The following is a 115,343-nucleotide window of genomic DNA, read 5'->3' as shown; positions in this document are numbered from 1 at the left end:
CGGATTCAATAACAGCCGTTGTATTAAGTGCTGCGGCTGCTTCTGTGAGCTCCTGAATGAGTAATGGGTAAATATCCTGCTGCTGGTCATATTTTGGAAACAGGGCACCTTTCACTAAGCCTGCACCGCCTTCCGAATAAGGGATGTCTCCATATTCATCTGTCAGGATCATAAATATGTAAGCCTGGTAAATGCGTGCCATGTTATACATATTGCTCCTGTTGGGCAGATCTTTAGACCGGGTAATGGCATCATAGGTATTTTTGATCACGCTTTGATAGTAAGCTGTCCACAGTGGTTGTGTGGTGATGTCACGACTGTCCTGGTTAAAATTAGCACCTGCCACCACACCACCATTAGGTGATATCATTTGCTGTACAATTCCAATATCGAAGACCAGGGATTTCACCGGGAAAGAGGTATTGATAATGGCCTGGTTCAATAATAGGGCAGGGTCGAGTGAGGTGGGATTTGTTCCATTGATATTCAGATCACTTAATCCCTTTTCACAGGAAGCGAAGAGTAATATTGCAAAGATGAGTTTTTTCATAACTAGAGTTTAATATTCAGGTTCAATCCAAAGCTACGGGTGGTCGGTAATCCGGGAGATTCAAGTCCTATCTGGTTGTCAGAGCCAAAGCCAAATGTTTCCGGATCAATATTATCCACCCACTTCTTTAATAGCAATACATTGTTGGCTACAAGGTCAAGCTTTACCCCTTTAACAGGCCATCTGGCCGGAATATGTTTGGTAAGATCATAACCCAGGGATACCTGCCGCAATTTCCAGTAACCACCGTTGTATACTACAGGAGCGATGATCTGTTGTGAACGGAGGTGTTCCCAATAGGTTTGCACAGGTGCCACTGCATTATTGGGGTTACCACTTGCATCGACACCTACACCTTTTACACCGCCCTCACGTCCTTCCAGCGTCATTTTGTGCAGTCCATGCCGCACTGCATTGAAGTTGGTGCCCGACAGCATTTTATTACCAAGTTTGTAGTCGATGAAAACGCTTAGTCTAAATCCTTTGTAATTGACAGTATTGAGGAAGCCACCTACCCATTTTGGTAGCGCGCTACCAAATAACATAAAGTCGGAGCTCCGCTGTGGCAAACCATTTGATTGAAAAATTTGCTGGCCTTTTTCATTATACGCATATCCATAGCCGGCAATCTGCCCGATTTCCTGGCCTACCACATGCCTGGTTTCCCCGTTAAATACATGTGTACCGGTGGTGATGCGTTCGCCTGGTTTATTGGTAATAATGCTGAGAACTTTTGTGATATTGTAAGAGGTATTGGCGGTAAATTCCCAGCTCCAGTCAGGGCTTTTAACCGGCACCAGGTTCAGCATAGCTTCAAACCCATGGTTACGGCTTTTACCACTGTTGATGGGTCTGTTCAGATAACCGGATGCATCGGAGATTTGCACCAGTACAATCTGATCGCTGGTAATCTTTCGGTATACTGCCAGATCAATATTTACGCGGTTGTTGAAGAGCCGCATTTCCAACCCGGCTTCCAGTTCGGCTATACGGCTAGGTTTCAGGTTAACATTAGGCAAGGTTGTGCCGGTCACATTATTACTGATAGCACTGGTGCCAACCGGTACAGGTTGTCCATTAGGGTTGTTAATGAAATTAGCATTAGGAATATAAAACAATTGGTTGGAATACGGGGCTACATCTCCATCGCTGCCTACTTCAGCATAACCTAAGCGGAGTTTACCAAAATTCAACCATTTAACATGGGTCAGGTGTTCAGAAAAAATATAACTACCGGAAACAGATGGATACATAATACTTCTGTTCTCCGGTGAAAGCGTAGAAAACCAGTCGTTGCGCAGGGTACCGGTCAGGTAGTAAGTCTGATTAAAGTTCAATTCAGCAGAACTATACAGGGAGTTCACACCCTGTTCTATCAATGTGTACACGGGGTCTTTGGATCGTCCGTTTTGAACGGTATATATTCCCCTGGTAATAAAATCGGTTACCACTACATTGTTCACATCAGTGCGTTTGCGCATGCGGTTACCACCGGCATTCAGGTTCACTTCTACGTTACCGAATTTTTTATTTGCATTTACCAGGTAGTCAAGGTTGGTTTCCCGGAAGCGGCGGGACTCCTGTGTATATAAGCCATTTACAAAACCCGGTGGTGCGGCCGCCCTGGAAGCCTGACCGGTAGGGAAGTTGTTTACGTCTTCATCCCTGGACCAGTAGTCCTGTCCAAACCGGCCCTGCACACTCAGCCAGGGGAGTAAGAAGTATTTCAGGGTGACATTCCCGAAAATACGATCCCGTTTTATATTATGGAATTGTTCTGCCAGTACCCAATATGGATTGGTGCGGTTCGTGAACCTTGACCAATTGTATTCATCACCTGCTGCATTGTATTTGTTTTCATCCAGCAGATGTAATGGCATGGAGGTTGACATCGCCATCAGCGTAGTGGGAATAGAATTATCCTGGTTGGCAATATTGGGAGGGTTTTTATTGATTTCCCGTGAATAATTTACGTTGCCTGATATTAGAAATTGTTCAGACAGATTGTAACTAAAGCCAAGGTTCATGGATTTGCGGTTAAAGGTATTGTTGGGCATTATTCCCTGGTTGCTGGTATTGTTTAATGACATCCGGAAACCACCTTTATCACTGCTGCTTTCAAAGGCAATCGTATTGGCAATATTTTGTCCATGGCGATAAAATTCTTTTATCCGGCTGCCCTGTGGTGTATAGGGAACGGTTAAATTATTGAACAGGATTTGCGTCATACCTGGCTCAAATTTTTCACCAAAGGACCATTGGCCTGAAGTAGGGTTGGGCGCTGCAGGACGAACACCGTTTTCTCCCTGACCGTATTCCTGCTGGTAATCGGTGTAGTCAAGTGGTGTATCGTTGGTATAATTCAGGTTATAAGTAACACCGATCCCTTTGGTTTTCCCTTTCGTTTTTGTCGTGATCATGATCACCCCGTCTTTGGCACGTGACCCATAGAGGGCAGAGGCCGGGGCCCCTTTTAAGATGGTCATGTTTTCAATGTCGTCAGGATTAATGCTTGACAACCCATCTCCACCATCAGCAAACACACCACCACCTTTTACACTAATGGTATTGTCGTTAAAATTAGTGTTGTCAACCGGAACACCGTTTATAACGATCAGTGGATTATTCTGTCCTGAAATTGAAGATTGGCCGCGGATGCGGATCTTTGAAGTACCGCCAGGGCCTGTGCCCAGTGAGGAGATATTTACGCCGGCCACTTTACCCTGCAATGCATTCATGACGTTGCTGCTGCGGTTTACACTTATTTCTTCGGGTTTAACGCTGGTGGCGGCATATCCGAGACTACGGGACTGTTTTTTAATACCGAGGGCGGTTACGATCACCTCACCCAGGTTCTGGTTATCCATAACCATGGATACATCTATCACTGTGCGGGCTGCAATTTTTACCTCTGTTGTTTTAAATCCAAGGAAACTGAACACGAGCGTAGCATTCGAGGGAGCATGGATGTTGTATCGGCCGGTGTTATCAGTAGTGGTTCCATGGGGGCTGCCTTTTACTATCACTGAAACCCCCGGCAATTTTGTTCCCTTATCATCCGATACAATGCCTGTAATATTTTGTGCATACGTAACAGCGTAGATTAAATTGAAAATGATAAATAGCGAGCATCTCGCAAAGCGGGATGCACTACAGTAGAAATATTTTTTCATAACGCAACTTGGAGTGGTGAGGAATTCTTAGGGCTACAAATTATCTGGTATTACATTTAAAAACTTCCAAAATAAAACGGAGGTGAATTTTGTACGTGTAATTAGAACAAATTTCTTTTCTTTATAGAAGCCTATGCAGCGAATTAAAATTCCATGACTATTTGTATATACCCGTTATGAATCAATTTGTGCTACAACATGGTAAATCGGCAGAAATGCACCTTTTTCCGCATATCCTGGAGTTGGGCATGAAGAAAAATGGCTCCATCCAGCTAAATATGTTTCCTACCACTATTATGGAAGGATTACGGATATATCATATCATAGAAGGGCGGTTTGAGTGGCACATCAATCATCAACCATATGTTTTTTATCCCGGTGATGTAGCACTGATCATGCCTGATATCCCATTTGGTTGTGACAATGACGTGCTGAAGATCGGTTCTTTCACGTGGATCCACCTGGCCTTACCTAAGAAGGATGGACATATACAGCCGGGTAAATGGAGTGGGCTGTCTGATACCGAGGCGGCGGCCATCGGGAAGATCTTATCATTAAACAATTTGCCTGCCTTGAGTCGCTTCAACGAAGTGGGTAGGATTATTAAATGTATATATACGGAATTATCAGAGAAGGAAGTGGCATTTCAGGCTCGTGTCAATCACCAGATAGATGAATTGCTGATACAGATTACCCGTAAAATGACGCAACAAACGCATTCTACCCGTGATTTTCCTAAAACTTTTACGGAGCTGGAAGTATTGTTACGTCGGGATCTGGCGCATCAGTGGACGGTAGAAGAAATGGCGGGTCTGGTCGGTATGGGCACAACCTTGTTCACGGAAAAAGTAAAAAGTTATTCTGGTTTTTCGCCTATTAATTACCTGATTAATATCCGTATTTCGGAGGCTATAAAATTATTAAAGCGTGCCGATATTACTGTAACTAATATCGCGCTGGATACGGGGTTTTATTCATCCCAACACTTTTCAACTACTTTTAAAAAACTAACGGGTTACCGTCCCAGCGAATTCAGAAAAAATCATTTGCGTAATATATAATATCCGGTAATATGGAATGCATCATAACAATTGAGTTAGGAACAAATGGGGTACGGGTATTTGCCTATGATCTCCATGGCTGCATCATTGGCTCTATGAAGGGGCACTATCCTACATTTCATACCGAGCCTGATCACAGTGAGCAGGATCCTGAGCAGATCTTTATTACAACTTTATATGTACTAAAGAATATTCTGAACGAATATATACATCCAAAAAAATACAAAGTGGCCAGTATATGTTTCTGTGCATCCATGCACAGTGTACTGGCTGTCGATAAAAATGGGAATCCAATCGGCAATGCTATTACCTGGGCCGATAACCGGGCTAAAAGGGAAGCGCAGGAACTACGTGATTCGCAGCTGGGTAAAAAGCTCTATGAGTTAACAGGTACGCCTATACATCCCATGTCGCCGTTGGTGAAAATAGCATGGATCAGGAATCGTGATGCAGATCGGTTCAGGCTCACCAGCAAGTTCCTGTCCATCAAAAGTTACGTTATTCAACAGCTTACCGGAGAGTATATGATAGATTACAGCATCGCTTCTGCCACAGGTTTATTGAATATTCATACCGTACACTGGGAAGATGATGCATTACAATACGCAGGTATTACTGCAAATCAATTAGCTGAGTTGGTGCCTGTGTTTACAAAAGCAGGTAAATTGAAAAATGCGTATCAGCAATCATTACGTTTGTCAGCAGACACGAAGATCCTGATTGGTTCCAGTGATGGTTGCATGGCTACTTTAGGTGACGGCATCAAAAAAGGAGAGGAGAAAGCCAGCATAACAATTGAAGACAGTGGGGCTGTAAGGGTAATGGGACCAAATATATTGAAAGATGAACAAATGCGGTTCTTCAATTACCTCCTTACGGATAATTGTTATGTATCAGGAGGACCTACGAATAATGGCGGAAATATTTTTGAATGGTTCACCCGGCAATTCGGAGAATTTACTAATCCGTTTGATATGGAGAGCAGTATAGAGCAACTGATGGACGAAGCGGCCAATGTGCCAAGGGGATCAGATGGATTGTTGTTCCTGCCTTATCTTCTGGGAGAACGTGCACCGATCTGGAACGCGAATGCCCGTGGGGCTTATTTCGGGCTTAACATTAAACATGAACGCAGGCATTTTATAAGGGCTACGATAGAAGGTATTTTGTATGAAATCTACAGCATCGGTAAAATGCTGAGCGAGCGACAAACCATCAACAGTCTTGCGGTAAATGGTAGTTTTGGTACAATCCCGTTTTGCAGTCAGCTGATTGCTGATATATTCAGTAAGCCGGTGCAGGTAAGGCAACCATTTCACAGTGTGAGCTTTGGTGCCTATTTGTTAAGTGCTACGGAAATGGGAATTTATACATCACTGGATAATGTAGCGGCAGTAGCTGAGATGCCCAATGTTTTCAAACCGAATGAACAGCATCATACTATCTATGCTGATTACTTCTGCATATTTGAAAGGTTGAGTGCCAAATTGTTTGATGAATTTGAAGCCATCGGCAACCTGCAGCAAAAATATGCTCATCCAATAAAACCCCTGTAAATGAAAACCCATCACTCAAGAAGGTCGTTTTTGACCCAGACCGCTGTTACCGCTGCGCTGGCACCTCTGTCTGTTTTCGGCCAGGTTTATGAAACCAAAATTGACCGCACACCTAAAGCGTCTTCACCTTCTGATCTGAAGATCACAAAAGTAAAATGCGGTTATATTAAAGGTAGTTTGTTTGTAAAGATTTACACTAACCAGGATATCTGGGGTTGTGGAGAAGGAGTGGATGCAATAGCCGGTACTTATTACCTGGTAAAGAATTTTGGTGAACGCATAGTAGGGAAAAGTCCGCTGAATGTGCATCGCTTGTTTGAGGACATCCGTAAATCAGGCTTTTTTCAGGGTGCTCAATCAGGGATGTATGTTGCAGTATTGTCGGCCATAGAAACAGCTTTGTGGGACCTTGCAGGCAAAGCCCTGCACCTTCCTGTTTATCAGTTGCTGGGTGGTAAGTTTCGTGATAAGGTACGCGTATATTGTGATACTGCGCTGTATCAACGTAATTTGCCTACACCTGATGATTTTGCAGAAGCAGCACGTAAGGCCAGGAAAATGGGGTTCAATGCGATCAAGTTTGATCTTGACCAGGTAAATGATCCCAATAAGTATGATCTGTATAACTGGACAGCCAGCCCGGCTGAGCTGCAACGTATGTATGATCAACTGGCAGCTGCCCGTGAGGCAGTAGGCCCGGACATTGATATCTGTGCTGATATGCATGGTCGTTATGATGCGGTTACGGCCCGTAACATTGCCAAACGACTGGAACCCCTGAACCTGATGTGGCTGGAAGAACCAGTACCGGCTGAAAATGTAGAAGCTTATAAATTAATAGCTGATTCCACCAGTACGCCTATTTGCGTTGGGGAAAACCAATACCTGGCTTACGGGTTCAGGAGAATGCTTGAGACAGGAGCGGTAGATATCGTAATGCCTGACCTGCAAAAATGTGGTGGGCTAGGGGAGGGCCAGCGGATAGCTAACCTGGCTAATCTTTATTATGTGCCGTTTGCACCGCATATGGTAGCTTCTTTTTTGGGAGCGATGGCTTCAGCACATGTGTGTGCGGCTGTACCTAATTTTATGATATTGGAATGGCAGAGTTATTTTCATACACAGCCGATGTTTAAGGAGATTGTGTCTTATGATGGCGAATGGGTGGATAATGGGTTTATCAGGGTTTCAGAAAAGGATGGTATAGGGGTAGAGATAAATGAGGAGGGGATGAGGAAGTATGCGATGGCGGGAATGCCTTTTTTTGAATAGGGATTGGTTGGAGTTCTCGTCCGGAAACAAGTATGCCAAAGAAACAATATGTTGTATTGTCAACGTATACTTCCTGCTAATGCCTTAATTTTATATAATTAAGATTAGCTAGTACTTTATGTTTGAGATTTTTGAAAAATATATCCGGCAAACGAATGTCATACCTGTAGCAGACCTTGCAATAGTAAGGGAAAGTTGTACGGAGAAAAAGGTACGAAAAGGGCAATCCTTATTACATGAAGGGGAGATTTGGGCACTCAATTGTTTTATAACATCGGGCTGTTTCCGACTTTATAGAACAGATAAAGCAGGCATTGAGCACACGGCAAGATTCGCAATAGAAAATTGGTGGATCACTGATATGGAAAGCTATATATTCCAAAAGCCTTCAGAGTATAATATAGAGGCCCTGTCTTCAGGTACAATTATTGTCTGGCCCAAAAATGCCTGGGATGAAATCCTGAAGCTCAGTCCTGCTATGAAACTTTTTAATGATCAATTGCTGGAACGGGCCTATATAGCTAGCCAAAGAAGAATTTTTTCCCTGATCAGTAACAGTGCTGCGGAGCGGTATTTTGAGTTTCAGAAGACTTATCCGAATGTATTCAACAAAGTTCCCTTACATATGGTCGCATCTTACCTGGGAATATCCAGAGAGACTTTAAGTCGTATCAGAAGAGAGTATGCAAATATTTGACCAGTATATAGGAAAAATTAAAAGCAGATCTGTTCTGCTTTTAATTTTAATTTTATGATTTTCTGGTTAAAGTATTAAAGGTTGGGGTGTAAACCGACTACCGGACTAACGCTTTCCAACAACGATGCCACGTGAAGAATAGTCAATTCATCATGCCAGCTACCCACAATTTGCACAGCTATCGGAAGCCCTTCACTACTTGTACCAAAGCGCATGGCAATTCCCGGTAAGCCTGTAATATTGAGAGGAACGGTCGCTCCCTGCAAATAAGTTGCATCTACTTTCTGGCCATTTATCAGGAATTCTTCAATGCCATGCTTTTGGGCGGGCAGTGGCAGTACATGGGTAAGCAATACATCGTACTTTTGAAAATACCCGGCGAAGCCATCTCTTAATCTTTCGGCAGCTTGCTCTGCATCAATAAAATCCTTCATCGATGTATCTGGTATTGAAAGCATTGTTTTCGCCATCTTATAGATTTCTTCCTGACTTCGACCTGTAGTCGCTTCCCGAAATGCTTCCTTCATCTCCATGACATGTAAACGATTGAATACATCCAAAGCAAAATCAAGTTCCAGTGCAGGAATACTCACAGCCTCTACAACCATCCCTAAACTTTTAAGTGCATCAGCAGCTGCTTCAACTATGGCAGCAACTTCAGGATCTACCGGACCGAATCCTGGTCCGACCATCCATCCTACACGTAATTTACGATTGGATTTATTGCTTGCTTCAGGTATCATTGCAGAACTGATGGAGGAAAATGCATCAAGGCCATCCGCACCAGACAGCACATTGAAAGCCAAGCTAAGGTCACGAATACTGCGAGCCATTGGACCCACATGCCAAAACCGGCGAGGAACGCGAGGCCAAATGCCGGTCATTGGTACACGGCCATGTGTAGCTTTAAGCGATACAATGCCTGTTTGTGCAGCAGGGCCACGAACAGAGATAGCAAGGTCGGTTCCAAGTCCAATGGGTGACATGCCCGCTGCAATTGCGGCCGATTCCCCGCCACTGGAACCACCCGGTGTGCGTGACAGATCCCAGGGATTGTTTGATCTTCCACTCAGCAGGTTATCACTTTCTATCCAATATGAAAATTCAGGGAGGTTAGTCTTTGCGAGCAAAATAGCACCCGCCTGCTTCATACGGGCAACACTCGTTGCATCAATACTGGGAATACGTCCTCTGAAAATTGGCGAACCACGCTGTGTTAAAATATTGGCAGTATCAATTGAATCTTTAACAGTAAAAGGTACCCCATGGAAAGGTCCTAAGTCTCCGCCTCTTAATACTGCAGCTTCTGCTTTTTTTGCCTCTTCCAAAGCAGTATCGGCAACCGTAACAATTGCATTAATTGCCGGATTTAGCTCTTCGATGCGATCCTGGTGGGCTTTTACAACTTCAACAGGTGATATGTCTTTACGACGGATCATTGCTGCCAAACTACTCGCATCCTGGTAAAAAATAGGATCAATTTCGCTGTTTCGCAAGTTCATAAAATCAATTTAAAAGTTTTGGCAAAGGAGGATTTTCTCATTTCCAGAACAAAAGTACAGTGAGACGAGCCATGGAGACGATGTCAAATAACACTTTCTGGATGTGACATTTGTCACATAAGCTAAGCGGTCATTCTGGTGGATGATCCGGAACAGGGTATTAAGAATGTGGCCAATTTAAATGCTCCGGCAGTTATTACAAACACCCATTTATGGTATGAGTTCCAGTTTGTATTTTGTGGTAAGGGATATCAATTTCTATAGAGAATCATCATATTTTATGTTATAATTAACCTTTGATGTCCTCCTATATTTGAGTCCAGAGAAGACTGGAATTTCGGGAGAGCGGGACAATTGTAATAAATGCTGTTTCATTACAAACTATTCTTAATGAATTGCTTATGAGAAAAAGAACAATAGTTTTAATAGGATTCATAATATTTAAATTCTTCTTACAATATATTCTGATAAGCCCTGAATACGATTTACAACGGGATGAATATTTACATCTTGATCAGGCACATCACCTGGCATGGGGCTATTTATCAGTACCTCCTGTGACTTCCTGGATTTCTTTTCTGATCATGCTACTGGGTAATTCAATCTTCTGGATTAAGTTCTTTCCCGCGTTATTCGGAGCCTTGACTATTGTAATAGTATGGAAAGCCATTGAAGAATTAAACGGAGACCTGTTCGCCTTAATTACAGGAGCGACCTGTGTATTGTTTTCAGCTATATTGGTTTTAAATACCCTATATCAGCCTAATTCACTAGACGTGCTGAGCTGGACGGCCTTTTACTACTGCATCCTAAAGTATATAAATTCAGAAGAGGAGAAATGGCTGTTGCTTGCCGCCATTATTTTCGCCATAGGATTCCTGAATAAATACAACATTATATTCCTGCTCCTGGGGCTTCTTCCGGCACTTATATTATCACCTCAACGAAAGGTATTTACCAGTAAAGGATTTTATCTGGCCGCTTTACTTGCATTGGTACTGATTCTTCCGAATCTGCTTTGGCAATACAACAATGGTTTTCCGGTTGTTCGCCACATGAAAGAATTATCGCGTTACCAATTGGTGAATGTAAGCAGGGTGGGATTTTTAAAATCGCAGTTGCTATTCTTTTTTGGTGCAGCTCTTGTCGTTTTATCCGGATTAGGAGCTTTGGTATTATACAAGCCATTTCAAAAATACAGGCTCTTTTTCTGGACATTCATCTTCACCTTATCTATTTTTATCTACTTTAAGGCAAAAGATTATTATGCTATGGGGGTATATCCGGTTTATATGGCTTTTGGTGCTGTATTTCTTTCAAGAGCATTGTCAGGGGACTGGAAAAGGTATTTACGTCCTTTGGTAATTATAATTCCCTTGCTTGTCTTCTTCCCAATGTACAAGGTTGCTTTTCCCAATAATGGTCCTGAATACATCCTGAAGCACCAACAGCAATATAAAAGATTAGGACGTCTTCGCTGGGAAGATGGTAAAGACCATGCTTTGCCGCAGGACTTTGCAGATATGCTTGGATGGAAGGAATTGGCTCACAAAGTGGATAGTATCTATGGGCAGCTTCCCACCCGGAGTAAGACCCTGGTGCTTTGTGATAATTATGGACAGGCAGGTGCCATCAATTACTATTCTGAAAAAGGTATACAGGCTGTTTCATTTAATGCTGATTATATCAATTGGTTTGTACTGAATGAGCGGTATGAAAACCTGATCAGGGTGAAAGAATATTATGACAGGGATGATGGATTGCAACAGACAGGTGCCTATTTTCGTACCGGGGTGGTAGCTGATTCTATCTCTAATCCGAATTCAAGAGAATATGGAACGACAATTTTCCTTTTTACGGGTGCTAAAATTGATATAAGGCAGCGAATAAAAGAGGAAATTGAAGAAGAGAGAAAATATTAGGAGATTGTTGGTCCTGTCTTTTGAGTACACCGGTGCTACATAATGGCTGTTGATAAAATCGAATCATTCACAGCGGAAGAAATTCAAATGGCAGGAGGGCTTATGCCGATTGGAAAGCTCTTTAAGCAACAGGCATTTAAAGTATTGGATATGGGGAGCTGAGAAACCTGTTTTTTTCGATGACTAAACAGTTGGATCGATGAAAAAGAGTTTTTACATATAATCTTTTTATCTTGCAGCCCATTAAATATTAATCACGTGAAAATCACTCTTTACCTGGCCATTACCCTGGCAGTATTTGGAATTTCCTGCAAGAAGCAATATTATCAATACAATAAAAGTCTGATCGACATACAGTCGGTAAAAGCAAATGAGAGTTGCCCAAATGGAGGATATGTTATCTTAAATGGAAATGATATCAATTTTAACGGCACGCTGGATTCCAATGAAGTGCAGAACCGGGAGTACATCTGTAATGGCTCGGACGCAAACAGTGATAAAAAAACGATTTTATCTTTTGGGATTTCTGGTGGAACTGTTTCGAATAGTGCAAGTGGAACCATCTTTGGGGCTATCCCCCAATTTAATAAGCTTGATTATAGCAATGTAGATTCTATCACTGTTTATGCTTCATTGAATAAAGGTTACTCTTCAGACCCGGTTGCTATAAATGCGACTATTGAAGTTTATAATGTTACGGATAATACCATTATTTCTGGCAGTGCTGTTGGAAGTCTGTTAACGGCCACTCCGGCTTTAGTGGAATCAGGGAATTTTTACAGTTCACTACCTGAGAAGAATGTTAACCTGGCTATTAGATATAAATCACCTGTAGATGGGTATAGTGCTGTAATCAATTATGCCTACCTGATTGTTTATAAGCATTAATTTTATCAAAATAGACCTGATTCTTTTTAGGTATCAGGTCTATTTTAATAAAAATATATGTTGCTATGTCTTATCGTCTCCATCGTTCAAGGCATTGTAACGCTCATTACTGATCATTAATATTATCCAGTCCTATTACTTGTTTTCTCTGTGAAAAAACTTCGGTGCTTTCGATAGCTTTTCTGCAAGTATAGGGGTAGGCATTGGCTTTATTTTTTTTAAATATTCCCAACCAATTTATTAGCGATTCCAAAGCGGCGCTTATTCGTTCTCCTGCTCTATCTGTATCTTTTTGTAACAATAATCCTGGTCTGAAGATGATGTAATTGTAAAAGCCTAATTCTGAAATGTCGCTTTTACATAGTCCTCTCTACCAGGTAAGTTCATCAGATCTATTTTGTTAAACCCTTATATCCTGTTTCATCAGGGCTGTCTTCCCTGAACCGTATTTTTCCTGATCCTACTCAGCGATTTGGGAGCGATACCCAGATAGTTGGCAATATGGTACAAGGGGACTCTTTGCAAAATTTCCGGCGATTCTTCCACCAATTTCAGGTAACGTTCTTTGGCATCGACTATCTGAAAGTGCAGGCTTTGCCGGACGATCTTCAAAAAAGCTCTTTCAACCAGGATCCTGAGCAGCTTTTCCAATGCTGGGATAGCAATAAGTAATTCATCCAGGTCCTTTTGATATAAAATATGAATCGCCGAATCTTCCAAAGCCTTAATGTTGAGAAAGGAAGGGATGCCATTTAGCCGGCTATACATATCTCCAATCCATTCACCGTTGAAACCGAAATCGGTGGTATACTCCGTGCCATTTTCCAAAGAGCGGAAATAAACAAAAGCTCCCGATTGGACAAATGCCACGAAATCACAAACCTGGTCCTGGTATAAAACGTAATCTCCTTTTTTGATTTCCCTGTAGTTTAGCCGTGCGGCAAATGTCTGCCACTCTTTATCGCTCAAGGGTAAAAGGCTTTCAACCTGTTGTTTTAGATCTTGTTTATCTGTCATTCCACAAATACATATGAATTGTGGGGCAAATTTACAAAAACAAATACTTAAATATTGTACACTATCCATTGGTCTGGCCGGGAGTTATGTGAGCTACCTGCTAATGAGGCATAATAAAATAGCTGTTTCATTGCCGGAGCAGATTGACCTATAGTTCTCATGTCCTTTCGTGCCACAAGCTAATAAAATATAACCCATAACATCATTCATCTTATTGTTTTTCCCATAACCTGAAGCCTATACGGATGACCGGCGCAACATCTGCATTAGGTATTGTGTATTGTACGCCATTGAAATCGCGGGTTTTATCGCCCCGCAAATAAAGGTGCAGACCAGGTTGCAGGTATATGTATTTACCAAAGAAAAACTGGTAGCTGATACCTCCGCCAAAGTCATTGCTCCGTATATCCTGGCGAATGCCGGTAGACTTTTGTTCAATGGCAAAAGTGTGCATTTCCAGAAATGTATAGAGTTCCAGGTTCTTCCAGATATTATATCCCAGGAAGATACCTGGAGATGTTTTGTAGAATCGTTTGAAATCATCCTTTTGGTTTTTCAGTCCGGCAGGTTCTGCATTATAGTGGCCACCATTGATAACGCTTACTCTTACGCGGAATTTATCGTAGCGGAATCCTACGGCGGCGTGGTATCCACCTGTAAAAAACATCGGGAAGAGCGATTCTGCATCAATGGCTTGTTTAGCCTTGTAATGCGGTGGATCAGGATGCCAGAAACTGCATTTCAGACTATCCTGTGCATGTAGTGCTATTCCGTAAAAGATGGCAATGGTCAATAATAGGTAACTTTTCATCTTTGAAGTGTTTTATCGATACTGCAAAGGTGGAAAGTTTGCGTCATGCCATTGCTCCACATTTGTTACCAAATGAACCGGAACCAAGCTTTTTCATTTCCATAAGTATTCCATTCAGGGTAAAATATGCATTTAATCCTTATTCATTAAAACCTCAAACATCTTCTGAAGCAGAAAGAATTTTGTTCGGGATTTGGGTAGGAATGTATGGTTTGGCTGTCCTGTATGCGGACGCTAGGGCTGGTATAGGTCTAAAAAGAGCTTTTTCCCAACACTTTCCTCCAGACAATTATGGGATAAACAGGAAAAAAGTGCTTTATCTAAATTGTGATGGGCCGGATATCAGACCAATGCTGGCAAATGCTGGTTCAACATATTGAGAGCATTGAAAAAGTGCTGATAGGGGATGCCCAATGGGTTAATAATATGAGCCTCACCTTAAAGGTTCTTGTAGATTACTTGTAAGATATACAGGTTATTGCAACAGGGTCTTCAGCGTTGAAACCTGCAAATGAAATCAACGAACCACTGACAGGTCCCGAGCGGGAATATCATTTGTATTCATTCTTAAGTACAGAAATGGTAACCAATAGTTCCCTTCTACAGGAAAATAGACTAGCTATTTTATTATTTACCAGTACATTGAAACCTGTACCAATCATGACCGGAAAGGTGATCAATAAAATAGTACACTAATAGAAGAGATACAGACTGAAATAGACAAGTATTACCAAAGAATACGAAATGCTCTATGAAATTGGACGATGAATTTACTGCTGAAGAATTTAAACAGGCGTATGTCATATTTTACTATATTTGTTAGGTAAACTAATTAGTTAGACTAATAAATAAGAAGGAAATCATGGACAGATCAGCACAAAACAAGCCGGCAAAACAGCAAACACCCGGTGGACTTTACCCCTTGGCCGGAATGCCGGTAGCCCGTATAGGTTACGGTGCCATGCAATTGAGGAGCTGGGTGGATGCGCCGGAAAAGGCCAGGGCGGTGCTGGAACGCGCCATAGAATTGGGCGTGAACCATATCGATACGGCAGAATTTTATGGTAACCGTTTTGCCAATCGGGTGATTGCCCAGGTAATTAAACATGTTGATGGAATAGTGGTGGCGACCAAAGTAGGTGCCAATCCCAATCCGCAAGGCCCACACCCTCTCACATTGGCACAGCGCCCCGAGCAGATACGTGCCACAGTGGAAGCAAATCTCGAAAGCCTGGCGGTGGCACATCTGCCGCTTGTAAACCTCCGCCGGTTAGACGCAGGGCCCGGGGTGATCCCGGAAGCAGATCAACTGGTAAATATCGACGACCAGCTAGCAGAACTGATTGCCTTACGTACTGCTGGTAAGATCGGCGCAATCGGCCTGAGTGGTGTAAATCTCGATGTTTTGAAGCATGCGCTGCCTGCTGGTATTGCCTGCGTACAAAATGCCTACAGCCTGGTAAGCCGCGAGTTTGAAGATATGCTCACTTTTTGCCTCGCCCATAATATTGCCTGGGTGCCATTTTTCCCCCTGGGTGGTGCAGCGCTGAACTGGCCCAAAGTAACGACGGAGCAGGCCGTGATTGATATTGCGAAGCGACTGCAGATAACGCCGTCACAGGTAGGACTGGCCTGGTTACTCCAACATTCCCCTAACACCTTACTCATACCCGGTACCGCCAGTATCGAACACCTGGAAGAAAATATGGCGACTACGACCGTCGTACTGGATGACGCGGCCGTACAGGTGCTCGATGACATTTATCGTCCCGCATAAATTGGGGCGGCCGGCAAAAATCTTATCTTCGCGATCGGATAGTGAAGACTGAAATAACGTGCTGTAAGATAAATTTTAAGTTGGTACCCATGCATCTGGACGAATTAAGCGTACAATTAAGATTGTTCAACTCTGCTTTTCATAAAGCTTTGCGAAAGGAAATGGCGGAAGCCAGTTCTTATTCCATGACGGAGATGGAGACACTTTTTCATATTTACAAAACCGGGAAAACACTCCCAACAGACCTGGCCACTATCACGCGGATTAGCACCCCCTCCATGTCGCAGATCCTCAAAAAAATGGAAGCTGACGGGATAATCAAAAGGATACCGGCCGAAGATGATAAACGAAAAGTACATGTTTCTTTGACGAATAGTGGCAAAGAGCTGGTGGAGAATTTAAGAGATAGTAAAGACGAATATCTTAAAAAGCTGATCCCGGAGAAATTGTCTGCAAAAGAAATCGCCCTGCTAAAAAGTGCCATCCCGGTGTTGAATAAGCTGATTTCTTAAAATTTTATTTACGCCAACAGCGGTGCAAGTTATAATATTCATTCCGGGCTAGTCGATAAGCGCTGCTATTGAGTGAATAGCAAGTGCCCATAATCTTATAAAGGCTTGTAAGTTAGACTTACAGGCCTTTTTTCATTGCAGGGCTGTTGGTATAATAATGCTGAATTTACTGCTATCCAGGGAGGAGCCAGAAAAATACACACTTGCTGACCCTGTCCCGCAAGTGTGTATGTCGGTGGTATGAACTTGTCACTGTCAGAAACAATGGCTATACATTTTCTGTGTTAATCCTGCGGAGGATATAAGCCTTGAGTCGCAATAATGAAGTTCACGACGAGGTAAGGCATCATGTTCTGGTGTGCCTGGCTACCACCGGTATTGCTGATAGCACTAACTCCCAGTGTGGCATTCGGTGTTGTTGTGCCTCCTGCCGGCAAAGGCAAAGTTGTATAAAGGTTTACGTCCGGGTAAGGTGGAGTTACTGTGCTGTTATTGCCGTTTGAAGCTGCCAGCATATTATTGACAGGCGAGCTGGTGATAGCGGGAGTGTTAATTCCTGTTAAAGTGTGTGTATGTGGTGGCAGGTTAGCTTCAGTAAGTGTTACCGTGGTAGCACCTCCGCCGGCCGCCAGCACATAGTTACCCGTGCCTCCCTGCGTGCTGATGGTGCCCGCACCAACAGGTAATTTCACACGGAGGTCGGGAAGATTGAAGTTGGTAACACCATTTCCGCCATATGTTACCCCCAACAGGGAGTACAATGCTTCATTACCATTAATGGGCAGGGTAGCTCCATTACATAACGCCCAGTTCTCAGGCGCATAATTGCCCGCAAAAGCGCGGATCTCTCCTATATAACAATCCATTTGATCAGTTTTTTAACATTAAATAAAGGCTGTTAATCGTGCGAAGGCCAAATCCCTACAGATGCGATACAATAATTCGTTACCAGGTAAGGCATCCTGTTCTCATGTGGGGCTGCGGTTCCTGCACTGGTGATCACATCCGGGAAATCTACGGTAGAGGAGGCTGGAGGCGCATAGAGGTTGACCTGTGCTGTGTTTTTTGAAGTTTGAGTACTGCTTGCAGGTACATTTGGATTTCCCAGGTAATTGTTGTTAGGCCCTCCAATGTTATATACATTGCTGCCATACAATGTATGCGTGTGTGGCGGTATTGTAGTGGGATCAGTAAGGGCTACTTTTTCTGTACCGCCGAATTGTCCCAATTGAAAATTCACACCTCTTGCACTGGCTCCATAACCAACAATCGTGCGACCATTGAGGTTTGGTAATTTGAAAGTAGTAGAGCCATTTCCTCCATATGTTTGTCCCAGTAATGCGGCCAATGCCTGATTACCGCTTACTTGTAATTCCTGCCCGTTACAAGGCAGCCATCCCGAAGGAATTCTGGAGTAGGGGAAGATGCGGATTTCGCCAAGGTAATTGTCCATAATAATGATTTTGAGGTGAGTTTAAACAATGATTTTTAATTGACTTTGACCGGGAAATAACCTTCCACACAAATGCAATAGTTGAGTGCAAGATAGGGAGACACATTTGAGTGAGGCGTAACGGCTGTGGTAAGCCGGTTATAGCTAATTGTTTGTGGCGCAAATGGCACATTCAGGTCAACAGTGTTTGAATAGGCTATAACACCTTTACTGGTACCAAGCGCATAAGCATTGGTTAAATAAACGGTAGGGCCGGGTTGTGACTGTGCTCCCGACGTTTGTCCGTTACCGGTACGTGTTACACCCTTCAGCTGGTGATTGTGTGCAGCCATAGTATTTCCAGTAAGGGTGACCGTGTCAACACCTCCTGTGGCACCTACCACATTATACCCGCTTACTGCCGGATCCTTTCCCAGCAGTGTTATTCCCCGCAGGTCCGGTACCTTAAAGTTTTGACCCGGCGTACCGCCATAATAGGTGCCTATCACTGCATATAAGACCTGTTGAGACTGAATAGTGTAAGTAGTGCCATCACAAGGCACCCAGCCATAAGGCGTGTAGTTGAGGGCGAAAGCTCTGATTTCGCCGATAAAACCATCCATGATTTTTAATTTTTGTGAATAATAGAATGTGTATATGGAGTTATAATTCAACCACCATTCTTGTTATCTGTTATAAGGAAGGGGTTAAATGCAATTAATGCTATAGATTTAAACGTTTACAAAACAATTTTTATAATTCATTAACATGGAACTACCTGCCAGACTAAGCTGGATATTGCTTACGCCTGCATAATCTGACAATTAGGATAAGGTGGAATGAATGCTCATGGAACTAAGGTTTAATCTGACATTGTTATTATAGATAAGGTACCCTGGGGTAGAAAATATTACTTCTTCACTAACAACTGCTGGGGCCAATCTTCGGCTACCTTGTTATAGCCGGTAAAGTCAATTCAAAGGTTCAATTAAAATTATTTATTGTTATAATCCGTTCTTTTTTTTCGTTTATATAGTTGTGTCTTTGATATTTCTAAATTAAGGAAAAATTAAATCAAAATCACTTTTCTCTTTAAATGATTAAAATTATGTCCTTGAAAATAGAACAATTATGGGTTCGTTTTATCGACTGCCAGTGTTTTGGGAGCCACGCATTTATCTTTAATGTATCAGTTCCTTATTTTTATCCCTTGCGGATAATATTCGAATTGAAGTAATGATGTCATTTGTAGCAGTTCCAACCTCAGTTTATTATTTGATGCATTCTATTTGTTAATCTTCGTAACGGTAACAGATAAAAAATACAAACTAGTTGGTATTGTCTATACTTGCTTTTATTCATACTTTAGGAATAACAAAGATGCCAGGCATTGGCCTGGGGTGATTATCAATATTGTTTTTTTAGGCTAAGAGTGTTTAACGGCATATTTAAGCAATGCCTACCATTTTCAATAAACCTAACAATTCAACACATGGACAACGATAACACTGTTGAACCAAATACCGAACAAAGTAAGAGTGAAACTGCCGGCAAGACAAGGGCTGTTGAAGATCTGGGTTCAAAAACAGAGGCGTTGTCTAATTCGCATACTCAACCCGAAGAAACCGACAGAAACAAAACTATTTTTAAGCAACAACGCCAACTGAAAATTATTGAACAACTACCGAAGTTATCCTGGCAAGTACTAATTGTAGTTATAACAATTCTATTCCTTCCAAATCTTAAAGAAGTTCTGGGTAAGGTCAACAAGTTTAAGGGATATGGCGTTGAAATTGAATTAAAGTCTACGTTGTCCAAACACTCTCCGGACATTGTAAAGATATTTTGCTGTTATGATACAGATGCATTTGAATTGGTCCCTAAACCACCAACTAATTGGACAATCGTTAGAAAGGCAGTTGCTGAACTTGGAATTGATACCTTTCATGAAATAAAAGCGAAACGCATGATCGAAGATTGGTTTTTAGTTGACTTGGCGGGGCTTTGTAAATATCTACGCATCTCCCTTGCTAAGAAGCTTGCCAGAAAGGGAGGGCTGGAGAAAATCAAAACTCTTTTCAAAAAAGGGACGAAACCCAAAATTTATCAAATAGGCTTGTATGTTCACAAGTTCCTTCCTAATTTGAATCTATCTAAGCTTACGGTTGCATTAAATAAAGAATTAGCTCCTATCGAACTAGCACTAGGAATAAAAAAAACAGAAATGATTTCAGCATTGCCGTACGAGCACAACTAATCTCCATACTACTATGGTAAAATTGGAAACACGCTCGAATGAGCAGGTTTCACTTCTTTAGTGCCCACTGCCGGTAGGTTTTCGAACCAGCTCGAGTCGATTATCATCAAACTTATGCTAAAATAATTGTGTCTTCGCGGGAAACCTAATGCTACTCTTATGCTCCACTTAAAAAAGGTAATAAATGGAACGTTCTCTTATTAAATTTTATTTATTACCAATTATCTTCCTGATTTTTTTTCTTTAAGTATGCATCAATGCTATTAATTGAATTACTTATCTTTTCGTTTGTTACAGCCAATAATTTATTCTTACTCATCAATTTGTTTTCGAATGGCATGTCACCCGTTCCCGATGAATAATAGACAAAATTGCTAAAAATATATCTATATCGTCCATCCTTAAATTCAAGGGTTAATGTATGCCGTATCCAGCCATCCTTTAAAAACATAAATATTGGGAAATTCCCTTTAATAATAATTTTCCTTACTTCCGCATCCTTGTATTGAATAACATCATTTGCTGACTTATAATTTAGAGCCACCCACTGAAGAGCTCTTGAATATAATAGATCTCCTTTAATGGAATCTGCCGCTAAAACCTGGGAGGATTCATACAGACCGGTATTAACATTAATTGTCAGTGGTGCCTGAGCCAAACTAATTGTTGGAATAAAAGCTAATAATAAGCAAAGAATAATTTTCGAAGTCATATATTTGGGAGGTTTATACTTGTAATGTAAGAACAAGGAATTATTAGGAATTGTTCTATAAAAAATAGCGACCTGAAATAGTCTTTACATTGCTATTATAAACCACTTCTTTTCCCAAATACTGGATTGAAATTATCCCACATTCCTTGTTCTATTTCTCAAGTTCCTTCATTCGTTTCAACTCATTAGCTTCCATACCAACATACTTCGCTTTCCAATTGTACACGGTGGCTTAGCTGACACAAAAACCGCTATTAGAGCAGGTTTTGTATTATATATGCCCGGTAGCGGAGCGCCTTCGAACCAAATGGTGTTGATTATTAGTAAATTAATAGAATCTATGTATTAATTAGTTGCTCCTAAGAACTCAATGCCTAGTATTTTTCGTTTATCCTCAGGAGTACCCAAATTTATGCCCCATCTGGTTTCCATAAATTTTAATAGTTTAAGTCCTCTGTCTAAAATTTGAACCGCAGTCCAATCTGCTAGCTTAGATACTTCTATTTCACTGTAGCTCCCGAATCTATATCCGACGATTTCCTTGTTACTTTCAACCTTGATTGGAAAGCTGTAGTTTTGTAAGCTGGAATTTTTTGCTTTTGACAAGGGAAGTAAGTTGCCTAAAGAGTCACAGAGCTGCCTTTTCTCTCTGATGCCAAATTGAGAGTAATACTGCTTCCAATAAGAATCAGTTGCCTTTTGGGGGAATATGTGTTCAACCGTATTATAGTCCTCTAGTTCAATTTGAAATTGGTCCCATGAGATTTTTCTGGTTTTATTTTTTGATTTAAATTTTAATGCTTCTTCATATTCGAAAAGAAAATATTTCAAATTCTCCCAATTGTAAAATCCTCTATTATTAAAATATTTCGTTGTTTTGCTTAATAGTAGATCACCCTTGTTGATGTTAGTTATGCCCATCTTCAGCTGACTTAACAGGTCCTCTGGACCAATTTCGTTGCTAAACAACTCAGCTGCAAGCAATTCAAAATCAGGCAGTATGTCGGAATCATAACTGTAAAACAGAGATTTAATAAAACTTACTCTTTCAATAGTTTCCAACAGTTCCAATTTTAGGGACTTTCTGAGTTTTTTCTTTGAATAAATAAATACTAAAATCGGAGCAATGTCATGAAAATCTTCTAAGCGATTCATCTTTTCAAGTAAAACTTGTTCTTCTATTGAAAAGTAGGTATTTAAGATTGGGTTATGAACTTTGAACCAGATTCCGCATATTGAAGCTAAGCTACAAACGTATTTATTAATTTCTTCTTTAGATATTGGAATCGTAGCATCTGAAAAAGTTCTTTTTACTGTAAAGAGTTCGTTAAATATCTTATGAGCATAGTTTCCGGAAAGATTGTATATTTCAAGATGTAAAGACCTTTTATTCGAAGTTCCCTTAGCCTTTTTGTATACCTCCTTTACATTATAAAAGAAGTAATGAAATCTTAAAAAATGATCATCATCTAGGGGACTATTTTTGTTTTTTCCTAAAAAATGATACACTGCTTTCCAGCTATCGTTGATCTTTCGACGCAAGAAAGATCGATCATCCTCATCACAATTTAATTTGGTGCTCAAATAAATCAATCTATTTTTTAAAAGCTCCAGATTGGATAGAGGTTTGCCTCTATTATTCATCGTTTCGAAAGTAATAAATACATCTAGGTCACTACTAATACTGTAAGTATTAAATAACAGATTTTGAGTTATCTTTTTGTAAAGGTTCTCTAACTCCGAATGAGCATAACTTTTTATTTGTTCTAGAAAGTAATTTTTTGCTTGAAGTAAATTCGTTGTATAAATTGTTTCTTCTCCTAAATATGCGGATTCGGAATTTTCTAAGAAGATTTGTGTTTTCAAATATTCGTAACTTGGGTTGTCTTTTTCATATCCAAAAATAAATGATTTTGAAAGGCCTTTGTCCTTCGTGTCAAAAATATACTTTTTCTTTATCTCATTAATTGTGTCATAATTCAAGGTTTTTTCATGATCCGCAGTTTCTATTATTGCCTGAAGTAAAATAATGGTAGTGGTTAATCTCTGTTGTCCATCTACAATAAAATATGGCTCAAAGCTTTTGGAGTCAACGATCCAATAATCATCCACCCATTTATTATAAATATTGAAACTTACAGCTTCGAGCGTTAGGACACCGAAGTAATGATTATTGTTTACCTCAAGTTGAACTAAGTCTGTCCAAAACTCTTTTAGTTGCTTGATACCCCAAGCATATCCTCGCTGATAGTCAGGAATTCTGTAAATTTTTTCTGTAAATATTTTTGATATTGAATAAAGCTGACTTTCCATTTTATTAAAAATAATACTGAGAACATTTTGTATAACGGATGTTTAGTTGCAGTCATTAGGACTTAATGCTTGTAGATTGGAATTTTGGGACCATATCGATTTAACTTGAGACTAATCATAACTGCCGTTATCATCAGTCTCAAGTTAAATGTTGGTCTACAGAATGGAGAATGTGGTAATCTCGATCTACTATTTGTGCACTTTCAAATGCAATAAAAATAATGTGTTGCAGATTTATAGTTCCGCTATTTCTTTAGACTCAATAGCGATGTAATTGGATGGGTGATAGTTGCCAAAATTGGAAGAGCCTAAGTTCGACAACACAATGTCTAGTATCATTATCGAATGGTTATTTTTGAAAAGACGGAATTTCCTCTTTCACTTTTTCAAAAATTTCATTTATCAGATCATTTGAAAGTCCATCATTTGAGTATTCAACGGTCTCTTTAATGAGTCCATCTGCACCCAATTTTTTATATGCATCCTTGAATCTCCACTTGCTCTCATGGTAAACTAGTTCTGGATTTTTAGGCAATGGAGTGTCAGGTTTATAACTACTATGAATTGCTATATTGGTAATAATTGGATTTTTCCCATCATAGTCAAGATCAAACTGAATTTCAATTCCTCCTTTTAATGTATTGTGCTGTATTCTGATGTGCTTCATTTTTTAAGGTTGTAATATGATTTAATATTAGCTATTGGTTTATAATTTAATAATAGCTATTGGTGTATAATTATGCCAAAACTGACCCTAAGTAATAGTTTTAATTATTGCAAATGTCAAAACGCGAATTAATAACTATATATTAAACTCACCTTATTTATCTTAATAAGATATTGTTGCATTTCTCCAGACTTTGTAACATATTAATAAGAAAGGTCTAATTGAAACAGATGTTATAATACGGGGTAGCTTTGTCGAAAATCACCAGCAGAAAAATGAGTATTTTAAGCATTTGCTTGAGCTGGAGGCGAGTATGTCTATGGATGTTCTGTCTTTTGCTGGACTTGATTGGCTGTATGTTGAAGTAGATTTCGAATGACTTGTTATAATACAAAGCCCCGAAATTCTATTCTTACATGCTACAAATGAAGGAACACCTTGGTTAATCGAACCAAGTTCGAATTGAATATGAGGTACTTATGGAATGATGGGTAATGGCAATAAATGCAAAAGCCGCTCTTAGAGCGGCTTTTGTATTTATTGTGCCCAGAACAGGAATCGAACCTGCACTCCGTTGCCGAAACAAGATTTTGAGTCTAGCGCGTCTACCAGTTCCGCCATCTGGGCAATCACAACCGTCCTTCAGTTGCGGGTTGCAAATGTATGCAATAATTTTTAATTGCAAAATAATTTTATTTTTTCTCCCTCTTATTTGAATATCGGAAATTACCGATATCTTTGTGATCACAAATGATCCAAAAGATGAGCACAAATAATCTCTTTCAGCCATTCCAACTTAAATCGCTGAATATTAAGAATAGAATTGTAATGGCTCCCATGACCAGAGCCTTTTCCCCTAACGGTATTCCCGGCGCGAACGTAGCCGAATATTATAAACGCAGAGCTGAAGGCCAGGTAGGCCTCATCCTCTCTGAAGGCACCGTCATCGATCGCCCATCTTCAAACGCACATCCCGGTGTACCACATTTCTACGGTACCGAAGCCCTCAATGGATGGAAACATGTCATCGATGCAGTACATGCCGCTGGTGGCGCTATGGCACCCCAAATCTGGCACCAGGGTATCCAGCCGAATCATCCTTCCGGTTGGCTGCCTTCAGCGCCTTTTGAAGGGCCCTCTGGCATTTTAGCACCAGAAGGTACCAATGGTAAGGCACTTACTGAAGAAGACATCGCCGATATTGTCCGCGCTTTCGCCCAGGCAGCAGCCGATGCAAAACGTCTTGGTTTTGAAACCGTCGAACTCCATGGTGCCCATGGCTACCTGATTGACCAGTTCTTTTACGCTCTTACTAATAAGCGTACAGACAAATACGGTGGTAATACCATCGGCGAGCGTACACGCTTTGCCGCTGAGGTAATCAAAGAAGTGAGAAAAGCAGTAGGAGAGGATTATCCAATCATCATCCGCCTTTCACAGTTCAAACCAACTGAATACAATCATAAATTAGCGGCTACTCCTGCCGAAATGGAAGCATGGCTCACGCCAATGGTTGATGCGGGTGTCGATATTTTCCATTGCTCTCAGCGCCGTTTCTGGGAACCTGAATTCGAAGGCGATGACCTGAACTTCGCAGGTTGGGCTAAAAAACTGACAGGAAAAGCTACCATCACCGTTGGCTCTATTGGCCTCTCCGGTGATTTTATGGGGGCTTTCCAGGGTGAAAGCTCTTCTCCAAGTTCCCTGGATGAATTACTGCGTCGTTTCGATCGCGGAGATTTCGACCTGGTAGCTGTTGGTCGTCCATTACTGGCAGATCCTGCCTGGGTAGTGAAGATTAAGGAAGAACGTAATGGCGAACTGAAAGGCTTTAGTAAAGAAGCACTGGCAACATTGATTTAATAAAAAGTAAACCTAACTATAAAAAAGTCCTCCGGTTTAAACGGAGGACTTTTTTTCTGAGAATAGTTTTCATCCCCGTTGGTGAATTCCGCCTGTCATGAATGTTTTAAGCCAGGTTTTATACCTTTAATTGTTACTTACACCAAATCAAAAATACCGGAAAAATCCCCTCCCAATCCCTTCCCCAAATCATCTACTTTTGATTCAATCAATTTCACGTAGTTAATCTTATTCTCTAAAAATTACCAATTATGGAATTTCAAAGATCCCAAATGCTCTACGACAACGGTTATTACAAATGGCATGCACATGATGATCGTGATAACCCTTATTACCGCGGTGGCACCGATGCGCGCCAATTAAACAGGACAGAAGGCTATGAAGTCCTGTATTTCATTAATCACTTCGTCCCTAAACACAGGTTTCGTCAAGACCTCCCTACCTACAGGAAAGTAGAACAGATAATCCGATACCACGTACCCTCAAACATCCATAAACGGGAACTTATTGCGAAATGGATCCTTGATAATTTTTCCAGACTCTAATCAACAAAACCCACATACAATGCAATTTAAAGTAGTCCCCTTTACCGCCCATATGGAGAGAAATGATACTTCTGCAAAAGTAGCCAGCCAAATGCAAACTATTATTGACGATCATGTGTTACAAGGCTGGGAATATATACGCATGGATTCCGTACAAACCTTCATCGCTGCCGATGAAGGCTGCTTCGGTATCGGCGCAAAACCAGGTTTCTATACCACCTATAATGTACTGGTATTTAAAAATAACATATGAAATGGCTGCTGATGGCGCTGATTCATCTCTATTGGACAATACCCAAAAAACATAGAAGACGTTGTATTTTTAAACATACCTGTTCTAAGTATGTTTATCAAACCACAAAAGAGAAGGGATTTCTCCATGGAATGCATGCGCTGAAACAACGTGTGAGACAATGTAGGCCTGGTTATGCTTTATATACCGGGGATGATAGTGAAGAATGGGTGATCCTGCCGGATAAAGAAATAATAGCAAGAAGATGTACGAATGTTTAACAGCGGGAATTCACCAACAGGAATAAAAAATAAAAAAGCCCGCAAACATAACATTTGCGGGCTAAATATTTAAACATACATTAAGACCTATCCAGCGTCTCATTCATCTTCTCCACCTTCTCATTATTCTCCTTCTTCATTTCCGCCAGCTTGTTCCTCAACTCTGCATTACTCGTCGCCAATATCTGCACCGCCAGCAATCCCGCATTCCGCGCACCATTCACACTCACTGTAGCCACCGGAATATCCCCTGGCATCTGCACAATAGACAACAAAGAATCCCAGCCATCCAAAGAATTTGATGACTTAATCGGAACCCCGATTACAGGCAAAGTAGTGATCGCAGCAACCATACCAGGAAGATGCGCTGCACCACCCGCACCAGCTATAATGATCTTCAGTCCGCGCTCTTCTGCACTGGCTGCATAATCAAACATCCTTTGCGGACTGCGGTGCGCAGACACTACATTAAACTCATAGCCTATGTCGAACTTCTTTAACACCTCTATTGCCTGTCGCATAATAGGTGAATCAGAACTACTGCCCATAATAATGCCTACTTCTACCTGTTTCATATGTATTAATTTAAAATTTTCCGAATAGTTTCTGCCTTCTTAAGAATATCTTCCATGGTACTGCCGGTAACAGTTACATGACCTACCTTTCTGCCTATCCTGCTACCTTTCTTACCATACCAGTGAAGATGTGCACCTGGTACCGCCAACAGGGAATTGAATTTCTCCTGCCTGTCAGACCTCAACGCCTCGTTCTCCAGGATATTCAACATCAGTGAAGGCAGGTGCAGCGCCGTTTCACCCAAAGGCAATCCTAATATAGCACGCAGCAATTGCTCATATTGTGAAGTGGTACTGGCTTCTATCGTATGGTGACCGCTATTGTGTGGTCTTGGAGCCAGCTCATTCACCAGGATTTTATTGTCTTTTGTCACAAACATTTCTACTGCCAGGATACCTACCAATTTCAACGCATCCGCAATCTTCTCAGCAATTGCAAATGCTTCCTCAGCCATCCCGTCCGCCAGTTGCGCCGGCGCTACCTGGGATTCAAGCACAAACTTCTCCTCCGAAAAGACCATCATCACCGGATCATAACATTTCACTTCGCCCTGTTCGTTTCTTCCTACTATCACAGCAATTTCATGCTTAATATCCACCAGCTCTTCCAGCACTGAAGGCGCATTAAAAGCCTTCTCAATATCTGCTACTGTCTTTAACACCATTACGCCATAGCCATCGTAACCATCACGACGTTTTTTAAGACAGCCCGGAATTTTATCTTCATGCTTAACCAGGTCATTTTTATCTTCAATAGCAATGCCTGGCACCACCGGTATATTGTGAGAAAGCAAAAACTGCTTTTGTGTGTACTTATCCTGGATCACTTGAATAGTAGCAGGAGAGGGGAAAACCTTTTTACCTTGTTTTTCCAGTTCACGTAATGCATCAATGTTCACCGCTTCCATCTCAATAGTGATCACATCCAGTTCCTTGCCGAATGCCAATACATCGTCGAAAGATTTAGGATCACCACAGAAAAAAGAAGAAGTATAACGGGCACAAGGTGCATTTGCATCCTTATCCAATACTGAAACGCTGAGTCCGAGATCAATAGCATGCCTTAAAAGCATACCTCCCAGCTGGCCGCCTCCTAATATTCCTATTTTCAAATTTTCAAGCATAGAATTCAATTGGGATGCAAAGGTAAAAAACTATTGCAAATGATCGTAATACAATTCTATTACGGGTTTTCCGGGTTAGAGAGGCAATTAATCCCCCTAAAATATTGGGTAAACACCCCTTGCCAGCGCCTGTTTTGCTTATAAAACACGGCAACTGGCTAAAAGTTGATCTGGCTGATATCGTATAATATTATTATGCGTTAATCCCCCGAAAAGGTTACTCATTAAAAAGAGGTTGTATCAAAAGTAACCTGAAGGCATTGAGAATTACATAAACAAAAATTCTCTCCGCCAGGTACCCGGATTAAATTCCGGGAATTTTACTTTTGATACAAACTCTTTTATTTAAAACTGTATGCCTGATATCACCTTTGCCAAAAGCTCTGCAATTATAGCTCCTCCTTTGTCCGAGGGATGTATCCCATCATAAGTAATATCCATTGCTTCCTTCGGATACGGATAGCGGTCTCCTACTGTAAAGGGTATTTTGGTATAATCAGGATAAGCATATTCTTTGTACTCACGCGTTACAGGATCTCGGAGTAATTTAAATTTCACTGCATGGCTGATCTCCAACCTGGGTTCACTATAGAGGTCCAATACCTCGAAGTTTTCTGCCTTGCCAATTGCTTTAACAGCATTAACAAATGTCTCCAGACTTTGCCCTTCCTGTTCTTTATAAGATCCCCAGCTATTGAAATTGTGATTAAGAAGGTACACAAAATCGCCACGCTGCATAGGGGTGATGAGTATAATATGTGCTTTCGGGTTAAGGCTGCGCAATTTGTCAATGATCACCCTGAAAGCACCATTTAAAGTTGCAATGCCAGTATTGTTAGTATAATCGTCTAATGTACCCGGTTTTACACCCAGCCACCAGTCGTTCGTGCCCAGGAATATGGTATAAACATCTGAAGGTTTTATACCCAGGTCATCTATTTTGTAGGCTATTTCAACACTTGTAAGGTAATTCTGGCCCTGGTTGGTATAGGTCAATCCAGGCACCAGTTCTGTAGTTCTTGTTATCCAACCTTTTTCAACACGATTCTCACTCTCTTCCAGGTGGTCATTTAAATAAGTAAAGGAATCTCCGATGGCTGTCCAGGTAATGCTTTTCCGGGACTCGTTTTGTGGTATAAAAGAGCTCATCGACACTGTTATGATTAATAACAGTGAAAATAGTTTACGAATTGGCATACTAAGCTTTATATATCACATACGTATTATATTATGTTATGGTTGTATGTTTTGTGTTAATTATTCATATTTATGATATTTTTTTATCCCTTATAGTGATTTCATGAAATAAAGTCTTGCCCATAGAGGGCTTGAAGCAGGGAAGATTTTTTTCGTTAGATAGGACTGTTAATTTGTTTGTTAAGGGACTTGATTCAAGGTCAAGAAACTAAATTGAAATACAGTATCTTATAAAATATTACCAAATTATCTTTTAAATCTCCGTAATTCATATTATTTTTGTTTTATATGTTATAGTCAACCCTATTACTGTTTTAAGAGGACAATATTATACCCAGACCTATATTACTATGAATAATACCCTATCCCAGGACCAAAAGGATGAAATAAGACGTTCCATCCTGCAATCAACTTTTATCATGGACATAACTGTCAGACGATTAGTGGAGCAAGGCTTTAACGAAGCTACCGCACACTACTTAGTCAGCAATGAAGTCAAAGCATTTAAACAGGAAATTGTTGAGAGAGCCCTGCGGAACAAGAAAGAGGAAGAGGCGAGAGGAATCGCCTTTATTGTTGTAGTGCTGGTATCCCTCGCCGGTACCATCTTTAACGTGCATTCGCTTACATGGACGGTTGCTGCAATGTTGATCGCAGGCGGTGCCGGTTATTTTGCTTTTAGAAATAAACCAGTTGCAGGTGTGCTCTCGTTCATCACATTTGCCGTTATTCTCCCATATACCTATACCTACTACCTTAAAGGGAGAACAAGGTTTATCAACATCGAACTGCTGATTCCTATGTTTTTAGCAATTATACCTGCAGCTGTCGTGTATTTCGTTGTAGCCTTTACTGTACATGCTGATAAAAAAGATAATTAAACCACAACTATACCTATGTACGTTTTTAACCAGGCAAGAAAGCGACTGGAGCCCACCGATACTAAATGTCAGTATTGCGAATCAGGGCATTCCTCGCATATGGAAGACAATTACTTTTTATCATTGTATAAAGAGCAGGACAGAACGAATATAATTGTCTACCGATCCGTAAAATACCAGAAGATTCCTGTAGGAATATCCAGGTGCAAAAGCTGCCGCAATATCCATGAAGCAGCAGCTACCAAAGCAGGATGGATTTCCGTAGGGATTGCAATAGGATTGGAATTAATTCTTTTTAAGATCGACCTGTTATGGGGCTTCATCGGTATCTTCCCGGCCCTGTTGATCATTTTTGGAGGTACTGATTACCTGCAAAAGAAATTTGTGGAAGATCAGGGGATTTCTCCGAAAGTAGATGGTGCTAAACAAAATGAAGCAGTGCAACATTTAGTAATGAGTGGCTGGTCATTTACAATGCCGACGGCATAAATTGAAAGCGGTTGTATCAAAAGTAATTTCATGGCAATTAGCATCAATAATAGAATTCTCTTAGCCAGGAATCCGGATTAAACCCCAGTAATTTTACTTTTGATACAACTTCTTTTAATTAGTAAATTTCACGTTGTTAAATGAATTACATGTTATGACCGTTCGTATCCTCCTGTTCTGTACCCTGGCTTTTTTTAACGATAACCCTTCTGAAGTCCGGGATGCCTGTTGCGGCAAATGCGTAGGGGCAGCAAATTGTACTGCCTGTACTTCATGCAACTATTGTAAATACTGTAATAGTGGAGGTAGTTGTGGGGTTTGTGGTGGAGGTCGTTATTCAGCGCCTATTCCATACTATCCAGGCAATACATCTCCCCGTGTATCCGGTCCGAAAAAATATAACAGGTCATCTGTACCAAGTACGCAATATTTTGTTGGTGTAAATTTCCTGAATGTTCGCTCAGGACCTAATGCAACTTACCCCATCATTGATAGGATTGACTATCTTACTCCCGTTAAAATTGGGGCAAGTAATAATGGATGGTGTCATATTTATTATTATAAGGATTATTTACGGGATGGATATGTATTAGAGAGGTACCTTGCCGCCAGATAATACGTTAATGATACACTTGCATTCAACCCCAGGAACTAAATCAGGGCCACACTGTTTTTGACTGTCCCCATTAAAATCTCCCACATTATTCCTTTACCTTTACACCATGTTCGACATTCTAAACAAATACACCTCCCAGGGCAACTTCTTCCTCACACCCGAGAAAGACCTCCCATCAGTCTGCAACGCACCCGCTGATACACACGGAATCTTCATCATCTACGCCCTTAAAAAAGGCCGCGTTGAACTCATCTACATCGGTCATTCCGGCAAGGTTGAAAAAGACGGCTCTTTCTCAAACAAATCAAACCTCAAAGACGAAATCATCAATGCCAACCAGTTTGGCAAAACTCCCGCCCACATCGCCTGGAAGAAACAAATGACCAGGGAAAACATCGAAGCACTCAACATCTACTGGTACGCCACTTACAATGCCAACAACAAAGACTGTCCCGAAACCCTGAAGAAAAAACTCCTTCGTCAACACCAGGATATCTTCGGCTCCTTTCCAAAATGGAATAAATCCGTTTAAAAATAATTTGCCCCCAAAAGGCAACAAACCTTTCCGGGGGCATACTAATTATTTATTTAAACTACTCCTTCACCTCTTTCTCTTTAAACACATTTCGCCCATTCTCCACCAGTACAAAATGCCCTCCCGGTATAAACCCACTCACATCTACAGACAGCACTCCATCCGCTATATTCCCAACCTTCACCACTTTCACCAACACTCCCTGTGTATTGATTACCCTTATGTAAGTGGAAAGCTTCGCGTCTAATCCCTGCAACTGCACCGATAAATAATTGACTACCGGATTTGGAAACGCCTTCACCGAAACCGAAACCGAAACCGAAACGGCCGCTTCCGCCCTAAAACCGGAAGATAACGAAGACAATGAAGTGTCCGCCACCTTTTCCTGCAAATATGCTCCTACAAGTATATCACTATACCCATCATTAGCACTAAGTGTCTGCACTTTCACACCCCGATCCTGGACTATAAAATTCTACCGGATACGCTGCTCATTATTTACATATTCTACTGTAAACTGATTTGCATGATTAAACTGTATTATAGTATCATCAATGCTCACCAAAGGTTATGCTGCCGGCTTGTAAAGGGGATGATCATCCACTGAGATGCCCCTTAGTATCAGACTAAATGACCAGTTCCCCGTATATTGATGACTATTACTCATGGCCTGACCTGTATACACCGCACACAGCTGCTGCTTTTCGTTGGAACTCCGTCTCCACCACTTAACCACGCTGAAACTTCAGGATTTTATGGTACCACATCTTATCCTTTCTGTAAAATTGCTTACCAATTTTCAAGGCTGATGCTCCTTTTCTTCCACCTGGTAAGCATAATCCAACTCCTCGTCAATCCTTAATGCCCCCCGAGGCATTTTTCAGAAAACCACAGGTTGATCTAAAAGGTATGGCTTGTATTATTTTTAAACTGATAATCCCGGTAGTTATAAAACACCGTCGCACCACTCCCGAAAGGTAAGACAGTACCGGGCACCCCATCGATTTAATATAAAAACCCTGAAAATTTTAACAAAACTCTGTGATAATAAATAAATTAGGTAGAGAGATATATTAGCCATACCTTTATAAGGATGATAGTTTGAGTTTAAGGCACTAATAACCTGGTTTTCTTTTACAGCCTTCTTTTTTACCACCTTTATTACCTCATTCGAATTTTTTCACAATAAAAACATTATACAATGGATATCTATGTGTCCAATCTGAGTCCTTTTGTTGTTAAAGAGGATTTAAATAATCATTTTTCCAAATACGGAACCGTGACTTCAGCAAATATTATAATTGACAAGTTTACCAGCCGTAGCAAGGGTTTTGGCTTTGTTACCATGCCCGATGATGCGGAAGCTGAGAAAGCTATTAAAGAATTGAACGGGTCTATAATTGACGGCAAAACAATTACCGCCAATCAAGCCAAACCCAGGGAGGAAGGACCAGCGAGATCTGGGTATAATAACCGCTGGTAACCGTGCAATGATATTGATGGAAAAGGGAATTAATCCCTTTTCCTATAATAAAAAAATTCAAATATGACCATAAGCGACATTTACAACAAACTACATAGCAGAGCCTATTACGAAAAGACTGAACACAATAAGTTCAGATTTTTGAACAATTCCCTTTGTATAGATCGCCGCGCTACTATACCAATCGTAATTCATATGCTGGATGGCATCTTCTATATGCAATCATTAAAGAAAATTGCCAATGAAAGTTTGTTTCGGCTGGAGATGAATGATGAAGAAATCAAGGTAATCAGCACAATAAATGACAGCCCGATCTTTACATTAGAGTAGATCTTCCTGCACTTTGTTTATTTAAATTTTAAAACCAAGTCTATGAATAATAACGCTGATATGCTTCTCAATAATTTTGATGTAGCTGCATGTGATTCGGTTAACCTGATGTACACTGAATTTCTTTTTTCCATTCAGCATGTTGATAGAATGAAACATGAGAACACCGTTCACCTGTGGAGTAATAAATATATGGACAGGTTAAAGCAAAGACTTGAAGGTACCGCACAGGAGTATATATCAGGTAACAGGGATATCCGGACAATCGACTGGTTTCAAAAAAAGTTGATGTATATGATCAGGCTGCATCTACAGGAGTTTTCCCAAATGATAAGATATGTGTAGTTTAAATGCTGATGAAAAGAGCCCGCCCGCTTCGGCATTTTCATAATTATTCCAACTGTTCACCCCGTACATTGTTCGCTGTAATCACCCCTACCGTATTCACCGGCAAATGCTGTGGAATCTGCACTTTGTCATGTAATCTTACTACGGTAATGACTGCTAATCCCAGTTCTTTAATGCTGTTTTCATTAGTTCGGGATCAATTCAAGTAAATTCTGGTCAATTTTGAAGTTGATTCAACTGCATGCCTATAATTGGAGATCAAAATAAAAGTAAATTTAAAAGCGTTGTTAATATGAATGCATTGATCCCTATATTTCACTTACAACCCATACTACCTTGATAATATCCATAATATTTACGTTTTCCGATTTCAATAATAGGAATCCCTGGGTACATAGCCGCGACCTTTTGAGATACAAAATAAAATAATCCCTTAAAGGGCTTAATTTTGATACAAATCAGCAAAAGAGTATATGGGAAGCAGGGCCAACTACATTATCAAAAGCAAGGGCTTATTGACTATCTATTACAACAAATGGGGTGCCTGCCAAATTACCCAGGACCTCTATTCAGGAGAAGATAATTTTTTCGAAAGTCTGAAGAAACACCAACGTTCTGATTCCCTGATAGAATACGGATGGATGGAGGGATTGGTTATTGCTGACATGGAAGCAAAACACCTGGCATTCTGGTCGTTTGATATGGAAAATGAAACATCCGTATTACGGTATTTCATGGCCAACTTGCAGGAAAGATGGCCTGACTGGCAATTAATCTACCTGCCAAATTACATCTATGATGCGGCACCCTTTATGGGAATAGACTATATCTCAGGAACTACAATTTATCAATTCAAAACCCCGACAGAAGAAGAGATCATCAATGACGGGGAAGCTGATGAATATCCTTTCGCCCTGGTCCTTATCAGGGATAACATCGGGCTTTTTGTGACAGAAACAAACTATATAACCCTTGAAAATATAATTTCTTATGGGAAGGAAGCAATTCCTTTATTAAAAAGAAGAAAATCTATTCCTCTGCCCCACGAAGGTGATGCCCGCGCCAAAAATCAATTATTCATAGATGTCGAAAATAAGCACCTGGTTATAAATGACAGCATTTTTGGTCTATGGGAAACAATGTCCTGCAAATGGCCGGAATATACCCTTAAAATGGGTTGCATGGGCTACCTGGCCATGCTGGCAGAAGCAAATATTAACATTGTCGGCATGGAAATGTCACAGGAAAAAGTTCTGGCAGCATTTGAGAAATTGATTAAGAATAATCCTGCCTGATCTAAAATAATCCATCATGTAGCCAGATCTCCTTTAATTGAAGATCGTTGTTATTAATAATCTCATATCACAGCTCACATACCCTTTTGGGAACTTTACCCTCCTTATGCACATTAACTCCCACCACAATAACATAATCTCCCGAACCACCCATTTTATATGCACCCTGGCAGGCTGGAGCTCTGATTCAGGTGTGATGATCGCCTCATAATATTTACGTCGCTGATGCACATTGGCCTTTTTCTAATACAACCGGGGAGAATATTCAGGGTCATTAAAATCAAGGTCATAAGCAAGCTCTTTTATAGAACTCGCTGAATAGCATAAACGCCGTTTAGCTTCCAGTATTAACCGGTGGTGGATGTACTCTTTTGGAGAACACCCCGCGTAATACTTTACGATATTGTAAAGCACAGTAGTGCTAATGACAAGACTTTCTGCGATACGGGCACTGTCAGCTGTCTCATAAGTCTTTCCTCTACCAGCCGTTTGAAACGAATATGGGCAGCCAGCTTATTGTCAGCCGGATTTTTATCACCGGCGAAATAGCCAATGTTAATTTCCGTCAGCAATGTATTCAGATAGGAGAGGAGCAGTTCAGGCTCCGCTTCAGGTGCCCCCGGTAAGTCCTGTAATCTCTCAAAGTTCGCTCTTAGCCTGCCGGCCGCTTTGGCCGTGAATGTAATTTTCTGATTATTATAAGGATCAATCAAAAATGAATACAGCCTGGGCAAATGCGATAAACAATATTCATCAAAATTCAATTTGAAATAGTCAGTCCCTTCTTTAGATGCCGGCAATGCATGCATTTGACAAGGCAATATGAAATGCCGTTGATTGTCTACTTTTTAAGATCTACCCCATGACTGCTATTCCCCTCCAGCATGAACACCAGGAAATAATGAGGTTTCCGGAGTGTAAGACCATATAGCGCAAGTTGCCCCGCGGGGATTTTGCCGAAAGTGGGTGTAATTAACCGCATTGACAACCGCTTATGTTGTGATTATAGATCCAGGAATGATGGGCTGTCAGACCTATTGATAAAGGTATAATATTAGATTGGCATCTATTTTGGCTTTTTTATGTAATTTACTGCCCTCTGATTTGTTTAGTTAAATTTAAACCCACAAACTTCAACAGGAACCATGAGTAACGAAAAGATATTCTATGTCAAAGGGGATAGTCCAGCCATGATGGCGGCATACAAAAAGGCTCAAAATACCTTTAAATATTTCTGGCGCGAACTCTCCTGGGAATACCGCAGAATAGTCCCAGCCCTGAATGTAGCCTGCGTCAAAGCCGTATTTATGCAGGAAACCGGACCCGATACAGAACCGATTACAGAAAACATGTGGATCAACAACGTAGGCTTCGATGGCGAATATATCTATGGCGTGCTTGTGAATACTCCTAACGAGCTGACTAATATCCAGAACGGTGCAGAAGTAAAACTATCTCTCGATCAGATCAGTGATTGGCTATTTGTGAACCAGGATCTTACCTACGGCGGTTTTACCATTCATGCTATTCGTTCACAAATGAGTGAAGAGGAGAGAAATGATCATGATGCTGCTTGGGGACTTGATTTCGGTGATTACAATGATATCCTGATCGTATACCAGGAAAAAGAACATCCTGAGAACCTGATCGAACATCCCATGAGTAAAAACATGCGGCAAAAAGTAGCTGAACACCTGCAACAGGATCCCGCTATAATAAATGCAGTAGATGAAAACGGCTATACGCTCCTTCACAAAGAAGCCATCGCCGGCAACAGGACCCTAATCGAAGAACTCCTGGCTGCCGGTGCTGATACATCTCTCAAAACCAACAATGGCAAAACCGCCCTTGATTTTGCCAAAGCATTGAACTGGGAGCATATCATTCCTTTACTAGAAAAATAATCATGAAGTCTGTTTTTACCACGCTTACGCTGACAGCCTGCTTCTTTTGTCAATTCGCTTTTTCACAAACTTCTTTTAAAGTGATCCCACTGGGGGTGAAGGGCGGTACGGACGAAAGCAACCTGTCTGCTTATATGATTGCCCCGCAGGGGAGTGAAGACTATGTTTGCCTGGATGCCGGTACGGTACATTATGGTATCGAAAAGGCTATACACGCGAAGCTATTACACGGCGATGCCGAGGAGGTATTGAAAAGGAACGTAAAAGGGTTCCTGATCTCTCATGGTCATCTGGATCACTTAGCAGGGATGGTCATCAATTCACCCGATGACAGTACCAAGAATATTTATGGACTGGACTACGTACTTGATATTCTTAAAGATAAATATTTTAGCTGGAAAAGCTGGGCAAATTTTGCAGATGAAGGGGAGAAGCCTGTGCTGAATAAGTATCACTATACTGTGCTTAAACCCGCAACTGAAACTGTCCTGCAAAACACCGATATGCAGGTGACGGCATTTCCACTTGCTCATTCCAGCCCTTATCAAAGTACCGCTTTCCTGGTAAGGCATAAGGATGCCTACCTGCTTTACCTGGGTGATACAGGGGCAGATTCTGTAGAGCATTCTAACAAGCTACACCAGCTTTGGGAACAGGCTGCACCCTTATTAAAATCCAAAAAATTAAAAGCGCTGTTTATAGAAGTGTCTTTTGCCAATGAGCAGGCAGATAAATTGTTGTTCGGACACCTCACGCCACATTGGTTGATGTCGGAATTACAGGATTTAGCCTCACTGGCAGGGGTGGAGTCTTTGAAAGATTTCCCGGTAGTAATTACGCATATAAAACCAGGGGGCAACAGGGAGCAAATGATCCGGGAGCAGTTGAAGGCGTATAATCCTTTGCATGTGAAGTTGATTATACCGGAGCAGGCGAAGTTGCTGACTTTTTAATTGATTGCATCTCTGACTTAAAATTAATGAAAGAAGGCTGTCCCATTACAGAACAGCCTTCTCCTAAAAAATCATCTTTCCTGAAAACATCTCTCCAGAAAACATCTCTCTAGAAAACATCTTCCCAGAAAACATCTTCCCAAAAAAACATCTTCCCCAGAAAACATCTTCCCCAAAAAACATCCCAACTAATACTTAAACCCAGCCTTCAATCCTCCCACACTCATCGTAAAATCCCCCGCTTCCGTCACCCGCTGCAACTGCCCATTAATAAATGAAAGCCTGTCCTTATCAATCTTAAATGTCACCGTCTTCATCTGTCCCGGCTGCAACTCAATCTTCTCAAACCCACGCAATCTTTTTACCTCAGGCGTAATGCTCGCCACCTCATCACTCACATACATCAGCACTGTCTCTTTCCCCGCAACCTTCCCCGTATTCGTCACATCCACCGTCACCGTAATAGGCGCTCCATCCTTCAGCGTCGCACTACTCAGCTTCAAATTCGTATAACCAAACTGGGTATAACTCAGCCCAAACCCAAACTCCCACTGGGGATTATATCCCGCCGTCTCGTCAAACTGCAAGGTCTCCGTATACTTGTGATAATAATTCACCAGACTATTCGTAGACCTCGGATACGTATACGGCAACTTACCGGAAGGATTCACCTTCCCCGCCAGCACATCCGCAATCACATTGCCTCCTTCATTCCCTGCCAGGTACGCATGAATCACCGCCGCACTCAAAGGCTCTATCGCTGAAATAATCCTTGGACGACCTTCTGTCAACACATACACAATAGGTTTCCCTGTACCTGCCAACGCCTTTGCCAGCTCTATCTGTGCATCTGAAATCCTGAGATCCCCGATATTCCCTGGTGTCTCCGTATAACTTGTCTCCCCGATACACAGCACGATCACATCCACATTTGCGGCCTTCGCCACCGCATCCCTTACATCCAGCACCTTGTCAAAGTCTGCTCCTGCACTATATTCCACATTCCCTGCACCAAACACATGCTGCACCGCTTCCAGGATCGTATTCTTCTCTTTCTCCGTCTCATCACTTGTCGTACCCTGCCAGATCCTGGACCATCCTCCATTTAAAGACCGCATTGAATTGGCTGATGGACCTGTTACCAGGATCTTCTTACCCTGCGCCAATGGAAGAATATTATTCGTATTTTTCAGCAATGTGATGCATTCCGCTGTCAGGTCATAGTTCAGCTGATTATGTGCCGCACTGTTAAACAAAGGATAGTCTTTGGCAGCGCCCACCGGATTTTCAAAAAGTCCTGTTTCATACTTCACTCTTAAGATCCTCCTCACCGCATCATCAATCCTCGTCATCGGTATTTTCCCTTCCTTTGCCAGCGCTATCAGTGCCTCAGTAAATGTAAAATCGGTAGGCACCATACTCATATCAATACCCGCATTGATTGCAATCATCACCGCCTCCTTGTTATCCTTCGCTACCCGGTGACGCTGATACAGGTATTGAATATCCTGCCAGTCGCTTACCACCAGGCCCTTAAATCCTAATTCTCCTTTCAGTATATCTGTCAGAATGTGTTTATTCGCATGCACAGGCACACCATTGATTTCCGCACTGTTCACCATCACACTTTTTGCACCTGCTTTCACTGCTGCGGCAAACTGTGGCAGGAAGTACTCCCGCAACTCCCTCTCCGGTATCCATGCAGGTGTACGATCATGCCCGCTCAATGGCATACTGTAACCCATATAATGTTTCAAACAGGCTGCTACATGGTATTTATCAGTCACCACATCATCCCCCTGGTATCCCTGCACTACAGCCTTGCCCATTTCCGCCACCAGGTAAGGATCCTCACCATAGGTCTCCCAGATACGTGGCCATACGGGTTGTCTGCCGAGGTCTAATACCGGGCTAAAATTCCATGGAATAAAAGAAGCCCTTGTTTCATAAGCCGTCACCGCCGCGGCCTTTTTGGCCATAGCCGGATTAAAAGAGGCCGCCTGCGCAATCTGTTGCGGGAACATCACTGAATTCAGGGTATAGTTATTCCCCCTGATGGCATCTACACCATAGAGCACCGGGATTTTCAGCCTTTCCTGGAGTGCCAGTTGCTGGATTGTCTCAATCCGTTTCCGCCAGACCTCCACCGTTTGTGCGTTCCCGCCGACATTGAGAATAGAGCCTACTTTATATTTTTTGATGGCGAGCTCCAGTTTCGCCATATCAAATTCATGTGGCTCATTCAGGACACCATTGGTAGTTTTCAAAAATGCTTCTACGCTGATCTGCGTCATCTGACCTGCCTTTTCCTCCAGGGTCATTTTTGCCAACAGGGCCTCTACTTTCTGATCGATGGTTTGGGAATAAGCATGGAATGATGTTGCGACTATTGCAACGAGTAGGAGAAATTTTTTCATAAGTGTTATTGGATTTAGAATTGTGGTCTTTTAAAAACAGGTTCGCAGGTTTCTCTATACCCGTCCTTTGGCAGGGGAAAATTGAAAAACGTGGCATTCCTTGTATTAATAGTTAACTGCTCAAATGTATGCTAACTTATGACATGGGGGTAGTACTTTTTTATCTATTTCATTGCATTTAATTCAATATAAACCTGATAATTGTGGTTTTTACAATTGTAATTGTATAATATGTTGATTTATAGTTGCCTGCGCTGCTTTTTTAAAACGGCGTGCAGCCATGCGGCTTTACTGAAAAGAAGAGGTACTATCAAAGTAATAGCTTCCGGCATTCATCCGGGTACCTGGTGGAGGGAATTATTCTCAATCATCCCTTGAAGCATTATTCCTTAACTTTGCAAGCAGTTAATCATATAATAGTAAAACCGCATGAGAAAAGATCATTTATTAGTTTCATTATTCCTCAGCACGATCTTATGCTCAGCAGAGCAGGCCAATGCGCAGTCGAAAAGTACAGCCATAGCCGCCATCCGGCAGGAAGAAATAAAGAAGGACCTGTTTACCCTTGCTGATGATCATTTCAGAGGCAGAGAAGCAGGCACCCCCGATGAGTTGAAAGCAGCTATGTGGTTGGCAGAGCAGGCGCGTAAAGCCGGCCTGGAGCCAGCCGGAGATGATGGTACTTATTTTCAGTTTTACCCCTTAATACGTGAACGCGTAGGCGATCGCAGCACTGTAAAAATTGGCAACCGTACATTCGACCTCTGGAAGGATGTGATCATTTGGGAGCCTTGCTTCGCAACTGTAGATGCACCTATTGTGTTTGTAACGAATCCTGATCATGTAGATGCTGAGACAATCAAAGGCAAAGTCGTGGCATTGCAATTTACAGAACAGGGCCAGAGCGATCCCCGCAAGGTGATTCCATGGAGATATGTTTCGTTCGTAGTGCGTGACTGGGCACTGAAACTGGCAAACAAAGGAGCGAAGGCCATTCTCTTTGTATCCGATGACAGGGCAGAACAGGCCTGGAACAGGGCGATTCCTGACCGTATCCGTGGTACCTATCGTATAGAAGGCAGACCTTCCAGGCAGTACCTGAATGGCATTCCTATCGTCTGGGTGAAGAAGGAAGCACTGGACCTCGTGCGTCAACCTAATCAAACCTTCCAGGCAAATGTATATGGCGAGGCATTTACTTATCCTTCTGTGAATGTAGTTGCAAAAGTAAAAGGCACTGATGCTAAACTGGCGAATGAATACGTATTGTTTAGCGCACATACAGATCATGATGGCGTTCGTGAAGTGGAACCCGGTAAGGATTCTATTCTCAATGGAGCAGATGATAATGCAACAGCCTGTGCAGCGCTGCTGGCAATAGGTCGTGCGTTTCATAAACAGCCTGCAAAACGTAGCGCATTGTTTATATGGCATGGGGCGGAAGAACGTGGATTGCTGGGTAGCTATTATTTTGCAGAACATCCTACTGTGCCAGCACAATCGCTGGTAGCAGTATTAAATGCAGATATGATCGGAATGAATGCACCTGATAGCGCAGGTTTACTGGGTATTACCCCACCTCACCTCAATTCAGCTGACCTGGCAAATATTGCGCTGGCAGAAAATGCAAAAGGACCAAAATTTAAGTTGGATACTGCCTGGGATAAAGCCACTCATTTTGAAGGGTTTTATTTCCGTAGCGATCACCTGCCTTATGTAAGGAAAAATATACCCGCCATATTCTTCACAACTCTGACGCATCCGCTGTATCATACACCTGCAGATGAAGCTGCGACAATCAATATAGAGAAGCTGACGAAGATGACGAAGTGGATGTATGCAACGGGTTTCAGCGTAGCGAATGCGCCTGAGAGACCTAAGATAGTAGAAGGATTTAAACTGGAGAAATAGCTTTTTTATCCATAAAAGAAAAAGGTGTCTCAATTACCTGAGACACCTTTTTCTTTTATGGCCAGGAAATTTGCTATTCAAAATCTAATCCCTATATTTGATTCCGTGTACGTACACGTAAGCCTGAATGATCTGTTTCCACCAGAAATAGAGCAGTACTCCATGCACGGGATCCTTCACCTGGTCCTCGTTAGAATAACCATCAAATCAAATTGAAAATGAAAACCTTACACAAACTTTTAGCCCATTTTACAGCCCTCTCTATGCTCGTTTGTTCCTGTGGCAAGCAATCAGAGAAATTATCTGCGAATGATATTGCCAGCACTGCCACCACGCTGGCTACCAACCCTGACAAGGTCGTGATCGGCTACGTACCCGGTTGGGCTGATGTAAACGCTGTCACAGATGCTATCGACTTTAACATCGTCACTCATATCAACCTGGCTTTTTTTGCAGCCAGTTCCTCTGGTGCTGTTATGTCTAACGGGCAACCACTCTATAGCGATTTCGGTGCCAGCCAGATCAACTACGTGGTAAGCAAAGCGCACGCCAAAGGCCGTAAAGTACTCGCTTCACTGGGCGGTGGTAATCCTGACCCCAATGCCGGAAATATGGCAGTGTTATTCAGGGCTGCAAACCGTAGCACCTTCATCAATAACCTTGCAGCATTCGTTACTTATTTCAACCTGGATGGTATCGATGTGGATGTAGAAGGCGATGTCCTGTCCACCATCAAGAGCGAACAGAATTATGCACCATTCATAGCTGCATTAAGGAACAAGATCAACCCGATGGGCAAACTGGTCACCTGTGCTACCGCTGCTTATGATGATGGTATGATACCATCTTCTGCATATGCTTACCTGGATTTCATCAACATCATGTCTTACGACAATGGCTGGGGTGGCACCGGCAATCACTCCACTTATGATGCCGCTGTTACGCATATCCAGAAATTTATTAATTCAGGTGCACCTGCTTCAAAACTTGTACTGGGTGTTCCCTTCTATGGATATAAACCTACAGTAGGTACAGGTGAGATCTCCTTTAGTGAACTGTTGGCAAAATACGGAACTGCAGCGGCCTATGTAGATGAATATGATGGCTACAAATATAACGGCATTACAACGATTGAATCCAAAACTACCTATGCCGCGCAGCATATCAAAGGCGTAATGATCTGGGAATTATCCCAGGATGTGCAGGGCACCTATAGTCTCCTGCAGGCAGTAGGCCGTAAGATCAATACTCCAGCAAACTGATTTGAATAATCAATCATTGAAGAGGTTGTAGCAAAGGTAAATTTCCGGAACTTAACCCGGAATCCTGATGGAGAGCGTTGCTTTTATTGCATGCTCAATACCATCAGCTTACTTTTGATACAACCTCTTTTTGTTATGACATATATCATTTAACGATATACTAACATTTATTCACCTATCTTTTGCCCTCAAACAAGCGTAAAAATGAAAAGAACCATTTACTTGCTAACCTGTATTTTTGTTCCCGCTTTGGTATTTGGACAAAAGAAGTTTGAGGTCACCTTTATTCTGCCTGATAGTACTATTGCAAAGGAAATCGGGTTTTCTCACTGGGATTGTAACAAAAAGGGCTGGTCGCGGGACACGGCTACCATCAAAGGAAACAAAGCCATCATCTCCCATACTTACAATACTGTGAATGCTGATATTATAGCATGGCGTAATGTAGGAGATGACAGTTACAGTATAGAAATTTATACTACTGGGCAAGCAGCCACTGTGACCTGTACGGCATCCGCCGATAGCGGGAACCCCTTTAGCAACATGCAGCTTGTAAACGCAAAGGATTATAAGAAAGAAGAGGCAGTTGCTGAAGCATACATTAAAGATGCTTTTGACACTTATAAGCAAAGGTTTGAAACAGTAGGATCTGATCCGAAGTTATATAACAACCCGGATGAAATCGAAAAACTGAGAGCGCTAAGAACAGTCTTTCAAAAGAAACGATTGCAATATATCCGCGATCATTCAGATTCCTTTTTTGCTTTTTCCTGGTTTACAAAAGAAGCGATGTATGAACTCAGTCCTGATTACCTGTTAGGGGAATTTAAGACCTTATTCCCGGCTAATTTAAGGGATAGCGAGCAAGGTAGATCCATTAAAAGTTACCTCCTGGAGAGAGAGGGCCTGGAATTAAAGAAAAAAGCACCTGCTTTTACTGTGGATGACCTGGATCATAAGCGGGTGTCATTAGCGGAAGTTTACAATAAAAAGACGGTATTGCTTGTCTTCTGGGGTACCTGGTGTGGCCCTTGTGTAGCGGAAATACCCATGTTGAAAGAATGGAGAGACAAGTATCCGAAAGATAAGTTTGAGATTATTTCAGTGGCTACAACTTCGCCGGAAGAGAAAGTGCGGGAGATGGTAAAGGAGAAGGAGATGAATTGGATCCATATCCTGAATGAGGATAAGATTAATCAGCAATATCATGTAAAATGGTATCCGACGATGTTCGTGATTAATCCCAAAGGTGATTTTGCTTTTAGCTCACCGACTATGCTGGATATAAGTATAGAGAAAATAAAAAAAGCTATAGATGATAGTATCGCTGCGATGAATTAAGATCTTTTTTCCCTCCGGGTTTGAATTTTTACAATTTCCTGTCAATGAAAAAATTAATTTAGCGCATCAATCATAAAACAGCAATAGTTATGAGTAGTTCAAATGCGCCTGATATAGTTTCACACAATGTATATTTTGACGGGAAAGTGCAAAGTCTTGGCATCGCTACAGAGAAGGGAAGAGCAACAGTGGGAGTGATGAAGAAAGGAACTTATGTATTCAATACCAGCTCACCGGAGGTGATGGAAGTAATTACCGGAACTATGAGTACAAAGCTAAGTGGCGGGGAATGGCTGCACCATAAAAAAGGAGATTCTTTTGAAGTAGCTGGCAATTCTTCATTTGAGGTGGTGTGTGAGACAGAGGTAGCTTATATCTGTTATTATCATTAAAACAGACAGGGTGTCCCGGATCATAAATAACCAGGACACCCTTTATACATTGTTTATCGCAAGCGACATCTACACTTCCCGGGTCACCCTAAACCCAATCGTAGATGCCAGTTCAACAATAGAATCATAAGAAATCCTTAAGGTCTCCTTTACCTGGTTGAACCACAAATCTATTACCATCCATTTATCATTCACCATCAGGTTCCTGAACTGATGCTGCAACACAATTGTCATTTTATCCGGGTACTGGGTGATCAAATGCTCTGGAATTGATGTCTCATGCGTAGTCGTCTCATAAGTGATATACAATGCATGCTTCTTGTCAATAAAATGCCCCGCATCCGGATACCTGCTCAGGATCTCCCGCACAAACTCCGCATAGTTGACAAATGGCTCATAGTCAATCGGTGCCCTGAACCCAACCGGTACAACCGGATCTAAAAACTGCAACTGCTCTTTTTGTAGATTGGCTAACACCGATAAGATCCTGCCAATCCCTTTGTTATAAGACTGGTACAAATCAACCCAGTTCAGGTGTAACAATTCATCATCAATGGGTGTCACATTTTCCAACCGCACCGGGATAATAAAAATCTGCCCCGAAGGAATTTCTGTGGCCACATTTAAGGCTTCCTTCATTTCACTCTGCACATAGCCTCTTTTATTAATTGATTTACTTGAAATAAGGGCAATAAAATAAGCGGATTCCTTGATGGATTTTTTTACTTCCCTCTTCCAGTCCTGTCCGGGTAACAGGCATTTTGTATCCATCCATACATTGATCTCTGCACGTCTTAAATCCAGGTAGATCCGTTCTGCAATTCTGTGATCTTCGCGGGCATAGCTGAGAAATACTTTATTAGAATTTGCCATTTAGGGGTCAGTTATTGTTATGATCTGGTGAAGCCCTAAATTATCAAATTCAGTTCTATAATAGGTTAATCCGATGTTAACGTTGGGAGCAGGGGCGCTACGGCCCCGTTTTATCTCTTATCTCCAACCGCATCCAGTAAGTCCGCAGCTATATTCGTCGTATTATAGGTAATAACAAGCTGCTCATCTTTCTCCCCCTCATTACCCTCCTCCGAAAACTCATAATTCGCTGAAACATAGGATGCCAAAAATAACAGCATAGCCGCTATTGGCTCATACTTTAAATATGAAATGTACATGGTCTGATCCTTAATAAAATGATAGAATAATAGTGCTAATAAAAGCTGGCACAAAATGGATTAACACGAAAAATTTACATCAAATACATGGCGGACCACGAAACTGGATACCTGCTAAGGATCTTGTGGAGATAGTATAGCTTTCCTCCGGGTACTCCTGTTTTACAGGGGGAACTGTTTTAACGGAGATGACCGGTGGCAATATAAGCAGGTCCCAGTGAAAATCAGCTTGCAACCCCGTCTTGCCAATAGCCACCAACTGTATAGTAGCAGGCGTGCGGTAATGCTGAAGTACAGATGGCTGAAACAGGTTGTGATAAAGATAATCCCTGCCCGGGTTTGTATAAATCTCATCCAGGAGACTAGTGAAATTAGACTGACACAGGAATGCCTTACTTATTGCAATCACCAATATCGATAATACCACTATTATTTTCCTGGTCAATCTCATTCTCTTATTGTGTATTCAGGCAGTGAACGAAACTAAAGTTAACAATTCCAAAGGTAGCCATTTCGGCAGGATTATTAAAGTTTCTTTTAACAGTGGTAGATCATTTTAAATGCCGCCCGAACCCGGGCGGCATCCATTACTTCTCTGCCGTATACAATGCATGGCCCAGCAACTGCTCAAACCCCTTCATCTTCAGATTCCTGCCAATAAACACAATCTTACTTCTCCTGACCTCATCCTCCGCCCATTCCTTTCCCGGTGTCATCGCCAGGTATTCCGCCACAGACTGCAACACAAACTTCTCCTTCTCGCCAAACCCATACACAATTCCTTTCACCCTGTAAATATCTGCCGACTGCACCGCCATAAACACCATCATGGTATGCTTTAACTTAGGAATATCAAATGGCCTATCAAAAGTCAGCGTCAATGACGACAAACTGTGGTGATGCTTCTCCTTCTTCTGCTCCCCGCCACTAAAATGTTCTGACTGGTTCCTGATATACCCCATAATCGACTGGTGCGGGAAATGCTCCTTCGTACCCGACAAAATCACGGCAAAGGGATTGATCTCCTTCAGCAGATTATGGACTCCTGCCAGCTCCTCATCACTCACCAGGTCCGTTTTTGAAATCAACAACACATCACTGAAACTAATCTGCTTCCGCGCCTCCTCTGTGGTCTCCAGTTCATACGCAATATTCCTCGCGTCTACCAGGCAAACCACCCGCTGCAATTGATAATACCGCGTCACCAGCGGGTCTATTAGAAATGGCAACGCCACCGTCGAAGGATCTGCAATACCGGTCGTCTCAATAATCAGCTCTTCAAAATTCCCTGACTTTTTTGAAAGGTCAATGAGCAGATCTACCAGGTCTTCATTGAGGTTACAGCACAGACAGCCGCTACTCATCTCAAAGATATTGTCCGATATCTCCATCACCAGCTCTCCGTCTATGGACTCTTTGCCGAACTCATTCTCAATTATCGCATATTTCCCTTTCTCTCCGGCCATCAGCAACTCATTCAGAAAGGTAGTTTTTCCTGCACCTAAAAAACCGGTTAAAATGGTGACCGGTTTGGGTTGTATTTGGGTCGTCATCTTATTTTACCTCCTCGGATAATTCTAAAACGTAATAAAATTCATTGATGTCAGTAGCATTCAGTCTCAGTTTGCCCCTGAATTTCCTATAATCATCTATATCGTAACCGGTATTCTTTTTCTTTAGTTTTACGGTTATGACCGATGCCGGACTACCACCTCCACAAAAGTAACAACTGGCATACGGGTTTGCGGACAATGCCAGGGTCGCCCCTGTCTTATCTACCGGGATCACAAAACCTTTGATCTCCACCAGCTTGCCATCCAGGTTTTTTACATTTTGTGTAAATTTCGGGAAAAGCATATAGCCTTTGATGTCATTCAGGTACTTCTCTTCATACTTAATATTCAATAAGGTGCCCCAGCTTGCCTTTACAGGCTTTTCCTGCTGTGCTGCCGGATTGATTGTGAGCAGTAATGTAAGCAGGAATTTATTCATGGGCAAGCGTTTTTGAAATGTTTAATCGGAATGCCTGGATAGCAGGCAACGCAGCTGCCAGTATTCCCAGCAGGAGCGTGACTAATAGCAGGTGCCATTCCTCTGGCAGAAGAGATATTCTAAATACGCTCATACGGGAATATTTACTCAAATACAGTAAGCCGACACGACTCAGCATAATTCCCAAAATAAACCCGCTGATCACCATTATCAAACCTTCGCACAGCAACAAGCAGCTGATCAACATGCGGCTACTACCCATAGCCCTGGCCAGTGCCAGCTCATATTTCCGCTCTTTCAGCCTGGTATAAAGGGCAATGAACACACTCAGCCCAGATAGCAATACAATCGCAAATGCAATGGCCTGCAATGTCTTTATGCCTACCCCCATCAGACTGAATAATCGCTTTATTTCCAGTTGAGGAATCGCCGCCTGCATAGGTGTCGTTTCATTAATCATCCGGGGCAGGGAGATCATTGCCTGCGGACTCCTGTATTTGATCAGCAGGGCCGTGATCTCTTTTTCTTCATCCCCATCATCATGAATTTTCCATACGGATGCTACATTCGTCAGCACCAGCTTATCTACTACGGTATTATTTTCCATCAGTATGCCAGTCACCCTGTATTTAAATGCCGTGTGAGCATGCCCGTTATCACTCAGGCCATGCATCCCTGCAAAAGTATCTCCGATCTTTAAGCCCGTATGTGCAGCCACTTCACTGCCAATCACCGCCTCCATATCCGTATTGAAAATGCGCCCCCCGCTGAATACACAGTTGTATTTCCCCAGGTAATTACTATCTGTACCCACAATCCTGTATGATCGATAAGAATCGCCATAGGCGAGGGGAATAGCCTCTTTTACCAGGGGTAAGGCAGCAATCCGGTCCGCATCTTTCAGCAAAATATTTCCCGTGGGAGCATCCAGCTGGTAAACGGCAGAAAGTACCAGTTGCAGCGGACTCCCCTTGGCACCTACTACCAGGTCTATATCCTGCAGTTCACGGTCCATTTTGGTAGCTAACTGGTGCCGGGTCACCAGCAACATCGAAATAATCCCGGTACCACAGGTCAACAATAATAAACTAAGCAGGGTAGATAAGGGATGCTGAAACAAGTTCCTGAATATGATTTTTGTTGTCATCTCTCCAGGTATATAAGGTTTGAGAAATGTTGTTTTAGCCTGGCATCATGAGTGACGACAATGAGCATGGCATGACTCATCGCGGCCTGTTCCAGCAAAAGCTGAATCACCCTGTAGGCATTATCATCGTCCAGGCTGCTGGTCGGTTCATCTGCCAGCAGCAGTTGCGAGTTATTGATCAATGCCCTGGCGATAGACACCCGTTGTTGCTCTCCCTTACTTAATTCCGCTGGCCGCTTGTGGAGCAGGTGATCAATCTGCAATCGCGCAGCAAGCTGTAGCGCCTTGCCGGTATCCGGCGTGTAACGGCTAAAGAACCTGGGCAGCAGGATATTGTCAAGTATACTAAGTGCACTCATAAAATGAGATGACTGGTAAACAATACCTATATGCCGCCCCCTGAACTGATCCAGTTTACTATTGCTTAATAAACCCGTATCAGTGCCATCAATGAGGAGCTGGCCACCCGCTGGTTTCAGTAGGCAGGCCAGTAAATGAAGAAGGGTCGTCTTGCCCGTACCCGATCTGCCCGTAATCAGGAGGGGAGTGTCCCTATTACACGCAAGATCAGGATACTGAAAAATTGTGTGCGCATTATATGCGAATTGCAGTTGAATCGCCTGGAGCATTTTTATAAATGATTTTGAATTTCACGGATCCTGGTGTAAACAACATTTTCCTGACTTCAGCGGGTGGCCTGCACCCACAGGCTGTACGCAGGTACAGGATGGTGTAGAGGGCCATGACGATCAAAAGCCCTCTCTTTATTGGTGCCTGCATTGTCTCACATTCTTCAGGTGGGCAATGATGATCAGCAGGCTGCCTGCGAGCTTGCATATTATTTCAGCAGATTGCGCAGGCAACAGGTTGCCGGTGATCATGCATACAAGACCCGTTACAAAGAGGAGGATCAATGTCTTGTTAGAATGTTTCCTGTATCCTTTGAAGAGGGCCCATGATCCGGCAGTCATACTCACCAGGATGGTGAGGATTTCGAGGTATACATTCTCAAGAAATTCAATGCCAAACAATGTGAGCGTCGTAAAGATGAGCGGGAGTAAAACACAATGTATGGCACAGGCAAAAGAAGCCGCGATGCCAATGGCATCCCACCTGCTTCGGTAATCAGTATTCATAAGCATTTTCCGTTTTTTAAGCGTGCATCACAGTATTTTTGACAAAATGTTTCAAGTATTTCCTTCTCATGACGATATTAATTACCGTGCAACAATGTTGCAAAAATAGTGTATTTGCAACTAAGCTGCAAATGGAATTCATCATTTAAACGTCCAGTACCGGACATCCCATTTACCTAAAATCGAACATATAATAAATTGTCATACTTTTAATTTGATGAATGCCAGGTTCTAAATAGGTTGGCACCTTCTTTTCTATTCATCATCCAGGAATCCAAAAATCACCCATATGCTCAGCAGCTACCTCAGGATCGCCTTCCGCAATCTCAGAAAAAACGCCCTCTTCTCTGTCATCAACATCCTGGGACTGGCAGTAGGCCTGATGTGTGCCCTCCTCATCATCTTCCATGTAAAGGAAGAACTCCGTTATGATAAAGGCTACACGAAAGCAAACCGGGTGTTCCGGCTTAGCATGCAAGGTCTTGGAGAAGATACCCGCCAGTGGGCAGCTACCGCACCTTCTATAGGTTTGGAAATGGCGCAGGACCTCCCTGAAATAGCCGCGGTCACCCGCTTTTACCGTCCTTCTCCCAAGCAGATCCTGAGCTATGGCAACAAACGATTTGAAGAAAAGAAAGGCTTCTTCGCCGATGCCAGCGTTACCAACACTTTCGACCTTCACTTTGTAAAAGGTGACCCCGACACCGCACTGACTGCCACAGATGCCATCGTCATCACTGAAGACATGGCGCAAAGATATTTTGGCCAGGAAGATCCTATCGGCAAAGTGATCATGGATGATGTAGGACAATTACCACTCAGGGTAACAGGCGTAATTAGTCCGGCAGCATTCCCCACCCATTTACGATTCGACTACCTGCTGTCTATGAACACCCTGCACCATTATGTAGACCCGCAATCACTGGAAAGACGTACCTGGAATTCCTTCTACACTTACATATTGCTGAAGACCCCCGAATCACTGGGCAGTATAAACGCCAAACTAACCCGGTTCATGGTAAAGTATTATACCGCCGGCGGCGAAACAGAACAGGAGGTGCTGGCAGGACGTAAACTGGCACTCACTCCCATTACTGACATACATCTCTATTCCAATATGGAGAAAGAACTTAGTCCCAATAGCAGTATTACCTATGTCTACATCTTTTCTATAGCTGCCTTATTCATTTTACTGATCGCAGCTGTGAACTTCATTAATATCTCTACTGCACAGGCATTCAACCGTATGAAGGAGATTGGATTACGGAAAGTGATAGGCGCTTCACGATCACAGTTGCTGCGCCAGTTCCTCGGCGAATCATTTATTATTACCCTGATCGCTGCTATGCTTGCCCTGCTTTTATTTGTGCTTGTGCTGCCTTTTTACAATGACCTGAGTGGCAAACAACTGCGATTTGAACAAATGCTTTCCTTCTCTAATCTCGGTATCTTAATACTGCTGGTGCTGGTGATTGGATTACTGGCAAGTGCATATCCAGCCTGGTTCGTAAGCAGTTTTAAACCGATACCTGCTTTAAAAGGAAAACGCGATGTCGCCTCACCTGTATATACAATCAGAAAAGGTTTGATCATCTTCCAGTTTGCCATCTCCGTATTCATGATCTTCAGTGCAATGGTGATGTACCGGCAGCTGCAGCTCTTCCATCATAAGCACCTGGGTTTTGATAAGGAACAGCAGATAGCAGTGTCCATTTATGGCAACATGTGGGAACATTTCGGATCCTTGCTGCAGGACCTGGATCAAAACACAGGTATCGCCAATTATGCTACTGTCTCTACATTGCCAGGGGAAAGGTTTAACATTCAAACCTTTTATTCGCTGAGCGCAGCGCCGGATGCCGAACAACCCTCTATCAGGGCGATGTGGGCGGATGAAAGGTTATTGTCTACACTAAATATTCCTTTATCAGCAGGCAGGAATTTCAGGACCCAGTTTCCTGAGATCAGGCACCATGAGTTTATCCTGAACGAGGCGGCGGTAAAGCTCCTGGGATTAAAAGATCCTCTTGGTAAAACATATGTACTGGACAGGGATACCGGCACCGTGGTAGGAATTATCAAAGACTTCAACTTCGCCTCGCTACACGCTGCAATAGAGCCTTTAGTGATTCAATACAAACCTTTTAATACCAATTATCTCATTGTAAAAGCCCGGCCGGGACAGACACAACAAACTTTGCAGTTCCTGGAATCAAAGATCAGGAAGCTGACACCCGCAGCAGTATTTACGTATACATTCCTGGATGAAAAAATGAACCAGTTGTATTTTTCGGAAGACAGGATGATGCAGATCTTTAAAATCTTTTCATGTCTTGCCATCTTTGTATCCTGCCTGGGATTATTTGGGATCTCCGCATATGCTTCCCAGTTGCGCATTAAAGAAGTAGGGATCCGCAAGGTACTGGGTGCATCTGCTTACAATGTCACCCTGCTGCTCTCCGGCAATTTTATGCAACTGGTATGCCTTGCTACATTACTTTCCTGGCCATTGGCCTGGTATACGATGCAGCGTTGGCTGAATGGATTTGCTTACCGGGTAGACATTGACGTATCTATCTTTATTTTGTCAGGGATCCTGGCGATTTTGGTAGCTATGCTCACTGTAGGTGTACAGGCCATGAAAGCGGCGTTCATGAACCCGGTGAGGAGTCTGAAGATGGAATAAAGTTCCCCCGGCAAAATTCCAGGGGAACATCGTTATTTATTTACCTGTGATAGGTCCGAAGTACAATGTACAATACGCCGGATTATCTCCGACAATCGTCGAAGACTGGTTGGCCGCATCGTCATAAGAGAATGCATATTGCAGGTTATTATAAGACACCCCCTGGGAGTGCCAGAACGCCGCATAATAATTGTAAGGCGCATGCTTGTAAAAGTTAGACACATCCTCCGGATACTGGATCTGCCCTTCTGCTGCATTACTGATAATGCTATGCCTGTTCAACGCTGCTACAAAGGTCACCCGCAGTGAATTGTCCAGTTCATGTCCTGCCTGCCCGTCCAGCGCAGAATTGTTAAACGCCCCGGTACTGGCGGTTCCCCCCAATACATCTGAGGTGGTAGGCTTAATTGGCAATGTACCTGCCTTCACGACCTTCGTTCCGTTGACAGTAGTAGTTTGTGTAAAATTGAAAACATTCCTGTCATCCACTCTTCCCCTGATCACCAGGCCTTCATCCGTCTTCCCTACATTGCCGGTGCCTAACACCAGCAGGAGGTCCCTGGTTTTGTATTGCTGCCAGATGCTGTCAATGTAGGTTTGAAATTGTGCATAAGCAGTGGTCTGCGTAAAGATCTTATTGCCTGTAGCATCCGTCATACCACCCGGGTTAATAATATCCTGGAAGAAAGTCCGGTAGCACTGGTTATATTCCTCCGGCTTAGGGAAATTCAAAAAAGCCTGTATCGTCTTCTCCTTCGTCATCAGTTCGCCGGCTCTCTGAATTGTACCGCTGGTTCCCTGCAGGGCATTCAGTTCAAAGCCCATGGAAATCGCATATTCATCTACACGGGAAGTATTGGCAAAGACCCGCGCAGCACTGCCGGTAGAATAGTAGGTGAATTCCATAAAATCGAACACGGTGCCATAGTTCGCATCTTTGGAATTGGTGCTTTTAATTGGCGCTGCCAGGCTTGTACCACCCGGGTTGATGTAGTAGTAGATTGGCTTGCCGATGGACATCAGGATCCTTCCGCTCTGGATAAAGGGCAGTGGAATGGAATGATGACCCGTGGCCGGATTAATCGGCATATCGGACATCCTGGTACCGATCACAATAAACTTTCCGCCGTCAGTAGGATTGTTTGGGTTGACTACCTGTGGCAGTGCACTGAGATTGTTCAGCAAAACGGTCTTTCCGGTTTTCAGATCAATATAGGCACTTTGAGAATTGCTCCCGGTAGTGGCACCCATTACGCCTACATACAACTCGTCATCATTGTAATTAGCCGGGTCGGAATTGACGATTTCCAGGTGAACGCCTCCGTTTGCGTAGGAATTGTAGTCGATAGGTCCGGAGGGAAGAATGGTTGTGTGGTCCTTTTTACAAGCCGCAAAGACAAACAGGAGCGGCAGTGCAGCCAGAATGGTAATGGTTTTCATAAATATAGGATAGGTTATGTAGTTATGTCGGCGGCAAAGATAATACAATGGAAGTATTAATAAAGTGTGGCAACATTTGAAGTGTTGGGCTTAGCTATTTAAAATAATATATAAGCCCTTGGAAGTGATGCTATAGAGAAATACAGAATTGACAGTGTCGTCTCTATAGCGCGTCTATAGTGCTTCTTCGGAGATATTCCGCAGATAACCCGCAGATAACCCGCCTATAAGCCGCCTATAACCCGCATTCTAAAAGAGGCGGGATATCGGCGGGATATGTACGTGTTACTTACGGGATAGCCGTAAGAGCCCGTTGATTACAAAGGGTAGGCCGTCTCACTCTTCGTCTCAGACAACACAAAAAAGCTCTGTACCGTACTTATATTCGGCAAAGCGGCCAGTTTCCTGTAAAAAGTATGGTAAGCATCCATATCACTCGTCGCCACCCGCAGGATGAAGTCAAAAGTCCCCGTCATCTGGAAGCATTCCATCACCTCCGGGAACTTCGCCACCTCCCGTTCAAAAGTGCTCAATGTAGCCGCCGCATGGTCATGCAGCAACACATGACTAAAAGCAATCAGTTTCCTGTTAATCTTCTTCCTGTCCAGCAAAGCGACAATCTTCGTAATATACCCGCTCTCTTTCAGCTGCCGGATGCGCTCATGAATGGTGGCTACGGATTTGTGCAGGCGCAAGGCAATTTCCTTGTTCGTCAGCTCCGCATTCTGCTGCAGTAACTTCAGTATCTGAACATCGATTTCGTCTAACTGGTTTTTTTCCATAATTAAAGGGGGAAGAAATAAGAATGTCCGGAAAATAATACAATAATATCGATTTATACCAGAAAAATTCTGGAAAAATGGGCTACCGATTGACTGAACGGCCCATATTTCAGAGATTCGCTAAAAATTATTCACCATGATGTTGTCGGAAGTATCAATGGTTGATCAGCGATTTGGAGAGTTGTGGAACCTGGTCGGTAACACCCCTATGCTGAAACTGGAATATCAATTTAAAGGCCGTCCCGGCTATATATTCGTAAAGTGTGAGCATTATAACCTGACAGGGAGTGTTAAGGACCGTATGGCCCTTTATATTATGAAACAGGCCTATCTGCAGGGGTTGATCAAGCCTGATGATATCATCGTGGAGGCGACAAGCGGCAATACCGGCATCGCATTTTCCGCTATCGGCCGTGCCCTGGGGCACAAGGTGATCATCATGATGCCTAACTGGCTGAGTAAAGAAAGACAGGACATCATCAAAAGTTTCGGGGCTACCGTACGCCTGGTGAGCAAAGAGGAGGGTGGTTTCCTGGGAAGTATCCGCCTGGCTGAAGACTTACAACAGAGCAGTGACCAATATTTCCTGCCCCGCCAATTTGAAAACGAATACAATACCGAGGCACATGCATCTACTACCGGACCGGAAATCTGGGAACAATTGATACACGCCGGATTGAAACCAGATGCATTTGTAGCGGGTGTAGGCACCGGCGGTACTGTAATGGGAGTGGGCAGGTACCTGAAAAGCATGCATGCTGCTGTAAAAATTCATCCCCTGGAACCGGCAGAATCGCCCACTTTAAGCACAGGACATAAAGTAGGCAGTCATCGTATCCAGGGCATCTCCGACGAATTCATTCCCGCTATCGTACGCCTGGATCAGTTAGACGAGGTGGTACAGGCCAATGACGGTGATGCTATCATCGTAGCACAAAAACTGGCCGCAGAACTGGGTCTTGCAGTAGGGATCTCTTCCGGTGCAAATGTGATCGGGGCAATAAAGCTGAAAGAACAAATGGGTGAAGATGCCGTCGTGGTGACACTCTTATGTGATAGTAATAAAAAGTACCTGAGTACAGACCTGGTCAAACCGCAGCCTTCAAAACCAGGCTACATCTCAACGGATCTGAGCTTTACCGGGTTTAGAACAATTCCAAGACTGAGTGAACCAATCATCCATTAAACATATACCGAACCAATCATTAAAAAAGGACAACGGCTTGCACTTTTCTAAGTAGCAAGCCGTTTGAATTTTAGTCCCGTCCCCAATTGCTGATTCGGTGTATTTTTAATTTTATCATTGCCCTCCTTAACCAGGCCTAGGTCCCGGAGAATTACTCCACCTCATTGATTCCTTTACATAGAAGGTGGGTTATTCAAATAATCCTCCCCATGTTCCTTCTCCTTCTTAAACTGTAGCTTTCCGAACTTATAAGTCATACTCATCCCAAACGATCGATAAGGTACCATGCGCAAATATGTACCTGTATAATTCGATGTATTGAGTGTAGTCAGCTGACGAATATATTGATTGAATGGATTAGTGGCCGTCAGACCTATACTGGCATTCTTATGCCAGAAAAGTTTCCTGAATGCCAGGGTATAATTGATCACCTGGGGCACACGGCCCTGGATACTGTTCCAGGCGGAGCGGTATTCTCCAAAAGCCTCCGCTACGAGATCATTCGGAAAAGAATAAGCCGCGTTCAGGTTCAATCGCCAGTTGATGCCATCTGTTTTATTCCCGTTGTCAAGGTGGTTCACTACATGCTTGTTGATCACCACCAGGTTTTCCCGGATATTCAGGTGCTTTGTAAGGGGGAGGGAACTGGTTAAGATCAGCCCCGTATTATACTCTTCACCTATGTTCCTGCGGGTGGTGACAGTGACATCTTTATAGAGAGAATCTCCCTCCTGGTAAGTCGGATAGTAGGCCGTATAAGTCTTCAGGTCATTCGTGTTGATCCGCTCGGACACAGCGACATATACATTGCCACCTGACTTAAAATTACGGCTGTAACCAAGTTCAGTGTTATTACCTATTTCCGGTTTCAGGTAGGGATTACCCATTGTAATATTATAAGGATCGCTGAGGTTCACAAATGGATTCAGTTCCTTGTCAGGGCGTTCTATACGGCGGGTAAAGGCGAGTTTGATACGCTGATCTTCACCGATTTTGCGCGAGATATTTACAGTAGGCAGAAATTCCCCATAAGAAGGGATCTTGCCCATGGCAATAGTTGTGTATTCATACCTGCTACCAGCCACCACATCGTAGTTGTGAAAGAGGGAGAACCTGGCCGAAATATAGGCAGCATAGATATTCATCCTGTAATCGAATACATAGGATTGTGTCGTGTCAGGCAGGGAGACAGCCGTATTATTAAAATGATGCAGGATCACCTTTGCACCGCTTTCCAGCGTAAGCTGCTGACTGACCTTATGAGAATAATCTACCGAGAAGTTATGTTGCAGGTCAGTGCCCGGTGTCCAGCTCCGGGTGTCTCCCTGTACGAAACTGGTATATGGGTTCCCGTTACTACCACTATACAGCAGGGTCAGCTCATCTGCTTTCTCCCTGAACTGTGTATGATAGCCGATGTTCCAGTCTACCGCAGCGGTATGATTGCGGTTATCTGAGCTAAAATAGAGATCGCCCGGCTGCTGGTAGGTACTGGCGATAGCGCGATTACCAAAATAACTATAGGAGAGGCCCGCGCTCAGGTTGCCATAGTCGAAGCCAAGACCTGTCTGGTATGCCTTACGGCTAAAATCAGTATTGGTGGCCTGTGTCAGCTTTGTTTCGGTATCGAAGGTGTAGCGGGTGCGGTAAGAGGGGGTATGAGAACTGAGTTGTTCATTGCCGCTGAAGAACACATTCATCCCGAATTTTTGCTTACGGAAATTCAAATTTGCAGCGCCGTTTTCCAGTCGGGTACCGGCGCTGAGTGCTACGCTGCCATTCATACCCTGCATGGGATTGTCTTTCAGGATGATGTTGATGATGCCACCTGTACCCTGTGCGTCGTACTTTGCACCGGGACTGGTGATGGCCTCTATGCTTTTTATCTGGCTGGCAGGGATAGCAGCCAGGGCATCGGCCAGACTATTACCAAACATAGAGGAAGGCTTTCCATTGATGAGGAAGCGGATGTTCGAATTGCCCTGCAGTTCTACATTACCATCAATATCTACGGTTACCTGTGGTACCTTTTTCAATACGTCTGTCGCCACTCCTCCCTGCGAAGTAATGTCTGAAGCTACATTGTATACCACGCGGTCCGTTTTATTTTCGGTAGTGGGAGCACGGGAGGTAACCACGACCTCATTGAGTGCTTTGCCGGCAGCGACCATATAAATCGTACCCAGGTCCTGTGGGGCGTTGATTCCCTTCAGTTCCTGCCGGGTATAGCCGATAAAATCTATGGTGATATTGTAGGTACCTTTTTTCAGGTTGCTGACTTCGAAAGCTCCCTGTTCATTGGCGACGGTTCCATTCACGGTTTTACCGGTTGCCGGGTCATTTACAATGATGGTGGCATAGGCTACCGGCTGGTGATTGTCTTTGTTTTGTATTGTTCCCTTTATTTTATTCTGGCCAAACGAATATATCCATCCTGTTAGTAAGATTGTTAAGACCGGCAATAGCTTCATATACACGAGTTATGTTTACAGGTGCAAAAATGAAAGGCTATTCTGGAGAAATACTGGAATAATTTAGGGTTATCCAGTCAAATTTAAGGTGCTTTATTACATAACATAGCGGAAATTTTGCTGGAAGGGGATCATGAGGCGAGTTATCATTTAATTTAAATTAATTATTGTTTTACGATAATTAATTGTATTTTGGTAGGGTAAAATGACTGTATATGAAAACTGTTCGTATTGTTTCCAGGTTGTTATTTATTATAACAAGGATTACTTCATTAGGGTATCTTTTTGCATTCGCCCTTTCCTCAATAGCGCTTGGTACAGGATGGTCGTTAAACCTAAATGAGCAGGAGACACGTTTCGAAGTCTGCTATCCATTCACGCATTATCCTTTCCTGCTTGGAGAATATAATGCTGGCTATATCATAGGATTTCTCTGCCTGTTAGGTTTATACGCGTTGTTTTTTTTCCTGGTGAGTAATATATTTTATGTATTTCTGCAACCTAAACTTTTTACTACCTATGGCATCCGGCAGCTGAAAAGGTTTTATCAGTCAAACATGTTATTGCCATTGACAGCATCACTGGTGATCTCTCCATTTTATAGTATTGACAAGGTTGTAGGAATATTGGTGATTTTACATGCTATATTGGGTGTATTTGCTTATTTCATTGCTGCCATTTTTGAGCAGGGAATCAAATTACAAAACGATCAGGACTTAATTATATAAAATGCCTATTATTATCAATGTTGATGTTATGCTGGCTAAGCGCAAAATGCAAAGCAAAGAACTGGCTGAAATAGTGGGTATTACTACAGCTAATCTATCTATCCTAAAAACAGGTAAGGCCAGGGGTATTCGCTTTGATACGCTTGAAGCAATATGCAAGGCGCTTGATTGTCAACCTGGCGATATCCTTGAATATGTAGCCGAACAATAAACCATTTACAGGATCAAAGCCTAATTACATCCTCTCCATGAGCAGGACAGGATATCGCTTTTCTAAAACTTCTTCAATTTATGAATGCCTTATCGATTAAAAATTTAAGCAAAGTATATAGCAGCGGGGTAATAGCCTATGAAAATATATCCCTGGATCTCAACGATGGTATGTTTGGCCTGCTGGGTCCAAATGGTGCCGGCAAATCATCATTTATGAAAACAATTGCCGGGTTACTAAAACCGGATCAGGGACAAATTCTTTTTAACGGACAGGACGTGATTAAACATCCTGAAAATATAAAAAAGCAGCTGGGTTTTTTACCGCAGGATTTTGGTGTTTATCCCAAAGTGTCTGCCTATGAACTTTTAACGCACATTGCTATACTAAAGGGACTTATCCACGCTGGCACACGTAAGGAACAGGTATTGGCATTGCTGGACAAAACCAATCTTTATGCAGAACGCAACAAGGAAGTACATACCTTTTCTGGCGGTATGCGGCAACGGTTTGGTGTGGCACAGGCATTGCTTGGCGATCCAAAAATTCTTATAGTCGATGAACCAGCCGCGGGCCTGGATCCTGAAGAACGTCACCGCTTAAATAACTTGCTTAGTGAAATTGGTGAGAACAAAGTCGTCATACTGGCAACTCATCTGGTTGAAGATATAAAAGACCTTTGCACAGCAATGGCAGTCCTGTTCAAGGGGCGGATAATAGCCCAGGGAAACCCAGCTGATTTTATACGGATCCTTCAAGGTAAAATCTGGCAGCTAACTATAAATAAACAAGATCTCCCTTACTACCAGGAACATTACAAAATTCTGTCTGCGCGCCTGGCAAGTGGCAAACTATCTCTCCATATATACGCAACAACTAACCCGGGAAGTGGTTTTCACCAAATAGAACCATCGTTAGAGGATGTGTACTTCAACCTGTCTTTGTCATGAAGCATTTATTAAAGTTTGAATTGCGCGCTTGTTTCAGGCGACCAGAAACTTATATAATGTTAATAATATTGTCAGTATCTGGTTTTCTTATCGGCTATAAACAACTTACTTTTAATACAACTGCCGATATACTGGTAAATTCACCTTATGCTATCAGTAGTATGGTCGGTCTTTTAAGTTTAACAGGCATTTTTACTACTACCATCGTAGCCGCATTTACATTATTTCAGGAAGCTGACGCATATTTTAGTCAAATTCTTTATACCACTCCTTTGACTAAGTCACAATACCTAATCACTCGCTTCTCGCCTGTGTTTGGCATTGGAACACTGTTGCTTATAGTAACAATTGCCGGATATATGGCAGGGCAAATTGCCTGTCCGGATAAAGTTGCTTATGGTGTCTTTCAGCTAAAAGCGTATTTGCAACCACTCATCCTCATCGCACTACCGAATCTTTTTCTTTGCACCTCTTTTGTATGCGGTATGGGCTGGCTCACAAAAAATAAGTTGATGGTATACTGTGCAGGGCTCTTTCTATATATCACCTATATGGTCCTGCTGATGTATTCCGGTTCTCCCTTACTGGCTGGAGCTTTGCCACAATCGGCAGGTGCAATGTCAATTGCAGCAATATTAGATCCATTTGGTTTGTCTGCCTTTTATGAGCAAACCAATCCGTGGGTGCTTGAGCAAAAAAACAGGCAATATATTACACTCACCGGCAATCTTTTACTTAACAGGATTATTTATTTAGCTATAGGCATTGTGTTACTGATGATTGTATGGAAGTTTTTGAGTTTGTCACTAAGTATTAAACAAGGGAAGCGGAGACCAATAGAACTATTACATAACGATACATTCAGATTTCAACCTGTTTTAACTGTCACCAATAGAAATTATTATCGCCTGCTTACCTTGAAAAGCAGGGTCTGGATGGACCTTAAATGGATACTTAAAAGTATGCCGTTTACATTGATTGTTGTGGCACTTGTTTTCTTCATGTCTATGGAGTTTTATGATGGAATAGACCGGGGGATCCGTTTGCCGGAACAATATGTAACAACGGGCCTGTTAGCTAACCGGATATTATATGACCTGCCTGGAATACTGCTATTGGTGTCTTTATTTTATACAGGTGAATTATACTGGCGAAGTACTGAGAGCAGGTTCAATCTGATAGAAGATAGTACACCTGCAGGCAGGAGACTCGGCTTTGCGGCTGCCTGGATGTCGCTATCCCTGGTGATTTTTATATTTACCTTACTCATCATCATAAACGGTATTATCTTTCAGATTGTGTATCAGTACTTATATATTGATTGGGAGGTATATGCAACTTTATTGGGACTGATTGTTACTCCACTGATCTTGTGTGTTGGAATTACATTATGGGTACATAAAGTGATTCCATTCAAATGGATCGCATTTTCTGTCAGTGTTTTATTAATTTATTTGCTGACGGGTAAATTGGGTAAGTCGATAGGAATCACTCATCCCTTACTTCGTTTTGCCGAAGCTTATGTAGGAAAATATAGTGAGATGAATGGTTGGGACAACTACATTGCAGCATTCTTATGGAAAATGATTTTTGGTTTCAGTATTATCCTGGTTTTTCATCTCCGGAGCCGGACGTTTAGGATTATTGCAGTCCTGGTCTGTTTGGCTTCAGGTATCTTTATCTACCTCCATTATCCATCGCTTCCCGGGAAGAATAAGCTGGACTGGCAGCAGTCTTATGAGCAAAATTATCGCAGATATAATCAGCTGGTACAACCAGCCATAACGCATGTTTCAGCTAATGTAGAACTTTATCCGGGGGATAACAGGTACAGTGTAAATGCGGTATACTTTATACAAAATACAAGCAATAAATCTATAGATAGTATTCTTGTCAATTTTGAAGAGGAGGTATCCGTGGATCAGGCATATCTTATTGCAAACAGAGAAAAGGTGTTCTTCCGGGGGAAAAAGGGGTTCCTGCTACTTCGAAATGCTTTACAACCAGGAGATACCGCATCCTTCCATTTTTCTTTCAATTACCACTGGAACCCATTTGTAGGTCATAAAGCATTTAATGCCATTGTACAAAATGGAAGTTTCATCCGGCTAAGTAATTACTTCCCTGTTTTTGGCTACAGATCAGACCTGGAGATATATAGCCCTGTTGAAAGAAGAAAAAGGAGATTAGGGATGCCTACTCCATTGGAGCAACTGGGGCAAAGCGGACTGGATACCCGGGACTTCATTACGCTTGATCTGAAAATTGGAACAGCGGCCGGACAGACAGCCATTGGAATAGGAGAGCTGAGGGGTACCTGGTCTTCCGGGCATCGTAATTATTTTAGTTACTATGCCACATCCCCGGTACCTTTCCGTTTTGGGATATCCTCTGCCGCCTATAAAGTGCAAAGGCTTCATTACAAAGGGGTAAATGTAGAAGTGTACTATTACCCCCGTCATTACGAAAACGTCCAACGTCTTTTAACTGACGCTGCCGGTACATTGGATTATTGCAGGAAGAATTTCGGAACTTATCCTTTTAACACTATACGTTTTGCCGAAGTATCGCAATTTACAACTGGTTTTGCAGGCAGCTCTTACCCGGGTACAATATTCATGACTGAAAATATGATTTTTCATACAAATCTTGCAGGCGACAGAAAGCAGGATGTTATTAATGAACTGGCCGGGCATGAACTGTCGCATCAATGGTGGGGTGCAAATCAGTTGGTCCCAGATGATAGGGAAGGCGCAAAAATGCTGACCGAAACGCTTGCGATGTATACGGAACTAATGATGGCAAAACATACGACCGGGATGCAAAGTGTTATAGATAAAGTAGCCATGCACAGGCAGATCTACTATAGTGAAAGAGGATTTTCGCAGGAAGAACCATTATATAAAGTCAATCCTGACAATACACATCTCTATTACTCAAAAGGACTTGTGGTAATGTATAATTTAAGCGAACTGATAGGTGAAGAGAGGGTCAATACAGCATTGAATCATTTTTTAAAGAAACATATTTATCCCAATCCTGTTCCCGTGACAACGAGTTTACTCGAAGAACTCTATAAAGTAAGCAATCCATTAGAAAAACAGAAAATTGACAGCCTGTTTAAGATGGTTACTAAAATTTAAATATAGTCTTAATTAAAAAGCAAAAACCGCAATAAAGGGGTTTTTGCTTTTTAGCAGACTACGATGGATAGGTTTCTATTGCGCTTTGCAATATATTCCGATTGGTCCCGGGTAGCATTTTTACGAATTAAACCGCTCAAAACGCACAATAAAAGTCGTCCCTTTCCCTTCCACACTCTCAAACGTGATACTCCCCTTCAGCAACTTCACATAACTCGCTATAATACTCAATCCCAATCCCGTACCCTGGATATTCATAGAATTTGCGGCCCTGTAAAACCTGTCAAAAATATTCGCCTGTGCCTCTGCAGGAATCCCTATGCCTTCATCCACGACCCTGATTTCCAGTTCCGTATCCGTACATACACTGAACAGGTGAACATTCTTATTCTTAGGCGAAAACTTCACTGCGTTTGACAGGAGGTTGGTAATAATATGTCTCAGCAGCACAACATCTGTATATAGGTTGGTCTCTCCGGTATGCTGGTAAACTACCGTTTGCCCAGGGCTCGTAAGAGGACTGATTTCTTCAGTGATATTAGTAAGGTAATCTGCAATGCTGACTTCAGCATAAGAAGGTTCAATCTTGCCTTCTTCAATTTTTTCAATAGAAAGGAAATTGTTGAGGATGCCGGTTAACACACTGACGGAACTTTTTATTTTATTGACATGTTTTTCCTGTTGTTCAAAGTTCCCTATTTGCCCGTATTGCGATATCAGGTAAGAGGAAGAAAGAATGGCGCTCAATGGAATTCTGAACTCATGCGAGGCCATCGAGACGAATTTCGTCTTCAGCTCGTTCAACTGCATTTCCCGCAGTAGATTGACTTCCATGATCAGGTCTTTGGCCTTTGCTTCCAGGAGTTCGGATTCTGCTTTTTTGCGCAGGGTGATGTCATTTACAAAGGCCGTGATATATTTGTGCCCGTTTTGATAATGTGGACTCAGGCTCACCTCCACAAAGAAGATTTCGCCATTTTTCTTAATAGCTTCAAATTCTTTGCCATGGCCCATCATTCTTTTTTCTGGTTTGGATGTGTAATGAGCCCTTTGGGCGGCATGGTCCGCATGATACCTGCTTGGAACCAGTACCTCAATCTTTCGGCCTTCCAATTCGCTCTGTTCATAAGCAAACATTTTTAGCAAAAATGGATTTGCCTTTACGATATAACCTTCTTCATCCGTTACCATGATTCCAACGGAAGCATGATTGAACAATGCATTTAAATCTAATTCCGGAGTAGAACTAAAAACATTCATAACAAGTTGCGTTTAAATATAAAGGCTGGTTTTGAAGGAAAATGAAAGATAGAATTATTAGTTTAGCTATAATTTGAATATATGGTTCGTTTCAAAAGCAAAAAATCAGCACCAAATTAGAAAATTTTATTTCATTTTGATAATTCATAGGGGAAAATATCATTTTTCCTTATGATCAATGTTAATGTTATTCGGCCCGAATCAGACTAACTTATGACTCTAAACATAGGGTTATGATAGGGAAATTATCTGACCGGCAAATGCAAAGTATCCTGCAGCAGAATATGATGGGGAGAATAGGCTGCAGTAGCAATTCCAGGGTCCTGGTAGTGCCCGTATGTTATGCCTACAACGGGAAGGCCATCATCGCTCATTCTGCGGAAGGGATGAAAATTAATATGATGCGAAACCATCCCCAGGTTTGTTTTGAAGTAGATGTTATTACAAGTTTGACCCACTGGGAAAGCGTCATCATCTGGGGACAATACCAGGAGATCCTGGACGAAAAAGAACGGTTTTACTCAATGAAATACCTCATGAGCAGGTTGCTGCAGTACACTGAAACAGAAAAAGTACATCATCTTCAACCCGTGCAGGAGGGAGCCGATTATGGGCATTTTAACTCAAATATCCGGCCTGTGATTTACCGGATTACCATTGAGGAAATGACTGGGAGATATGAGCATGGAGATCTATAATCAACGATTTTTATGAGAGGGAATTTGTTTTCAACGGCATACCTGGTTTCTAATGCGGGAGCATTATTAATTTTACTAATTAGCATCTGGTTTAAAAGAACGGGCCGGGTTATTATTGGATGCATATTTTTAACCGCGGCACTGGTCAATGCCTGGCAGGCTGTTTACAGACCGGAAGCATATAATATCTATGAATGGCTGGCCGCGCTTCCTGTTTATGAATACCTGATTGGACAGGTGTTCCTGGTACATATTACCCTGTATATTCTTATTTTGATGGTCTTACAGCTTTTTATAGGATTGGGCATCCTTTACAAAAACAGGGTAGCATGGCTGCTGGCAATTATTTACCTCCTGGCACTTGCGCCTCTTGGAGCCGGATCTTCCTTCCCCTGCACCCTTATCCTGGCAATAGCGTGTTTTATACACTTAAAAAAAGAAAAAATACCCTTGTAGTTTGAATCATTTTTCAACTATTAAAAAAAAACACCTGTTCAAATAGAATAGTATTTCTACATATCCCTGATTTTTAGTAAATTAAACTATCATTTCGCACCTACAATCTATACACCACATTATTTACCCTGCGCAATTCCAAACCGCTATGGCTACAATACTCGTTATTGAAGATAACCAGGCAATCAGAGAGAATATAGTTGAAATACTGGAAATGGCAGACTACCATGTACTAGAGGCTGCCGATGGAAAACAAGGTTTACTGTTAGCTGAATCACAACATCCGGACCTGATCGTATGTGACTTGTCATTGCCTATTCTTGACGGGTTCGTTGTGCTCCAAATGCTCAACAGAGATGACAAACCCTGCAAAGTTCCCTTTATTTTACTCACCGCCCGGGCGGAAAGAGCCGAAATCCGCAAGGGAATGGATATGGGAGCTGATGACTATATTACCAAGCCCTTTAATCCCTCGGAGTTGCTAAGTTCTATAGAATGCCAGCTCAGGAAATCGTCTCATGCCAAAATAAGCAGTGTCAAGGTGCAGCCCCCTGGCCCCATCCAGGATCCTGCCCAGGAAGCGGAGCCATTTAAAAACCTCATTAAGGACCGGAATATAAAAACCATTAAGAGTAAACAAATTATTTACCAGGAAGGCAATCATCCTTCCTACCTTTATTTTATCCTGAAAGGGATGGTGAAAACCTATAAAATTGATGAAGACGGGAAAGAGTTCATCTCGGGATTGTTTAATGAAGGAGATTTTCTGGGATATATACCGGTACTGGAAAAGACCCGCTACAGCGACACTGCGGAAGCCATCGGTCAGGTGGTACTGGCGATTATTCCTATAGAAGATTTTGAAGAATTGACAGTTGCCAATAAGCATGCGAGAGAACAGATTATCCGGATGCTGACACATTCTATCGAAGAAAAGGAGGTACAGTTATTAAGAGTGGCCTACGATTCACTGAGGAAAAGGGCCGCAGATACTTTACTCACGGTTTTTAATAAATATAATATAGGCGGCGATAGTAATGTCGGGATTAAATTCAGCAGGGGAAACCTCGCCGCACTTGCCGGCGTTGCGAAAGAATCTTTCGCACGTACCCTGGCTGATTTCAGGGATGAGCATTTAATAGATATCAGGAATGGGGTTATTTACCTGCTGGACATTGGCAAGCTTAATCAATTGAGTAATTAAAAGCAACATTCGCCGGAAATAAAAAAGGGGAGGTTGCCCTCCCCACTTATCAGGAATGAAGAGAAGGATGTGTAATAAACACCGGTCCTTTCAGATTACGTATAATATTGTCAGCACTGCTGCTGTTAAAAAACCTTGATACCCTGCTACGCCCATATGCTCCAAAAGTACCAATGAGGTCTGTCCTCGTATCCAGGTAAGCCTGGATCGCTTTATCCGGCTGGCCAGTCAATATCTTATAAGTAAGATGCGCATTATACGTCTTCAGGTACGCCTGCAGCTGCTCTTTGTGAGGGATCGTTTTCTCCTCTTTCTCACATACATACACAATCTCACAATGCCTGTTGATCAGTTCAGGAAATAAGGCTGTAAATGCTTTAATTGCATACATTGAAGAATAAGTGCCGTTGTAACAAAACGCTACTCCATCTATCTTATGCACATCTTCAGATAATACCATGACAGGACACTGCGCGCTTGTCAGCATATTTTTTACGAACCCGCTGGGATTGGTATCATACAAATAGGGGAAGGAGAGGGCTTTTCCTATGATCAGCAGATCTGCAAAACGACTTTCATTGATCACTTCATCTTCAGCAATACCCCGGATGTTTTTGATGGTACAAGCGATGTTTTTATCCCTGCACGCTTTCTTCAACGCGATATAATTGTCTTCTATCAGCTCCTTTTTTTCATGCTCACTTTCCCGTAATTTCTGGTAATAGCCGCCGGCAAGGCCTTCCATGCCTGCTGCTGACAAGAGCTGGTTTGCACTCTTTGTATCTTCCAGCATCAATATCGTCAGACTATGATCCTGCAAAGACGTAATTGTGGTGATCGCATCTACCTGCTGTGCTGTAAAATTAACAGCATCGATGACTGCAATAATCTTTTTCATTATATGAGCGTTTTAATATTCATTACTAATAATTACTTTCAATGCCTTTTCTTTGGCAGCGTTGCCAAAAGTGCTGTATGCTGTTTCTATTTCTGAAAATTTAAACCGGTGTGTGATAAAAGATGCCGGGTCCAGTTTTTTACTGCTTACGGTCTTCAGCAGCATAGGTGTGGTACAGGTATCAACCAGGCGGGTTGTAATAGTGATGTTTTTTGACCACAGGTCCTCGAGTGCCAGGGATACGGATTTACCATGCACTCCTATATTGGCCACCTTGCCACCGGGCCTTATCAGGCGGGTACATAATTCGAAAGTGGCCGGTATGCCTACCGCTTCCATGGCAGTATCTACCCCCTCGTATTCAGTAAGGGCCATTACTGTTTCTATCACATTTTCCTCACTGCTGTTAATGGCATGTGTGGCCCCCATTTTTTTTGCTACTTCCAGGCGGTGCTTATCTGTATCAATCATAATAATGGTAGCTGGTGAAAAGAACTGTGCAGTTGTAAGTGCTGCCAGTCCTATTGGTCCTGCACCTACGATTGCCACCGCAGTTCCCGGTTGCACCTGGCCGTTGAGTACCCCGCATTCGTAAGCGGTAGGCAGGATGTCGCTGAGCATCACCAGGGATTCCTCATGGGTATCTGCCGGTATATGGTACAAACTTGTATCCGCGTAGGGAATCCTGACATACTCAGCCTGTGTGCCATCTATCAGGTGGCCAAGGATCCAGCCTCCTTCATGGCAGTGAGAGTACATACCCTTTCGGCAATATTCACACTTACCGCAGCTGGTAATACAGGAGATGAGTACATGGTCTCCCTTTTTAAAATTGGTGACAGCATTGCCTGTTTCCTCCACGATACCGATGCCCTCATGCCCCAATGTAAGACCATAAGGCACTTCCTTTACATCGCCCTTAAGTATATGTAGGTCTGTACCACAGATGGTGGTTTTTAATATTTTAATAATTGCATCCGTAGGTGCAATGAGCCCTGGTTGAGGTTTCTCTTCCAGGGATACCTGACCGATACTTTTATAAACAAGTGCTTTCATAACTAAAGTTTTTATATGATATATCCCAGCATATTGGCTGCTAACTGGGAATATCCCGAGATGTTATATGGTTTCTCATAATAGTTGCTTGCGCCATTGCTGATACATTCGTTCCTGGTATTGAGGTCGCCGGCAGTACTCCAGACCAGTTTTGGAATGTCCTGCAGACAATGCAATGCATTTAATTTTTTTAAAACCTCTGCACCGGTATAAAATGGCATATTGTAATCAAGGATAATAAGGCAAGGTTTGTCAGCATTGTAATTTATATCAATGCTTTTCATCAGATCCATTCCATTTTCAAACACCTGCATAGTAATGCCCGGGTTAATCTGATGTATAGCTGCTACCAATATTTCCTGGTCATCCGAATCATCCTCCACGAGATAAACAAGCTTACTTTCTTCGTTTTTCATTGTGGTATATTTAAGATGAAAGATTTGTCTGGGTCCTGTATTCACTCATGTCAAACTTGTCCGTGCAGCAGGAATAAAAATGTTATAGGGCCTGCTTTGTTTGGTTCGTCATGGCATGATTCAGCAGGAAACTTATAATATGGTCCCTGCTGGTGACTCCAATCATTTTTTTATTTGCAGTCATCACGGGCATTATCAGGTCCGCCCTGGCCGGCAGTCGGCTCCACACATCTGTTAGCTTACTGTCTGCAGACAGGAAAGACAAATCCGGAATGATGAGTTTTTTTAAAACCATTTTTTCTTCACGGTTCATTAGTGCACGCAGGATTGTTTCCTTGTCCAGGACACCTATCATTTCTCCATTATCTGTCAATACATAATACCTGTCATTGTCGCTGCACAGTGTGTCAAGTATTTCCTGCCGCGTCGCAGCTGCATGTATTGTTTTGAAGTCCTGCGATATAACATCCGATATCGTTTCGTCTCTCAGCAATGAAGCCAGGAGATAGTTATTCTTCTCAACTGTTGACATCAACAGGAGGAAACAGCCGTAAATAATCAGCAGGAGATTGCCTGTTATTAATCCGACTATGGTCAATACAAGGCTCATTACCCTGCTGATAGATAAAATTGCCCGGAAGGCAGTAGATGGTTTGAGAATAAGTGCCAGGATCCCTTTTAATATTTTTCCCCCATCCAAAGGCAGTATAGGTAACAGGTTTAACAGTGCAAGAATTACATTAATGTTATATAAGAAATGAAAAAAGTTAGCCGGATGTACATTGCCTGCTATCTCGGTTAACTTCCAGAACACTGTTCCGGTTGGCAACAATGGAATCATTAGCAGGGCGATAATTACGTTTACTAGGGGACCTGCCATACTGATGATTATTTCCTGCCGGGGAAGAGCTGGCTGTTTTTCAAAAAATGTCAGACCACCTATAGGCAGGAGCTGGATTTCCCGGATGGGAACCTGGTAAAATTGAGCGGCTAAGGCATGCCCCAGTTCATGCAGCAATACGCAAAGGAATACCGCCAATAATTCACCGATGCTGACAAAAGCTATATTTAAAGGCTCCCTTGCTATTACCAGCATAAGAATTACCCAGGCAATAAATACCAGAAATGTCCAATGTAGCTGAATCGGAATTCCTTTGATGAAAAATATTTTTAATGAATTTTTCATATGGAATTTTTTTAATCTTAACGAAAGGAATAATTAGGTTCCAGTCAGTTGGGGTAATCCTCTACCTGAAGTTACCCCTACTAAGTTCCCCAAATCAATGACATCTGTCATAGTATTCATTGATTTCACGTCCATATCCAATATGAATATCAGAACCTCGCATGATGAAAGTCATTTTTGAAGGCTGGCGATCTTCGGAAATTTAATTGTTCCCCAATTATTCATCTTTTAATACCACAGCCATGAGGAAAATAATAATTGCCTACGACGGCACACATTATTCCAATGGAGCATTTGAACTGGCTAAAAGGTTAAATGAAAGTGAAAAGATATTATTGATCGGCGTTTTTTTACCAGCTTTTGATTTTACTGAACTGAATTATGTATTGGGTGGAGGAGGTATGTACATGCCTGTACAAATGGAAATAGACCAAAATAAGGTAGCAGAAAATATCGAAAAATTCGAATATGAGTGTAACCGGAATAATATTGAGTTCCGTGTACACCAGGATAATTCTCCCTATACATTACAAAAGCTCCAGAAGGAAACCAGGTTTGCAGACCTGATGATCATCGGCAGTCAGCAGTTTTATGACTACCTGCAGCAGGACGTGGCAGATGAATTTATGCGCGACATCCTGCACGATGCCGAATGCCCGGTAATTGTCGCCCCGGAAAGATTTGAGTTTCCCGAAAATATCATCCTTGCTTATGATGGCACCCAGTCCGCTGTATTTGCCATTAAAATGTTTGCCTATCTATTCGGTGATTTGTGTAAGGTAAACACTACCCTGGTGTATGCCTGCCGCAGGTCTCATAAGTCACTGCCGGATGAGGACTACATCAAAGAACTGGCTGCCCGTCATTTCAGTTCACTTACTTTCCAGGAGCTGGAACTCTATAAATTAGATTACTTCCACACATGGATGGCAGATATCAAAAATCCCATCCTTGTAACCGGTGCATTTGGTCGTTCCGGCTGGTCCGATATTTTTAAAAAGAGTTTTTGTATCAGCGATATATACGAGAATAAATATCCTGTTTTTATCGCGCACCACGCTTGAGCTATGAAACATTGGTTTTTTATAACTGTCTTTTTTTTATGCATGTTTTCGCCTGCAAAGGCGCAACATATACCCTGGCTATCTGATACCTCCAACCGGCAAATAATCTGTCAGTTATTTGCCGGGGCTTCCCGGTATGGCCTTGATGAAAAGGATTATGCTTATAAAACCATTCTACTGCTCAATTCTAATATACATACATTGGATACTTTGGGCATTGAGCAGGAACTGACCAATGCAGCAGTCTCCTTTTTTACAGATATAGCTTTCGGCAAACAGGAAAACCGTGTTTCCTACAACGGGATCAATTACCACCCTAACAGTTTAAATATAGCAGACAGTCTCCTGGGGGCAATTCACACTGGTAGTTTAGCAGCTTTGCCTGAAAAACTTGAACCCCATCATACAATTTACAGGGAGCTGAAAAAACAGCTGGCGGTCATGGAGCTTAATAAAGACCTGGCTTGTCCGCCCATTACCAGTGAGGCGCTGGACAGTAACAACCATCCGCTGATAGAAAAGTTATCCCAGCTGGGAATCACAGATACGCTTGATTATGGAATGGATGAAGATTCACTCAGGATTAAACTCAGGATCGCACAGCGGATGTTCGAAATGATGGAAGATGGAAAGATCCGGGAAGGCATTCTTGAAGAATTAAATATACCCGTGCAGAAGCGCCTGTATGAAGTAAAGCATGCACTTAATACCTGGCGATGGCTGAACAGCGTGCAACAGGAGCAGGGAGTGATCATTGTAAATATTCCTGCTGCTAACCTTTTTTATATGTACAGGGATTCCGTGCTGTTTTACACCCGATGCATAGTAGGAAAACCGGCAACGCCCACCACACCACTCGTGAGCCAGGTACACGAGGTGATCCTGTTTCCGTATTGGAATGTACCGCATGATATAGCTGTCAAAGAATTGCTGCCGGCTATCAAAAGTGCGCCGCTGGAATACCTTGATTATGGCAATTACCAGGTACTGGACAAGAACGGTAAAGTGCTGGATCCTTCCTCCATACATTGGCAACAGCTGAACCGGGATAATTTTCCATATAAAATACGTCAATTATTTGGGTGTGATAATGCCCTTGGTATAATCAAACTTAACTTTTTCAGTCCATATAGTACCTATCTGCATGATACGCCCAATAAAAGCTATTTCCTTTTTAATGGCAGGTATTTCAGCCACGGATGTATTCGTGTGGAAAATGTGGATGAATTGGCAGAAATGCTGGAACCCGGCGTGCATCCATACCTGGCAGATACACCTGCCAATGTATGCGACCTTGCAGCTGACAAAGGGCAACTCATTTTTCCACTGAAAAAAAAAGTTCCCCTATTTATCCTTTACGAGGTGGCCTGGCCCGGCAGCAACGGAGCGACCAGGTTCTATGAAGATATCTACAACAAAGTAAAATGAAGACGATAGGCAAGTCACCAGTATAACAACAATTTTAGAATAATTTTTTGAGCAACTAAAACCAGTGTTATGAACCGTATCATCACCTTCACCTTCAACCCGGCAATTGATAAAAGCACTACCATAGGTCACCTGGTGCCTGAAAAAAAGTTGGCCTGTTCTCAGCCGGTATTTGAACCGGGAGGAGGAGGTATAAATGTGTCCAGAGCTATCAGGAACCTGGGCGAACATTCAACCGCCGTTTATTTATCAGGCGGGTATACAGGTCGCTTCTTTTCCTCACTTGTAGAAAAAGAACACCTTGATTTTATCAACGTGACTATCAGCGGCAAGACGAGGGAGAACCTGGTGGTCCTGGATCTTTCCACCAGGCAACAATATCGTTTTGGCATGCCGGGACCAACCGTGAGTGAAAAAGAATGGCAACCCTGCCTGGAAATTATCAACAAATGTGCGGCGGATGATTATATCGTGGTAAGTGGAAGTCTGCCACCAGGCATGCCACCTGAAGTAATGGGAGAGATTGCTGCCATTGTCAAAAAAAGAAGGGCAAAACTGGTGGTGGATATTGCAGGCAAGGCACTGGAATGTGCCCTGAAAGAAGGCGTATACCTGATTAAACCTAACCTCACAGAATTAGGTGCCTATGCAGGCAATGAACATATTACTGAGCCGGACGTATACCAGGCGGCCCGGCAGATTATCAACCGGGGCCAAAGTGCGGTTGTGGTGGTATCCCTGGGAGCATCAGGCTGTATCCTGGTAACCAAAGATGAACAGGTAATGATTCCTGCTCCGCTTGTTAAGCCATTAAGTACTGTAGGTGCCGGCGATTCCATGCTGGCTGGTATCGTACTCCGACTTTCAAAAGGAGCCGGTTTCCTGGGCGCTGTACGTTATGGCATCGCCTGTGGTACAGCTGCCACCTTACATCCGGGCACTGCTTTGTGTCAAAAAGAAGATGTTGAAAAATTATACCAGCAGGTACTTAACAATGCTTCAGTAACAATGGCAACATGGTGATGAAAATCAATTTTTGATGTACTCCTGATCATTGTTTTCAGTATGAAACACATCGTATATTCATATCGTAAAAATGGCCCTGAATTTTAGAAAGTATAATCCCAATATTCTTCACTAATTATTAAAAACAAGGAGGTAACTATGTCTAAGGAATTAACCAAGGCAACTTCCATTCTGCCTTCCGTATTCGATGATTATTTTAAACCCTGGAAAGATCTGTTTGACTTCAATGGCGGAAGAACTATTACCGCTACCGTTCCTGCTGTAAATATTACAGAAGAAAAGGATCAGTTTAAGCTGACTGTGGCTGCGCCGGGAATGGACAAAGATGATTTCAGAATCGACATTGACAATGATGTACTCACCATCAGTGCAGAAACTGAAGAAGAGGAAGAAACCCCGACCAGACAGGAATACAATTACAGCAGCTTTTCCCGGAGCTTCAGACTGCCGGCAATCGTAGTCAAAGACAAAGTGGAAGCTAAATACAAAGATGGTATCCTGAAGTTATACCTGCCAAAGACCGAAGAAGCCCGTAAAGCAAATGGGACCAAACACGTAGTCATTCAGTAGTAGGATGAAGGATGAAGTTGTATCGGCAATAAATCCGCCGGCCTGGATCCTGTATTCAGGGAAGTGAAGATTGCCTGATGAATGCTTCTATGCCCCCGGATTATTGTTCGTACAACTTCATCCTGTCATTTGTAAAAATGATCGTTATGAAAAAGATATTATTCGTTACAGACGCACTCGACCTGCATCTTGAAAACCTGGAATTTGCAGGCTATATCAGTGGCCTGTTCAAATCAAAATTACTTGCCATCTTCCTGGAAAATGATGAATCCGAAATGCGAACAGACAGCATGATCAGAGCAGCTGCTGTAAATGCCGGGCTCAATGTAACGGAGGAACCTGTTTCCCTGAAACAACATACCTGTGACACTAATATTCAGCGCTTCAAAACTGCCTGTGAAAGTAAAGGGATCGACTGTGCTGTACACAGGGATCGTGGCAATCCACTTGCAGAGGTGATTTTGGAAAGCAGGTACGCCGATCTCATATTACTCAACGTAGGCACCTCTTTTACAGCCAACCCGGAAGGCACACCTTCTGAATTTGTAAAGGATGTCATGAGCAATGCTGAGTGCCCCGTAGTAATTATGCCGAATACTTTTACAAGTATCAGTGAGCTGGTGTTTACTTATGATGGAAAGGCATCTTCCATTCATGCAATTAAACAATTCACTTACCTTTTTCCCCAATTTAAAGATCTAAAAACAGTCGTTGTCAGTATTAACCCGGAACAGGTAAGCCCGGAAGAGAGATATAAATTCCGCGAATGGATGCACTCTCATTATAATTACCTGGACTTCCTTTCTACAGAAGGAAATGTGGAAATAGGACTGGTAGAATTACTGATGGAACGTGATAAGGCCTTTATCGTAATGGGTGCCTATGGCCGCAATATGATTTCTAATTTCCTGCGTCCAAGTCATGCAAATGCTGTGATTAAGTTAATTAGCCAGGCAGTATTTATTGCTCACCACTGATTAGTTGTTTTATGAAAAAGATACTGGCTGTTTTTGATGGCTTAAAGTTTTCAGACAGCACCCTGCAATATGCAGTTAAAATGGGTATTCAGCACAATGCTGTAATTACAGGTGTATTCCTGGAAGATCCAACGTACACAAGCCGCGGTATTTACCAGTTATACAGTGAAAAAGAATATGCGCTCGACAGTGTGAAAGACCTGGTTCGAGAAGACCGGAAGGAGCGGAATGCGGCTGTAGACAGGTTTGAAAACGCCTGTAAGGACGCTGGTATCTCTTACCTCGTACACCGCGACAGGGAGATGGCTGCGAAGGACCTCGTTAAAGAAAGCCGCTATGCCGATCTCCTGCTCATGGATGCCAGTGAATCTATGACCCGGTACCGGGAAGAATCTCCCACGCATTTTGTACGGGAAATTCTTGCCAATGCAAAATGCCCGGTATTGGTACTACCGAAACACTACACTGATATTAAAAGGGTTTTTTGGCTATTCGATGGTACCCCGGTTTCCATCTATGCATTTAAAATGTTCGGCTACCTCTTGCCCGTATTAAATGGGCTGCCGCTGGATGTCATCAGTGTAGACCTGCCGGAAACGGCCATGTACAATGATATGGTGAAAGAGCTGGTGTCTTTGCATACTCCCCAGGCACAGTATCATTTACTCAAAGGACAACCTGAGCTGGAAATCCCCCTCTTCCTGCGAAAGCAACAAAAGGAATCTATGGTCATAATGGGTGCTTACCAGCGCAACGCCTTATCCATGGTATTCAAGGCAAGCATGGCGGATATATTGGTAAGAGAACACCAATGGCCACTTTTTATTGCACACAATAAATAGTAAGGAGATGGAAAGCTTCATCATGCATTTTGCGGAGATCCGCTTGAATAATATACCCCAGGTAGGTGGTAAAAATGCTTCTTTGGGCGAGTTGTACCAGGTATTTAAAGGAGACGGTATTAATGTGCCGGATGGTTTTGCGACAAACGCATTTGCATTCTGGGTCTTCCTGGATTATAATAACTTATGGGAACCCCTGGCCCAGCTGATGCGGGAACTGGATAGGAAAGAGTGGTCTAACCTGGCTGAAAAAGGAGCTGCAGCCCGCAAACTCATGCTCAATGCAAGTTTGCCGGAGGAGGTAAGCATAGAGCTGCTGGCAGCTTATCGTAAATTATGCGGCGATGAATCATGGCCCGTGGCAGTACGAAGCAGTGCCACGGCTGAGGATCTGCCGGATGCAAGTTTTGCCGGCCAGCATGAATCGTTTTTAAATATCAGGGGAGAAGATGCCCTGATCCGGACCGTCATTCAATGTTATGCTTCTTTGTATACTGACAGGGCCATCAAATACCGGGAAGATCATGGATTCAAACATGAAAAAGTTGCATTGTCCGTCGGTATACAACGAATGGTTCGCTCTGACCTCTCCGCTTCCGGTGTATGTTTTACCCTGGATCCGGACTCCGGATTCCGTAACGTCGTGCTGGTAAACGGCATCTGGGGCCTGGGGGAAAATATCGTTCAGGGAGCGGTCGTACCTGATGAATACCTGGTATTTAAACCTACACATACCATCATCCGGAAGCGCGTAGGTTCCAAAGATAAGATGCTGTGCTTTGGCGAGCATGGTAATGCCCTGGAAAATATTCCTGTATCTGTATCCAAACAAAAGGAAATGGTATTGACAGATCAGGAGGTATTGCAGCTGGCCGAGTGGGCAGTGAAAATAGAATCTCACTATGGCCTGCCCATGGATATCGAATGGGCAAAAGATGGGGTAAACGGGCAGCTGTACATTGTACAGGCCAGACCGGAAACTGTGCACTCAAGGGAAGATAGCAGGTACCTTTCTACCTGGCACCTGGAAAAGAAAAGCGAGGTGCTGGCGAAAGGTATTGCTATCGGCAGTAAGGTGGTAGCAGGAACTGCCAGGATCCTCTCTTCTCCTGCCGATGCCTGGCAGATCAAAGCCGGGGATATAGTTGTTACCAATACTACCAGCCCTGACTGGGATCCCGTATTCAAAAAAGCGGGTGCACTGGTGACCAATACTGGCGGGCGAACCAGCCATGCGGCTATTGTGGCCCGCGAATCCGGCATTGCAGCCGTTGTAGGTTGTAAGGATGCCACCACCGCAATCCGTGATGGGCAGGCCATTACAGTGTCCTGTTGTGAAGGTGATACCGGCATTGTCTATGAAGGCATACTGCCTTTCAGAGAAGATAAGAAGGACCTGGATACGGTTTCACTGCCGGAACATGTATTGCCCATGCTGATTATCAGTGATCCTGCACAGGCTTTCAGGCTTTCATTTTATCCCAATGCCGGCGTTGGCTTGCTGCGTATGGAATTTATCATTGCTTCATTTATCGGTGTGCATCCTATGGCACTGGTAAAGTTTAATGAACTGAAGGATGCCGGGGTACGCGAAAAAATAGAACAGCTGACCAGCAGCTACCCGGATAAGCCGGCTTATTTCATCGATCGCCTGTCACAGGGGATTGCAACCATTGCCGCGGCATTTTATCCCAAACAGGTAGTGGTCCGGATGAGTGATTTTAAGACCAATGAATATGCTGCCCTGCTGGGAGGCAAACAATTTGAACCGGTAGAACCTAATCCGATGCTAGGGTTCAGGGGCGCTTCCAGATATTGTCATGATCTATATAAAGATGGCTTTCGCCTGGAGTGTGCGGCCATTAAAAAAGTAAGGGATGAAATGGGCTTTACCAATGTAAAAGTGATGATTCCTTTTTGTCGTACAGTGAGGGAAGGAGAGCAGGTGCTGAAATATATGGCCGGATTAGGGCTGGAAAGGGGGCAAAACGGGCTGGAAGTGTATGTGATGATAGAAATCCCCGCCAATGTAATCATGGGCGAAAAACTGGCAGCTATATTCGATGGCTTTTCAATTGGCTCCAATGATCTGACACAGCTGACCCTGGGGATCGACAGGGATGCCACCCAGATCGCTGAACTGTTTGATGAAAAAGACCCTGCTGTACTGGAAATGATAGCGGATACGATCAGGAAGGCGCATGAGAAGATAATTCCTGTGGGGTTCTGCGGGCAGGCGGCAAGTGATTTCCCGGAGATGGCCCTGTATCTTGTAAAGCAGGGAATAACCAGTATTTCTTATATGCCTGATGCTCTCCTGAAGGGGATTGAGCAGATCCATATGGCTGATATTGCTGCGCATGCGGTTTGATGAATATTGTTTCCATTCGCTCGTTTTTTAAAAAGGCTGTTTCAATCCAGGCATTGGAACAGCTTTTATTTTACCGGGATAATCGTGAACCTGCGCAGACGAAATGAGAACTGCATATTGCTTTTGATGCAAGCTCATGTTGTATGCTCAGGCCAAAGGAGTGAATTGGTCAAGTTCATAAATATGCAATGACTTTTCTATTCCTGCCACTTTCTCTAAAATATGGTCAAATCCATCTTTGCCAAATTTCTTTTCTTCGTTTTTCTCAAATTCTTCTCCCAGGGCATCATACTCATGGCCAGATACAATTTTTCTGAATGCAGGAAACAGCACGGTGTCTTCCCTGGCTTCGTGCGGGCGGTACATGGTGTTAAAAGCAGAGAGTAATCTTATCAGCTCCTGTCGTTCATTGTCGGAGGTGTTTTGCGAGCGGGTCAGGTGTAGTAAGTGGTCTGTAATAGTCCGGCCTGCATTGTGTTGTACCAGTAGGGTATTGACCAGTGATGTAAGCTGATTGGCTTTTATGAAGCGAGGGAACAGGTAATTTTCCTCCTGTTTTTCATGATAATCTTCTACAAAGGTCCGGATGATTGTAGCTGATTGCTGTAGGGCAGTTATAGGAAAATCCTGTTTTTGCTGCAATAAATTTCCGCAGTGATCGTATATGAGAAGGATCCTGTTTAGCAAGCCGTGTTCCTGCATCAGGTCTTCCGGCGGTGATATTTTTTGTCCTTCGTCTTCCTTTTTTCCACATGCGGTTAATAGGCCTGTTCCTGCAACAGCACCAATGGCAACTATATTAATAAATTCCCTGCGACTCTTGTGGAGGATGTTCATGAAGAGGTTTTTTTTGGATGAGCAGTTTGTATATTTCAAACCATACTATGCTCACAAAGGCCGTGCCTAAGCACATGAAAATTTCTCCGGGAGATAGCATGACCTGGCTATAAAAGCTGACAACCGGGGCAATAAACAGCATAACAGCAATTGAAACGGATATAAACAGGAGCAGCCAGCCCAATAGGGGATTACGAAGTTTTAATGTATAAATCAGGCTCCTGTTAAAAGACCTGTTGGAAAAAGTGAGCAATACATTGGCAAATAGTAATGTCATAAAAACAATCGTACGTACTTCGGCCAATGGTTTAAGCGGATGGTAAGTATAAAAGAGGGTCATGGTGCCGGCTGTTATTGTGATACCCAGTAATGAACTGATCAGGAGTTCGCGGGAACTAAGAAGCGCATTTTTTTGCTTATGCGGAGGCATTTTCATGTATTCAGCGTCTACCGGTTCTTTTTCATAGAATATAGAACAGATTGGTGTCATCATTAGTTCCAGGGTGATAATATGGATCGGATAGAATAGCGGTGTACCTTTTAAAAAGAGTAGGGTAGGCAGGGTAGTAGTTAAAATAACCGGGATATGTATAGAAATAATATACCGGATGGCTTTCCGGATATTGATATTTATTTTCCGTCCCTGTTCAACAGCCAGCGGCAATTTTTGCAGGTCGTCGTCAGTAATCACCAGGTCGGCAGCCTGCCGGGCCGTATCACTTCCTTTTTGTCCCATAGCGATACCTATATGCGCCGCTCTGAGTGCAGGGGCATCATTCACACCATCTCCTGTCATGCCGGTAATTGCATGGAAATCTCTCAGGGTCTCAATCACTTTTAACTTCGCATCAGGAAACATCCTGTAGTATACGCTTGTGTGTTGCAGGTGTTGAAAGATGCGTGCTTTATCCATCTCCATGATCTCTTTGCCTGATATTGCCAGGTCATTGTCACTGATGCCGGCTTCCCTGGCTATGCAGCTGGCAGTGGCCTGGTGATCGCCTGTGAGCAGTAATGATTTGATACCAGCGGCATTCAGCGTCTTTATTACTTCGCGTGCTTCTTTCCTGATTGGATCCTGGAATGCGATCAGGCCTTCAAACTGCCAGTTCCAGTTATCCTGCAGTTCAGGAATAGGTTCATTTTCATTTGCTGCTGCACTGGCTATTCCCAGTACCCGGTATCCCATATTTCCCATTTGAGCCAGGTAGGCGCTTACCTGTGGATCTGCTGTACCCGTGACCATTAAGATCCGTTCTGCGGCCCCTTTGGCGGCGGCTATCTGCTGGTGATTGACACTGTAAACATGTGTCATCATTGGTGGTGTGCCATCCAGGTTATATTCGTGTACCAGGTTAGGAAACTGGTATTGCCCGGGACCAAAGGCGGAGAAATATTTATGAATGACTTTTTCCATCTGGTCAAAGGGTGTTTTTTCGCTGGCCAGAAGGGCACAGTAAAAGAGATCGTGGTGTATTGGAGCATCGCCCGGAAGGATCTGTGAGAGCTGCCCCGTCCTGTGATTATAAACCATGGCGATCACCATCCTGTTTTCAGTAAGGGTACCTGTTTTGTCCAGGCAGAGGTAGTTCATGGTACCGAGGTCTTCGATCACCTGCGGGTTTTTGCAGATAATGCCTGAGCGACTCATTTGCCAGGCACCCAGGGCCATGAAAGAAGAAAATGCAAGCGGTATTTCTTCCGGGATGGCGACCATGGCAATGGTCAATGCAGAAAGGAGGCTAAAAGCCAGCTGCCGGGTATACAGAAATTGGGTGATGAAAATAATAAAGAACCCCAGGATACCTATACCAGCCAGCTGATACATAATTCGCCTGGTCTGTTCCTGCATAAGTGTTTTTGTATTATCAGGGGCATGGAGTGATTGTTGTAGCTTGCCGAGTTGCGTGTTCCTGCCTGTTTTTGTCACTATTGCCGTGCAGCTGCCTGAATTGATAGTCGTACCCTGGTATAACAGTTTATCACCGTCTGCAGCTTTGTAGACAGGGAAGGATTCTCCTGTCAGAATGGCTTCGTGGGTACTGAGATCATTTGAGATGAGTACTTCCGCATCTGCGGGTATTACATTTCCTTCGTACAGCAATATGATATCTGAAGGCAAAATTTCAATAACCGGGATTTTAGTCTGGATACGATTCCTGATTACAGTGACCAATGGATCTGTATATTCCTTCAGGGCATTGATGGCCTTTTCACTTTTTACATCCCCGTAAATTGAAATAGCAGAGATGAGGAGCAAGGCAACGAACATTGTGATGGCATCCTGGGGGCTATTCAGTACCAGGTAAAGGATACTTGCCAGGATGAGACAAAGAAACATCGGCTCGGTAAATAAGTTCTTCAATAACTTCAGCAGGAGATGTTCCCTTTCGGACTTTACCAGGTTAAGACCATATTTCTTTTGTAAGACGGGAATGTCTTCGTCTGAAATTCCTGGAACTTGCTGGCCGGAAATAGCTTGTTTCATACGCAGGATTTTGGTTTAGTTCTCCATTTTCTACTTTTATCACCTCTCCGTCATTTTTTAACACCAGGTAAATAATTAAGTTGATACCATCCTTATACAATTCTTCGGGTCCAGATGCAGGGTGTCAGGGTCAGCAAAATTATCACTTTTCTCATTTTGCAATATGACAAAATCTTCGGTCCGGGGATGTTTTTTCATGGTGGAAGATTTATTGATTACTATACAAATCTAGCCTACAATCATACCTGGCTTCAATGATCCGGATCATAATAAAAAGTAACATTCAACTGATTACTTCAGTTTTTTCTTTGCCGGATGTGAAGGAAGGCCAGGTCGTACAGATATAGCATTTTCAATAGGGGGTGCTTACTTTTTATTGCCTGTCTGCTACCCGCCTTACCTCGTTCAATGTGATGGATATCAATATCTGTAATGATGATTCTTAATCTTTTTTATTAAAGAAAATACCAACTTTATTCCAACACTAAAAACGCCCCAATATGAAAAATTATCAAAAAGCCATTTCAGTTATCGCTTCAGTAGCGATTGCCGGAGCTGCCATCGGCGCTCTCCTTACAAAGACAGAAAAAGGAAAACGAGTGCTTACAGCAATGAAGAAGAAAAAGCATGGTAACGGACAGGAATCAATAGAAACCATTTAGTAAAGATATATAAGCAGTGGACTTAAAATCTGCATAAAGTAAGGCAATCAAAAAAAATGAAAGTACTATGAACTGCGGGTGGAGTTTTCCACCCGCCATGTGCTTGGTTTATTTTTTCACCCTAAAATGAAAAATCATGAAAAGTGATTATTTAGTCCAGCAGGATGTCCAGGAAGAGCTGCTTTGGGAGCCATCCCTGAATGCAGTTGAAATAGGGGTATCTGTTAAAAATGGTATTGTAACCCTGAGTGGAACTGTGGATAGCCTGAGTAAAAAACTGGCTGCAGAACGGGCCGTGAAAAGAGTGAAGGATGTGAAGGCTGTGGCCATGGATGTGGAAGTCGAATATCCCAGCAGTAATAAGAAATCAGATGCAGCTATTGCCCAGGCGGCGGTAGATGTACTCTCCTGGAGCAACCTGGTGCCTAAAGATAGTATTCATGTGGAGGTAGAAGACGGGTATATTACACTGGAAGGAGAAGTACAGTGGCAATACCAGCGGGATGCTGCCAGGGATGCTATCAAAGACCTGCAGGGTTTAAAAGGCATCTCCAACCTCGTGACAGTCAGGCCAGCTGCCTCCGCTTTCCTTATCAAGGATAATATAAAAAAGGCATTGCAACGGATGGCAAATATTGAAGCGGACAATATCACCCTCTTAACAGAGAATAAGACGATCACCCTGAAAGGAAAGGTTCGTTCCTGGCGCGAGAGGGAAGAAGTAGAGCAGGTAGTTTGGTCTACTCCAGGGGTTTCAGCAGTAAAAGATGAACTTGAAATAGACATTTAGAAAGAGTCACGGTTTTTATAGGATGACGGTGCGGGCAGATTATTCTGCCTGCTTTTTTTTATCTTTGAACCGTCGTCTCAGTCCAGACAGGTAAGCCACGTCATGATATGATTAACATGTAATTTCTACCATTAGCCCGGTAAATAATACCATCAGATTCCTCTTTTTACCAGGAAATATTTAACCTCAACGAAAGGCCTATATGAAAAGTTAATTATTATGTATATTCATGTGTCTGCAATCGACATGTTTGATTTATACACCCATCATTCACTTCAATAATACCTATCGTTTATGCCTACAATACTTGTAATTGAGGATAATCTAACGGTAAGCGACCACCTGGTTGAAATTCTGCACCTGGCCGGATATGACGTTTTAGTTGCCCCTGATGGTAAACAGGGTATTACAATGGCAGGACGCTGCCATCCGGATCTGATCATTTGTGATCTGTCGCTTCCGATCCTGGATGGCTATGTGGTATTGCAGCTGTTAAGCAGTCATGAAGACTGTTGCAATATTCCCTTTATATTATTGACTGAGCGTACAGATCGGTCAGATGTCCGGATGGGAATGAACCTGGGGGCTGATGATTATATTACCAAGCCCTTTCACCCGTCGGAACTCCTCAATTCCATAGAATGCCAGTTAAAGAAGCTGGAGCATAGCAGGCATTTGCATGCGGTTGACCTGAAAACAACGATGCCGGCAATTTGCAATGTTGCACCCGGGGAAGTGATGCCCTTACATGCATTGGTGAAAGATCGTAATATAAGGCGCTTTAAGAAAAAGCAAACTATCTACCAGGAAGGTAATCATCCTTCCTGCCTTTATTTTATAGTCAGGGGCCAGGTAAAGACTTTTATCCTGGACGAAGATGGAAAGGAATTGATTACGGAACTGGCAGGAGAAGGGGATTTTCTTGGATATGCCGCGCTGCTTGAACAAGTCAGGTATATCGATACTGCGGAAGCTATCGGTGAAGTAGAACTGGCCCTGATACCTCAGGATGAGTTTGAGAACCTGTTACTAAGCGACGCAGATATGCGCCAACAGGTGATCCACCTGCTGACGGAAAGCATAGAAGAAAAAGAAACACAATTGCTGAAAACGGCCTATGATTCATTGCGCAAGAAAACCGCAGCTACCTTGCTGACGGTGTACAGGAAATATAATATTGTTGATTACCGGAACATCGGGATAAAATTCAGCCGGGGTAATCTTGCCGCTCTTGCCGGGGTGGCAAAGGAATCGCTGGCGCGGACCCTGGCAGAATTTCGGGAAGAACACCTGATAGAAGTGAAAAATGGTACCATTTATATATGTGATATGGAGAAGCTTACACAACTCTGTAAATAATCAATAGTTGTCCATGCTATTATGATGAATATCATTTTCCCTTTTCGATGATTGACTCAACTTTGGGTGATAGAATCTGACATACAAAAGTGTTTTTGCGCCAGCTAAGTATTCCTGCCCGCTGGCGCTTTTTTCCTTACCATTTAATCCCAGGTTATGAATAGAATATTGTATGTGGCCAATGCCCTGAAACCTAATGCCGGCCGACTTGAATTTACGCTTTATATATGCAGGCTCACTGGTGCCGGATTGAAAGCGGTATTTTATACAGATAATGAAGCTTATTCAGGAGAGGTACCCTGGGTCAAAGATGTTGCCCGGCATGCAGGGATCCCTGCAAATGAAGATACCGGCACTTTGAAAGCAGCACTGTGTGACCGGCATATACATGAATTTAAAACTACCTGCGGACAGGAAGGGATATTGTGTACGGTACATAAGGCTACAGAAAATTTGCGGGATGAGGTCCTTTTAGAAAGCAGGTATACCGACCTTATTTTGTTGGATATAGCTGTCGCTTATACTCCAGGAAACATTTCCATTCCAACTCCCCTGGCAGAAGAAATATTGAGGTCTGCAGAATGCCCTGTTATAGCTTTACCTGAGACGTTTAGTAAGATTGATGAAGTGGTAATTACTTACGATGGCAAGATCTCCTCTATGTACGCGATAAAGCAATTTACCTATTTGTTTCCCGCTTTGAGGGACGTACGGGTCAGTGTCATCAGTGTAAATCCTGAAATAGTAGCAGCTGATGAGCGGTATAAGTTCCTGGAATGGATGCATGACAGTTACAGCAATATCAATTTTTTTGCTGTAGAGGGAGATGAAAGGAGAGGCTTGCTGGAAATTCTGTTGCAGCGAAAGGATGCCATCATCCTGATGGGGGCTTATGGCAGGAGCCGGTTTTCAACTTATATTCATTCCAGTCATGCCGACAATGTCCTGAAGATGACCAGCCAGCCCGTGTTCATCGGGCATCCCTAAAGGCAAGGCCCTTCTTGATCCTGTCAACCAGCCATGTCAGTTCACGGTAACTATAAGGCTTTTGGATCACATCATCTGCCTCAGCCAGCAGATCATCCCTGGAAATGAAGGAGGGGTCAAAAACACTTAATACGATGATTAATAGATGGCGGAGGCTGTGATGGGACCTTATTTTCCTGATCAACCTACAGGTATTGTCCACCGCCAATCCTGCATTCAGGAGGATAGCATCCGGAATATTCCGGGTAAGCACTGAAAGTTCAGGTTCTAAATGAGAGTTATCAAGCGTTATTATTTCAAATTGATCATTGGGTAAGAGTTCCTGCATCAAAGCGACATCCTCTTTTTCCTGATCCACAAATAACAATTTATAAGTTGCCATTCAGATGAAATTTTAGTTGCCGGGAATTCATTTTTTCGCTTGAAATCCGGTAAAAATGGTGCCAGTTTTGTTTATTAAAATTATAAAATAATTAAACATTATAAAAATTAACCCTCCTTCAGGCCCAACAGTAAAAGCAGGTCTTTTTTGAATAATGCATTCCCGGGCAACTTCTCATCAATATTTTCAGGAATAGGACCGGTAAAATAGACATTCACCCCAGGCACCGCATGGCATAGTAACCGGGAAAAGTGCACAAAATCTTCTGCCGGCAGCGGGTTCGTCAGGTTGGTCACTACGAAGGCAAAATCGCAGGCGGAGATAATCCTGTCCAGACTATCATAGGGCACTGACTGTCCCAGGTAGATTGTTTTAAAGCCCCTGGCTCTCAGCACATAGTTATAGAAAAGCAATCCAATTTCATGCAATTCATTTTCAGGCAGGAAGAGCAGGGCAGTACCCAGTGATGGATCTGCCTGGCGGGAAATACGTTCTGTAGCGACAATTATCTTATTCCTGATCAGGTGAGAGATAAAATGTTCCTGGGCGGGGTTAATAGTGCCGATCTGCCACATAATACCTATCCGGTGAAAGAAAGGGAAGATATGCCGGATAATGGTTTGCTCAAAGCCTTCCGCCATCATGATATCCATGAACGTTTTATTGAACAGTTCCTCATCCAGGTTGATCAGGCTTAACAGCAGCCGTTCTTCATATATATTGATGCTGGTACCAATAGAAAGGCCGGCTATTTTCTCAGCAATTTCATCATCTTGCATTTGACTGATCACCGAGATCTTATACCCATATTGTGTCAACATGCTGATATTCAGCAATCTTCTTAGGTCCTCGTTTGTATAAAAACGAATGTTTGTATCTGTTCTTCCCGGTTGCACAATTCCATACCGCTTCTCCCAGATTCTGATAGTATGAGCCTTGATCCCGGACAGGTTCTCAAGGTCCTTGATAGAATACATTTCAGCTGCCATTACTTCAGGTTTCAGTGCCCGTAGAAACAAGTTCATCGGGCCGGTGATGTATCGGGTACAAAAATAAATCTTTTGTTTATTCTTTGTTTTGAAAAGTTAAACAGTATATTTGTTTAAGAGTTTTGCAAAAAGATGAAACAAAACAAAGGCGACGACATATTAATTATAGGTGCAGGTTATGCCGGTTTATCGGCTGCGATTACTTTGGCAAGTCATGGCCGCAAGGTAACGGTGGTTGAAAAGCATAGTACGACAGGGGGCAGGAGCAGGGCATTTACGGAAAACGGGTTTACGTTTGACATGGGGCCCAGCTGGTATTGGATGCCGGAGGTGGCCGAAGGTTTTTTCAACAGGAACGGGCGCAATATTGAAGATTATATGTCATTGGTTCGCCTGGATCCTTCTTACCAGGTAATTTTCGAAAATAATGAAGCAGTAGAGCTGCCCGCTTCATTTGCAGGCATTTGCTCCCTGTTCGAAAGCATTGAAAAGGGAGCGGGCGCACAGCTGGAAAAATTCATGCAGGAAGCAGAATATAAGTACCGCACTGCTATGAAGACTTACATCCATAAACCCGGCCTTCACTTCAATGAATTGTGTAGTATGGAAGTGTTGCAGTCTGTATTGAAAATGGACATGCTTCAGTCATTCAGCAACCATATTAAGCGATATTTTAAGCACGAAAAACTGCTGAAGATCATCGAATTTCCCATCCTCTTCCTGGGTGCTACTGCCGATAAGATCCCTGCTATGTATAGCATGATGAACTATGCAGATATGAAGCTGGGCACCTGGTACCCGATGGGAGGGATGGTACGTTTGGCAAAAGCCATGACCACCCTTGCCATAGAAAAAGGTGTTACTTTCTTACTGGATACGGAAGTGGAGCGCCTGGAAGTAGTGGGTAATAAGGTCAGTGGGGCATATACAGGTAAGGGGTTTCTTCCGGCGGACATTGTGATCTCCGGTGCAGATTATCACCATACAGACAGGGAGTTGCTTCCTGCGGAAAAGAGTAACTACTCTGAAAAATATTGGGAAAAGAGAGTCATGGCTCCATCCTGCCTGATTTATTATATAGGCGTTAACCGCGTTTTACCCGGCCTGCAGCATCACAACCTGTTTTTCAACCATGACCTGCGCCAGCATGCGGACGCTATATATACCAATCCTTCCTGGCCGGGTCAGCCATTGTTTTACCTGTGCTGTCCATCCAAAACAGATGTGGGTGTAGCACCGCCTGGCATGGAGAACCTGTTTTACCTGATACCTACTGCCCCCGGCCTGGCAGATACACCTGCTATCAGGGAAAGGTATCTTGAACTGGTTTTGAAAGAAACTGCGTCCTATTGCGGGCAGGATTTTTCAGGTGATATTATTAGTTCCAGGTCATATGCGTACAGCAATTTCCTGAGCGATTACCACGCTTACAAGGGCAATGCATATGGATTAGCAAATACACTGGGTCAAACTGCTTTTTTAAAGCCCTCTATCCGGCATAAGAAGCTTCATAACCTGTTTTTCACTGGCCAGTTGACCGTTCCCGGGCCTGGTGTACCACCTGCTATCCTCTCGGGTGAAATGGTCGCTCAACATATTTTAAGACAAAAAATTGTCAAACATGAAATCACTCTTTGATAAGGTAAGTGCGCGCTGCAGTAAATTAACGACAGAAGAATATAGTACGTCATTTTCGTTAGGCATCAGACTACTGGATAAAAAATTTCATGCGCCGATTTATGCGATATATGGTTTTGTGCGGTTTGCCGATGAAATTGTAGATTCATTTCATGAATATGATAAAGGTGCTTTGCTGAAGCATTTTAAAGAAGAAACATACAGAGCCATATCCGAAAGAATAAGTTTGAACCCGATTTTAAATAGTTTTCAACGGGTTTACCATGAATTTAATATAGAACAGGAGCTGGTGGATACATTTCTGGATAGTATGGAAATGGACCTCCACCAGCATTTTTACACCCGCAGTATCTATGAACAATATATCCTGGGAAGTGCGGAGGTAGTGGGCCTTATGTGTCTCAAAGTATTTACGGAAGGCAATGATGAGTTGTATTGTAAACTGCGCACGCCGGCTATGAAACTGGGGGCAGCCTTTCAAAAAGTCAATTTCCTGCGGGATGTGAAAGCGGATAGCCAGGAGCTGGGCAGGCACTATTTCCCGCTGGTCAACCTGGAGCATTTTACCAACTGTGATAAATATGCTATCGAGTCGGAAATCGAAGCAGATTTCCAGGCTGCGCTGCCGGGAATATTGGCCTTGCCACTGAGCGCCCGGAAAGGGGTATACCTGGCTTATGCATATTACCAGGTACTGTTTAAGAAAATAAAAAGTCTGCCGGCCCAGCGAATCATGAACGAAAGGGTAAGGGTGGCGAATACGCATAAGATTGGCATCATGTTGCAAACCTTTTTATTCCCCGTAAACCTGTTACAGCAATGAATGATGTATTGATTTTAATTGTGATGCTGCTGCTGGGTTTTACCGGGATGGAGGGCATAGCCTGGCTCACCCATAAATACATTATGCATGGCCCTTTATGGTTCCTGCACAGTGATCATCACCGTAAACCGGAAGGGCAGTTCCTGGAAAAGAATGATTTCTTCTTTTTGATCTTTGCACTACCGGGCATAGCACTATTTTTGTTGGGAACGATCCAGAAAAGTTATTTGCTCATAGGCCTGGCATCGGGTATTACACTTTACGGACTTACCTATTTCCTGGTACATGATATATTCGTACATCAGCGTTTCAAGTGGCTCCGGAATAGTAATCATCCCTACCTGAAGGCCTTGCGCCGTGCGCATAAGATGCATCATAAACACCTGGGAAAGGAAGAGGGAGAGTGCTTCGGGATGTTGTTTTTTCCATTGAAATATTTCAGGCTGGTTTCAAAAAAGAAGGTAAATGAAGTACACGTATCTGGCCATTGATTTAGGAGCGATCAGTGTTCCTTTTATAGCCAGTTTTCATCCGCTGATAAAGTTTTACAAGTCCTGGAGCCTGGTGATTATTTCGATGCTGGTATCGGGCAGCTTATTTATCGGATGGGATATATGGTTTACGCATGCCGGTATATGGGGGTTTAACCCCGATTACATTTCAGGAATTTACTGTTTTAATTTGCCGCTTGAGGAGGTGTTGTTTTTTTTATGTATCCCCTATGCCTGTATGTTTTCATATCATTGTCTGCGGGTGTTAAAGCCGGATGCAGGTTTTAACAGGCAGGTGACTGATTATATCTCCTGGACACTGATGATCGGTGGGGGAGTGGCAGCGCTTGTTTATTATCAGCAACAGTATACCTGTGCTACATTTTTGTTATTGTCACTTTTTACCTGGTATATGAAGGATAAGCAATGGGCGGGTAAGTTTTATCTGTGTTATACGCTGTTGTTAGTGCCATTTACGATCATCAATGGGATCCTCACGGGTAGCTGGATTGCAGCACCAATTGTATGGTATAATAGCCAGGAAATAATAGGACTCAGGTTGTTGACCATCCCTGTGGAGGATGTATATTACGGCCTGACGCTGATCGGGTCGCAGGTAGCGCTGTATGAATACCGGCCGGCTCATAAAATTCAGCAGGCAGTTGAATTATTCTTTAGTAACAACAAAAAATTGCCTTTAATGTAGACCATTGAGCCAGGCTCACAGGGAAAAATTGATCAGCCTGATTTTCTACCGTGATTTGACTATTTATCCAAAGACCCTTAAATTTGGTTGAATAGAAAAGATTAACCGGATTACATCCCCCTCAAGATATGGCTTCCAAAACACCCCAACACACCCGACAACAGCAATCCCAGTCAGCGAGCACCGAAGGTCCGGGTCGTCAGGCCCTGTCTTACCCCACTGTCATACCCGCACCGGTGCAATTGACCGCGGCTCCGTCCAGCCAGGCGGCAGTCATCCAGCGGAGAGTAGGTATCGAAGTGGAAACAGGCGTGCCTGTGTACAAGCCCTTAACAGTGGCAGGAAGTGGTATTGATCCCAATCTTTTAGGCTTACTTTACCAGGGGGCTGAATATTCCAGAAATACCCGTGGTAATTTAAATGGAGTGGAACTGCATGCGGATTCCGGAGGTAGTGTATATGGTGGCCCCAGGGATACGTATTTCAAGGATCGGGTAAAAAATAGGGTAAGGGGTGTACCGGATAAACTCGGTAAAGCCAGCATTATAGAAGCAGTTACGAGTAAACAGGGCCTGGTGGATGAGCTGGGGCCTAATGGTAAACAGGACCTCAGTGATCACCTGGATGAATTGTTATTACAAATTGCCAACCTTGAAAATGCCGCTCCCACAGCACTTGGGAACCTGAGAGCAGGGGTAGATAATAATTGGGGCTATGGTTTTAAAGATGCTATGCTAAAGAACGGATATTTTCCACAAGTGAATATCGGGATAGACCTGGGTGGACTGGCAGGCATGTTTAAAAACCCTGTAGGTGGTACCCTGACCAGTGGATTCTTCTGGGGAGGGGTAGAAGCACGGGATACTCATGCCGATATTGCAGCCGTGATAGGGAAAGCGGCTAAGCTTCCCATTGAAGAAGGTGAAGACGATCCTGTGATGCCTCATTCCCGGCTGCTTAATTCGCTCGAGGGTGTGCTGACTATCCTCCTGAGCTATTTTAAAGGTGCCAGGGCCGGGCACAATCCCACAGAAACAGAAAAGAATTCGGTGCCATTTATGTTGAAAGGAAGCTTCCAGTCTTTATGGGAGGAGCTGTTGAAACAATTTCCTGAAGAACAGCGGGATGTAGAACCGAAGGAATGGTTTATGAAAATAAGTAAGATCATTGAAACGGAGCTGGATGCAAAATATAAGCTGCAATCTCTTCCCGCAGCAAGAATGGGTGGATATTCCACCTTATCGGCTGCCTTTGAGGCCTTGATAAACGGTGAAAATATCGGAACATCCATTGCTTCAGGGGAGAAGGTGAAGAATGATGAGGAGGCAAGTATTAATTATGATGTGGCGGATTATATGCCAGAGCTGATGTTAGTGCCGGACCGGAAGGTACCGGTGGTAGAGTTGCGGCATATGGATAGAGTGGGGAGTGGAGATGCCTTGAAAAACAATATAATGATGATAGTAGAAGGGGTGATAGAGCGCCAGTTGGAGCAGTTTGATGGCAAGGCAATTAAGGAAATTAAAGAAAGGTCCGGGTGGTAGATGATAGACTTGCTCATTTATCCCCCCCTTATTTATGCCCTTTACCCGCGACCCTTTACGATGCTGAATCCCCTGAAGACCTAAAATAAGTATGCCTTTACTTTATTAAGATTGTATTTAGCAAAATAATAAGGACTACCACCTATAAAAACACCCTTTTAATAGATAAAATATTAGCATATAATAAAAAGATGTTATTTTTGGGCCACAACCAGATGCAACTGCACTAATGCACCCAAAACTGTTCGTAACAATGCTACTCATGCCTGTAGCAATTGGCCTATACCAACCTGTATTTTCACAGGGACTGATTATAACAAACGGTGGTCACCTTGTTTTAAACGACACCGCCAAAATCATTATTAATAATGGTGGTTTTTCTAACTCCGGTAATTTCAATGCCGGCAATGGATCTGTGATCTTTACAGGTGCCGGATCCGGGAACATTTCTGGTACATCTGTGTCCACATTTAACAATATTGTCATCGATAAGGGTGATGATACCCTTCGCCTGTTGCAGCACGCCAATATTTCGGGCAGCGTAAAACTCAGCCATGGCAATGTTGATTTAAACGGTTACAATATCGACCTGGGGGAGACAGGTTCCTTAAGTGGTGAAACTGCCCGTTCCCGTGTGCTGGGACCAGGTGGCGGCTTCCTGATCAGCACTACCAACATTTATGCATCAGGCGGTACAGTTAATCCCGGCAACCTGGGCATGGTGTTTACGCCTTCATACGATCTGGGATATACGCTTATTAAAAGAGGACACCAGGAGCCTGAACTGACAAATGGGTTTGGCATTAACCGGTTTTATGATGTGAAAGCGGCTAATAGTACGGTAGCTAAGGATGCAGTAACATTTCAATATTTTGATGCTGAGTTAAATGGAGTTACTGAAAGTGAATTGGGTGTGTATTATATCCCTGCGGCGAATGGGGATGAAACCCTGAAAACTATTACAGCCTTTGATTCAGCAGGTAATTTCATAAGTGTAAACAATGCTGGTTTTGCCGGTAGGTATGTATTGGCTAATGTAATATCAGATTCAATCCGCGGCACTGCCCTTCAGGCAGCACTGGTGGCAGATAAGGTAAATCTTAGCTGGGCTACTACTTATGAAGTAAGTACAGATCATTTTGAATTGCAACGGAGTCTGGACAATGTAAATTTTAGTACACTGGAATCACTGGCTGCGGCGGGTAATTCAAATGTGAAGCGTGATTATGGTTATACGGATCCTGAGCCTATGTTAACCGCCAATGAAGGGGCTGGTCTGAGATATTACCGTTATAAAATTGTTTTTAAAGATAAGACTTACCGGTATTCCAATGTAGCGATTGTGGCACCGGAGGGATATAACTATTCGTTATTCCAGGTGTATCCGAATCCTACATCCGGGCCTGTGGTTGTTAATTTCAGCATTAACAGGGAGCAGAAAGTTTATGTTGAGATAGTTAATAATATGGGTGTGGTGATTGCGCGCAAAGCGGTCAATACAATAATTGGCATGAATAGTCTCTCTTTTGATCTTGGTCAGATGATGTCGGGAGTATATTATGTACGGGTTGTGAATGTCTTTAAGACGGCTTACAAAATAATTAAACTATAATTTCCAAATTTCAATTTTCATTACACGACAATGCGGCTTAAAAAACTATTTTCAGTTTTTTTACTTGCATGTACTTTACATGTTTCTGCACAAAATGTAGGCGTTAATGCTGATGGTGCTCAACCTGATAAAAGTGCAATGCTGGATATTAAAAGCACGGTAAAGGGCTTATTAATTCCGAGAATGTTATCATCCCAGAAGAATGCGATTGAAAGCCCGGCTACGGGTTTGATGATTTATCAGACGGATAGTGTCAGTGGGTTTTATTTTAATAAAGGGACAGCGCTTGTTCCTGAATGGAGTTTGCTGGGAGCGGGTGCGGGAGTGGGAGTGAATGGTGTGAATGCGTTGGTGAAGACGAGTGTTGAAGCGGCGGGGAGTGTTTGTAGTACGGGAGGCGTGAAGATTGAGGTGGGGGCGGATGTGAATGGTAATGGGGTGTTGGATGCGGGGGAGATTGATGGGAATTATACGACTTATGTGTGTAATGGAAGTGTGGGTGCGACTGGTGCGACTGGTGCTACGGGGCCAAAGGGAGATAAGGGTGATACGGGAGCTACGGGTGCTACAGGGGCAAAGGGAGATAAAGGTGATACAGGAGCAACAGGTCCGGCCGGGGCCACAGGCGCAACCGGAGCAACTGGTGCAAAAGGTGATAAAGGCGATACAGGGGCCACAGGTGCAAAGGGCGATAAAGGTGATACGGGAGCTACAGGTCCGGCCGGAGCCACAGGCGCAACCGGAGCAACCGGTGCAAAGGGTGATAAAGGAGATACAGGGGCTACAGGTGCAAAGGGTGATAAAGGTGATACGGGTGCCACAGGTCCGGCCGGAGCCACAGGAGCAACCGGAGCAACTGGAGCAAAAGGTGATAAAGGCGATACCGGGTCCACAGGTGCAAAGGGCGATAAAGGTGATACGGGTGCCACAGGTCCAGCCGGAGCCACAGGTGCAACCGGAGCAACTGGGGCAAAAGGAGATAAAGGTGATACAGGAGCAACTGGTCCAGCTGGAGCCACAGGTGCAACTGGAGCAACTGGCCCCAAAGGCGATAAAGGAGATACAGGCGATACCGGGGCTACAGGTGCAAAGGGCGATAAAGGTGATACGGGTGCCACAGGTCCAGCCGGAGCCACAGGCGCAACCGGAGCTACAGGTGCAAAAGGTGATAAAGGAGATACCGGAGCAACTGGTCCAGCTGGAGCCACAGGTGCAACCGGAGCAACCGGCCCCAAAGGCGATAAAGGCGATAAAGGAGATACTGGCGATACAGGACCAATGGGTCTAACAGGAGCCACAGGTGCAACCGGACCAACCGGAGCTACAGGTCCCAAAGGCGATAAAGGCGATACTGGAGCAACCGGAGCCACTGGTGCTACAGGTCCAACCGGTGCCACAGGTGCCGGATTTCAAAATGGCACCACCGGCGGGCAAGTCTATCTAACCGGCAGTACCGGTGCCCCGCAGGCCCCCCAAACAATCAGTGGCGATTTTACAATAACAACAACAGCCGTTGCCACGATCGCAAATAACGCCATCACAACTTCCAAAATAGCCGATGCCTCTGTAACGACTGCTAAGATCAGCACCACTTCGGGTACCGCCAGTGCAACAACCTATTTAAGAGGTGACGGAACCTGGTCTACTCCATCTTCCGGAACTAGCGGTGCAATTGGCTTAATAGCCACCAACACACGCTCGCAGAGTGCCGCAGCGGCTTCAACCTCCAGTTTTAGCAATATCAGTTTTAACAATTATAATACCCCGGCTACAGGTATGTTTGATGGTGTATACTATAGTGCCAGTGTAAGCGGAGTATATATGATCACTGTAAATCTTGCCACTACCCATACCAGTGCCGGAAATGTGCGCCCAGGTATCAGTTATACCAACACCAGCGGCACTACCACTGTCCTTGCCTGGGGTGTAGCAGGGCCTTATAGTTCATCTTTCCCTTCTGCTGCCACCTCTACCGGAATGGTAACCACCGTGTGCTCCCTGGTACCAGGTGATAAGATCAGTGTAATATCAGCAAGTGATGTTGCGACTAATCTACCACTGTCCACAGATGGTACAACAAGACTGACAATTATTAAGTTATTTTAATTGAAACAAAACGCCGGAAATAAATCCGGCGTTTTGCTTTAATTGCATACGGTACTGCTCGTGCAATTACCTAATCTTCAAAGTCTAAATTGCTTCTCTTTTATGGCTTCTTCTTATATAGTAATGCTATCTCTAATTGAAACAAAGCAAATATTTGACAGCAGGAACTTTAACAATCAGCAATCAGTAAATCAGAAGAGATGATCCAGGCTTTAGGGGATTTTTTGAGAAAATGGGGGAATGTATTAGGAATCTCCATAGGAGTTATATTTATCTTAATTACTATTTTGATGGATCTAAGGGGTATATCCCAGTATGAGTACTTTGATTTTAAAAGGAATTCTAAAGTGGAAATGCCATTAGTCGTTAATTACTTTACAGGTAGTTTCATCATCTTAATGGGAATTAAAAAGCAATGGATATCAGACCTTGCAGGAAAAATAAGAAGTCGTAGAAGAAAAAGAAATTAAGTCACCACCTTAAGAATCGCCTCAATATTTCTCGCATTTTAAATGATTATAACCTGAACAACCATGAACAAGAGGACCTCACGCAATATGGGGTGGAATATAAAATGAATGACTCCGGCCATTTTATGGTAAAGGCAGCATACATGAATAATGTAGACTATATCATAACAATGACAGGGTGTACGATAGACAGCGCCATCATGACGAAAATAAGGAAAGAGATGAAATCAAAATGATTTCCAGGACTATTAAAAACTGTAACAATTGAACGCATTCAGGATATATTATTAAGCTATAAGTAGGAAAAGCATTTATTACTTTTTTTTCATCTTCTCCAGGTACTCCTCCTCACAATCCTTTATTTCCAGATCATACCCTTCCTTATCCATAAACGCCTCCGGATGATACCCACTACCTTCCTTATGCTTCTTCTGAAGCTCAAACTGACTCCCATGCGATGCCAGCCAAATATCAAACGATAAGCCCTTCATCGCTTTTATCGTATACCCATAATCCCTGGCAATTCCAGGATACCTTTTTAACTCAGAAAAAGGCTTATCCGTAATAATTGTCGGGATATTAGCTATCAACACCCTGTAAGAACGTTTCGCATCTTTTACATCAAACAAAAAGCTGCAGGACCCTTTGGTGTGCCCCGGATGATGCAACATCACCAGTTTCATGTCCCCAAGCTGTATCGTATCCCCATCATGTAAAATCCTGTCCACTTTCACAGGGGCAAAAAGACAATTGCGCCCACCATCTAAATAATCTGATTGTCCTCCATCGGCCACAACTCCTGCATCCCCTGCATCTATCATCAATTTCGCTCCTGACTCTTTCTTTATTGCTGCCATAGCACCCATGTGGTCATAATGTGCCTGGGTATTTAAAAGGATCTTTACATCAGAAAGTCTGAATCCCAAAGACGCAATATTTGCCTTGATCTGGGGCGCTGAAGATTGCACGCCCGTATTGATCAGGATATTCCCCTGGTCAGTCACAATAAGGTAGCAAGCCAGGTCATATGTGCCCACATAATAGAGGTTGCCCGCAATCTGAAAGGGGGAATAAGGCTTCGTCCATTCCGGATTTTTAAATGCCGGCTCAACTACCTTTTGAGCAAAGGAAGGGAAACTGACACATAATAAACAGCTTAACAGCAGGCAATTTTTCGGTAACATATAATCCCGGGTTTTAGGATGGGGCTTCAAGATATAGTTAATAATTGGTAATGGCTAGTATTTAAATTGAAATCGCCGGGAATAGACTCTTCTACCCATATTTGGAATTCGGAATAATATGCCTCAGCCCATATTTAAAATTCGGAATAGGACTCCTCTACCCATATTTGGAATTCGGAATAAGCCCCCCAGCCCATATTTGAAATTCGGAATAAGCCTCCCCGACCCATATTTGAAATTCGAAAATTTACCTGTTATCGGAGTAAACAGCCCCCGCTCAATATGTCCCACCTTTGTATCGTACAAGTAAATAATTAATCACTTTAATAATTACAACAATGGCAACAAAAAAAGTTTGGTTTATCACCGGTGCTTCAAAAGGCCTGGGTTTAGCTTTAGTACAACGCCTGCTGAAAGAAGGCTACAAGGTAGCCGCCACCTCAAGAGATGCAGGTGCACTGAGTAAAGAAGTAAACTATGCAGGTGATGATTTCCTGCCCCTGCAGGTAGACCTCAATAGCGATGCAGCTGTTCACCAGGCGGTTCAGGAAATTATTGCAAAACTCGGCGCTATAGATGTGGTGGTGAACAATGCCGGTTATGGACAATTAGGTACACTGGAAGAGCTCACAGATGAAGAAGCCCGTAAGAATTTCGATGTAAACGTATTCGGTACATTGAACGTGATCCGCAATGTGATGCCACATTACCGGCAGAAAAAGGCAGGTATGTTTTTTAACATCTCTTCCATAGCCGGTTTTATGGGCACCTTCCCTGGATGGGGGATCTATAACGCTACCAAATTTGCCGTAGCGGGATTAACAGAGGCCCTGTCTGCCGAAGTAAAATCTATGGGAGTCTCTGCTACTATTGTATACCCAGGCTATTTTAAAACCAATTTCCTGCTGCAGGGATCCCTTCGCACCGCCGCTTCCCCTATCAGCGAATATAAAGAAGCACGTGAGCTGGAAGTGATTCATAACGATCAGATCATCGGCAATCAGCCAGGAGATCCTGAAAAAGCTGCGGCCGCTTTTATCAAAGTCGCCGAAATGGAGACTAAACCACTTCACCTGTTCCTCGGTACAGATTCCTTCGGAATGGCCAACAGCAAAATTGAGGCTTTACAGGCAGACCTGAAAACTTATGAAAGCATTAGTAAGTCTACTGATTTCTAAGCGATGGATACTGCACACCATAGTTATAACCAGGCTGGCTCAGACCTGGTTATAACTATTTGCCGCTAATTTTTAAGTAACTTAGGCTTACAATATGGAAAATTCTTCGATACCAAGGAAAGCGCTTGAAACCTTTGCGACAGACAGTTACCAAATTCCCTTACTGGATGTGCAGCATTACCCGGTTGACTCAGGCTATTTTGTCATTCAGAATAGGGAAACCTATCCTGTGAAGGATTATATTTCCCCACACCGCCGGAAGTTCTATAAGATCTTCCACATGACATCCGGTACCGGCATCCTCACTGTAGGATTACACCGGTATGAAATGGGGCCCCACGAAATAGGATTTTTACATCCTGATGAGATCGTATCCTGGCAGACGACTTCCGCAGCTACCGGCGGGCATTTTTGCCTCATCCATCCCGACTTTTTCGGCCGCGATGCAGAACATGTACTGCAATGGCTCAGGCAGTTCCCCTATTTTTTACCCGGCAAGGCAGTGATCCAGTTGCAGGAAGACCAGTCCCATATTATCAATAGCTACTTTGCCACCATGCTGAGAGAGGCCCAAAGCGACAGCGAAGACAGCAAACAGGCGATCATGCTCCAATTGCAATTACTCTTGCTGGAAAGTCAGCGCGCGGGTAAAAACCGTGTACAGACAGAAGTGACGGAAGGATATGGCCATATCTACAGGTTCTTATCCTTACTGGAATCTGCTTTTCAAATGCAGGATCGTAATGCCATCACCAGGCTAAAGACAGCCACTGAATTTGCAGATGAATTGCATGTTCATCCCAATTACCTCAATTCCCTGGTGAAGAATCATACCGGTAAGACGGTCAGGGATCATATCCAGGAGCGTTTATTGCATGAGGCAAAATCACTGCTGGTTCATACCGACTGGGGGATTAATGAGATCAGCGACGGACTTGGGTTTTCCGGACAGGCGGCTTTTACTTCTTTCTTTAAAAAGAAAGAAAATATATCTCCACTCGCATTTCGAAAAACTACCCTGGCAGCAAGAACCTGAGCACAATACCGGTGTGGTACAAAACATTAAAATGAAAACAAACGCTGAGTTGACTGTCAGGTGTAATTCCAGCCCGGAATTTATTGACCGGCATCTGAATGATAATGCTTACCAGATCCTGCAAATCGTATCCGGAACCGGTTTTGTTTTCTTAGGAACACACCTGTCCTTCCTTTCGTCCGGGGATCTTGTTTTTATGAAACCCGGCAGCAGCTTAATCTGGAGCTTATCAGGCAAGGCTACCCTGCATTACTGCAAGGTAAGCACTAAATATTTTGAGAAATATCCCCACGTAGCCCGATTGTTTGACCAGGACAAAATCTTCAATTTAAAGATGATTATCAGCAACCCGCCACAGGGCCAGGCAAGTGCCATCGGGATGCTGTTTAAAATGATCAGGCAGGAGATGGAGGGGCTACATGAGGATAAGAAAGAGGCTATATTGATTCATCTTCAGCTATTGTTATTGCTGGCTCACCGGATCAACTGATCCCTTTCCTGATAAATACCATAATTCCTGTAAGCACTATCTTTCCTATACTCTTGGCAAATAAGGGTGTTTCTTCATGATTATGGAGATTCCAAATGTTAAACTGCATATTAGTTTTGGTACCACCACGTAATTTATGCTCAACGACAAAGGATTTTAAAAGCACATTTTGTGGTAAAAAGGAAATACGTTCCCGGCACCGCTCAAATATTTTGCCAACCTGGACGTTGTTCAGATGACGATTCACCCGCCAATACCTGATAATTAAAACCAGCTCATCCAACCTGTTCTTTTTATTAAATGCCCTCTGGCTCAGGTGAATAGGCATCCCTGACCAGGTCGGAATTGCCAGATGCGTCCCTTGTCACACTTTACTACCAGGCTTAAGCATTAGATGATGTCCTTTGGCATTTCGATTGATGATCATTTTTTAATAGAAACCCTACAATTCATACGGAACCTGGAGAAAATTTATGAAAGACGAAAAACAAAAACTGGAGTATATAAAAGAGGAACTGAGCTGCCATCAGTACGATTACTATAATACGATGACCTTTAGACTTATATTAGTTGAAATATGTAGTTATCTCGGCAGATGTGCCAATACATACTCACACAGGCAGACAAGATCTGTTTTAAAGGGCGAATTCAGGAAGATCTCCAACATGTACAATACAATTAAAAACGCGGATAAACCGGAAATGGAATCATATAGAAAGCATGTGATTAGTAGTTTAGATACGGTGCTTCAAACATTGGAAATGTAAAATTCAGTTACCGGGAAAAGGTATTAAATTAAGGTCGAAGATCACCGGCCAACTTTTTAATTTCACGCCTATTTTTGATGTAGATGGCAATGTGTATGAGGTCATGAAGGGGATAGGGGATCTCGTCATATGTCTAAAAAAGGACGGAAAAATGCAATAATAAACCATCATCGGAATAATACATAAAATACCCAGTTTTGTTCAACATCCAAATGTTTATGATTATCTAACTTGCAGCCAACATTTACTGGTTTAATTTACATTTCATTAACCTATGCCAATTTACCATTGCTTGAATAGCGACCATTACACTATTAGTAATTAACTGTTATTTTTTAACCTGTCCTGTGAACACCGAAAAAAGAAAGTCTGCCCTGGCATTGAGCCAGGGCAGCTTTATTTTCACTGATGTCGGAAATGTTCAAAACAAAACTAGTTTTGTACAACAAGGATAATAAAAGAATAACTCAAATTTGAAACACTGTAAATTTGATCAACAGCATCCTCCAGATTATATATTCTAAAAATCATTCCCGATTATGAGCACTGGCATAAACCGGTATATGCATAGCAGGAAAATTTATGATCTAAAATATTAACCGGTGAATAGAAGAACACTTATCAAACAAATGAGCATGGCGCTCCCCGCGGCAATGCTTGCCGGAAGACTACCTCTCCAGGCTATGGCTGCAGGCCTGCCGGGAGAACCCATGATGAAAGGTCCCTTTCAGCCTAACTGGTCGTCGCTGGCACAATTCAGCACACCTTCATGGTTCCGGGATGCAAAGTTTGGCATATGGGCACACTGGGGCCCGCAATGCCAGGCAGAAAGCGGGGATTGGTATGCGCGTCACATGTACATTGAAGGATACAGGCAGTATAATATTCATTTGAAGAAATACGGACATCCTTCCCAATTCGGTTTTAAGGATGTGATCAACGAATGGAAAGCAGAAAGCTGGGAACCTGATGCCCTGGTAGAACTTTATAAACGGGCAGGTGCAAAATATTTTATTGCCCTGGCCAACCACCACGACAACCTGGACCTCTATGACAGTAAATACCAGCCTCACTGGAATAGTCTGAAAGTAGGCCCTCGCAAAGACCTGGTAGGAGGATGGGTGAAAGCCGCCAGGAACCATGGCCTACACTTCGGCGTAAGTGTACATGCGGCCCATACCTGGAGCTGGATGGAAACTGCGCAAAGGGCAGATAAACAAGGGCCTTATGCCGGCATCCCATATGATGGAAAGCTGACAAAAAAAGACGGAAAAGGTACATGGTGGGAGGGCCTGGATCCCCAGGAACTATATGCCCAAAATCATGCACTTAGCGAAAATAGTAATGATAATGGAGCGATTCACAGACAGTGGAATTGGGGCAATGGTGTTTGTCCGCCAACAGCCGCCTATTGTGAAAAGTTCTATAACCGTACCATCGATCTTATCAATAAATACGATCCTGACCTGGTTTACTTTGATGATACGGCACTGCCCCTGTGGCCGGCCAGTGATGCCGGCTTGCGGATTGCCGCCCATTTTTACAACCGGAGTTTGAAAAACAGGAAATCCCTGGAGGTAATCATCAACGGGAAAATCCTGGACGAGCAGCAACGCAAATGTATGGTATGGGATATTGAGAGAGGGCATAGCAACGCTATAGAACCTTTACCATGGCAAACAGATACCTGCATAGGAGATTGGCATTACGATCGGGAGATCTATGAAAAGAAGGGCTATAAAAGCGCAAAAACGGTTATCCAGATGCTGGTAGATATTGTCAGTAAAAATGGCAACCTGCTTTTGAACATACCGGTAAGAGGCAACGGTACTATTGATGAGGAAGAGCTGAAAATAGTAGACGAAATTGGTCAATGGATGACAGTGAACAATGAAAGTATTTATGGCACCCGGCCCTGGAAGGTATTCGGCGAAGGGCCGGCTTTAGCCAATACGGCTCCTTTAAATGAACAGGGATTTAATGAGGGGAAAGGCAAACCATATACCGCAGCGGATATCAGGTTTGCCACCAAGGGCGATCTCCTCTTCGCTACGGTGATGGAATGGCCGGAAAATGGCAAAGTGCTGATTAAGAATCTGGCAGCAGGCAGCCCTCATTATCCCGGTGCCATTAGCAAAATATCACTGGCCGGCAATGATGCTGGCCTGCAATTCAGCCGTACTGCAGATGGGTTGGAGATCGTATTCCCTGACAGGGGATCATTCCCTTCTTATGCTGTGCCGCTGAAGATTAGTTAGTACGATTAAGTAGAGGTCCCATCCTGCTGAGTTCTTTGTGAACCGGCAGGATGTTTTTTTTATATATAGGCATTACTATCCCTGTAGGTACCGGGTGTTTGTCCGGTAGTACCCTTAAAAACCCTGGCAAAATAACTCAGGCTCTCAAATCCTGTTTGCTCTGCGATTTCTGCAAATGAATAATTAGAGGTTAAAATTAAGAACTGGGCGCGTTCAATTCGTTTTTGCTGGATGAATTGGAGCGGTCGCTGACCGGTATGCTGGTAAAAGGATCTTGAAAAATGATCTGTACTAAGGTTGGCCCGCGTAGCCAGTTCCTCCACTGATAGACTACCTGACAGATTAGTTTGAATATGATTGATTGCCTCCATAATCCTGGATGGGATTATTTTTATATTCTCGCTGGCAAAATCTTTACTATCCAGGAACCTGGATAATAAGATCTGGATGAGGCCCTGCGTTTCAAGAAGAGTGGCTAGTGATAGCTTGGCATTGGCTTCCTGGAAGCCTTTCAGGATATTCGTTTTTTCATATACTTTCGGATTATCAGACTTCCTGAGGTCTCTGCCTGGATTAATGGTCACCAGTCTTTGAAAGAGTTCAATGTCGGCGGCCGTTGCTGTAGTCTGTAATAATTTCCTGCTACGGGCAAACAGGGACCCGCCATCGGACGATTCTTCGATAAAGTGCACGTAAAACTGGCTGAGATTAGAAGGGCAGGTCTGGTTGAACATGGTAAAACTCGGTATCAGGTACAGCTGGCCTTTTTCCAGGGTGATGCTCTGCTCAGGAGTAGAGAGGTGTCCGATACCATCGTCTATGAGATAAAGCCGGTAAAAGGGACTAATTACATTCAGATAGTTCCAGCTCTCATTCAGTTGAACATAATCGGTATTCAGTAATGAGAATGTAAATCGGTTCCTCATGACGGCGGCAATTGTAGGCTGGTTTAAAAACGGAAAGCTACATAAAAATTCATTTATAAGAGTTTTAATTGATAAATTTTGGTTGCATCAACACATCGGAATTATACATATGTATGTCGCTTTTGTATATAAGTATTTTGCGTGAAATAACACATATTTGGTCGCATCTAAACTGACACAAAAATATCTTCGCATGTTGCCATTGCCAGAAGTAATAATGGGAACCAGTTGTCTCGGGAATATATACCGGGAGCTGCCCCAGACCACGAAAACTGCCATCGTAAAGGAGTTTATAACCCACACGGATGCTCCCCCTACATTTGATACAGCAGGAAAATATGGGGCCGGACTTGCGCTGGAATGCCTTGGTAAGGCGCTCCAGGAGTTGAATATATCGCCGGCAGATGTCATTATCAGTAACAAGCTGGGCTGGCTGAGGGTGCCATTGGAACAGGAGGAGCCTACCTTTGAGCCGGGTGTATGGAAAAACCTGCAGTATGATGCTGTTCAGCGTATTGATTATGATGGAATCATGGAATGTTATGAGCAGGGCAATCAGCTGCTGGGGAATTACAAAGCCAATTTTGTGTCCGTGCATGATCCGGATGAATACCTGGCAAGAGCCACTGATAAGTCGCATGAAGATAACCTGTATGACGATATATTACTTGCCTACAAGGCGTTGAATGACCTGAAGCAGGCAGGGCAGGTGAGTGCTGTAGGAGTAGGGGCTAAGAACTGGCGGGTAATAAAGCGTTTGTCAGAAGATGTAGCGTTGGATTGGGTAATGTTTGCCAATAGTTATACACTTTATGATCATCCGGTAGAACTTGCATTGTTTATGCATGAATTACAGAGCAGGGGGGTATTTGTTATTAATTCAGCCGTTTTTAACGGTGGCTTTTTAACCGGAGGGGATTATTACAATTATAAGCCAGTGGATAAAGATACGGAGGATGGAATTGCATTGCTGGAATGGAGAACCCGATTTTTTGCGCTGTGTACCAAATATAATCTGACACCGGCGACAGCTTGTGTCAGATTTGGATTAAATGCGCCGGGGGTGCAAAGCATTGCACTTAGTACGAGCAGGCCGGAGCAGGTGGAGAATAACCTGAGCATGACGAAGGCGGAGATTCCGGATTCGTTTTGGAATGAGCTGATTTTGTTGTGAAATAGTTAATCACCTTGTGAGAGCGGATAGAAAAGCATGATTACAGGCTTATCTATCGATATTTATTTGCCCGGATTATTTAAGTTATAGGATAGGGAACAATGGAAAGGGGGGATTTAAAAAATGGAGAGACAATGTAATAAGGGCGTTGCAATGACTGTTCCAAACTGAAAGGTGACCGGGTAATCATGCCTGGTCACCTTTTTGTTGATTGGACTTGCCTTATTTTTGATTCAGGCTTTCTATGTATTTTTTGGGTGCTTTTTGGAGCATGTCGAAAATTGCATCCCAATCATCACCATATTTTTCATATAAGCGCTCCCTGGTTTTTCTGACTTCTGCTACGCTATCGTAGCCTTTTATTGGTTCTTTCATAATGATGGATTTATAATTTCTTTTGGTGTTTTGATTTCAATGGTCCTAAACCCCATGTCTGTGTTGATTGCATTAATATGTTTAATCTTACCGGAATTCACCATGTGCCTGAAATTCAAACTGGCTACGGTATTTGCACCTTGTAAAGTAGCTGTAGCTATATGCAATGCATCATAAATACTTTTAGCACTTAACACCCCGTCCTGAATATACTTCTGCGCGAGCATACGTGCTCTGAAAGATACAGGTGCCATTATACTGAAGATTACAGGAACCTCCAATGGCAGGATCCTGATTTCATGCCTTGCATCATTTAGCTCTTCAATAACAAGTTCGGAGATCATCATTTTCTTTTCTCCCCTTTTAAATTCATTCAACAGCTGAAGGCTGTCTTTTGAATGGTCCGTTTCGTAACACCCCCCAAATACAGAGGTATCCACATAAACTGTCTGCATGCGAATTTATATATTTTTTGTTGATGGTTAACAACTAAAAAAAGCCTGAGAAGCCCTGATTATAAAGACATTCACATAATTGTGGTTAACAATATTGTTTTAATAATCGTTGTGCCTTTTATGATTCTATTATACTGAATTTAACAAAAAATACTTTGTAAAAAAAATCTACTCCCTATTTTTAAACGAACTTTTATCTCCCTCACCATTAAGAATTTCAAATCTTTCATTAAGATATTCAAATAATCTCCGCTCTTTCGCAAAAATAGCCACCTGTCTCCCTATGCAATTCTTTGATTTTCTAATTTGGTACTAAGCGAAATTCATCTGGACCTGATACCACACCATTCAGCAGCCACCTGACCAAAATTCATGGTATCAACGTTCAGTGCAGTGATAACACCAAAGAGATTTTTCGTACATGCAGCAGGAAAGATTGTTATAAAGTCTGCTTCTGCACCGGTGCGTGTATCATAGAATACGCCGGTGTCATACACAGGTTGGTATGCCGAAAGGCTTCCAGCTTACCCTGAGCAATATTGGTCTGGCTAATACAAGGGAATACTGTTGTAGGAGGCATACCCGCAAAACTTATAAAAGAAATAACTACTGGCGGATCCTGATTCCGCCAGTAGCCGCTATTATACAACCGGAAAATTCCCTCCGTCAATCACATAATTCGCTCCCGTTATATACCCCGCTTGTTGCGATACCAGGAAATATACTAACTCCGCCGTTTCCTCCGGTGCCGCCATTCTCCCCATCGGCACTCCACCCAACCTCTCAAATAGTTTACCCGTCACCGCTTCCACCGTGGTATTTGCATTCTTAGCCAGTTCTTCTAAAAAAGCGGCCATCGCCGATGTCCTGTTCAATCCCGGTGACACTGTCACCACCCGCACCCCCTGGGGAGCCACTTCGTCAGACAACGCCTTGCTATACGTATTTAATGCCGCTTTTGCTGCACTATAAGCCATCGTTGACTCCCAAATGGGAAAACGGCTGCTGGTGGAAGAAATGTGAACGATAACCCCTTCTTTCTGCGCCAGCATTTTAGGTAATAATGCCCTGTCTAAACGAACAGACGAGAGCAGGTTGACCTGTAATGCCTCGTTCCAATGCGCATCTTCCAAGGTACTAAAACCACCACCGGGATATGTATTCGCACCCATGTTATTCACCAGTATATCTACACCACCAAATTTATCACTGACCTCCCGGCTTACCTTCAGCACTTCTGCCGGGTCAGACAAATCCGCGGCTATAAAATGATAAGATGGGTTTGCTTCTCCCGAAGGATGCCGTGCCGTTACAATTACTGTTGCTCCTGCTGCTGTAAGCCTGCTGGCTATAGCTTTGCCAATACCTTTTGTGCCACCGGTTACAAGTGCCACTTTACCTGCCAGGTCTTTTTCGAAATGTCGCTTTATTTCCATTTTTCTTTTTTTAAATAGTAGATGCACTACCTTTAACTAAAAATTGTACGTAAAGTAACTACTACATTCCCAGAGATGCTTTCATGCAGATCGAAATAGTAGTAACATTCATGTAACTAAAACATAAAAAGTAGTAACATTAAAGTAACTAATGAAGAAATTTGAAGAACATGCTCCATACTGTCCGATGGTAAAGACCATGGGCTACATTGGTGGAAAATGGAAGCCAATTATTTTGGCCAGGATAGCAGTAGGGAATATTCGCTTCGGCAAACTCACCATACAAATCCCGGATATTTCCAGGAAAATATTATCCCAGCAGTTAAAAGAGCTGGAAGATGATGGTTTAATAATCCGGCATAGCTTTAATGAAAAACCACCGCGGGTAGAATATGAACTGAGCGATCTGGGGAAAACATTAATGCCGATCTTACATGCGATGAATGAATGGGGAGAAAAGGTAGCCAGCCGCCTTCCATAAGCGGCCTCCCGGGCTTAACCACTCCTCCTTTCCCTATACTCATTCGGTGATACTCCCATCACCTTTGTAAACAAGCGCGAAAAATAAGACTGGTCCTCTATCCCCAGTTCATACGCAATCTCCTTTACCCTCAGATCCGTAAACAACAGGTACTGACAAGCCTTCTGTACCTTTAAATGATTTAAATATTCTATCGGCGTAAACCCCGTTTTCGTTTTAAATAAATACGTAAAATGCGACGTAGACAAATTAACCGAGCCCGCCATTTCCTCCACCGTCAACATCCTGTCCAGATGCCGGTTCATAAAATCTATAGCAATATTATGCTGTCCTAATTCCTTTGTATCACTATCATTCTTCGGATATAAAAATGATCCCAGGAAATGCTGCAGGCACATATTGGAATACACCAGATGGTCCATACTATAACCCCGCTCCAAATGCTGATAGATCTCATCAAACAACTGTAGCATCCGCTCATCATAATGCCTGAAACCCTTATATCCATTATACCTGCCCATGAACAGGTCTGTTATGGCTGCGGCTGACTTCCCCTTAAAATGGATCCAGTAGATCGTCCAGGGATGATCAGCATCCGCCATATACGAATGTGCCACATTAGCCGGCACTATAAAGAATTCACCTCCTTCTACCTCATACGTATTTTTCTTTATGGAGACCGTACCCCTGCCTTCCAGGCAATAGATAAAAATATACTGGTCTATCCCATGCAAGCGCTCCCGGTAATGATATTTTGCCCGCGGATAATACCCGATATCCGTCACATACAAATTACTGATGACAGGATGCCCTGCACATTGATCAGCAATAATTTTTCTTGGTATGACCACCGCTTTCTGTCCCTGGAAACCTTCCTTTTTTCTCATAACAACTCATTTAGGCCTGCAGCCGGCTTTGCATTTCAATAAGCATTACAATCGTAGAATAATCCATAGATATCCAAAGTTAATCCATCAATAATTTTCCCCGCATTCTTAGTTTTGATAGCGAATATACACAATCAGCATCAACGTTATGGAAAACTATGTTCATGTATGGAAGGAGGTCGTAATGATCCCCACCTATGCCATCGGTAAACCGGAAAAAAATCCCATGTTCCTCGAGAAACGGGTCTACCAGGGAAGTAGCGGTGTCGTCTATCCCCACCCGGTAATTGAAAAGATCTACGATGAAAAAGCAGATAAAGCCTATCAGGCTGTATTCCTGGAAAACCAGTACCTGAAAATTATGGTCCTGCCGGAACTGGGAGGAAGAATTCAGATGGCGTATGACAAGGTGAAACAACGCCACTTTATTTATTACAACCGGGTGATTAAACCCGCTCTCGTTGGCCTTACCGGCCCCTGGATCTCAGGAGGTATTGAGTTCAACTGGCCCCAGCACCATCGCCCATCCACCTTCGACCCGGTGGACTTTACCATCACCGAAAATAAAGATGGCAGTAAAACTGTCTGGGTCAACGAAGTGGAAAGAATGTTCCGTACGAAAGGAATGGCCGGCTTCACTTTGTATCCTGACAAGGCATACCTTGAAGTACAAGGGAAACTGTATAACCGGACACCGTTTCCGCAAACCTTTCTCTGGTGGGCAAATCCTGCTGTAAAAGTCAATGACCGGTACCAGACCATTTTCCCTCCCGATGTACATGCCGTATACGACCATGGTAAGCGGGACGTTTCCGACTTCCCGATCGCCAAAGGCACCTATTACAAAGTGGATTATTCTCCGGGTACTGATATCGCCCGCTATAGCAATATACCTGTCCCCACCTCATACATGGCCGCCAGCTCCAGATACAATTTTGTAGGGGGGTATGAACACGATTCCAATGGGGGGCTTTTACACGTAGCAGACCACCACATCTCCCCCGGAAAGAAACAGTGGACCTGGGGCAACGGTGCATTTGGCCATGCCTGGGACAGGAACCTCACGGATGAGGATGGACCCTATATTGAACTGATGACCGGTGTATTTACCGATAATCAGCCCGATTTCAGCTGGATCCAGGCCGGGGAGACCAAAACCTTCACCCAGTATTTTATGCCCTACAGGGAGCTCGGAGCTGTGAAGAATGCGACTAAAGAAGCCCTTATTAATGTAGAATATACTACGACCGGTGCTGACCTGAAGCTATACGTTACGGCAGCCTATAAGGAGCTGGAAATTGCCTTTACCCTGGGAGCAAAAATAATTTGGCATAAAACGATCGCCTCTTCTCCCTTTGAACCTTTTACAGGCACTGTAGACTTTGATCAGCCTGTATCTCCGGAAACGCTATTGCTCACTATCACCGACCTGCAAACCGGCAGAGTACTCCTCACTTATCAAAAAGAAAAGCAGATCACCCAGCCCACACCCGAGCCGGCCATCGCCGCCCTGTCACCAGCAGCCGTTGAAAATAACGATCAGCTGTTCCTGACCGGCCAGCACCTGGAGCAATACAGGCATGCTACTTTTTTGCCTACTGATTACTATGCAGAAGCCCTGCGACGGGATCCGAAAGATGCCCGCTGCAATAATGCAATGGGTATCTGGTTCCTGCGCCGTGGACAATTTAGCACTGCTGAAAAATATCTCAGGCAGGCCATTCATACCCTTACGCAGCGTAATCCCAATCCTTACGATGGGGAGGCATTTTATCACCTTGGCTGGTCCTTAAAGCTCCAGGGTAAAACAGCCGAAGCCTACGATGCATTTTATAAAGCTATATGGAACGATGCCTGGCAGCATACAGGATTTCTAAACCTGGCAAGAATTGCCCTGATGCAGCATCAGTATGAAGAGGCATTATCCTTTATCGATCAGTCGCTGATCAGGAATTATCAAAGTCATACGGTACGACATCTGAAGGTAGCCCTGCTCCGAAAACTGAAGCGGGAAAATGAAGCATTGACGCTCATTGATGAATCACTGGCATTAGACCCCTTCAATTATGGTTGTATCTTCGAAAAATATCTCTTATCACCCCCCGGAAATGAGGTGCTCGAACACCTGAAAACCCTCAGCCGTAACTGGGATCACAACTTTATAGAATATGCACTGGATTACGCCCATGCTGGATTGTACGCCGAAGCGGCGCAATTATTAGAAGTGTATAGACAAGGAGATGCGCGGAATACATTGGTCACCTATTACCTCGGATGGCTGGCTTACCAGGCAGGCCAGCAGCAGGCAGCTACAGACTATTTTACCACTGCAGCCACGCTCAGCCCCGATTTTGTCTTTCCTAACAGGATAGAAGATCTGCTGGTATTGCAGACAGCCATTGCCCTTAACCCGGCAGATGCAAAGGCTTATTATTACCTGGGCAACTATTGGTACGATAAACGGCAATATAAGGAGGCGATTGCCTGCTGGGAGGCATCTACTGAAATAAAGAACGATTTCCCTACCGTTTTCCGTAATCTCTCACTCGCTTATCACAATAAGCTGCATGATGAAGCCCGCGCACTGGCAGCCATGGAAAAAGCTTTTCAGCTGGACCCTGCAGATGCCCGCGTACTTATGGAACTGGATCAGCTATACAAAAAACTAAACAGGCCACATGCTGAACGACTGGCATTCCTGGAAACATATTTACCATTGGTCATGGAGCGGGAGGATCTATACCTCGAAAGAATTACTCTATATAACCAACTGGGGAACCATGAAACAGCCCGGTCCCTGATCGCCGCTTTCAAATTCCATCCATGGGAAGGCGGAGAGGGAAAGGTCGTGAGCCAATACCTCATCGCACATATTGCATTAGCTAAACAGGCCATCAGCGAAGGGCAGCCGGCGATCGCTCTCAACTACCTGGCAGCGGCTGAAAACTATCCTGCGAACCTTGGCGAAGGCAAATTATATGGCACCCAGGAGAATGATCTCCATTATCTGAAAGGGGTGGCCTATGAACAACTGCAGCAGCCAGCAGAAGCGGAACATTATTTTAAATTAGCTACACAGGGCATCTCTCAACCGGTACAGGCTATTTTTTACAACGACCCGCAGCCAGACAAAATCTTTTACCAGGGCCTTGCATGGCAGGCTTTGCAACACACAGATAAGGCAACCGCAATATTCAATCGCCTGATTGATTTTGGTGCTCAACACCTGAATGATAAAATCACCCTGGATTATTTTGCTGTATCATTGCCTGATCTATTGGTTTTTGAGGTTGACCTGGACCTGCGCAATCATATTCATTGCCTGTACTTAATGGCCCTGGGTTACCTTGGCCTGGGTCCTGCATATGCAGATAAAACCAAAGAACTCTTTGACCGCGTGCTCCAGCTGAATATTAATCACCAGGGAGCACTGGCACACCGGAAAAACTAATTACAATGGCCACATTTATTCCACGAAGCGATGCAAAGGTAGCCGGTTTACAAGGCTACCACTTTCGCACATTTTATATCTTAGGAATCTCATTTATTTCAGCACTGGGCGGTTATTTATTCGGATTTGATTTTGCGGTTATTTCAGGTGCTTTACCCTTTTTACAAAAGCAGTTTTTGCTGAATGCCTACTGGGAAGGATTTGCTACGGGGAGCCTGGCACTGGGTGCCATGGGTGGATGTATTGTAGCGGGTAGTATTGCTGAGAAATACGGGCGGCGGCCGGGTTTGCTGCTGGCTGCGGGCATCTTTACCATTTCTTCCCTGTTAATGGCCATGGCGACAAACAGGGATTTCTTTATCCTCTCCCGTTTTGTAGCCGGTATTGGGGTAGGTATGGCTTCTATGTTATCTCCTATGTACATTGCTGAAATTGCCCCTGCTCATTTGCGGGGACGAATGGTAGCTATCAATCAGCTGACCATTGTACTGGGAATCCTCATCACCAACCTGGTGAATTATGGTTTAAGAAATAGCGGTGACGATGCCTGGCGTTATATGTTTGGATTAGGTGCAGTACCTGCCGGCCTGTTTTTTATCGGTGCCCTACTATTGCCGGAGAGTCCGCGCTGGCTGATGAAGGATGGCAAGGAAGCAAAAGCTGCTGCTGTGTTTAGGAAAATCGGCGGCGATGATTTTGCTGCAGAGTCTATGCGCCAGGTAGAACAGTCATTACAACATATTGCAAAGACAAATTACCTGGCTGTATTGAA

109 protein-coding genes and 1 tRNA gene (2 of these 110 cut by a window edge) are annotated in these 115,343 nt (G+C 43.2%); 64 read left to right on the top strand and 46 right to left on the bottom strand.

Annotated features, from left to right (window positions below; all coding sequences use genetic code 11):
• Nucleotides 1-550 carry the beginning of a SusD/RagB family nutrient-binding outer membrane lipoprotein gene (locus tag DXN04_RS28290; RefSeq protein ID WP_116856777.1) on the bottom strand. 974 nt of this gene lie to the left of the window's left edge, so only the first 550 of its 1,524 coding nucleotides appear in the window; the start codon lies at nucleotides 548-550; the stop codon falls past the left edge of the window.
• Between the two features lie 2 nt (nucleotides 551-552).
• A complete protein-coding gene (locus DXN04_RS28285; protein ID WP_116856776.1) occupies nucleotides 553-3,723 on the bottom strand; it encodes a SusC/RagA family TonB-linked outer membrane protein in 3,171 nt (1,056 codons plus the stop codon).
• 176 nt (nucleotides 3,724-3,899) lie between these two features.
• Here DXN04_RS28285 and DXN04_RS28280 point away from each other — a divergent pair, with 176 nt between their 5' ends.
• The 4 genes from DXN04_RS28280 to DXN04_RS28265 all read left to right on the top strand — a co-directional run bounded on the left by DXN04_RS28280 (nucleotide 3,900) and on the right by DXN04_RS28265 (nucleotide 8,309).
• Complete coding sequence (locus DXN04_RS28280; RefSeq protein WP_116856775.1) at nucleotides 3,900-4,784, top strand: helix-turn-helix transcriptional regulator; 885 nt, start codon at nucleotides 3,900-3,902, stop codon at nucleotides 4,782-4,784.
• An 11-nt stretch (nucleotides 4,785-4,795) separates the two neighbouring features.
• On the top strand, nucleotides 4,796-6,340 hold the full coding sequence (locus DXN04_RS28275) for a gluconokinase (RefSeq protein WP_116856774.1): 1,545 nt from the start codon (nucleotides 4,796-4,798) through the stop codon (nucleotides 6,338-6,340).
• Nucleotides 6,341-7,612 (top strand): mandelate racemase/muconate lactonizing enzyme family protein, encoded by a 1,272-nt coding sequence (locus DXN04_RS28270; RefSeq protein ID WP_116856773.1) that lies wholly within the window; start codon nucleotides 6,341-6,343, stop codon nucleotides 7,610-7,612.
• 118 nt (nucleotides 7,613-7,730) lie between these two features.
• The gene (locus tag DXN04_RS28265; protein WP_116856772.1) at nucleotides 7,731-8,309 is read left to right on the top strand and encodes a Crp/Fnr family transcriptional regulator; all 579 of its coding nucleotides are present in this window, start codon (nucleotides 7,731-7,733) and stop codon (nucleotides 8,307-8,309) included.
• A 74-nt stretch (nucleotides 8,310-8,383) separates the two neighbouring features.
• On the opposite strand, the gene DXN04_RS28260 is transcribed toward DXN04_RS28265, so the two are convergent.
• Entirely contained in the window at nucleotides 8,384-9,811 is a 1,428-nt protein-coding gene (locus DXN04_RS28260; RefSeq protein ID WP_116856771.1) for an amidase, read from the bottom strand.
• Nucleotides 9,812-10,212: 401 nt separating this feature from the next.
• Between DXN04_RS28260 and DXN04_RS28255 the strand changes: the two genes are divergently transcribed.
• A complete protein-coding gene (locus DXN04_RS28255) occupies nucleotides 10,213-11,733 on the top strand; it encodes a glycosyltransferase family 39 protein (RefSeq protein ID WP_116856770.1) in 1,521 nt (506 codons plus the stop codon).
• A gap of 258 nt (nucleotides 11,734-11,991) precedes the next feature.
• Nucleotides 11,992-12,621, top strand: a complete 630-nt coding sequence (locus DXN04_RS28250) for a DUF7151 family protein (RefSeq protein WP_116856769.1) — start codon at nucleotides 11,992-11,994, stop codon at nucleotides 12,619-12,621.
• A gap of 423 nt (nucleotides 12,622-13,044) precedes the next feature.
• Here DXN04_RS28250 and DXN04_RS28240 read toward each other — a convergent pair whose 3' ends face one another.
• A complete protein-coding gene (locus DXN04_RS28240) occupies nucleotides 13,045-13,638 on the bottom strand; it encodes a Crp/Fnr family transcriptional regulator (protein WP_116856767.1) in 594 nt (197 codons plus the stop codon).
• Nucleotides 13,639-13,849: 211 nt separating this feature from the next.
• Nucleotides 13,850-14,449, bottom strand: coding sequence for a hypothetical protein (locus DXN04_RS28235; protein ID WP_116856766.1), 600 nt, complete (start codon nucleotides 14,447-14,449; stop codon nucleotides 13,850-13,852).
• A 2-nt stretch (nucleotides 14,450-14,451) separates the two neighbouring features.
• Here DXN04_RS28235 and DXN04_RS28230 point away from each other — a divergent pair, with 2 nt between their 5' ends.
• The 3 genes from DXN04_RS28230 to DXN04_RS28215 all read left to right on the top strand — a co-directional run bounded on the left by DXN04_RS28230 (nucleotide 14,452) and on the right by DXN04_RS28215 (nucleotide 16,738).
• A complete protein-coding gene (locus DXN04_RS28230; RefSeq protein WP_116856765.1) occupies nucleotides 14,452-14,829 on the top strand; it encodes a hypothetical protein in 378 nt (125 codons plus the stop codon).
• 482 nt (nucleotides 14,830-15,311) lie between these two features.
• Nucleotides 15,312-16,226 carry an aldo/keto reductase gene (locus tag DXN04_RS28220; RefSeq protein WP_116856763.1) on the top strand — a complete coding sequence of 305 codons (915 nt, stop codon included), beginning with the start codon at nucleotides 15,312-15,314 and terminating at the stop codon, nucleotides 16,224-16,226.
• 89 nt (nucleotides 16,227-16,315) lie between these two features.
• Nucleotides 16,316-16,738 carry a MarR family winged helix-turn-helix transcriptional regulator gene (locus tag DXN04_RS28215; RefSeq protein ID WP_116856762.1) on the top strand — a complete coding sequence of 141 codons (423 nt, stop codon included), beginning with the start codon at nucleotides 16,316-16,318 and terminating at the stop codon, nucleotides 16,736-16,738.
• Nucleotides 16,739-17,022: 284 nt separating this feature from the next.
• On the opposite strand, the gene DXN04_RS28210 is transcribed toward DXN04_RS28215, so the two are convergent.
• From DXN04_RS28210 to DXN04_RS28200, 3 genes are read right to left on the bottom strand one after another with little or no spacing between them, the layout of a single operon-like run.
• On the bottom strand, nucleotides 17,023-17,604 hold the full coding sequence (locus DXN04_RS28210) for a phage tail protein (RefSeq protein ID WP_116856761.1): 582 nt from the start codon (nucleotides 17,602-17,604) through the stop codon (nucleotides 17,023-17,025).
• Nucleotides 17,605-17,636: 32 nt separating this feature from the next.
• Nucleotides 17,637-18,191, bottom strand: coding sequence for a phage tail protein (locus tag DXN04_RS28205; protein WP_116856760.1), 555 nt, complete (start codon nucleotides 18,189-18,191; stop codon nucleotides 17,637-17,639).
• 35 nt (nucleotides 18,192-18,226) lie between these two features.
• The gene (locus DXN04_RS28200; protein WP_116856759.1) at nucleotides 18,227-18,793 is read right to left on the bottom strand and encodes a phage tail protein; all 567 of its coding nucleotides are present in this window, start codon (nucleotides 18,791-18,793) and stop codon (nucleotides 18,227-18,229) included.
• An 869-nt stretch (nucleotides 18,794-19,662) separates the two neighbouring features.
• Here DXN04_RS28200 and DXN04_RS28195 point away from each other — a divergent pair.
• On the top strand, nucleotides 19,663-20,427 hold the full coding sequence (locus DXN04_RS28195; RefSeq protein WP_116856758.1) for a hypothetical protein: 765 nt from the start codon (nucleotides 19,663-19,665) through the stop codon (nucleotides 20,425-20,427).
• Between the two features lie 214 nt (nucleotides 20,428-20,641).
• Here DXN04_RS28195 and DXN04_RS28190 read toward each other — a convergent pair whose 3' ends face one another.
• From DXN04_RS28190 to DXN04_RS28175, 4 genes are all read right to left on the bottom strand, one after another.
• A complete protein-coding gene (locus DXN04_RS28190) occupies nucleotides 20,642-21,139 on the bottom strand; it encodes a DUF4468 domain-containing protein (protein ID WP_116856757.1) in 498 nt (165 codons plus the stop codon).
• Nucleotides 21,140-21,484: 345 nt separating this feature from the next.
• Nucleotides 21,485-23,452 (bottom strand): DUF262 domain-containing protein, encoded by a 1,968-nt coding sequence (locus DXN04_RS28185; RefSeq protein WP_116856756.1) that lies wholly within the window; start codon nucleotides 23,450-23,452, stop codon nucleotides 21,485-21,487.
• A gap of 349 nt (nucleotides 23,453-23,801) precedes the next feature.
• Nucleotides 23,802-24,119, bottom strand: a complete 318-nt coding sequence (locus DXN04_RS28180; RefSeq protein ID WP_116856755.1) for a hypothetical protein — start codon at nucleotides 24,117-24,119, stop codon at nucleotides 23,802-23,804.
• 543 nt (nucleotides 24,120-24,662) lie between these two features.
• Nucleotides 24,663-24,746, bottom strand: a tRNA-Leu gene (locus DXN04_RS28175).
• Between the two features lie 135 nt (nucleotides 24,747-24,881).
• Between DXN04_RS28175 and DXN04_RS28170 the strand changes: the two genes are divergently transcribed.
• The 4 genes from DXN04_RS28170 (at nucleotide 24,882) to yidD (ending at nucleotide 27,040) form a co-directional block, all read left to right on the top strand.
• Nucleotides 24,882-25,982: an NADH:flavin oxidoreductase gene (locus DXN04_RS28170; protein WP_116856754.1), complete on the top strand. Its 1,101-nt coding sequence runs from the start codon at nucleotides 24,882-24,884 to the stop codon at nucleotides 25,980-25,982.
• Between the two features lie 251 nt (nucleotides 25,983-26,233).
• On the top strand, nucleotides 26,234-26,527 hold the full coding sequence (locus DXN04_RS28165) for a hypothetical protein (RefSeq protein WP_147320086.1): 294 nt from the start codon (nucleotides 26,234-26,236) through the stop codon (nucleotides 26,525-26,527).
• Between the two features lie 19 nt (nucleotides 26,528-26,546).
• Nucleotides 26,547-26,780, top strand: coding sequence for a hypothetical protein (locus DXN04_RS28160; protein WP_116856752.1), 234 nt, complete (start codon nucleotides 26,547-26,549; stop codon nucleotides 26,778-26,780).
• A complete protein-coding gene (yidD, locus tag DXN04_RS28155; RefSeq protein WP_116856751.1) occupies nucleotides 26,777-27,040 on the top strand; it encodes a membrane protein insertion efficiency factor YidD in 264 nt (87 codons plus the stop codon). The genes DXN04_RS28160 and yidD overlap by 4 nt, the downstream gene beginning before the upstream one ends.
• A gap of 80 nt (nucleotides 27,041-27,120) precedes the next feature.
• Here the strand turns inward: yidD and purE are convergent, their stop codons facing one another.
• The 3 genes from purE to DXN04_RS28140 form a co-directional block, all read right to left on the bottom strand.
• Nucleotides 27,121-27,615: a 5-(carboxyamino)imidazole ribonucleotide mutase gene (purE, locus tag DXN04_RS28150; RefSeq protein ID WP_116856750.1), complete on the bottom strand. Its 495-nt coding sequence runs from the start codon at nucleotides 27,613-27,615 to the stop codon at nucleotides 27,121-27,123.
• Nucleotides 27,616-27,620: 5 nt separating this feature from the next.
• Entirely contained in the window at nucleotides 27,621-28,739 is a 1,119-nt protein-coding gene (locus DXN04_RS28145; RefSeq protein ID WP_116856749.1) for a 5-(carboxyamino)imidazole ribonucleotide synthase, read from the bottom strand.
• 345 nt (nucleotides 28,740-29,084) lie between these two features.
• Entirely contained in the window at nucleotides 29,085-29,888 is an 804-nt protein-coding gene (locus tag DXN04_RS28140) for an SGNH/GDSL hydrolase family protein (protein ID WP_233525707.1), read from the bottom strand.
• A gap of 398 nt (nucleotides 29,889-30,286) precedes the next feature.
• Here DXN04_RS28140 and DXN04_RS28135 point away from each other — a divergent pair, with 398 nt between their 5' ends.
• The 4 genes from DXN04_RS28135 (at nucleotide 30,287) to DXN04_RS28120 (ending at nucleotide 32,454) form a co-directional block, all read left to right on the top strand.
• Nucleotides 30,287-30,817, top strand: a complete 531-nt coding sequence (locus tag DXN04_RS28135; protein WP_116856747.1) for a hypothetical protein — start codon at nucleotides 30,287-30,289, stop codon at nucleotides 30,815-30,817.
• A 15-nt stretch (nucleotides 30,818-30,832) separates the two neighbouring features.
• Complete coding sequence (locus DXN04_RS28130; RefSeq protein ID WP_147320085.1) at nucleotides 30,833-31,306, top strand: hypothetical protein; 474 nt, start codon at nucleotides 30,833-30,835, stop codon at nucleotides 31,304-31,306.
• 154 nt (nucleotides 31,307-31,460) lie between these two features.
• Nucleotides 31,461-31,922: an SH3 domain-containing protein gene (locus DXN04_RS28125; protein ID WP_116856745.1), complete on the top strand. Its 462-nt coding sequence runs from the start codon at nucleotides 31,461-31,463 to the stop codon at nucleotides 31,920-31,922.
• Nucleotides 31,923-32,028: 106 nt separating this feature from the next.
• Nucleotides 32,029-32,454: a hypothetical protein gene (locus tag DXN04_RS28120; protein ID WP_116856744.1), complete on the top strand. Its 426-nt coding sequence runs from the start codon at nucleotides 32,029-32,031 to the stop codon at nucleotides 32,452-32,454.
• Nucleotides 32,455-32,515: 61 nt separating this feature from the next.
• Here the strand turns inward: DXN04_RS28120 and DXN04_RS28115 are convergent, their stop codons facing one another.
• Nucleotides 32,516-32,908 carry a hypothetical protein gene (locus DXN04_RS28115; protein ID WP_116856743.1) on the bottom strand — a complete coding sequence of 131 codons (393 nt, stop codon included), beginning with the start codon at nucleotides 32,906-32,908 and terminating at the stop codon, nucleotides 32,516-32,518.
• Nucleotides 32,909-33,658: 750 nt separating this feature from the next.
• On the opposite strand from DXN04_RS28115, the gene DXN04_RS28105 reads away from it, so the two are divergent.
• The 4 genes from DXN04_RS28105 (at nucleotide 33,659) to DXN04_RS28090 (ending at nucleotide 35,913) form a co-directional block, all read left to right on the top strand.
• Nucleotides 33,659-33,940 carry an RNA recognition motif domain-containing protein gene (locus tag DXN04_RS28105; protein WP_116856742.1) on the top strand — a complete coding sequence of 94 codons (282 nt, stop codon included), beginning with the start codon at nucleotides 33,659-33,661 and terminating at the stop codon, nucleotides 33,938-33,940.
• Nucleotides 33,941-34,003: 63 nt separating this feature from the next.
• Nucleotides 34,004-34,270, top strand: coding sequence for a hypothetical protein (locus DXN04_RS28100; protein ID WP_116856741.1), 267 nt, complete (start codon nucleotides 34,004-34,006; stop codon nucleotides 34,268-34,270).
• A 42-nt stretch (nucleotides 34,271-34,312) separates the two neighbouring features.
• On the top strand, nucleotides 34,313-34,615 hold the full coding sequence (locus DXN04_RS28095) for a hypothetical protein (RefSeq protein WP_116856740.1): 303 nt from the start codon (nucleotides 34,313-34,315) through the stop codon (nucleotides 34,613-34,615).
• A gap of 476 nt (nucleotides 34,616-35,091) precedes the next feature.
• Complete coding sequence (locus DXN04_RS28090) at nucleotides 35,092-35,913, top strand: hypothetical protein (RefSeq protein WP_116856739.1); 822 nt, start codon at nucleotides 35,092-35,094, stop codon at nucleotides 35,911-35,913.
• A 243-nt stretch (nucleotides 35,914-36,156) separates the two neighbouring features.
• On the opposite strand, the gene DXN04_RS35485 is transcribed toward DXN04_RS28090, so the two are convergent.
• Both DXN04_RS35485 and DXN04_RS35480 read right to left on the bottom strand, forming a co-directional pair.
• Nucleotides 36,157-36,327 carry a helix-turn-helix domain-containing protein gene (locus tag DXN04_RS35485; protein WP_233525706.1) on the bottom strand — a complete coding sequence of 57 codons (171 nt, stop codon included), beginning with the start codon at nucleotides 36,325-36,327 and terminating at the stop codon, nucleotides 36,157-36,159.
• On the bottom strand, nucleotides 36,309-36,722 hold the full coding sequence (locus DXN04_RS35480; protein WP_233525705.1) for a hypothetical protein: 414 nt from the start codon (nucleotides 36,720-36,722) through the stop codon (nucleotides 36,309-36,311). The genes DXN04_RS35485 and DXN04_RS35480 overlap by 19 nt, the downstream gene beginning before the upstream one ends.
• A 336-nt stretch (nucleotides 36,723-37,058) precedes the next feature.
• Between DXN04_RS35480 and DXN04_RS28080 the strand changes: the two genes are divergently transcribed.
• The gene (locus DXN04_RS28080; protein ID WP_116856738.1) at nucleotides 37,059-37,817 is read left to right on the top strand and encodes a DUF2314 domain-containing protein; all 759 of its coding nucleotides are present in this window, start codon (nucleotides 37,059-37,061) and stop codon (nucleotides 37,815-37,817) included.
• A gap of 2 nt (nucleotides 37,818-37,819) precedes the next feature.
• Nucleotides 37,820-38,770 (top strand): MBL fold metallo-hydrolase, encoded by a 951-nt coding sequence (locus tag DXN04_RS28075; RefSeq protein WP_116856737.1) that lies wholly within the window; start codon nucleotides 37,820-37,822, stop codon nucleotides 38,768-38,770.
• 188 nt (nucleotides 38,771-38,958) lie between these two features.
• Here DXN04_RS28075 and DXN04_RS28070 read toward each other — a convergent pair whose 3' ends face one another.
• Nucleotides 38,959-41,187, bottom strand: coding sequence for a glycoside hydrolase family 3 N-terminal domain-containing protein (locus DXN04_RS28070; protein WP_116856736.1), 2,229 nt, complete (start codon nucleotides 41,185-41,187; stop codon nucleotides 38,959-38,961).
• Between the two features lie 429 nt (nucleotides 41,188-41,616).
• Between DXN04_RS28070 and DXN04_RS28065 the strand changes: the two genes are divergently transcribed.
• The 4 genes from DXN04_RS28065 (at nucleotide 41,617) to ppnP (ending at nucleotide 46,093) form a co-directional block, all read left to right on the top strand.
• On the top strand, nucleotides 41,617-43,098 hold the full coding sequence (locus DXN04_RS28065) for a M28 family metallopeptidase (protein WP_116856735.1): 1,482 nt from the start codon (nucleotides 41,617-41,619) through the stop codon (nucleotides 43,096-43,098).
• A gap of 218 nt (nucleotides 43,099-43,316) precedes the next feature.
• On the top strand, nucleotides 43,317-44,360 hold the full coding sequence (locus DXN04_RS28060; RefSeq protein ID WP_116856734.1) for a glycosyl hydrolase family 18 protein: 1,044 nt from the start codon (nucleotides 43,317-43,319) through the stop codon (nucleotides 44,358-44,360).
• Between the two features lie 204 nt (nucleotides 44,361-44,564).
• A complete protein-coding gene (locus DXN04_RS28055; RefSeq protein ID WP_116856733.1) occupies nucleotides 44,565-45,701 on the top strand; it encodes a TlpA family protein disulfide reductase in 1,137 nt (378 codons plus the stop codon).
• 89 nt (nucleotides 45,702-45,790) lie between these two features.
• Nucleotides 45,791-46,093, top strand: coding sequence for a pyrimidine/purine nucleoside phosphorylase (gene ppnP, locus DXN04_RS28050; RefSeq protein ID WP_116856732.1), 303 nt, complete (start codon nucleotides 45,791-45,793; stop codon nucleotides 46,091-46,093).
• A 69-nt stretch (nucleotides 46,094-46,162) separates the two neighbouring features.
• Here the strand turns inward: ppnP and DXN04_RS28045 are convergent, their stop codons facing one another.
• The 8 genes from DXN04_RS28045 to DXN04_RS28010 all read right to left on the bottom strand — a co-directional run bounded on the left by DXN04_RS28045 (nucleotide 46,163) and on the right by DXN04_RS28010 (nucleotide 51,540).
• Nucleotides 46,163-46,966: a ClpXP protease specificity-enhancing factor SspB gene (locus tag DXN04_RS28045; RefSeq protein WP_116856731.1), complete on the bottom strand. Its 804-nt coding sequence runs from the start codon at nucleotides 46,964-46,966 to the stop codon at nucleotides 46,163-46,165.
• Between the two features lie 110 nt (nucleotides 46,967-47,076).
• Nucleotides 47,077-47,226, bottom strand: coding sequence for a hypothetical protein (locus tag DXN04_RS34945; protein WP_158569198.1), 150 nt, complete (start codon nucleotides 47,224-47,226; stop codon nucleotides 47,077-47,079).
• A gap of 118 nt (nucleotides 47,227-47,344) precedes the next feature.
• The gene (locus DXN04_RS28035) at nucleotides 47,345-47,716 is read right to left on the bottom strand and encodes a hypothetical protein (RefSeq protein ID WP_147320084.1); all 372 of its coding nucleotides are present in this window, start codon (nucleotides 47,714-47,716) and stop codon (nucleotides 47,345-47,347) included.
• 136 nt (nucleotides 47,717-47,852) lie between these two features.
• A complete protein-coding gene (locus tag DXN04_RS28030) occupies nucleotides 47,853-48,818 on the bottom strand; it encodes a CobW family GTP-binding protein (RefSeq protein ID WP_116856728.1) in 966 nt (321 codons plus the stop codon).
• 1 nt (nucleotide 48,819) lies between these two features.
• Nucleotides 48,820-49,257 carry a DUF3299 domain-containing protein gene (locus DXN04_RS28025; protein WP_116856727.1) on the bottom strand — a complete coding sequence of 146 codons (438 nt, stop codon included), beginning with the start codon at nucleotides 49,255-49,257 and terminating at the stop codon, nucleotides 48,820-48,822.
• Nucleotides 49,250-50,404, bottom strand: coding sequence for an ABC transporter permease (locus tag DXN04_RS28020; RefSeq protein ID WP_116856726.1), 1,155 nt, complete (start codon nucleotides 50,402-50,404; stop codon nucleotides 49,250-49,252). The genes DXN04_RS28025 and DXN04_RS28020 overlap by 8 nt, the downstream gene beginning before the upstream one ends.
• Nucleotides 50,401-51,033: an ABC transporter ATP-binding protein gene (locus tag DXN04_RS28015; RefSeq protein WP_116856725.1), complete on the bottom strand. Its 633-nt coding sequence runs from the start codon at nucleotides 51,031-51,033 to the stop codon at nucleotides 50,401-50,403. The genes DXN04_RS28020 and DXN04_RS28015 overlap by 4 nt, the downstream gene beginning before the upstream one ends.
• 135 nt (nucleotides 51,034-51,168) lie before the next feature.
• Nucleotides 51,169-51,540, bottom strand: a complete 372-nt coding sequence (locus DXN04_RS28010) for a MerC domain-containing protein (protein ID WP_158569196.1) — start codon at nucleotides 51,538-51,540, stop codon at nucleotides 51,169-51,171.
• A gap of 289 nt (nucleotides 51,541-51,829) precedes the next feature.
• Between DXN04_RS28010 and DXN04_RS28005 the strand changes: the two genes are divergently transcribed.
• The gene (locus DXN04_RS28005; protein WP_116856723.1) at nucleotides 51,830-54,226 is read left to right on the top strand and encodes an ABC transporter permease; all 2,397 of its coding nucleotides are present in this window, start codon (nucleotides 51,830-51,832) and stop codon (nucleotides 54,224-54,226) included.
• Between the two features lie 36 nt (nucleotides 54,227-54,262).
• Here the strand turns inward: DXN04_RS28005 and DXN04_RS28000 are convergent, their stop codons facing one another.
• Together DXN04_RS28000 and DXN04_RS27995 are read right to left on the bottom strand one after the other, a co-directional pair.
• Nucleotides 54,263-55,666 carry a beta-1,3-glucanase family protein gene (locus tag DXN04_RS28000; RefSeq protein ID WP_116856722.1) on the bottom strand — a complete coding sequence of 468 codons (1,404 nt, stop codon included), beginning with the start codon at nucleotides 55,664-55,666 and terminating at the stop codon, nucleotides 54,263-54,265.
• Nucleotides 55,667-55,983: 317 nt separating this feature from the next.
• A complete protein-coding gene (locus DXN04_RS27995) occupies nucleotides 55,984-56,448 on the bottom strand; it encodes an Lrp/AsnC family transcriptional regulator (RefSeq protein WP_116856721.1) in 465 nt (154 codons plus the stop codon).
• A gap of 136 nt (nucleotides 56,449-56,584) precedes the next feature.
• On the opposite strand from DXN04_RS27995, the gene DXN04_RS27990 reads away from it, so the two are divergent.
• The gene (locus DXN04_RS27990) at nucleotides 56,585-57,634 is read left to right on the top strand and encodes a PLP-dependent cysteine synthase family protein (protein ID WP_116856720.1); all 1,050 of its coding nucleotides are present in this window, start codon (nucleotides 56,585-56,587) and stop codon (nucleotides 57,632-57,634) included.
• Nucleotides 57,635-57,807: 173 nt separating this feature from the next.
• Here the strand turns inward: DXN04_RS27990 and DXN04_RS27985 are convergent, their stop codons facing one another.
• Complete coding sequence (locus DXN04_RS27985; RefSeq protein ID WP_116856719.1) at nucleotides 57,808-60,105, bottom strand: TonB-dependent receptor domain-containing protein; 2,298 nt, start codon at nucleotides 60,103-60,105, stop codon at nucleotides 57,808-57,810.
• A gap of 215 nt (nucleotides 60,106-60,320) precedes the next feature.
• Between DXN04_RS27985 and DXN04_RS27980 the strand changes: the two genes are divergently transcribed.
• The 4 genes from DXN04_RS27980 to DXN04_RS27965 all read left to right on the top strand — a co-directional run bounded on the left by DXN04_RS27980 (nucleotide 60,321) and on the right by DXN04_RS27965 (nucleotide 65,137).
• Complete coding sequence (locus DXN04_RS27980) at nucleotides 60,321-60,833, top strand: DUF2975 domain-containing protein (RefSeq protein WP_116856718.1); 513 nt, start codon at nucleotides 60,321-60,323, stop codon at nucleotides 60,831-60,833.
• A gap of 1 nt (nucleotide 60,834) precedes the next feature.
• Nucleotides 60,835-61,044, top strand: coding sequence for a helix-turn-helix domain-containing protein (locus DXN04_RS27975; protein ID WP_116856717.1), 210 nt, complete (start codon nucleotides 60,835-60,837; stop codon nucleotides 61,042-61,044).
• An 80-nt stretch (nucleotides 61,045-61,124) separates the two neighbouring features.
• Nucleotides 61,125-61,994, top strand: coding sequence for an ABC transporter ATP-binding protein (locus DXN04_RS27970; protein WP_116856716.1), 870 nt, complete (start codon nucleotides 61,125-61,127; stop codon nucleotides 61,992-61,994).
• A gap of 56 nt (nucleotides 61,995-62,050) precedes the next feature.
• A complete protein-coding gene (locus DXN04_RS27965) occupies nucleotides 62,051-65,137 on the top strand; it encodes an ABC transporter permease/M1 family aminopeptidase (RefSeq protein WP_158569194.1) in 3,087 nt (1,028 codons plus the stop codon).
• A gap of 120 nt (nucleotides 65,138-65,257) precedes the next feature.
• On the opposite strand, the gene DXN04_RS27960 is transcribed toward DXN04_RS27965, so the two are convergent.
• Nucleotides 65,258-66,397, bottom strand: a complete 1,140-nt coding sequence (locus DXN04_RS27960) for a PAS domain-containing sensor histidine kinase (RefSeq protein WP_116856714.1) — start codon at nucleotides 66,395-66,397, stop codon at nucleotides 65,258-65,260.
• A 233-nt stretch (nucleotides 66,398-66,630) separates the two neighbouring features.
• Here DXN04_RS27960 and DXN04_RS27955 point away from each other — a divergent pair, with 233 nt between their 5' ends.
• The 3 genes from DXN04_RS27955 (at nucleotide 66,631) to DXN04_RS27945 (ending at nucleotide 68,755) form a co-directional block, all read left to right on the top strand.
• Nucleotides 66,631-67,095: a pyridoxamine 5'-phosphate oxidase family protein gene (locus DXN04_RS27955; RefSeq protein ID WP_116856713.1), complete on the top strand. Its 465-nt coding sequence runs from the start codon at nucleotides 66,631-66,633 to the stop codon at nucleotides 67,093-67,095.
• Nucleotides 67,096-67,107: 12 nt separating this feature from the next.
• Nucleotides 67,108-67,551, top strand: coding sequence for a hypothetical protein (locus DXN04_RS27950; RefSeq protein ID WP_116856712.1), 444 nt, complete (start codon nucleotides 67,108-67,110; stop codon nucleotides 67,549-67,551).
• A gap of 148 nt (nucleotides 67,552-67,699) precedes the next feature.
• Nucleotides 67,700-68,755, top strand: a complete 1,056-nt coding sequence (locus DXN04_RS27945; protein ID WP_116856711.1) for a response regulator — start codon at nucleotides 67,700-67,702, stop codon at nucleotides 68,753-68,755.
• A gap of 49 nt (nucleotides 68,756-68,804) precedes the next feature.
• Here the strand turns inward: DXN04_RS27945 and DXN04_RS27940 are convergent, their stop codons facing one another.
• From DXN04_RS27940 to DXN04_RS27925, 4 genes are all read right to left on the bottom strand, one after another.
• The gene (locus DXN04_RS27940) at nucleotides 68,805-69,653 is read right to left on the bottom strand and encodes a universal stress protein (protein WP_116856710.1); all 849 of its coding nucleotides are present in this window, start codon (nucleotides 69,651-69,653) and stop codon (nucleotides 68,805-68,807) included.
• 12 nt (nucleotides 69,654-69,665) lie between these two features.
• Nucleotides 69,666-70,709 (bottom strand): zinc-dependent alcohol dehydrogenase family protein, encoded by a 1,044-nt coding sequence (locus DXN04_RS27935; RefSeq protein ID WP_116856709.1) that lies wholly within the window; start codon nucleotides 70,707-70,709, stop codon nucleotides 69,666-69,668.
• A gap of 11 nt (nucleotides 70,710-70,720) precedes the next feature.
• Nucleotides 70,721-71,125 carry a response regulator gene (locus DXN04_RS27930; RefSeq protein ID WP_116856708.1) on the bottom strand — a complete coding sequence of 135 codons (405 nt, stop codon included), beginning with the start codon at nucleotides 71,123-71,125 and terminating at the stop codon, nucleotides 70,721-70,723.
• Nucleotides 71,126-71,207: 82 nt separating this feature from the next.
• Complete coding sequence (locus tag DXN04_RS27925) at nucleotides 71,208-72,311, bottom strand: site-2 protease family protein (protein ID WP_116856707.1); 1,104 nt, start codon at nucleotides 72,309-72,311, stop codon at nucleotides 71,208-71,210.
• Nucleotides 72,312-72,553: 242 nt separating this feature from the next.
• Between DXN04_RS27925 and DXN04_RS27920 the strand changes: the two genes are divergently transcribed.
• The 7 genes from DXN04_RS27920 (at nucleotide 72,554) to ppsA (ending at nucleotide 80,589) form a co-directional block, all read left to right on the top strand.
• Entirely contained in the window at nucleotides 72,554-73,375 is an 822-nt protein-coding gene (locus tag DXN04_RS27920; protein WP_116856706.1) for an adenine nucleotide alpha hydrolase family protein, read from the top strand.
• Between the two features lie 42 nt (nucleotides 73,376-73,417).
• A complete protein-coding gene (locus DXN04_RS27915; protein ID WP_158569192.1) occupies nucleotides 73,418-74,803 on the top strand; it encodes a L,D-transpeptidase family protein in 1,386 nt (461 codons plus the stop codon).
• A gap of 69 nt (nucleotides 74,804-74,872) precedes the next feature.
• A complete protein-coding gene (locus tag DXN04_RS27910) occupies nucleotides 74,873-75,826 on the top strand; it encodes a 1-phosphofructokinase family hexose kinase (RefSeq protein ID WP_116856704.1) in 954 nt (317 codons plus the stop codon).
• Nucleotides 75,827-75,967: 141 nt separating this feature from the next.
• The gene (locus tag DXN04_RS27905; protein WP_116856703.1) at nucleotides 75,968-76,399 is read left to right on the top strand and encodes an Hsp20/alpha crystallin family protein; all 432 of its coding nucleotides are present in this window, start codon (nucleotides 75,968-75,970) and stop codon (nucleotides 76,397-76,399) included.
• A gap of 146 nt (nucleotides 76,400-76,545) precedes the next feature.
• Complete coding sequence (locus DXN04_RS27900) at nucleotides 76,546-77,376, top strand: hypothetical protein (RefSeq protein WP_147320083.1); 831 nt, start codon at nucleotides 76,546-76,548, stop codon at nucleotides 77,374-77,376.
• Nucleotides 77,377-77,387: 11 nt separating this feature from the next.
• Entirely contained in the window at nucleotides 77,388-78,218 is an 831-nt protein-coding gene (locus DXN04_RS27895) for a universal stress protein (RefSeq protein ID WP_116856701.1), read from the top strand.
• 7 nt (nucleotides 78,219-78,225) lie between these two features.
• Nucleotides 78,226-80,589, top strand: coding sequence for a phosphoenolpyruvate synthase (ppsA, locus tag DXN04_RS27890; protein ID WP_116856700.1), 2,364 nt, complete (start codon nucleotides 78,226-78,228; stop codon nucleotides 80,587-80,589).
• A gap of 147 nt (nucleotides 80,590-80,736) precedes the next feature.
• Here the strand turns inward: ppsA and DXN04_RS27885 are convergent, their stop codons facing one another.
• Together DXN04_RS27885 and DXN04_RS27880 are read right to left on the bottom strand one after the other, a co-directional pair.
• Nucleotides 80,737-81,426 carry a hemerythrin domain-containing protein gene (locus DXN04_RS27885; RefSeq protein WP_116856699.1) on the bottom strand — a complete coding sequence of 230 codons (690 nt, stop codon included), beginning with the start codon at nucleotides 81,424-81,426 and terminating at the stop codon, nucleotides 80,737-80,739.
• Entirely contained in the window at nucleotides 81,389-83,914 is a 2,526-nt protein-coding gene (locus DXN04_RS27880; RefSeq protein ID WP_116856698.1) for a cation-translocating P-type ATPase, read from the bottom strand. The genes DXN04_RS27885 and DXN04_RS27880 overlap by 38 nt, the downstream gene beginning before the upstream one ends.
• 500 nt (nucleotides 83,915-84,414) lie before the next feature.
• Here DXN04_RS27880 and DXN04_RS34940 point away from each other — a divergent pair, with 500 nt between their 5' ends.
• The 4 genes from DXN04_RS34940 (at nucleotide 84,415) to DXN04_RS27865 (ending at nucleotide 87,712) form a co-directional block, all read left to right on the top strand.
• Complete coding sequence (locus DXN04_RS34940) at nucleotides 84,415-84,576, top strand: hypothetical protein (RefSeq protein ID WP_158569191.1); 162 nt, start codon at nucleotides 84,415-84,417, stop codon at nucleotides 84,574-84,576.
• Nucleotides 84,577-84,712: 136 nt separating this feature from the next.
• Complete coding sequence (locus DXN04_RS27875) at nucleotides 84,713-85,366, top strand: BON domain-containing protein (protein WP_116856697.1); 654 nt, start codon at nucleotides 84,713-84,715, stop codon at nucleotides 85,364-85,366.
• A gap of 294 nt (nucleotides 85,367-85,660) precedes the next feature.
• The gene (locus DXN04_RS27870) at nucleotides 85,661-86,725 is read left to right on the top strand and encodes a response regulator (RefSeq protein WP_116856696.1); all 1,065 of its coding nucleotides are present in this window, start codon (nucleotides 85,661-85,663) and stop codon (nucleotides 86,723-86,725) included.
• Nucleotides 86,726-86,881: 156 nt separating this feature from the next.
• The gene (locus DXN04_RS27865; protein ID WP_116856695.1) at nucleotides 86,882-87,712 is read left to right on the top strand and encodes a universal stress protein; all 831 of its coding nucleotides are present in this window, start codon (nucleotides 86,882-86,884) and stop codon (nucleotides 87,710-87,712) included.
• Here DXN04_RS27865 and DXN04_RS27860 read toward each other — a convergent pair.
• Together DXN04_RS27860 and DXN04_RS27855 are read right to left on the bottom strand one after the other, a co-directional pair.
• On the bottom strand, nucleotides 87,696-88,094 hold the full coding sequence (locus tag DXN04_RS27860) for a response regulator (protein WP_116856694.1): 399 nt from the start codon (nucleotides 88,092-88,094) through the stop codon (nucleotides 87,696-87,698). The two genes, DXN04_RS27865 and DXN04_RS27860, sit on opposite strands and share 17 nt — an antisense overlap.
• Nucleotides 88,095-88,201: 107 nt before the next feature.
• Nucleotides 88,202-89,119: a MerR family transcriptional regulator gene (locus tag DXN04_RS27855; RefSeq protein WP_233525704.1), complete on the bottom strand. Its 918-nt coding sequence runs from the start codon at nucleotides 89,117-89,119 to the stop codon at nucleotides 88,202-88,204.
• A 96-nt stretch (nucleotides 89,120-89,215) separates the two neighbouring features.
• Between DXN04_RS27855 and DXN04_RS27850 the strand changes: the two genes are divergently transcribed.
• From DXN04_RS27850 to DXN04_RS27815, 8 genes are all read left to right on the top strand, one after another.
• The gene (locus tag DXN04_RS27850) at nucleotides 89,216-90,721 is read left to right on the top strand and encodes a phytoene desaturase family protein (protein WP_116856693.1); all 1,506 of its coding nucleotides are present in this window, start codon (nucleotides 89,216-89,218) and stop codon (nucleotides 90,719-90,721) included.
• Complete coding sequence (locus tag DXN04_RS27845) at nucleotides 90,705-91,544, top strand: phytoene/squalene synthase family protein (RefSeq protein ID WP_116856692.1); 840 nt, start codon at nucleotides 90,705-90,707, stop codon at nucleotides 91,542-91,544. Before DXN04_RS27850 ends, DXN04_RS27845 begins: the two co-directional genes overlap by 17 nt.
• Entirely contained in the window at nucleotides 91,541-92,035 is a 495-nt protein-coding gene (locus DXN04_RS27840) for a sterol desaturase family protein (protein WP_116856691.1), read from the top strand. Before DXN04_RS27845 ends, DXN04_RS27840 begins: the two co-directional genes overlap by 4 nt.
• Nucleotides 92,010-92,741: a lycopene cyclase domain-containing protein gene (locus DXN04_RS27835; RefSeq protein ID WP_116856690.1), complete on the top strand. Its 732-nt coding sequence runs from the start codon at nucleotides 92,010-92,012 to the stop codon at nucleotides 92,739-92,741. Before DXN04_RS27840 ends, DXN04_RS27835 begins: the two co-directional genes overlap by 26 nt.
• 128 nt (nucleotides 92,742-92,869) lie before the next feature.
• The gene (locus tag DXN04_RS27830) at nucleotides 92,870-94,285 is read left to right on the top strand and encodes a hypothetical protein (RefSeq protein ID WP_116856689.1); all 1,416 of its coding nucleotides are present in this window, start codon (nucleotides 92,870-92,872) and stop codon (nucleotides 94,283-94,285) included.
• Nucleotides 94,286-94,547: 262 nt separating this feature from the next.
• Nucleotides 94,548-95,897, top strand: coding sequence for a T9SS type A sorting domain-containing protein (locus DXN04_RS27825; RefSeq protein ID WP_158569190.1), 1,350 nt, complete (start codon nucleotides 94,548-94,550; stop codon nucleotides 95,895-95,897).
• Between the two features lie 183 nt (nucleotides 95,898-96,080).
• The gene (locus tag DXN04_RS35705) at nucleotides 96,081-98,003 is read left to right on the top strand and encodes a DUF7151 family protein (RefSeq protein ID WP_317128902.1); all 1,923 of its coding nucleotides are present in this window, start codon (nucleotides 96,081-96,083) and stop codon (nucleotides 98,001-98,003) included.
• Nucleotides 98,004-98,203: 200 nt separating this feature from the next.
• Nucleotides 98,204-98,473, top strand: a complete 270-nt coding sequence (locus DXN04_RS27815) for a hypothetical protein (RefSeq protein ID WP_116856687.1) — start codon at nucleotides 98,204-98,206, stop codon at nucleotides 98,471-98,473.
• Nucleotides 98,474-98,787: 314 nt separating this feature from the next.
• Here DXN04_RS27815 and bla read toward each other — a convergent pair whose 3' ends face one another.
• Complete coding sequence (gene bla, locus DXN04_RS27810; RefSeq protein ID WP_116856848.1) at nucleotides 98,788-99,657, bottom strand: subclass B3 metallo-beta-lactamase; 870 nt, start codon at nucleotides 99,655-99,657, stop codon at nucleotides 98,788-98,790.
• Between the two features lie 338 nt (nucleotides 99,658-99,995).
• Between bla and DXN04_RS27805 the strand changes: the two genes are divergently transcribed.
• From DXN04_RS27805 to DXN04_RS27780, 4 genes are all read left to right on the top strand, one after another.
• Nucleotides 99,996-100,835, top strand: a complete 840-nt coding sequence (locus DXN04_RS27805; RefSeq protein WP_116856686.1) for an SDR family NAD(P)-dependent oxidoreductase — start codon at nucleotides 99,996-99,998, stop codon at nucleotides 100,833-100,835.
• Nucleotides 100,836-100,929: 94 nt separating this feature from the next.
• Nucleotides 100,930-101,871, top strand: coding sequence for a helix-turn-helix domain-containing protein (locus DXN04_RS27800; protein ID WP_116856685.1), 942 nt, complete (start codon nucleotides 100,930-100,932; stop codon nucleotides 101,869-101,871).
• A gap of 31 nt (nucleotides 101,872-101,902) precedes the next feature.
• Nucleotides 101,903-102,361, top strand: a complete 459-nt coding sequence (locus tag DXN04_RS27795) for a hypothetical protein (RefSeq protein WP_116856684.1) — start codon at nucleotides 101,903-101,905, stop codon at nucleotides 102,359-102,361.
• Between the two features lie 1,369 nt (nucleotides 102,362-103,730).
• Complete coding sequence (locus DXN04_RS27780; protein ID WP_199415153.1) at nucleotides 103,731-105,386, top strand: alpha-L-fucosidase; 1,656 nt, start codon at nucleotides 103,731-103,733, stop codon at nucleotides 105,384-105,386.
• Nucleotides 105,387-105,445: 59 nt separating this feature from the next.
• Here DXN04_RS27780 and DXN04_RS27775 read toward each other — a convergent pair whose 3' ends face one another.
• On the bottom strand, nucleotides 105,446-106,312 hold the full coding sequence (locus DXN04_RS27775; protein WP_116856680.1) for a helix-turn-helix domain-containing protein: 867 nt from the start codon (nucleotides 106,310-106,312) through the stop codon (nucleotides 105,446-105,448).
• A 193-nt stretch (nucleotides 106,313-106,505) separates the two neighbouring features.
• On the opposite strand from DXN04_RS27775, the gene DXN04_RS27770 reads away from it, so the two are divergent.
• On the top strand, nucleotides 106,506-107,486 hold the full coding sequence (locus DXN04_RS27770) for an aldo/keto reductase (RefSeq protein WP_116856679.1): 981 nt from the start codon (nucleotides 106,506-106,508) through the stop codon (nucleotides 107,484-107,486).
• 222 nt (nucleotides 107,487-107,708) lie between these two features.
• Here DXN04_RS27770 and DXN04_RS34935 read toward each other — a convergent pair whose 3' ends face one another.
• From DXN04_RS34935 to DXN04_RS27760, 4 genes are all read right to left on the bottom strand, one after another.
• Nucleotides 107,709-107,861, bottom strand: coding sequence for a hypothetical protein (locus DXN04_RS34935; protein ID WP_158569188.1), 153 nt, complete (start codon nucleotides 107,859-107,861; stop codon nucleotides 107,709-107,711).
• A complete protein-coding gene (locus DXN04_RS27765; protein WP_116856678.1) occupies nucleotides 107,858-108,316 on the bottom strand; it encodes a PIN domain-containing protein in 459 nt (152 codons plus the stop codon). The genes DXN04_RS34935 and DXN04_RS27765 overlap by 4 nt, the downstream gene beginning before the upstream one ends.
• Before the next feature lie 439 nt (nucleotides 108,317-108,755).
• Nucleotides 108,756-108,896 (bottom strand): hypothetical protein, encoded by a 141-nt coding sequence (locus DXN04_RS34930; protein WP_158569186.1) that lies wholly within the window; start codon nucleotides 108,894-108,896, stop codon nucleotides 108,756-108,758.
• A gap of 61 nt (nucleotides 108,897-108,957) precedes the next feature.
• The gene (locus DXN04_RS27760) at nucleotides 108,958-109,752 is read right to left on the bottom strand and encodes an SDR family oxidoreductase (RefSeq protein ID WP_116856677.1); all 795 of its coding nucleotides are present in this window, start codon (nucleotides 109,750-109,752) and stop codon (nucleotides 108,958-108,960) included.
• Between the two features lie 151 nt (nucleotides 109,753-109,903).
• Here DXN04_RS27760 and DXN04_RS27755 point away from each other — a divergent pair, with 151 nt between their 5' ends.
• Nucleotides 109,904-110,233 (top strand): winged helix-turn-helix transcriptional regulator, encoded by a 330-nt coding sequence (locus tag DXN04_RS27755; RefSeq protein ID WP_116856676.1) that lies wholly within the window; start codon nucleotides 109,904-109,906, stop codon nucleotides 110,231-110,233.
• Nucleotides 110,234-110,247: 14 nt separating this feature from the next.
• Here DXN04_RS27755 and DXN04_RS27750 read toward each other — a convergent pair whose 3' ends face one another.
• Complete coding sequence (locus tag DXN04_RS27750) at nucleotides 110,248-111,120, bottom strand: AraC family transcriptional regulator (protein ID WP_116856675.1); 873 nt, start codon at nucleotides 111,118-111,120, stop codon at nucleotides 110,248-110,250.
• Nucleotides 111,121-111,268: 148 nt separating this feature from the next.
• Here DXN04_RS27750 and DXN04_RS27745 point away from each other — a divergent pair, with 148 nt between their 5' ends.
• Both DXN04_RS27745 and DXN04_RS27740 read left to right on the top strand, forming a co-directional pair.
• The gene (locus DXN04_RS27745) at nucleotides 111,269-114,571 is read left to right on the top strand and encodes a DUF5107 domain-containing protein (protein WP_116856674.1); all 3,303 of its coding nucleotides are present in this window, start codon (nucleotides 111,269-111,271) and stop codon (nucleotides 114,569-114,571) included.
• Between the two features lie 5 nt (nucleotides 114,572-114,576).
• Nucleotides 114,577-115,343 carry the 5' portion of a sugar porter family MFS transporter gene (locus DXN04_RS27740; RefSeq protein WP_116856673.1) on the top strand. 607 nt of this gene lie beyond the right edge of the window, so only the first 767 of its 1,374 coding nucleotides appear in the window; the start codon lies at nucleotides 114,577-114,579; its stop codon lies off the right edge, out of view.

Source organism: Chitinophaga silvisoli (genome assembly GCF_003412465.1).
Classification (GTDB): Bacteria; Bacteroidota; Bacteroidia; order Chitinophagales; family Chitinophagaceae; genus Chitinophaga; species Chitinophaga silvisoli.
The sequence above is the reverse complement of the archived record's forward strand: the minus strand, read 5'-3'. Positions and strand labels throughout refer to the sequence as shown.

Coding starts and splice junctions, on each gene's coding strand:
- DXN04_RS28285 (WP_116856776.1), bottom strand. CDS start 3,723: ATGAAAAAATATTTCTACTGTAGTGCATCCCGCTTTGCGAGATGCTCG.
- DXN04_RS28280 (WP_116856775.1), top strand. CDS start 3,900: ATGAATCAATTTGTGCTACAACATGGTAAATCGGCAGAAATGCACCTT.
- DXN04_RS28275 (WP_116856774.1), top strand. CDS start 4,796: ATGGAATGCATCATAACAATTGAGTTAGGAACAAATGGGGTACGGGTA.
- DXN04_RS28270 (WP_116856773.1), top strand. CDS start 6,341: ATGAAAACCCATCACTCAAGAAGGTCGTTTTTGACCCAGACCGCTGTT.
- DXN04_RS28265 (WP_116856772.1), top strand. CDS start 7,731: ATGTTTGAGATTTTTGAAAAATATATCCGGCAAACGAATGTCATACCT.
- DXN04_RS28260 (WP_116856771.1), bottom strand. CDS start 9,811: ATGAACTTGCGAAACAGCGAAATTGATCCTATTTTTTACCAGGATGCG.
- DXN04_RS28255 (WP_116856770.1), top strand. CDS start 10,213: ATGAGAAAAAGAACAATAGTTTTAATAGGATTCATAATATTTAAATTC.
- DXN04_RS28240 (WP_116856767.1), bottom strand. CDS start 13,638: ATGACAGATAAACAAGATCTAAAACAACAGGTTGAAAGCCTTTTACCC.
- DXN04_RS28235 (WP_116856766.1), bottom strand. CDS start 14,449: ATGAAAAGTTACCTATTATTGACCATTGCCATCTTTTACGGAATAGCA.
- DXN04_RS28220 (WP_116856763.1), top strand. CDS start 15,312: ATGGACAGATCAGCACAAAACAAGCCGGCAAAACAGCAAACACCCGGT.
- DXN04_RS28215 (WP_116856762.1), top strand. CDS start 16,316: ATGCATCTGGACGAATTAAGCGTACAATTAAGATTGTTCAACTCTGCT.
- DXN04_RS28210 (WP_116856761.1), bottom strand. CDS start 17,604: ATGGATTGTTATATAGGAGAGATCCGCGCTTTTGCGGGCAATTATGCG.
- DXN04_RS28205 (WP_116856760.1), bottom strand. CDS start 18,191: ATGGACAATTACCTTGGCGAAATCCGCATCTTCCCCTACTCCAGAATT.
- DXN04_RS28200 (WP_116856759.1), bottom strand. CDS start 18,793: ATGGATGGTTTTATCGGCGAAATCAGAGCTTTCGCCCTCAACTACACG.
- DXN04_RS28195 (WP_116856758.1), top strand. CDS start 19,663: ATGGACAACGATAACACTGTTGAACCAAATACCGAACAAAGTAAGAGT.
- DXN04_RS28190 (WP_116856757.1), bottom strand. CDS start 21,139: ATGACTTCGAAAATTATTCTTTGCTTATTATTAGCTTTTATTCCAACA.
- DXN04_RS28185 (WP_116856756.1), bottom strand. CDS start 23,452: ATGGAAAGTCAGCTTTATTCAATATCAAAAATATTTACAGAAAAAATT.
- DXN04_RS28180 (WP_116856755.1), bottom strand. CDS start 24,119: ATGAAGCACATCAGAATACAGCACAATACATTAAAAGGAGGAATTGAA.
- DXN04_RS28170 (WP_116856754.1), top strand. CDS start 24,882: ATGAGCACAAATAATCTCTTTCAGCCATTCCAACTTAAATCGCTGAAT.
- DXN04_RS28165 (WP_147320086.1), top strand. CDS start 26,234: ATGGAATTTCAAAGATCCCAAATGCTCTACGACAACGGTTATTACAAA.
- DXN04_RS28160 (WP_116856752.1), top strand. CDS start 26,547: ATGCAATTTAAAGTAGTCCCCTTTACCGCCCATATGGAGAGAAATGAT.
- yidD (WP_116856751.1), top strand. CDS start 26,777: ATGAAATGGCTGCTGATGGCGCTGATTCATCTCTATTGGACAATACCC.
- purE (WP_116856750.1), bottom strand. CDS start 27,615: ATGAAACAGGTAGAAGTAGGCATTATTATGGGCAGTAGTTCTGATTCA.
- DXN04_RS28145 (WP_116856749.1), bottom strand. CDS start 28,739: ATGCTTGAAAATTTGAAAATAGGAATATTAGGAGGCGGCCAGCTGGGA.
- DXN04_RS28140 (WP_233525707.1), bottom strand. CDS start 29,888: ATGAGCTCTTTTATACCACAAAACGAGTCCCGGAAAAGCATTACCTGG.
- DXN04_RS28135 (WP_116856747.1), top strand. CDS start 30,287: ATGAATAATACCCTATCCCAGGACCAAAAGGATGAAATAAGACGTTCC.
- DXN04_RS28130 (WP_147320085.1), top strand. CDS start 30,833: ATGTACGTTTTTAACCAGGCAAGAAAGCGACTGGAGCCCACCGATACT.
- DXN04_RS28125 (WP_116856745.1), top strand. CDS start 31,461: ATGACCGTTCGTATCCTCCTGTTCTGTACCCTGGCTTTTTTTAACGAT.
- DXN04_RS28120 (WP_116856744.1), top strand. CDS start 32,029: ATGTTCGACATTCTAAACAAATACACCTCCCAGGGCAACTTCTTCCTC.
- DXN04_RS28105 (WP_116856742.1), top strand. CDS start 33,659: ATGGATATCTATGTGTCCAATCTGAGTCCTTTTGTTGTTAAAGAGGAT.
- DXN04_RS28100 (WP_116856741.1), top strand. CDS start 34,004: ATGACCATAAGCGACATTTACAACAAACTACATAGCAGAGCCTATTAC.
- DXN04_RS28095 (WP_116856740.1), top strand. CDS start 34,313: ATGAATAATAACGCTGATATGCTTCTCAATAATTTTGATGTAGCTGCA.
- DXN04_RS28090 (WP_116856739.1), top strand. CDS start 35,092: ATGGGAAGCAGGGCCAACTACATTATCAAAAGCAAGGGCTTATTGACT.
- DXN04_RS35480 (WP_233525705.1), bottom strand. CDS start 36,722: ATGCATGCATTGCCGGCATCTAAAGAAGGGACTGACTATTTCAAATTG.
- DXN04_RS28080 (WP_116856738.1), top strand. CDS start 37,059: ATGAGTAACGAAAAGATATTCTATGTCAAAGGGGATAGTCCAGCCATG.
- DXN04_RS28075 (WP_116856737.1), top strand. CDS start 37,820: ATGAAGTCTGTTTTTACCACGCTTACGCTGACAGCCTGCTTCTTTTGT.
- DXN04_RS28070 (WP_116856736.1), bottom strand. CDS start 41,187: ATGAAAAAATTTCTCCTACTCGTTGCAATAGTCGCAACATCATTCCAT.
- DXN04_RS28065 (WP_116856735.1), top strand. CDS start 41,617: ATGAGAAAAGATCATTTATTAGTTTCATTATTCCTCAGCACGATCTTA.
- DXN04_RS28060 (WP_116856734.1), top strand. CDS start 43,317: ATGAAAACCTTACACAAACTTTTAGCCCATTTTACAGCCCTCTCTATG.
- DXN04_RS28055 (WP_116856733.1), top strand. CDS start 44,565: ATGAAAAGAACCATTTACTTGCTAACCTGTATTTTTGTTCCCGCTTTG.
- ppnP (WP_116856732.1), top strand. CDS start 45,791: ATGAGTAGTTCAAATGCGCCTGATATAGTTTCACACAATGTATATTTT.
- DXN04_RS28045 (WP_116856731.1), bottom strand. CDS start 46,966: ATGGCAAATTCTAATAAAGTATTTCTCAGCTATGCCCGCGAAGATCAC.
- DXN04_RS34945 (WP_158569198.1), bottom strand. CDS start 47,226: ATGCTGTTATTTTTGGCATCCTATGTTTCAGCGAATTATGAGTTTTCG.
- DXN04_RS28035 (WP_147320084.1), bottom strand. CDS start 47,716: ATGAGATTGACCAGGAAAATAATAGTGGTATTATCGATATTGGTGATT.
- DXN04_RS28030 (WP_116856728.1), bottom strand. CDS start 48,818: ATGACGACCCAAATACAACCCAAACCGGTCACCATTTTAACCGGTTTT.
- DXN04_RS28025 (WP_116856727.1), bottom strand. CDS start 49,257: ATGAATAAATTCCTGCTTACATTACTGCTCACAATCAATCCGGCAGCA.
- DXN04_RS28020 (WP_116856726.1), bottom strand. CDS start 50,404: ATGACAACAAAAATCATATTCAGGAACTTGTTTCAGCATCCCTTATCT.
- DXN04_RS28015 (WP_116856725.1), bottom strand. CDS start 51,033: ATGCTCCAGGCGATTCAACTGCAATTCGCATATAATGCGCACACAATT.
- DXN04_RS28010 (WP_158569196.1), bottom strand. CDS start 51,540: ATGAATACTGATTACCGAAGCAGGTGGGATGCCATTGGCATCGCGGCT.
- DXN04_RS28005 (WP_116856723.1), top strand. CDS start 51,830: ATGCTCAGCAGCTACCTCAGGATCGCCTTCCGCAATCTCAGAAAAAAC.
- DXN04_RS28000 (WP_116856722.1), bottom strand. CDS start 55,666: ATGAAAACCATTACCATTCTGGCTGCACTGCCGCTCCTGTTTGTCTTT.
- DXN04_RS27995 (WP_116856721.1), bottom strand. CDS start 56,448: ATGGAAAAAAACCAGTTAGACGAAATCGATGTTCAGATACTGAAGTTA.
- DXN04_RS27990 (WP_116856720.1), top strand. CDS start 56,585: ATGATGTTGTCGGAAGTATCAATGGTTGATCAGCGATTTGGAGAGTTG.
- DXN04_RS27985 (WP_116856719.1), bottom strand. CDS start 60,105: ATGAAGCTATTGCCGGTCTTAACAATCTTACTAACAGGATGGATATAT.
- DXN04_RS27980 (WP_116856718.1), top strand. CDS start 60,321: ATGAAAACTGTTCGTATTGTTTCCAGGTTGTTATTTATTATAACAAGG.
- DXN04_RS27975 (WP_116856717.1), top strand. CDS start 60,835: ATGCCTATTATTATCAATGTTGATGTTATGCTGGCTAAGCGCAAAATG.
- DXN04_RS27970 (WP_116856716.1), top strand. CDS start 61,125: ATGAATGCCTTATCGATTAAAAATTTAAGCAAAGTATATAGCAGCGGG.
- DXN04_RS27965 (WP_158569194.1), top strand. CDS start 62,051: ATGTTAATAATATTGTCAGTATCTGGTTTTCTTATCGGCTATAAACAA.
- DXN04_RS27960 (WP_116856714.1), bottom strand. CDS start 66,397: ATGAATGTTTTTAGTTCTACTCCGGAATTAGATTTAAATGCATTGTTC.
- DXN04_RS27955 (WP_116856713.1), top strand. CDS start 66,631: ATGATAGGGAAATTATCTGACCGGCAAATGCAAAGTATCCTGCAGCAG.
- DXN04_RS27950 (WP_116856712.1), top strand. CDS start 67,108: ATGAGAGGGAATTTGTTTTCAACGGCATACCTGGTTTCTAATGCGGGA.
- DXN04_RS27945 (WP_116856711.1), top strand. CDS start 67,700: ATGGCTACAATACTCGTTATTGAAGATAACCAGGCAATCAGAGAGAAT.
- DXN04_RS27940 (WP_116856710.1), bottom strand. CDS start 69,653: ATGAAAAAGATTATTGCAGTCATCGATGCTGTTAATTTTACAGCACAG.
- DXN04_RS27935 (WP_116856709.1), bottom strand. CDS start 70,709: ATGAAAGCACTTGTTTATAAAAGTATCGGTCAGGTATCCCTGGAAGAG.
- DXN04_RS27930 (WP_116856708.1), bottom strand. CDS start 71,125: ATGAAAAACGAAGAAAGTAAGCTTGTTTATCTCGTGGAGGATGATTCG.
- DXN04_RS27925 (WP_116856707.1), bottom strand. CDS start 72,311: ATGAAAAATTCATTAAAAATATTTTTCATCAAAGGAATTCCGATTCAG.
- DXN04_RS27920 (WP_116856706.1), top strand. CDS start 72,554: ATGAGGAAAATAATAATTGCCTACGACGGCACACATTATTCCAATGGA.
- DXN04_RS27915 (WP_158569192.1), top strand. CDS start 73,418: ATGTTTTCGCCTGCAAAGGCGCAACATATACCCTGGCTATCTGATACC.
- DXN04_RS27910 (WP_116856704.1), top strand. CDS start 74,873: ATGAACCGTATCATCACCTTCACCTTCAACCCGGCAATTGATAAAAGC.
- DXN04_RS27905 (WP_116856703.1), top strand. CDS start 75,968: ATGTCTAAGGAATTAACCAAGGCAACTTCCATTCTGCCTTCCGTATTC.
- DXN04_RS27900 (WP_147320083.1), top strand. CDS start 76,546: ATGAAAAAGATATTATTCGTTACAGACGCACTCGACCTGCATCTTGAA.
- DXN04_RS27895 (WP_116856701.1), top strand. CDS start 77,388: ATGAAAAAGATACTGGCTGTTTTTGATGGCTTAAAGTTTTCAGACAGC.
- ppsA (WP_116856700.1), top strand. CDS start 78,226: ATGGAAAGCTTCATCATGCATTTTGCGGAGATCCGCTTGAATAATATA.
- DXN04_RS27885 (WP_116856699.1), bottom strand. CDS start 81,426: ATGAACATCCTCCACAAGAGTCGCAGGGAATTTATTAATATAGTTGCC.
- DXN04_RS27880 (WP_116856698.1), bottom strand. CDS start 83,914: ATGAAACAAGCTATTTCCGGCCAGCAAGTTCCAGGAATTTCAGACGAA.
- DXN04_RS34940 (WP_158569191.1), top strand. CDS start 84,415: ATGAAAAATTATCAAAAAGCCATTTCAGTTATCGCTTCAGTAGCGATT.
- DXN04_RS27875 (WP_116856697.1), top strand. CDS start 84,713: ATGAAAAGTGATTATTTAGTCCAGCAGGATGTCCAGGAAGAGCTGCTT.
- DXN04_RS27870 (WP_116856696.1), top strand. CDS start 85,661: ATGCCTACAATACTTGTAATTGAGGATAATCTAACGGTAAGCGACCAC.
- DXN04_RS27865 (WP_116856695.1), top strand. CDS start 86,882: ATGAATAGAATATTGTATGTGGCCAATGCCCTGAAACCTAATGCCGGC.
- DXN04_RS27860 (WP_116856694.1), bottom strand. CDS start 88,094: ATGGCAACTTATAAATTGTTATTTGTGGATCAGGAAAAAGAGGATGTC.
- DXN04_RS27855 (WP_233525704.1), bottom strand. CDS start 89,119: ATGAACTTGTTTCTACGGGCACTGAAACCTGAAGTAATGGCAGCTGAA.
- DXN04_RS27850 (WP_116856693.1), top strand. CDS start 89,216: ATGAAACAAAACAAAGGCGACGACATATTAATTATAGGTGCAGGTTAT.
- DXN04_RS27845 (WP_116856692.1), top strand. CDS start 90,705: ATGAAATCACTCTTTGATAAGGTAAGTGCGCGCTGCAGTAAATTAACG.
- DXN04_RS27840 (WP_116856691.1), top strand. CDS start 91,541: ATGAATGATGTATTGATTTTAATTGTGATGCTGCTGCTGGGTTTTACC.
- DXN04_RS27835 (WP_116856690.1), top strand. CDS start 92,010: ATGAAGTACACGTATCTGGCCATTGATTTAGGAGCGATCAGTGTTCCT.
- DXN04_RS27830 (WP_116856689.1), top strand. CDS start 92,870: ATGGCTTCCAAAACACCCCAACACACCCGACAACAGCAATCCCAGTCA.
- DXN04_RS27825 (WP_158569190.1), top strand. CDS start 94,548: ATGCCTGTAGCAATTGGCCTATACCAACCTGTATTTTCACAGGGACTG.
- DXN04_RS35705 (WP_317128902.1), top strand. CDS start 96,081: ATGTTATCATCCCAGAAGAATGCGATTGAAAGCCCGGCTACGGGTTTG.
- DXN04_RS27815 (WP_116856687.1), top strand. CDS start 98,204: ATGATCCAGGCTTTAGGGGATTTTTTGAGAAAATGGGGGAATGTATTA.
- bla (WP_116856848.1), bottom strand. CDS start 99,657: ATGTTACCGAAAAATTGCCTGCTGTTAAGCTGTTTATTATGTGTCAGT.
- DXN04_RS27805 (WP_116856686.1), top strand. CDS start 99,996: ATGGCAACAAAAAAAGTTTGGTTTATCACCGGTGCTTCAAAAGGCCTG.
- DXN04_RS27800 (WP_116856685.1), top strand. CDS start 100,930: ATGGAAAATTCTTCGATACCAAGGAAAGCGCTTGAAACCTTTGCGACA.
- DXN04_RS27795 (WP_116856684.1), top strand. CDS start 101,903: ATGAAAACAAACGCTGAGTTGACTGTCAGGTGTAATTCCAGCCCGGAA.
- DXN04_RS27775 (WP_116856680.1), bottom strand. CDS start 106,312: ATGAGGAACCGATTTACATTCTCATTACTGAATACCGATTATGTTCAA.
- DXN04_RS27770 (WP_116856679.1), top strand. CDS start 106,506: ATGTTGCCATTGCCAGAAGTAATAATGGGAACCAGTTGTCTCGGGAAT.
- DXN04_RS34935 (WP_158569188.1), bottom strand. CDS start 107,861: ATGAAAGAACCAATAAAAGGCTACGATAGCGTAGCAGAAGTCAGAAAA.
- DXN04_RS27765 (WP_116856678.1), bottom strand. CDS start 108,316: ATGCAGACAGTTTATGTGGATACCTCTGTATTTGGGGGGTGTTACGAA.
- DXN04_RS34930 (WP_158569186.1), bottom strand. CDS start 108,896: ATGCCTCCTACAACAGTATTCCCTTGTATTAGCCAGACCAATATTGCT.
- DXN04_RS27760 (WP_116856677.1), bottom strand. CDS start 109,752: ATGGAAATAAAGCGACATTTCGAAAAAGACCTGGCAGGTAAAGTGGCA.
- DXN04_RS27755 (WP_116856676.1), top strand. CDS start 109,904: ATGAAGAAATTTGAAGAACATGCTCCATACTGTCCGATGGTAAAGACC.
- DXN04_RS27750 (WP_116856675.1), bottom strand. CDS start 111,120: ATGAGAAAAAAGGAAGGTTTCCAGGGACAGAAAGCGGTGGTCATACCA.
- DXN04_RS27745 (WP_116856674.1), top strand. CDS start 111,269: ATGGAAAACTATGTTCATGTATGGAAGGAGGTCGTAATGATCCCCACC.